This window comes from Sphingomonas changbaiensis NBRC 104936 (genome assembly GCF_000974765.1).
Taxonomy (GTDB): domain Bacteria; phylum Pseudomonadota; class Alphaproteobacteria; order Sphingomonadales; family Sphingomonadaceae; genus Sphingomonas_B; species Sphingomonas_B changbaiensis.
This window is the reverse complement of the sequence record NZ_BBWU01000039.1, coordinates 55,911-166,888: the sequence shown is the minus strand read 5'-3', so window position 1 is coordinate 166,888 and position 110,978 is coordinate 55,911. Positions and strand designations below refer to the sequence as shown.

The window sequence follows — 110,978 nt, the reverse complement described above, 5'->3', positions numbered from 1 at the left end:
GCTCAAGAACCACAACACCAATGCGCCCGTCGATGTCGCGGCCGATCGCATCGAGGTGCAGGACCGGGCCGATCGCGCAATCTTTGCCGGCAACGTCCATGTCACCCAGGCCGAGCTGACGCTCGATGCGGCACGCGTGACGGTCGCCTACGACCGCTCCAGCGGCAACACCCAGATCGATCGGGTCGATGCGGCGGGCGGCGTTGTCGTCAAATCTCCGTCCGAAACCGCGCACGGCCAGTTCGCGATCTACGACCTCAATCGCCGGCTGATCACGATGACCGGCGGCGTGGTGCTTGAGCAGGGGCCGAACGTCGTCCGCGGCGGTCGGCTGGTGATCGATCTCGACAGCGGCCGCGCGGTGGTCGACGGATCGGCCGTTGGCGGCGCGCCCGGCACCACTTCGACCGGCCGCGGCGGACGCGTGACCGGCCGATTCTCGGTCCCGCAGCGCAAGGGAAGCTAAGCCACTCTTCCCACGTTTCGTCGCATTGTCATGCACGAAGCTTGCCAAACACCCCTTGTTTACCGATCAATAACCCCGATCTGCGAGCAGCCGGAGCCGGCATGAACGACGTCGCCACCTTGACCGCGCCCATCGCGCCCAGCCCGGAGCCGGAAGTCGGCAGCGGTCTCGCCGTCGTGTCGATCGCCAAGGCCTATGACAAGCGCGTGGTGCTGTCGGACGTGTCGCTGGGCATCGGCCGCGGCGAAGTGATCGGGCTGCTTGGCCCCAATGGCGCCGGCAAGACCACCTGCTTTTATTCGATCATGGGGCTGGTGAAGCCCGATTCGGGCCGCATCATGCTCGACGGGCTCGATATCACCGGCCTACCGATGTATCGGCGCGCGATCCTGGGCCTCGGCTACCTGCCCCAGGAAACCTCGATCTTCCGCGGCCTGAGCGTTGAAAAGAACATCCTCGCCGTCCTGGAACTCGCCGAGCCCGATCGCGCCGCCCGTGCGGAGCGGCTCGAGCAATTGCTCGATGAATTCGGCCTGACCCGCTTGCGCCATTCGCCGGCGATGGGCCTGTCGGGCGGCGAGCGCCGGCGCTGCGAAATCGCCCGCGCGCTGGCGGCCAACCCGTCGATCATCCTGATGGATGAGCCGTTCGCCGGCATCGACCCGATCTCGATTTCCGACATCCGCGACCTGATCTGCCAGCTGAAGAAGCGCGGCATCGGCGTGCTGATCACCGACCACAATGTCCGCGAAACCTTGGACATCGTCGACCGCGCTTGCATCATCTACGACGGCCGCGTGCTGTTCCAGGGCAGCCCGGAAGCGCTGGTCGCCGACGAGAATGTTCGCCGCCTCTATCTCGGCGAGCATTTCGAACTCTAGCCATGGCGTCGCTCGCGCCTCGCCTCGACCTGCGCCAGTCGCAATCGCTGGTGATGACGCCGCAGCTTCAGCAGGCAATCAAGCTGCTGGCGCTCTCGAATCTGGAGATCGAAGGCTTCATCGCCGAGGAGCTGGAAAAGAATCCGCTGCTCGAAAGCGGCGGCGAGGAGCGCGCCCCATCCGAAGCGCCGGAACCCGAAGCTGAGGGGTGGGACGGCGACGAGCCACCCGAGCCCGTCACGGCCGATCGTCTGGTCCAGCATGGCGACGGCGTCGCGGACGCGCCGCTCGATGTCGATCTCGTCGCGGAGACTTTCCATCACGACGGGCCGACCGAGAGCTACGGCCTCGACGGCTCACTGGGTGTCAGCGGCGCGGGCGGGGGCAGCAGCGAAGACGGCATCGATTTCGACAGCTTCGCCGGTCAGGCCGAATCGCTGCAGGATCATCTGCTCGCCCAGGCCGGCGAGACGCTGTCGGGCGGCGATTATCTGATTGCGGTGCAGCTGATCGGGCAGATCGATGAAACGGGCTATCTGACCGCGGACCTTGCCGAGCTCGCGCTGCGCCTCGGTGTCGGCGCGGCCGATGTCGAGCGTGTGCTGTGCGTCGTTCAGGGCTTCGATCCGACCGGCGTCGGCGCGCGCAGCCTGGCCGAGTGCCTTGCGCTGCAGGCAAAGGAAGCCGATCGCTACGATCCGTGCATGGCGCGGCTGATCGCGAACCTTGATCTGGTCGCGGCCGGCAAGCTCCAGCACTTGAAGCGCATCTGCCAGGTCGACGACGAAGACCTGGCCGACATGATCCGGGAACTGAGGAACTGCGATCCCAAGCCCGGCCTCCGCTTCGGCGCGGTCCGCACCGAAACGGTGGTGCCGGATATTTTCGTGGCGAAACGGCCGATCGGTTGGGCGATCGAGATCAACGCCGCCACCCTGCCGCGGCTCCTCGTCAATCGAACCTACTATTCCGAGCTCGCGTCCGGGCCGCAGGACAAGACGTCGAAGGCCTGGCTCGCCGACTGCCTGCAAAGCGCCAATTGGCTGATCAAGGCGCTCGACCAGCGCCAGCGCACGATCATCAAGGTCGCGACGGAAATCGTGAAGCAGCAGGAGGCCTTTTTCCTGAAGGGCGTCGAGCATCTGCGGCCATTGACGCTGCGCCAGGTGGCGGAAGCGATCGGCATGCATGAATCGACGGTCAGCCGCGTCACGTCGAACAAATATCTGAGCTGCGCGCGCGGACTGTTCGAGCTGAAATACTTCTTCACCTCCGCGATCCAGGCGGCGGACGGCGGTGAGGCGGTATCGGCCGAGGCGGTCAAGAGCGCGATCAAGGCGCTGATCGCGGCGGAGGAGGCGAACGCGATCCTGTCGGACGACACGCTGGTCGATCTGCTGCGGGAAAAGGGCTTCGACATCGCCCGGCGCACGGTCGCCAAATACCGCGAATCCATGGGAATTGGATCGTCGGTGCAACGAAGGCGACAGAAGGTGCTCCGGGTCGCCTGAGCCGATTTTAACCGCCTATCAACTCTTACCAACTATCGTTAACGAAATCGTCGTTCGCGGTGGGGTAAGTTAATGCGTAAGCTTCGGAATTCGTGCGTTTTGAGCCTCGGGCTCGCGCTTGCGGCCTGCGGTGGCGGCGGGAGCGGCGTCGGTTCGGCCGGCACCCCGGCGCCCACGCCCGCGCCAAGCCCGACGCCTGCTCCTACACCGACGCCGAGTCCGACGCCCACGCCGACGCCGGCTCCCACGCCAACGCCGACGCCGGCTCCGACCCCCACGCCGACGCCGGCTCCTACCCCGACGCCGACGCCTGCACCGACGCCAACGCCAACGCCAACGCCGGCTCCCACCCCGACGCCAACCCCGGCTCCCACGCCAACGCCAACGCCGGCTCCCACCCCGACGCCGACCCCGGCTCCCACGCCGACGCCGACGCCGGCTCCGACCCCCACGCCGACGCCGGCCCCCACGCCGACTCCGTCGCCAACACCCACGCCAACGCCGGGCCAGACCAACACCAGCCTGGCGCCCCTGGTTTACAGCGAAACCTTCGATGCGACGGGCGCACGCACGTCATCGACCGTCATGGCCGCCACCGGCACCGCCACCAATTTCGGCGCAGTCGCGAACGGCTTCGGGCAGGGCGTGTCGCTGGCCTATGATGCGGCCACCGGCGGATATACCGTTACCGATGCGGGCGGCGCGTCTGCGGCGTTCCTGCCGTCAATGCGAACCGCCGCGAGCGACCAGCATGTGACGGTCTATTCGAAGCAGTCGGGCAACGTCGCTGACGATCTGGTGCTGTTCAATCCCGGTGCTGCGAACACGGCAATGCCGCTCAGCTATGTCAGTTACGGCGCCTGGCAGCGCTCGACCGACAACGGCGCGACGGTCGATTTCGCCCAGCAATTCTTCGTCTATGGCATTCGTCAGGGCGCGAACCAGCCGAGCACAGGCTCTGCATCTTACGCGACCGCGGTCGACGGCATCTGGAGCAATCCGGACGGTATCTACAGGCTGGCCGGCAGCAGCTCCTTCACGGCCAATTTCACGAATATGACCGTCGCGACGACCCTGGATCTGCAAGGGACAAACACCAGCTCCAGCATCAGTGACGTCAAGAGCCTTGGCCACTTCAACGGCACCGGCACGATCGCAGCGCTTGGTGGTGGGTTTAGCGGCACGCTGACTCACCAGGGAACGGACGGCAACGGCAATACGCTGAACGGCACCTTCGCCGGCGCCTTCTTCGGTCCGCAGGGCCAGGAAGTCGGCTATACCTTCAGCTTGCGCGACGCGACGGGATCGGGCGGTACCGCTGCCGGTGCCGTGGTCGGCAAGGCCAACTAGCGCCGCTTGTTACGTTCCCGCGGAGGCGGTTTGTGTTGGTTCGTGTCGCCTCCGTCCTGCTGCTCGCTGCTTTGGCGGCGCCTGCGGTTGCGCAGCAGCAAAGCTGTGATCTGGCCCAAGGCTGCGCAACCGGGCTGACTGCGCCGCAGGTGTTCGGGATCGCCGAGCGCTACGCGGCGGCCCGCCGCTTTGCTGATGCCGAGACGCTGCTGAAGGGGCTGACCCACGACCCGAACGCTGACTATCGGGCAGAGGCGCGCTTCCGCCTTGCCGCGTTGCGTGAAGCGCAGGGCGACAAGCAGGGCGCGATCGAGTGGCTGAAGGCACTGCTCGACGAAAAGCCCAATGCCGGTCGACCGCGGCTCGAACTGGCGCGACTGCTGGCCGAGACCGGCGACGAATCCGGCGCGCGCCGGGAATTGCGACGCGCCGGTGCAGCTGGACTGCCTGAGGACGTCGCGCGTGTCGTCGACCGATTTGCGACGGCGCTCCGCTCCAGCCGCACCATCGGCGGTTCGATCGAAGTGGCGATCGCGCCGGACAGCAACATCAATCGCGCGACCACGCAGGAGCGCGTGGACACGGTGGTCGCGCCGCTGACGCTCAGCCGCGATGCGCGCGCCACCTCGGGCATCGGCTTTTCGCTCTCGGCCCAGGGCTTCGCGCGCGGCAAGATCACGGATCATGTCGATCTGTTGAGCCGCGCCTCGGTCCGTGCCGACCTGTACGGCAAGTCGCGCTTCGACGACATCGTCATGACGCTCGCCTCGGGCCCGGAATTCCGGCTGGGCGGCGCGCGCGTGCGGCCAGCCGCGATCGCGCAGCGCCGCTGGTTCGGCGGCGACCTCTATTCGGAAAGCTATGGCGGCTCGCTGAACGTGCTGAAGCCGCTCGACCGGGTCAGCCAGGTCGAAGGCGAGCTGACGTTATTGCAAAGCAACTATGCGCGGATTCCGGTCCAGGATGGCCTGCTCACCGATTTCAATGTGGCCTATGATCGCGCGTTCAGCCCGCGCTTCAGCACCCGGGTCAGCATCCGCGCCACGCGGCAGGACGCGCAGGTCGATTTTCTGTCCACCGACAGCGTCGGCGTCGACCTGCTCGCCTCGCGCTCGTTCGGTAAGCAATTGGGCTTTATCCAGCTGAGCGGCTTCCGGTTGGGCGCGAAGGGCCGTGATCCACTGTTCGGCGCCACGCGAGAAGACAAGCGCTTCGACGTGACTGCCGGCCTGATCATCCGCCGCTTCACCTGGCACGGCCTCGCCCCGTTGATCCGCGTGATCCATACCGAGAGCGATTCGACGATCCCGATCTATGACTTCAGGCGCACCCGCGTGGAGTTCGCGCTAAGCCGGGAGTTCTAGGCCCGCTCCTCGACGCGATCCGCGTTCGGCTTCTCGGCGCCGTCCTGGTCGATCGCGGCGCGGACCATCCGCTCCCAGACCGCGGCGTCACCCGCCGCCGCCATCTCCTCGTCCGGCTCGCGAAGCGTTCTGAGCACCGCGCGCGCATCGTCCAGATGCTCGTGCCATGCCAGGTCGACGACATCGCCTGCCGAAGGGTTCGAGCCTTCCGCGTTCGAGCTCAGTCGCTGGCCGGCCAGCACCCGCGCGATCCGCTCCACCAGCGGCGTGTTCGAGATATCCATCAGCTCACTCCCGATCCTGTCAGGAGCTAAACCGTTTCGCGGGCGTGCGGTTGCGCCGGCGCCCGCCAAGACGTATCTACTCTGTAGATACAGGTGAGGTTATGGGCATTCACATCCGCAAATGGGGCAATAGCGCAGCGGTGCGCTTGCCCGCCGCGGCCCTGGAACAAGCGGGCCTGCACATCGACGACCCGGTGGAGGTGCGCGAGGAAGATGGGCGGATCGTGATTGAGCCCGTCAAATCCGCGCCCGTAGATCTCGATGCTCTTATCGCCGGCATTACCGAGGAGAACCGGCACGAAGAGATCGACTGGGGCCCGCCCCAGGGGCGCGAATTCTGGTGACGGCCTGGGCTCCGGCCGCGGGCGACATCGTCTGGGTGAATTTCGATCCGCAGGCCGGTCGGGAGCAGGCCGGCCATCGTCCGGCAGTCGTGCTATCGCCCCAGCGTTACAATCGACAGGCGCGGCTCATGATGTGCGTTCCGATGACGACGCGGATTAAAGGCTATCCGTTCGAAGTCGCGATCGCCGGCCAGCCGCCGAGCGTCGCCCTGGTCGATCATGCGCGCAGCATCGATTGGGTCGCACGGAAAGCACAACCCAAAGGGCGGGTCTCGGCCGCGGAGCTGGAACGAATCAGGGCGGTCTTGCGCGCCCTGATCGGCTGATCACACGTCCAGGTTGGCGACGCTCAGCGCGTTTTCCTGGATGAACTCGCGGCGGGGCTCGACGACGTCGCCCATCAGGCGCGTGAAGACTTCGTCCGCCACGTCGGCCTGGGCAATCTCGACCTTCAGCAGCGAGCGCACGTCCGGGTCCAGCGTGGTTTCCCACAATTGCTCGGCGTTCATTTCGCCCAGCCCCTTGTAGCGCTGCACCGACAGGCCTTTGCGCCCGGCGGCGAAGATCGCGTCAAGCAGCTCCGACGGGCGGGTGATCGTCACGCCTTTAGGATCGGCCGGTGCGTCCTCGCTTTCCTCCGCGACGGCCGTCTTGGCCGAGACCAGCCGCGACGGTTGCGCATAGCTGTCGGCCTGCTCTTTCGCGAGGCCGTGCAGCTTGCGCGCCTCGGCCGAGCCCAGGAACGCCGCTTCGATAATGTGGTGGTCGGTGACGCCGCGCCACAGCCGCTCGAGATGATAGCCGCCCTCGGCCGCCACGCGCCCGGTCCAGCGCGCCTCGGGGTCGCCGCGGTTCAGCCATTCGGCCACGCGCCCGATCGCCGCGGCCTTGGCATCCGGGCTCATGTCCGGGGCGAGCGCGCCGTTCAGCGCCAGCGCCTCGACGATCGCGGGATCGTAGCGCCGCGGCACATAGGCCATCAGCGCGCGCATCCGGCGGGCGTGGTCCACGACGGCGCGCAGATCGTCGCCGAAGCGCGTGCCTTCGGCCGTCTCCAGCCGCATCGCCTCGACACCCGCGCCGATCAGATACTCGTCCATCGCCGCCTGGTCTTTCAGGTAGCTCTCCGACCGGCCACGCGCGACTTTGTAGAGCGGCGGCTGGGCGATGTAGAGGTGCCCGTTGGCGATGATCTCCGGCATCTGCCGGTAGAAGAAGGTCAGCAGCAGCGTGCGGATATGGGCGCCGTCCACGTCCGCGTCGGTCATGATGATGATCTTGTGGTAGCGCAGCTTGTCGATGTTGAAATCGTCGCGGCCGATGCCCGTGCCCATCGCCTGGATCAGCGTGCCGATTTCCTTGGAGCTCAGCATCCGGTCGAAGCGCGCGCGCTCGACGTTCAGGATCTTGCCCTTCAGCGGCAGGATCGCCTGGTAGTGCCGGTCGCGGCCCTGCTTGGCGGAGCCGCCGGCCGAGTCACCCTCGACCAGGAACAGCTCGGACTTGGCCGGATCGCGCTCCTGACAGTCGGCGAGCTTGCCTGGCAGCGAGGCGATATCCATGACCCCTTTGCGCCGCGTCAGCTCGCGCGCCTTGCGCGCCGCCTCGCGCGCCGCCGCGGCGTCGATGATCTTCTGGACGATCGCCCGCGCATTCTGCGGGTTTTCCTCCAGCCATTCGTCCATCTTGTCCGACATCAGCTGTTCCATCGGCTGACGCACTTCGGAGGAGACGAGCTTGTCCTTGGTCTGCGACGAGAATTTCGGGTCGGGCAGCTTCACCGACACGATCCCGGTCAGCCCCTCGCGCATGTCGTCGCCGGTGAGGGTGACCTTCTCCTTCTTCAGCAGCCCTGAACGCTCGGCGTAATTGTTGAGCGTGCGCGTCAGCGCGGCGCGGAACGCGGCCATATGCGTGCCGCCGTCACGCTGCGGGATGTTGTTGGTGAAGGCGAGGACGTTCTCGTAATAACTGTCGTTCCACTCCAGCGCGATGTCGATTCCGATATTGTCGCGCTGACCGGTAATCGCGATCGGATCGGGGAAAAGCGGCGTCTTCGCGCGGTCCAGCCACTTCACGAACGCAGCGATGCCGCCTTCGTAAAACAGGTCGTGCTCGACCCGCTCCTCGTGCCGCGCATCGACCAGCCGCAGCCGCACGCCCGAGTTCAGGAAGGCGAGCTCGCGATAGCGGTGCTCCAGCTTTTCGAAGTCGAATTCGGTGATCTTGAACGTCTCGGGCGAAGGCAGGAAGGTCACGCGCGTGCCCTTCTTGCCCGCCGGCGCGTCGCCCACCACCTTCAGCGGAGCGACCGCGTCGCCATGGGCAAAGCGCATGAAATGCTCCTTGCCGTCCCGCCAGATGGTCAGGTCCAGATACTCGCTCAGCGCGTTCACCACGCTGACGCCGACGCCGTGCAGGCCGCCCGACACCTTATAGGCATTGTCGTCCGACGTGTTCTCGAACTTACCGCCCGCGTGCAGCTGGGTCATGATGACCTCCGCCGCCGACACGCCCTCTTCCGGGTGGATGCCGACCGGAATGCCGCGGCCATTGTCCTCCACCGAGACGGAGCCGTCGGGGTTCAGCTGGATCAGGATCAGGTCGCAATGCCCGGCCAGCGCCTCGTCGATCGCATTGTCCGAGACCTCGAACACCATGTGGTGCAGGCCGGAGCCGTCATCGGTGTCGCCGATATACATGCCGGGCCGCTTGCGGACCGCGTCGAGGCCCTTCAGCACCTTGATCGAATCGGCGCCGTAACTGTTCGCATTGGGGGAAGTTGCCATAGCGAGCATATAGGGTCTCACCCCTTGGAACGGAAGCAAAATGGACCGTTTTCCACAGCCGAAACCGCCGCTACGCTGAGCGCACAACAAGGGAGAGAAAGACATGAAAAGGGTCGTGATTATCGGGGCCGCGGTGGCGGTGGTGGCGCTGGTGCAGGCCGCGGGGGCGGCGCCGAAGCCGGCCGCGACGGTCAAGGTGCCGCCGCTCGCCATCGTCGAGGGGCGCCACGCCGCGATGATGATGTCGTCCTCGGCTTTCGGAGCGATGCGGGCCCAGGCCAATGCCGACGATCTGAAACGCGCCGTGCGGCCGGCCCAGGCGCTCAACCTCTGGGCCAAGGCGATCCCCGGCATGTTCCCTGCGGGCACGAACGTGGCGCCGACCGACGCGCTGCCTGCGGTCTGGACCGACCGCGCCGGCTTCGATGCCGCAGCCCAGACCTATGTCGCCGCGACGGCCGCTGCCGTCCAGGCGGCGACCGCAAACGACAAGACCGCCTTTGCCGCCGCGCTCGATCAGGTCGGCAAATCCTGCTCAGCCTGCCACGACAAATATCGGAAGGCCGAAGAGAAGCACTAGACCGGCCGTGCCGCGGCGCGCCGGCGCTGGGCGGCGCCGGCGACCCAATAGGCGCAGCCGATCGCCAGCACGATCGTGATGCCGCTCAGGCTGTGCGGCGCGTCTTCGTAGATCATCGCGGCCATCAGCGCCGCGTTGATCGCCAGGCTCGCCAGGATCGGGAGCGGATAAAGCGGGGTGCGGAACGGGCGCGGCAGGTCGGGCTCCGTCCGGCGCAGGCGCAGCGCGGCCAGGCTGACGGCGCTGTTGATCAGGATCAGCAGCGCCACGCTATAGGCGACCAGGGCCGCATAATTGCCCGACCAGGCGAGCAGCGCACCGGGCGTCGCGAGCGCCAGCAGCGCCACGCGGGGCGTTCCGGTCATGGATACCTGCGTCAGCGGTGCCGGCAGCACGCCGCACCGCGCCATCGCGAACGTGACCCGGCTGCCCGACATCAGGTAGAGGTTGGTGATCGCCAGGACCGACAGGGCCGCCAGCATCGACACGAGCAGGTCCGCCCGGCCGCCCAGCCGCGCCTGCATCGCATCGGCGGCCGGCAGGTTGGACGCGGCGATCTGGACCGGCGTCAGCGCATGCAGCAGCGCGACGTTCACGATCGTGTAGAGCGCGGTCACGAGCAGGATGCTGCCGAACACCGAACGGGGCAGATTCCGCTCCGGCGCCTGCACTTCCTCGCAGAAATAGGTGGCGAGGTTCCATCCGTCATAAGTGTTCTTGACCGCGCGGGCGGCGACAGCGAACGCGACGATCGACAGGCCCGGCGAAATGACAGGCGCCGGGCTGGCCTGCGCCGCCGATCCGAACAGCAGCCCGATCAGCACGATCAGGCCGACGCGTTTGGCGAAGCTGCCGACGCTCACGCTCGCGCCGCAGATGCGCGTGCCGGTCCAATTGACCGCGGTGAACGTGGCGACGACGATGGCGGCGAGCCGGCCGGTCGGTTGGCCCGCCATCAGGCCGAGGCGTTGCAGATATTCGGCTGAGACCACGGCCAGGAAGCCGATCGCGACCATCGCGTTGATGGTGTCGGCCCAGCCGATCGTCGCTGCGGCGGTTCGCCCGAACGCGCGATCGACAAAGGCATAGGGGCCGCCCGCGCACGGGACGGCGGTCGCGATCTCGACCGTACCGCAGGCGTCCAGCAGACAGAACAGCCCGATGCCGAGCCAGAGAAGGACGATGATGGTGGGGTCGGGAACCGCGCCGGCGACAATGCCCGGCGTGCGCAGGATGCCCTGGCCGACCATGCCGCCGACGGACGCGGCAAGCCCGAAGCTCACGCCCAGGACGCGGACCAGATCGGTGTTCGGTCGGCGGCCGGTGTGCCCCATCCCGCTCCCCTCTACGGGACGCGGATCATCTCATGGCTGCTCGGCCGACACAAGCGGTCGAGGACGGGCGGCTCAGGAGTGGAAGCCGGTGAACGTCGCCGTGATCTCGTCGGTGCTGCGGGCGGCCCAGTCGCGTGCGTCGGCGGCGTTGTCGTACAGCTTCAGCGTCAGCGCGCCGTGATTGAAGGCCCGGTCGCAGACCAGGGTCAGCGCAATCGCGATCATCATGGACGTAAGGCGCTTCATGCTGCCCGGTCTAAACGGGATTGCTTAAGGAATGGCGAAGGATTGACCTTGCGCCTCCGTTATCAATGTGATGTTATCACGTTAATGATCGAAGGAGGATGCGATGCACCGCACGACCGCTCCCGCCGCCGAGTTCCAACCCTTTTCGCAGATGAACACCACTCCGCTGATCGACATTCTACTGGTGCTGCTGATCATGTTCATCCTGACCATCCCGGCCCAGATGCATAAGGTCGGCATCGATCTGCCGAGCCCGCGCCCCGGTCTGGCAGCCCAGCCCGAAACCCACCGCCTCGCGATTGCCGCGGATGGCACGCTGAGCTGGGATGGTCTCCCGCTCGCCGATGCCGATCTCGTCCCTCGGCTACACGCCATTGCCGGCCGCCCCGAAGCAACGCTCCAGCTCCAGTCCGCGGCAGAGACGCGTTACGCGCGCTTCGACGCGATCCTGGCAGACGTGAAGCGCGCCGGCATCACCCGGTTGGGGTTCGTCGGCAATGAACGATTCCGGTTCTAGGGAACCGCCTTTCCGGATGCCGCCTCAGAAATAGCTGCCGGTCTTCAGGCATTTCTGCCAGTGGCTCATGGCCCGCATCCGGCAGGTCCCGTCCGAACAGAGCGCCACGTCGGCCTGGTATTTCTGCGCGCACTCCTTCTTATCGCCCGCCGCACCCGAGGCCGTCCGGGTTGCGGCGGCGGCCGGGCTGGGCGGCCCCAGCAGGGCCTTCATCTCTGCCGAGGTCGCATAGTCCGCCGGGACTTTCCCGTCCCGGTCGCGCGCGGAGCGGCTGGCGCCGTGCGCGATCAGCACCTTGGCCGCCGAGACCCGGTCGCGGCTGGCCGCGGTGTGCAGCAGGGTCGATCCGACATCGTCCTTGGCGTTCGCGCCGACGCAGTCGTCGAGCAGCAGCGCAAGCTCGTCGGGATGATTGTACCAGATGTCGTCGCGCGCACGCAGGATCGGGCGCATTGCCGCCGACCGGCCGTTGTTCGCGCGCTCCGCAATCACCGCGGCGCAGGCGCCGTTCCCGGCCGAACTGCCGGCCGGCCCCCTTGTCTCGGGCACCGTATCGACGGATCGGACAGAGGCCATGTTCGGCGCGCTCATCGCCTTCGCCAGCGCGGCCTTGACCATCGGCCCGGTCGCCACGTCATAGGGCTTCAGGCCCGCAGCCGTTTTGAGGGTCGGATCGGCGCCGCGCGCGAGCAGCGCGTTCACCATCTCAAGATTGCCGGCATCAGCCGCGGAATGAAGCAGGGTATAGCCCTCTTCCGTCTGCATGTTGATGTCGAACGGCTTGGCATCGACGATCGCCAGCGCCTCGGCATTGTGCTTGATCGTGATGTCGTAGCGCGCCGTCGTGAACGGATCGGCCTCCGCCAGCGCCGGGCTTGCCGACAGGGCAACCGAAAGCCCGATCGCGAACGTCTTGAACAAAGCTTTCATACCGCCCCCGTTGTGATCCCCGTCGCATAACGGGATGAAAGCATTCCGGATTGTAAGAATCCGCCGTCGTGAGGACCTGCGTGAATCAGCGGCCCGCGGTTGCCCGGGCGAGGGCGCGCTACCGCCGTCGGCGCGGCGGAGGCGGCGGCGGCGGGCGCAGCCGGCACGCCTGCTCGGCGACGGTTTCGCCCGTCGTTCCCGGCGTCGGCGGTCCCATGCGCTGCATCGCCAGCTCCTCGCCATCGCGCTGGTCCGCGATGACCTGGCCGGCGCTGTCCAGCGAGACCGTTTCGATGACGGCTGAGGTGCCGGCGCGGCAGTCGATCAGCTCCAGATGCCGCTCCTCGACCGTGCCGTCGCGCTTGGGCGGGGCATAATGGATGCGCCACCAGGCGCGCTGCAGCGGACGCCAGTTGAGCGAGGCACGGTTGATCTCGATCGCGCCGCCGCCTGCGCCTGTTCCCACCGCAGTCCAGCGCGGCATCGGCGCCGCCGCCATTGCCGGCCCGGCCAGCAGGGCGATCAGCAGAAGAGTCGGTTTCATGGCATGCACCTCCCGAGTCGCTTTTAGCACGGACGGTCCCATTCGCCGTGCGGCCGATCACAGGTCTGCGCGCTATGTCGGCTGGCGGACAGATTTCGCCTGACGTTCATGTTACAAGCGATGCGTGTCGGGGGGTCGTAGCGCGTGGCAGAGTACAAGCTTTACTGTCTCGACCCCAAGGGTCGGATTGCCCGACGGCATGAGTTCGAGGCATCGGACGACGCCGACGCGATCGATCGCGCGCGCACGGATCATCCCGACGAAAGCTGCGAACTCTGGTGCGGGACCCGCAAGGTTGCGCTGATCCCGGCCGGCGGCGAACCCGTTCTCGCGCGCCCGTTCGTCTAGTCGGCGCTCGCCTAGTCTGCGAGCGTCCGGCCGATATCGGCCGGCTCGGGCCGTCCGCCTTTTTCCCGTTCCGCCGCCAGCCGTGCGCCTTCCTTGGCGAGCATGTCGAACAGCCGCTCGGGGTCGCTGAACCGCAATCCCGCGGCAAAGGCTTCCGCACCCTCGGCCACGATGATCTCGCGCTCACCGGCGGCGATGCCGGCCAGGATCCGTTGCGCGCAGGCCGACGGGGCCATGCCTGCCTCGATGTTCGGGTCCGATTCTCCGCGCGCCGATCCATCGGCCAGCAAGGCGTTCGCCGCGACCTGCGTGCGCACCGATCCCGGCAGCACCGTCGTCACGCCGATGCCATAGGCCTGCTCCACTTCGGCGCGGAGCGCGTCGAGATAGCCGATCAGCCCGTGCTTCGCCGCGCAATAGCCGGTGCGGAGCACCGTTCCGAGCCGTCCGGCGACCGAGCTGATGCCGACGATGTGCCCCGATCGCCGCGCGGCCATGCCGGGCAGCATCAATTGCGTCAGCCAGATCGGCGCCAGCAGGTCAGTCTCGACGATCGTCCGATACACCTCCGGCCGCGTGTCGACGGCCAGGCTGCGCTGGCTGATGCCGGCGTTGTTGACGAGCATGTCGATCGCGCCCGCCTGCGCGACCACGCCGGGCAGCGCGGCCCAGTCGGTCGCCTCGAACGGCAGCACGGCAGCGTCGGGCTGCACCCGCGCCGCGACCGCGCCCAGCGCCTCCCGCCTTCGCCCGGACAGCACCAGCCGCGCGCCCGCCGCCGCGAACGCCTCCGCCAGCGCCGCGCCGATCCCCGAGGATGCGCCCGTGATCCATATCCGCTTGCCCGCAAAGCTCATCGTCCGCTCCAGTAATCGAAGGCCTGCCCCTGCAGCTCGCGCACCAGCGCGCGGGCGTCAGGCCCCGTCCACGCGCCGTCATGCCCATAGCGATAGGCGCTTGCCACCCACCAGCCCTGGCCGGGCAGCCCGTCCGATTCGCGCACGACCAGCACCGCCAGCTCCGGCTCCCCCGCCGCCGCGCCGGCATCGTCGATCGCGCCCAGCACTGCGCACAGCGCCCGCATCTTGGGCCGGGTGAAGCGATAGCCGAGCTGCCCGAGCACCTCAGAATAGGAGACCGCACGCCCCTCCCGCGCCGCCGCGACCAGCAACGCCCGCACCTCGGCGACGTCGAACAGCCGTCCCGCTGCGGCACAGTCCCCGGTTGAGACAGCGTTAACCATAAGCCTCTCCCGCCGTCGCGCGGCGAATGCGTCACAAGGTGTCTTGTTGCACAAGGGAGTCGCCAAGATGAAGACGCGTATGTTGCTTGCGGCCGCATTGCTGGCCGCCACCGTCCCGAGCGCCGCCGAGGCCGCCTACACGATCACCGGCTATGCCTTTTCGCCGGGCGCGCTGACCGGCACGATCCAGTACACGCCGACCAACCTGAACCTGAACGTCGGCATCGGCCGCCTGAACCTGACCGGCACCGAAACGCCGGGCGGCGATCCGGCCAGCTTCCTCACCTATTGCGTGGACATCTTCCACACGCTGACGATCCCGGCGACGTTCGACTTCGCGCCGGTCTCGACGCTGATCCCGGACGCGACCAAGAAGACGCGGCTGCTGACGCTGATCGGCAATGCCGGCGCGCTGGTCGCCCATGCCGCGAACAAGGCCGAGGCGACCGCCGCCGTCCAGCTCGCGACGTGGGAGATCGTGAACGAGAACACCGGCAGCTACGGCTTTTCGACCGGCACGTTCCGCTCGTCGGGCGGCAACAGCGACGGCGCCCGCGCGCTCGCGATGACCTATCTGGACGGCATCACCAGCGGCGCCTGGGGCACGCCCACCGGCGGCTCGTTGAAGCTGTTCTATTCCGCGACCAGCCAGAGCCAGGTGATCGCCGCGGTGCCGGAGCCCGCCACCTGGGCGATGATGATCGCGGGCTTCGGCCTGGTCGGCGGCATCGCCCGCCGCCGCAGCCGCACGACCAACGTCGTCTACGCCTAAGCCAGGGGGGAGGCGAGGGCGGGCGCGGGAGTAAATCCCGCCCCCGAGTCCGTCGGCCCTGAGGCCGACCCGCTCGCCTTCGATCCCGTGCCCCGCCGGAACCGCGTCGACGGCTGGACGGCGGAGCGCCAGCGCGCCTTCATCGAGGCGCTGGCGGCGACCGGCTCCCCGCGCCGCGCGGCCGCGCTGATGGGCAAATCGAGTTACGGCGCCGAACAGCTGCGCCGCGCGCCAGGCGCGGAGAGCTTTGCCGCCGCCTGGGACCGGGCGATCGCGATGGCGGAGGGCACCGGCCGCGCCCGGATCCAGGCGGGGCTGGAGGCGGCGCGCGCGGAAGGCGCCGCCTGGGCCCTGCCGCCGGCGCCCTGGAAGCGCGCCGCCACCCGCACGCCCGCGCCGTCCCGGTCGCCGGCGCCGCGGCTGGAGGAGGACTCGGACGAAGCAAAGCTGGAACTCCTCGACACGCTGATCGGCAAATACATGCTGAAGATGGATCGGGAGCGCGAGGCGCGCCTGTCCGGCCGCATCGCCGAGGCCGATTTCCTCATCCGCCAGGTCACGGTGCTGGAGGTCATGCTGGACCTCTCCAGCGGCGACGCGCTGGCGGCGCTGGAGGCCGCGCGCCCGGGCGGCAATGATTTCATGCACATCGCCGAAACCCCGCTGTCGTTCCTGCTGGACGAGGCCCGCCGCGCGCACTGGGAAGCCTGCGGCGACCCGCCCCGCCCGAACCGCCCGGTCGACTGGCTCGAGGAAGAGGAGGACGGCTATATCACGGAGCCGGCCGGATCAATCCAAGTCCGCCCCGACATGAGCTTCGCGGAGCAAGAGGCCGAACTCGAACGCCGCTACGCCCAGGCGGCAAGGGAGCAGGTGGCGTGGGAGGCGGAGGCGCGGGCCGCGGTCCAAAGGCTAGCGAGCGATCGCCAAAGCGATCCAGCGAGCTAGCCGAGGACCAGCCGCGGCCCCGGCCGGCCTCGCCTCAAGCGAGGACCGACGAGTCGGGCTTTGCCCGACTCGCCTGCCCTGAGCCTGTCGAAGGGCGAATTCACTTCGCGCCGCTTTTTCCTTCGTCACCCCGGCCCCCGAAGCCGGGGTCCACCTTCTTCGCCCCGCTGACCCGAGCAAAGCCCAGCCCGCACCCCAAACGGAGCCAACCCATGCCCCTCCACCCAACCTTCCAGTCCCTGATCGACCTGCCGAACCAGCCGGCGCCCAAAGACCCGCTCGATCCCGATCGAAAGCAGGCCCGCATCGCCTGGGCCCGCCAGGCTATGGCCCGGCTGAAGGCCGCAAACGCCCGCGACGCTGCCTGGTCCCGCCTGATCGCGGACCAGCCGGAAGAGGATGACGAGGCGTTGGATGATCTCAGCCCGCCCGAACAGGACGAAGCCGACGCGATCCTGGCCGAAATCAAAGCCGCCTGCGACCACGACCGCTGGCCGAGGGAGCTGTATTGGAGCTTGTAGCGCCGAGCCCAAGTGCGCCGGCGTGCAACGCCCCCGCACTTAGGCGAAGAGCCGCGACAAGCTCGGCCGGCCTCGCCTGGCGAGGACGGACGGCGCGGATTCACTCCGCGCCCTTCCGTCACCCCGGACTTGATCCGGGGTCCAGCTTCTTCCTCCTCACCCCGAGCAAAGCCCGTCCTGATCCAGCCCAAGCATCGAGCGCGCGCTCCGGGAACCGCCCGGACTCCCACGGATTCTCCCCGCAAGACTCACCAAGGAGAACCCGCCATGACCAGCAAGCGCGAGCTCATCGATACCGGCACCGACAAGCGCTATGTGCGCCGCGACGAACAGGGCCGGTTCAAGGAAGTGGTGGACCAGGGCCGCTCCCTCTCCGCCGACGCCCGCCACCACGCCAAGACCAAGGTGAAGGCGCGGCAGGGGGATAAGGGCGATCGGTGAGCCCCGAGACTAAGGAGCGATCGCGCAGCAACCCAGCCCGTTGGACGAAGAGACGCTTGAGCCGGGCCGGCCTCGCTGCGCGAGGGTCCATAGCGCGCGATTCAGTCCGGCCCCGGACAAGGCGTTGGGCGTCGATTGCAGGGCACTCTTGCAATAGAGAACTCTACCCTAGGGCGGGCCGGCGATCTGAAAATAGTGGCAGACCCGAACCGCCGTTTGGCTGAGGCCCATAGTTCTTTGCCGCAGAGTCGCCAGCTCTCGAAAGATCGCCCTTGAATCGGTTCTCGATCTTTGTGAGCGGATTCACGCACCACTGCATGGGGAGAGCTCTTTCACGGGCTTGCGAAACCAGTTGGTCAACTCCGTCCCGGCAGTACCTAAAAAAGGCCCAAGCCACCTCTCGGCGCCTTTTGAATTTCGTTAGGAAGTCTTTCTCACGATAAATTAGCCGAACGTTCGTATCGATCGCACTCCACACAGAATTGTCTGAAATGAAAGTGTCAAACATCGTTGTCTCGAGAAACATTAGGCGGCCAACCAAGTCTCTCACAACGTAGCCGCACAGACGACTAGGGAGGATCAAAGAGTCCTCACAGAGTTCGTGTTGGGACTTCGTATAAATGTATCGATGGCTAACTAAATCCGTTAGAACTCTAAAACTATACTCATTAGAAATCCCGATAGTCTCAAGGCTATCATAAACGGTTTTAACAGAGATGCCGTCGAAATCGCTCTCGGAGCTATAGACAACCAGCGCAGACATAATGAAGAGGCGGAGAAACTGTACGCTACTACGTCCTAGATACGAGTCAAACGGATTGCCAATTACCGAAAGCGTTTCCCTGTAAACGTTCTGGTTGCCCAACATTATAGCCCGAAGCGCCTCATGCGGAGGAAGCCTGTAGCGCCCAGTTCGCTGATAAATGGAAACCGCCTTACCGGTCGAACTATACCCGTATTGTAGGAACTGACGCGTCATTTTGAGCGCGAGGCGCGTGTCTCCCGTTGCCGCCACCTCGATAATTCGGCCAACCTCCGTGCCCAGCACCGAATCGGATAACATGTCGATAATGGACTTCCCGTTGTCGACGATAACCTTCGAACCGTTCTCCGCCTCAAACTCAATTTTTCGCCCACGAAGCAACTGGCCAGCGACAGCGAACCTCTTCGAAAGAACTGATTTGATGTCAGGTGGGTCTATATAGACAGCATCGAAATCAAACGCATCAAATACGGCGCTGGCACGGTTCTTCACATATGTCGCGTCTCTCATCGCGAGAATGAGGTTACACCGAAGCGTACGAGCAATTGCTGTAGCTTCCAAGAAAATCCTAGCTTGTGCATCCGCCGACTCGACTTGATCAACGTTGTCTATCACCAAGAATACTGGTACACTGTCCGCCAGTGGCTTGAGGAGCTTGCTCGCATAGGGGAGCTTCAATTCGTAGTCCCGCAAAATTAGCTGGGATACTGCTTCATTAAACCGCTGCTCGTCACTCGAAATCAAGGCCAGAGGACCTTCCCTCAAGGACCTTATTTCTGTCGAATAGGCAGGCTCAATGGACCTCTTGAAGCTGTTAATGTGCGGGTGAGACGTCACGTAGCTAAAAAGGGACTGCGATATGATCGTTTTGGGATCGTCGGATTGGCTAAAGTCCCTAAAATCTACATATATCCAGCAACCCTCTGGCCTTCCATCGGCAATCTCGAACTTTCCTCCCGACGAGACCTGCGAAACGTAATCGAGAAACGTGGTCTTGCCTGATCCGACTAGACCGATCGTAAGGAGAGCTATGGGCCTCGATGAGATTTGCCGTTGGGTTAATAGGGCCTTCACTGCGTGTCGATCTTTTCCTCGCCCAACAGGGCGAATAGGACGCGAATTCAAAACCTGATCGCGAGGGTTCAGGTACATTTGGATGCGCTCGTCAAACCGCGTTCTCTCGGCGGTCTGTACGTAACATTTTTCGAGTACATCCTTGTTTTCGGCAAGCAAGCCCTCACTAAAGGCTGTTACAATCTCCCTTTCGATTGAGGAGAATATACTTCTACGATTGACTTTAGAAAACGACCGGTCGTAGATCTTATTAAGCCTGCGAGACTCAAGCTGATCCCTAGTCGATCCAAGGAGCTCTCTCTCCAAGGATCCACCAATTACAGAAGATCGCGATAGAAGGTCGCAGAATTCTTTCAAGTCGTCCGAATTCGTGAACTCCAAGTCACTGAAGACTATGGCCAATGAACTTTCTGCTGGAACTTGGTCTCGTCGATTAACGGGGAAAACTACCCAGCTAGTTCCATTCGTAGCGGCGCAGAAGCCAACGCTGCGAGCCCTACCGTAATCTCTAGCCTGCTTCAAAATAGCTGACGTCGGCCCTTTCGTGGCCCACCGTTCTGAGACAGGTGCTTTCCTACCCTTTGGTAGCTGGCCAAATGATTTTCCAATTCTCTTAGCTTCGATTAAGAACGAATGAGAGCCGGCGCTGATCGCATAATCAATAAAGGAGCTTTGGCCATCTTCAGTCACGCGCTCCTCGACGGTGACGTCCGATTTCCGCCATCCAAGAAGGTCGAAGATGATGCTGTCTATTAACTTGAAGCGCGTGCTCGCTTCATTAGCGTCGCTAACGCGTAATTCGGAAGCTTGCATAGCAAGCTGAACGGGCAGGCCAGGCTCCATGTGGATAGCGTAGCCATCTTCGTGACGGTGTCAAAGCGCAGCTTCATACGGCGAAGTTCACCGCAGCGCCGATCATTTTTCGTTATGAGCGAGTATTGCTTGCAACGAGCATGCGATACCGACCCGGCTGGCCAGCGTTTCCATCGATGATGCAGCTTCAGGTGCTCGCCTAATATCCGCGGTGCGCTACGGTCACGCCCCCAACTCTGGCATCACTTCGTCATGCGACACCGGCGGTCGCGGTTTCGCGAACGAAACCGCGACCCTTTCCTGCAGCCAGGCCAGGTAAGCCGCTTCCTCTTCGGCCGAACAAACTGCGACACGATGGGCGAGTAGGGGTTCATCGGCATAGGAATATGCGACAACGCATAAGAGTTGCAAATGTCCGCTCTTCTCCGTCACCCCGGACTTGATCCGGGGTCCACCTTCACTTTTGAGCGACGGGAAGGCAGGTGGATGCCGGATCAAGTCCGGCATGACGAGGAGGGTTCAGCCTTCGTCGCCCATGCGCAAAGCCGCGATGAAAGCCTCTTGAGGGATTTGCACGCTTCCATACTCGCGCATGCGCTTCTTGCCCTCTTTCTGCTTCTCCAGCAGCTTCCGCTTCCGCGTGATGTCGCCGCCATAGCATTTCGCGGTCACGTCCTTGCGCAGCGCCGCGATCGTCTCGCGGGCGATCACCTTGCCGCCGATCGCGGCCTGGATCGGGATCTTGAACAGGTGCCGCGGGATCAAATCCTTCAGCCGCTCGCACATGCCGCGGCCGCGGGTTTCGGCGGTGCCGCGGTGGACGATCATGCTGAGCGCGTCGACCGGCTCGTTGTTCACCAGGATCGACATTTTGACCAGGTCGCCCTCGCGATAGCCGATCTGGTGATAGTCGAAGCTCGCATAGCCGCGGCTGATCGACTTGAGGCGATCGTAGAAGTCGAACACCACTTCATTGAGCGGCAGTTCATAGGTCAGCTGCGCGCGGCCGCCGACATAGGTCAGGTTCTTCTGGATGCCGCGCCGGTCCTGGCATAGCTTCAGGATCGCGCCCAGATATTCGTCGGGCACATAGATGGTCGCCTCGATCCACGGCTCTTCGATCGTGTCGATCTTGTTCGGGTCCGGCATGTCGGCGGGGTTGTGGAGCTCGATCGTGCGCGCTTCCGCCTCGCCGGCGCTGCGGGTCAGCTGCAGGCGATAGACGACGCTGGGCGCGGTGGTGATCAGGTCCAGGTCGTACTCGCGGGTCAGCCGCTCCTGGATGATCTCGAGGTGGAGCAGGCCGAGGAACCCGCAGCGGAAGCCGAAGCCCAGCGCGGCGGAGGTCTCCATCTCGAAGCTGAAGCTGGCGTCGTTCAGGCGCAGCTTCGAGATCGATTCGCGCAGCTTCTCGAAGTCGTTGGCGTCGGTCGGGAACAGGCCGCAGAAGACGACCGGCTGGACCTCGCGGAAGCCGGGCAGCGGGGTGTCGGCGGGGCGGCGGGCGTCGGTCAGCGTGTCGCCGACGCGCGCCTGCGCCACGTCCTTGATCTGGGCGGTGATGAAGCCGATCTCGCCGGGGCCGAGCTCGGTCAGCTGCTCGATCTTGGGCCGGAAGCAGCCGACGCGGTCGATCAGGTGCGTGGTGCCGGCCTGCATGAACTTGATCTGCTGGCCTTTCTTCAACGTGCCGTCGATCACGCGGACCAGGATGACAACGCCCAGATAGGGGTCGTACCAGCTGTCGACGAGCATGGCCTTGAGCGGGGCGGCGGCGTCGCCCTTGGGGGGCGGGATCTTGGCGACGATCGCGTCCAGCACTTCGTCGATGCCGATGCCGGACTTAGCGCTGGCGAGCACCGCTTCGGATGCGTCGAGGCCGATGATCTCCTCGATCTCGGCGCGGACCTTTTCGGGCTCGGCGGCGGGCAGGTCGATCTTGTTGATGACGGGCACGATCTCATGGTCGTGCTCGATCGACTGGTAGACGTTGGCGAGCGTCTGGGCTTCCACACCCTGGGCGGCGTCGACGACGAGGAGGGCGCCTTCGCACGCGGCGAGGGAGCGGCTGACTTCGTAGGCGAAGTCGACATGGCCCGGCGTGTCCATCAGGTTCAGGGTGTAGCCGTTCCACTCCAGCCGCACCGTCTGCGCCTTGATCGTGATCCCGCGCTCTTTCTCAATGTCCATATTGTCGAGAACCTGCGACGACATCTCGCGCTCGGAAAGGCCGCCGGTGCGCTGGATCAACCGATCCGCCAGCGTCGACTTGCCATGGTCGATATGGGCGATGATCGAAAAGTTGCGGATGCGGGAAAGTTCAGTCATTTCGCCGAGGCCGTTAGCAGGGGCTGCGGAACGGGGGAAGCGCACCGCGCGTCGTTCGGGCATGGCAGCGTGGCGGATCGGGACGGCGGGGTGGGCGATCCCTCGGCAGAGTGCCGCCGCGTTTCCTGCCGATGGCAGCACGCTCGAACGCTACGCCGCCCGGCTGAACGCCGCCGAGATCAACTCGAGCTTCCACCGGTCGCATCGGCCGGCAACGTACGAGCGCTGGGCCGCGTGCGCGCCGGAGGGCTTCCGCTTCGCGATCAAGCTGCCCAAGGCGATCACGCATGTGCGGCGCCTGGTCGACTGTGCGGAGCCGCTTGCGGCGTTCGCGGCCGAGATCGCGCCGCTCGGGCCGCGCCGCGGGCCGGTGCTGGTCCAGCTGCCGCCGAGCCTTGCGTTCGACGCCGGGATCGCCGAGCGATTTCTCGCCGAAGCCCATGCCGCCTTGGGTGGCCAGCTTGCCTGCGAGCCGCGGCACGCCAGCTGGTTCTCGGCTGACGCGGATCGCCTCCTGATCGAGCGCCGGGTCGCGCGCGTCGCCGCCGATCCGGCACGCTTGCCCGGCGCGGAACAGCCGGGCGGCTGGCCCGGCCTCGCCTATTTCCGCCTTCACGGTTCCCCGCGCACCTATTGGTCCGCCTATGACGACGCGGCGCTCGCCCAATGGGCCACGCGTGTCCGCACGGCTGCGGAGCGGGCCGACCTTCTTTGGTTGATCTTCGACAACACCGCCGGCGGAGCAGCGGCCGGCAACGCGCTGGCGATCCGCCGCCTATTCGCGCAATAGACCGAAAAGCCGTCGCATCGCAGCCGCTTCTGCATTATTGTCGTTCGAAACGGGTCGCACATCGCAAATCCTGTGACTGGGGTCACAAACCCGTGGCTTCGGCCGCGCTAGGGCGCATCCAAGTTGGATCACGCGCCTGGGTTTAGGGAGACTTGACGTGCGGAACCTCGTTTCGATTTTTGCCACCGCGGCCGTGCTCGCGACCGCGCCTGCCACCGCCCAGACGGCGATGTCGTCTTCGGGCCGGACCTACAAGGACGGCACCACCAAGGGCGCCTCGTCGGGGCGGCGCGACCAGGAACGGGCAGAGCGGCAGATCCCGGTCTGCACCCGCAAGCTCGGCACCGTCGCGATCGTCGAGCCGGACAACCAATGGTGGCGTGAGCTGAACCTGGGCAGCCCGGAGGCGATCCTGAAGGTGTTCGTCCAGCAATCCGGATGCTTCACTCTGGTGAACCGCGGGCGATCAATGGCCAACCGCAACATGGAACGCGCGATGGCCGATTCGGGCGAGCTGCAGGCCGGATCCAACCTCGGCCGCGGCCAGGTGAAGGCGGCGGACTATTTCCTGCAGCCCGATATCGTCAGCTCGAACAAGAATTCGGGCGGCGGCGGCCTGGGTGGGGCGCTCGGCGGCTTCCTCGGCCGTTCGACCTTCGGCTCGATCGTCGGCGGCATCTCGGTCAAGAAGTCCGAAGCCAACGTGACCCTGTCGATCGTCAATGCGCGTACGACCGAAGAAGAGGCCTTGACGCAAGGCTATGCCCGCAAGTCGGACGTCAGCTTCGGCGGCGGCGGTGGCGCCGGCTGGTGGGGCGGGTTCGCTGCAGCCGGCGGCGGCGGCTACCAGGATACCGAGATCGGGCAGGTGATCGTGCTCGCCTATCTCGACGCCTATACCAAGCTCGTCACGCAGCTTGGCGGCCTGCCGCAGAATGCGGCGGCAGCGGCGCCTCAGGCGCGCTGAGCGGAGCTGCGCCTACCGGCATCGGGGAAGCAGCCGCGTTCGGCGGCTTCCCCGATCGCCTTCATCGCATTTTCGAAGCGGTCGTCGCCATGGCCGCCGACCAGCGCCCAGGGCAGATCCCGGCGCTCCAGCTCGGCGCGGGACAGCTCGAAGAATTTGCCCCGCAGCGCCTCGGTGCCGAACATGCGCGTGCCGTCGGGCACCCAGGGCAGATCGACGTCGAACATCAGGTAGAAATCGGCGGTCTCGGTGAAGCGGTCGAACCAGGGATCGCGCTCACCGAACAGCATGTCGGCCCAAACCGCCGTCATCAGCGGATCGGTATCGAGCACCAGCCAAGCCGGGCGCCGATTGAGCGCCTCGCGCGTGGCGGCCATATGGCCCTTCGCAATCGCGACCAGGTCCGTCATCGTGAAGCCGATGCCCTTCGCTTCGGACCAGGTCCGTCCGAACTCGGCGACATAGGTGCCGCCCAACGCGTTCGCGATCCGCGGACCGAGCGTCGACTTGCCGGTGCTTTCCGGCCCGTGCAGGCAGATTGTGCGGGTCATGTCGCGAGCATCTTCCGCTCGGCGACCAGCGCCTTGCGCCAGCTGAGCAGCCCGACGACCGAGACGATCAGAAAAACGGTATAAAGTATCGAGGTCAGCATCAGTCCCTTGGCCGCATAAACGCCGATCGCGACCGCGTCGACTGCAATCCACAAAATCCAGTTCTCCAGATAGCGGCGCGCCATCAGCAGCTGGGCCGACACGCTCGTCATCGCGATGAACGCGTCCCACCAGGGCAGGGCCGCACTGGTATAGAGATGCATAAGCGCGCCCCAGGCCAGCGTCGCTACCGCAATGACCGCAATCCAGCCCGCCCGGCCGGCGCCAGGCAGCAGCAGCACCTGAACCTCGCCGCTTTCCGCTTCCGACTGCGACCAATTCCACCAGCCATAGAGCTGGACGACGAAGAAAAAGACCTGCAGCCCGACATCGCTGTAGAGCCGCACGTCCGGCTGGGCGAAAATCCAGGCATAGATCGCAACCATCGCCAGCCCGAACGGGTAGTTCCAGACGCTCCGCCGCACGATCAGGAAAATGTTGATCAGGCCCAGCAGCGTGGCCAACGCTTCCAACGGTCTCACCGACACCCCCTAGCACTCGCCGCTTAAAGGACGAGATTTGCGCGACGAACACCGCAAAGCAATCGACGGCGGCCGGGCTTGCGCTCCCCCGCCGTCCCGTTAGCATCCGCCGCCAAAGGGCGGGAGAGCGGAATGCGCCACGTCGCGGTGATCGGGTCGGGTCCGGCAGGCTTTTACACGGCAGAGGCCGCATTGAAGGCGTTCGGAGAGGGCGTCTGCGTCGACCTGATCGACCGGCTTCCCGTTCCCTATGGCCTGATCCGCTTCGGCGTCGCGCCCGATCATCAGTCGATCAAGGCCGTGTCGCGGCGATACGAGCAGGTCGCGCTGTCGCCGCATGTGCGCTTTGTCGGGAATGTCTGTGTCGGGCAGGACGTGTCAATCCCCGAGCTGCAGTCGCTCTACGATGCCGTGGTGATCGCAACCGGGGCGCCGGTCGATCGCGCGCTCGACATTCCCGGCAGCGACCTGCCGGGCGTGGTCGGATCGGCGGCCTTTGTCGGGTGGTATAATGGGCACCCGGACTTTACCGATCTTCACCCGCCGCTCGCCGGCCCCGGCGCAGTGGTGATCGGCAACGGCAATGTCGCGCTGGATGTCGCACGGATCCTGTCGAAGACGCGCAACGAGTTCGCCGGCTCCGACATCACGACGCCCGCGCTTGACGCGCTCCAGCAGTCGGGGATCGTCCGCGTGACCCTGCTCGGCCGCCGCGGCCCGCACCAGATCGCGATGACGCCGAAGGAACTGGGCGAACTCGGCCACCTCGAACGCGCGCAGCCGCGCGTCGACCTCGCCGACTTTCCCGAACCCGGCGCCGACGCGCTGCTCGAGCCCGGCATGCGCAAGTCGGTCGCGCACCTGCGCGAGTTCGCCGTCGCGCCTCTGTCGGGCAAGCCGGTCGCGATCGACTTCGACTTCTTCGCGATGCCGGTCGCGATCGAAGGCGACGGCCGCGCCGAGCGCGTGATCGTCGAGCGCACACGGCTGGATGACGAGCTGCGTTCGATGCCGACCGGCGAGACCTATGTCGTGCCGGCGACGCTGGTGGTCAGCTGTATCGGCTACAAGACGCCGCCGATCGACGGCGTTCCGTACGAACATGGCCGCGGCCGGTTTGCCAACAGCGATGGGCGCATCCTGCCCGGGCTCTATTGCGTCGGCTGGGCGCGGCGCGGGCCGACGGGCACGATCGGCACCAACCGGCCGGACGGCTATGCGGTGGTGGACCTGATCGTCGCGGACACAGCGGACGACAGCGGCAAGGCCGGGCCGGACGGACTCGACGCGCTGCTCGCAAGCCGCGGCGCCGACGTCGTCACGTTCCGCGACTGGCAGAAAATCGAGGCTGCCGAAGCCGCGCGCGCCCGCGACGGGAGTCCCCGCGAGAAATTCGCGTCAATCGAGGAGATGATCGCCGCCGTCCGCGATTAAGTCGTGAGCTCATAAGATTGGAACGTCCGCAATGGGTGGAAAGCTGACGTCGGACGCTCGCAGCTCAGCGCCTTTGCTTCAGCCGTTCGGACCAGCGCGCAAAGAACCCCGCTAGGTAAACGCCCACCGCGACGTTCGTCAGGCCGCCCAGAGCAGTGAGCACCGGCTGCCGCGTCGCAAGTCCCGCAACAAAGCCGACGATCCCAACTACTGACAGCCATATGGCTGCTTTCGAGTGCGCTCGCCGCGCTCTCAACCATCGACTGAAGCTGAGGGAAGCGTATCCTATCGCGACAACGACACAGACGGCACTGACATTTATGAGCCCGTCTGGAGCGCCGTAATTGGAAGCCGCCAGCATCAGAGTCGTGGCAATTATTGTGGGAAGCGCAAAGAAGAGCGCGTGCCTCTGCCAGAGTGTCATATCCAAAGACGTAAGCTGCGAGGCACGGGAACGAAAGTGCTTTCGTCCAAGCCCATCGTCCCGGTGATGTCCGTCAAGGGTCGAAAGGAGTCATCCTCGCGAAAGTGGGTATGACTGGCACTGTGATACCTAGTCGAACCTGAAGCGCGCCCATTCGTCGATCGGCGCGCGACTGCTGCGGAGCTGGTTGGCGGGCTCGCGCGTGTCCTCATGGCCGATCGCCATGCCGCAGAAGAGCATCCGCTCAGGGGGCGTGCCGAGGAAGCGAGTCGCGGTGTCCGGGTACATCGCCCAGCATTCCTGCGGGCAGCAGGCAAGGCCGGCATCGACGATCAGCAGCATCAGGGTTTGCAGATACATGCCGAGGTCGGACCATTGCGGCGGCCCCATGCCGCGTCCGACCGTGCAGAACAGGCCGACCGGCGCGCCGAAAAACGCGAAGTTGCGCGCGAACCAGCTCCGCCGCGCTGCCCGGTCCTCGCGCGGGATGCCGATATGGCCATACATCGCTTCGCCGATCTCGAACCGCCGTGTCCTGTAGGGATTGTCGAGCTCGAGCGGATATATGTCGTAGGCGGGCTCCTCCTTCTCTCCGGCCATGATCCGGGCGGCGATCTCGCGCTTGAACGCCGCGAGCGGGGCGCCGCCGATCACGTCGATGTGCCAGGGCTGGAGATTGCCGCCCGAAGGCGCCCTTGCCGCCAGCTCCACCAGCCGCCGGATCAGCGCCGGGTCGATGGGCGTGTCGAGAAATCCGCGAACGGAACGGCGGGCGAGCACGGCATCGGCGACGGTCATTCGCCGTGAATGCCGTTCGCTTCGAGCGAAGTCGAGAAGGCTCGTTCCGCTTCGCCAATCAACCCGAAGCGCTCTCGTTCGTTGACCGGGCAGGAGGACAGAATGTCACTAGAAAAGATGATCGCGCTTCACCCCGACGTCGCCGGCAACGTCAATGTAGAGCTTGCGACGGCAGCCCGGCACGCGATGCTCTGCTCGCTCTTCTGCACGTCCTGTGCGGATGCGTGCATCGCCGAAGACATGGACATGACGGAGTGCATCCGAACCTGCCTCGACTGCGCCGATATCTGTGCTGCGACGGCGCGGCTCGCCACGCGGCGCGCGGGGCAGAACATCGCGATGCTCCGCGCGCAGGTCGAGACCTGCATCCGCGCCTGCGAGCTGTGCGCGGAGGAATGCGCAAAGCACGAGCACGCCCACTGCAAGCTCTGCGCGACGATGTGCCACGAATGCGCCGACGATTGCCGCAAGGCGCTTCCCAGCATCCAGTGAGGACAAGCCCATGACCGACAGCAAGCACGACAAGGGCAAGAGCCCGTTCCAGAGCGACCTCGATCGCAATCCCGGCATCGGCCAGTCGAAAGGCGCTTTCTTGACCGGCGAGGACCCGGAAGAGCTGGAAGGCGAGAACACGATGGAAGGCGATGTCGAGAACGACGCCACAGCCGTCGGCGGCGCAACCGACCGGAAGCTTGGCCACACCAATCGCTGACCGGCCGATCCTCTCCCTAACGTAAACGTCAATTCCTGCTTGCCCGCGCTGCCGCGATGCGCGATGCAGGACGCACACGGACAAACGGGAGTGGAGCGATGGCCGAGGCCTATATCGTCGAGGCAGTGCGGACCGCGGGCGGCAAGCGCGGCGGCAGGCTTGCGGGCTGGCATCCGGTCGACATGGCGGCCTCGGTGCTCGATGCGCTGGTCGAGCGCGCCGGGATCGACGGCGGCGCAGTCGAGGACGTGATCATGGGCTGCGTGATGCAGGGCGGCCAGCAGGCGGTGCAGGTCGGCCGCAACGCGGTGCTGGCGGCAAAGCATCTGGGCGAGCGCACGCCCGCCGTCACCATCGACCGCCAGTGCGGATCGTCCCAGCAATCGATGCAGTTCGCGGCGCAGGCCGTCATGTCCGGCACGCAGGACGTGGTGATCGCGGCCGGCGTCGAATCCATGACGCGGGTGCCGATGGGCTCGACGGTCGCCTTCCACGCCAAGGAAGGGCTCGGCACCTACAAGTCGCCCGGACTCGAGGCGAAATATCCGGGCGTCCAATGGTCCCAGTTCATGGGCGCCGAGATGATGGTCAGGAAGCACGGCTTTTCGAAGGATGATTTGGACCGCTTCGCGCTCTCCAGTCACCAGAAAGCGAAGGCCGCGACCGAGGCCGGGCGCTTCGATAACGAGATCGTGGCGCTGGAGATCGAGACGCCGGAAGGGACCGAGTCCCACCGGGTGGACGAAGGCATTCGCTTCGACGCGACGCTGGAGGGCATTGCCGGCGTGAAACTCTTGCAGGAAGGCGGCGCGATCACCGCCGCGAGCGCCAGCCAGATCTGCGACGGCGCCTCTGCCGTGCTGATCGTGTCCGAAGCCGCGTTGAAGGCGCACAATCTGACGCCGCTCGCGCGCATCCACAATGTGACCGTCACCGCGGGCGATCCGGTGATCATGCTGGAAGAGCCGCTGTTCGCGACCGACAAGGCACTGAAACGCGCGGGGCTGCGGATCGAGGATATCGATCTATACGAGGTCAACGAGGCGTTCGCGCCGGTGCCGCTCGCCTGGCTGAAGCATGTGGGCGCCGACCCGGAGCGACTGAACGTGCATGGCGGCGCAATCGCGCTCGGCCACCCGCTCGGCGCGTCGGGCACCAAGCTGATGGCGACGCTCTTGAACGCGTTGAAGGCGCGCGGCGGCCGCTACGGGCTGCAGACGATGTGCGAAGGCGGCGGCGTCGCCAATGTGACGATCGTCGAGCGGCTGTAGGGAAGCCCCTCCCCTTCAGGGGAGGGGGTGGGGGTGGGGCTGGTCCTTGCTCCGCATCATTCGATTACATTCCCCACCCCAACCCCTCCCCTGAAGGGGAGGGGCTAAAGGAGAGCGAAGCAGATGAAACTGGGAAATGACATCGCAGCCGTGGTCACCGGCGGTGCCTCGGGGCTTGGGGCCGCGACTGCGCGAGCGCTTACCGCCAAGGGCGTGAAGGTCGCGATTTTCGACCTTCAGGCGGGCAAGGGTGAGGATGTCGCGCGTGAGATCGGCGGCGTGTTCTGCGAAGTGAACGTGACGTCGGACGAGTCGGTCGACGCCGGCTTTGCCAAGGCACGCGCGGCGCATGGCCAGGAGCGGGTGCTCGTCAACTGCGCCGGCACCGGCAATGCGATCAAGACCGCCAGCCGGTCGAAGGAAGACGGCTCGATCAAGCACTTCCCGCTGGATGCGTTCAACTGGCTGATCCAGATCAACCTGGTCGGCACCTTTCGCTGCATCGCCAAGTCCGCCGCAGGCATGCTGACGCTCGATCCGCTGGAGGACGGAGAGCGCGGCGCGATCGTCAACACCGCGTCTGTGGCCGCCGAAGACGGACAGATGGGCCAAGCCGCCTATTCGGCGTCGAAGGGCGGCGTGGTCGGCATGACGCTGCCCATCGCCCGCGACCTGATGAGCGAAGGCATTCGCGTGAACACGATCCTGCCCGGCATCTTCGACACGCCGTTGCTCGCGGGCGCTCCGCAGAATGTGCGGGATGCGCTGTCCGCCTCGGTGCCGTTTCCGAAGCGGCTCGGCCGGCCGGACGAATATGCCCAGCTTGCGCTGACGATGATCGAGTGCGGCTATTTCAACGGCGAGGACGTGCGGCTGGACGGGGCCATCCGGATGGCGCCGCGCTGAAGCGCGGCTGGCGCCGCGCCGGTGCCAGACTCGCGCGAAGCCGGCCGGCGTGGCGCTCGCGCCACGACCGCCGACGCGGGACTTGCTCCCGCGTCGGCCCCACCCCAACCCCTCCCCTGAAGGGGAGGGGCTTTGCTTAAGCGCCCTTCGCCGCCTTGGCGCGCTCGACCGCTTCAACCACGATCCGGCGCGCATCTTCCGCACCGCCCCATTGGCCGACGCGCACCCACTTCTCCTTCTCCAGATCCTTGTAGTGGGTGAAGAAGTGCTCGATCTGCTGCATCACGATCGAGGGCAAGTCCCCGCGCTCGCCGACGTCGCTGTAATAGGGAAAGGTCGAATCGACGGGCACGCAGACCAGCTTCTCGTCGCCGCCATGCTCGTCTTCCAGGTTCAGCACTGCGATCGGGCGGGCCTTGACCACGCAACCCGGAATGAAGGGCGAGCGTGCGATCACAAGCGCGTCGAGCGGATCGCCGTCCGGTGACAGCGTGTGCGGCACGAAACCATAGTTCGCCGGATAGCGCATCGGCGTGTGCAGGATGCGGTCGACGAACAGCGCGCCCGACGTCTTGTCGAACTCGTATTTCACCGGCTCGCCGCCGACCGGCACTTCGATGATGACGTTCAGGTTGTGCGGCGGTTCGTCGCCGCACGGAATCAGGTCGATGTTCATGTTTTTGTCTCGAAAACTGAAGGGGCAGCTCACCTAGGCGCGAGCAGCCTGTCCAGCGCACCCTCTCCGGTGCCGATTTTTTCGAGGCGCGGGTAGCGCAAGCCGCCGCGATAGTCGATGGTCACGTCGCGATAGCGATCGTCGGATTTGACGACCAGCCGGATCGGCCCGGCGCCCCGCTTCGCGTCGGTGATCGCCCGCGCCATCGCGTCGGCGTCATAGGCGGCGTCGTTGACCGCGAGGACCGTCTCGGTCGGGCGGATGCCGGCGCGAAAGGCGGGGCCGTCCCACAGCACGTCCTTGATCTCGCCCTGTTTCGAGAGGTTCAGCCCGACCGAATAATAGAAGTCGTCAACCTTGGCCTTGGCGAGCTGCTTCTTCGAGGAGTCGGTGGGCTTGTCCCCGAACACCAGCCGATAGCCCGCCGCTTCGACGGTCCTGCGGTTGATCGCAGGATCGGTCGAATCGAGCCGCGAGCGCAGGAACCCGGCCCAATCATAAGGGGCGATCTGGTTCAGCGCGGCGGCAACATCGTCGAACCGGTAGGTCAGCTCGTGGTCCCATTGGCCCGGCTCCACGCCGAAGAAGAGCTTGGCGAAATCGTCCATGCTCTTCTTGCCGTTCGTCAGCTTGCGGATCGTCGCGTCCGCCTCGATCCAGAACAGCTCGCCGTTGCGATAGTAATCGGCGCTGCGGAACCAGCTCGGCCAGGCGCCGCCCGGTCCGTGGTCGGTGATGATCGGCTGGCTGGTCGTGTCCTGCACCGGCCGCCAGGTCACGCCCGGCATGCCCTCGCTGTAGCGCGCGACGACATTGGCCAGGAAATCGAGATAGGCCTGTTTCGACCACAAGCCGGACCGCGCCGACAGCACGTCGCCCCAGAACTGCGTCTGGCCCTCGTAGACCCAGAGCAGGCTGTCCCGCATCGGCTGGTTGTAATCGGGCGTCCACAGGTCCGCCGGCCGCCGGAATTTGCCGTTCCAGCTGTGCGTATATTCGTGCGCGACGACGTAGTGATCGTAAAGGTTGGCGTCCCAATCGGTCAGCAGGTCGGCATCCAGCGTGTTCTCGGAACTGCGGTGATGCTCGAGCCCGTCGCCGGACTGATAGTCGGACAGCGCGACGAGGAAATCGTAATGATCGTAATGGCGCGTGCCGAACAATTTGTCGGCCTGCTGCACCAGCGTCTTGTGCAGCGCCACCTGCTCCGGCGTGATCGCCGTCTGCCACGGCGAATCGGCGACGATGTCGAACGTGACCTGCGGGTCCAGCTGAACCTGTTTCGTATAGGCGCCGGCATAAACCGGCGAATCCACCAGGATGTCATAGGGCACCTGGTCGTAAGTGACCGTCGTGCCCCGCTGCTGACCGCGAAGCGCGGTGAAGCCCGTCCAGCCCGCCGGATAGGTCGCGCTGGCGCGGACGGGCACGTTGTGGACGTAATAGCCGGCTGGATACAGCGACACCGATTCCCACTGCAGGTTCGCCATCGACGGCCCGAACACGCGCCGTCCGCCCGCGCCGCCCTTTTGCGGCGAGAGATACTGGAACTCGGCTTCGATCTCGGTCGCCCCGGCGGGCACGTCGACATGGAAGGCGAACATGTCGATCGGATCGCGGCGCCAGGTGACCGGCTTGCCGCCTGCGCTGAGCTTCAGGCCGGCGAGATTCTCGATCTGACCCGAGGGCGAATGGTTGCCCGGCTTCCACTTCGGATAGAGCAGCACCATCGGCCCCGGCCCGGAAACCGGGATCGTTTGATGGATGCGGAAGATTCCCTGCTTCACGTCGCGCAAATCGACCTGGAGCTGCATTGTGCCCTGGAAAAGCACGTCCCTCGCAACCGGAACGTCGGCGAAGGCGGGTGAGGTAAGGAGAAAGGCGAACGGGATCAGTAGTTTCATAACGCTTCCGCTACCTTCTTCGTCACTCCCGCGAAAGTGGGAATGACGGAACGGCTACATCATCCCCCGCCGCCGAGCACGTTGATCGTGAACGCCAGCACGCCGATGTTGAACACGAACGCGGCTATGCAGTGCATCAGCACGATCTGACGCATCCGGCGGCTGCAGATGCCGACGTCGGAGGTCTGGAACGTCATGCCGAGCGTGAAGGCGAAATAGAAGAAATCCGCGTAGTCCGGATCGCCGCGGCCGGGAAATTCGAGCCCGCCCTGGTCCCGCTTCGTGCCGCCATCCTGCAGGTAGAAGACGTGCGCGTAATGGAGGGCATAAACCGCGTTGGAGAACAGCCAGGCGAGCGCCAGCGTGCCGATCACCAGCGCCTTGGCGGCGCCGTGGAGCTGATCTTTCTGCGTCACTTCCGATCCGACGGCGACCAGGATCGCGACGATCACCGCGCCCGAGACGACCAGCAACGTCGCGCGGTTGGCGTCATTCAGTCGCGAGCTTTCGCGCATATGGGCGGAGTCGCGGCGGCTGAACAGCGGCGCGATCATCAGCAGGAAGCCAAACGCGGCGATGTCAAAGCCGATCATCGCGGCGCGCTCGAACGGGACGTCGCGCGAAGCCAGCCAGGTCGCGATCGTGAGCAGGGCGATGAACGCGAGGAAGCGCTTGGGCGCTACAACATTGCCGATCGGTCGCATGCGCCTCCCCTTGGTGCGCGGACGCTAGCGAAAGCGCACGACCTCGCATAGAGAGCGCGGCTCCATGGCAAAGATCGAAACTCCCCGCCCGATCCGCGGCACGCAGGACATGCTTGGCGAGCAGGCACTGCGCTTCCAGCATGTGGTCGACACGTTCGACCGCGTGCGCAAGCTCTATGCGTTCCAGCGCGTCGAAGTGCCGGTGTTCGAGGCGACGGCCGTGTTCGCGCGCTCGCTCGGCGAAACCACCGACGTGGTTTCGAAGGAAATGTACAGTTTCGAGGATCGCGGCGGGGATTCGCTGACGCTGCGGCCGGAATTTACCGCCGGCATCGCGCGCGCCTACCTGACCGAAGGCTGGCAGCAATATGCGCCGCTGAAGGTCGCTACGCACGGCCCACTGTTCCGCTACGAGCGGCCGCAAAAGGGGCGGTTCCGGCAGTTCCACCAGCTCGACGCCGAAGTGATCGGCGCGGCGGAGCCGGCCGCCGATGTCGAGCTGCTGGTGATGGCCGACCAGCTGCTCAAGGAGCTGGGCGTGAGCGACGGCGTGACGCTGCAGCTGAACACGCTGGGCGATTCCGAGACGCGTGCCGCCTGGCGCGATGCGCTCGTCCGCCACTTCGACGCGCATCGCGGCGAGCTGTCGCAGGAGAGCCTGGACCGGCTGGAGCGCAACCCGATGCGGATCCTCGACAGCAAGGACCCGCGCGATCGTCCGATTGCCGACGCCGCGCCGTCGATCGACGACGTGCTGACCAGCGAGGCGGGTGCATTCTTCGAGGCGGTCACCAAGGGCCTCGACGCCGCAGGCGTCGCCTGGACGCGCAATCCGAGCCTGGTGCGCGGTCTCGACTATTACCGGCACACCGCGTTCGAGTTCGTCACCGACCGCCTCGGTGCCCAAGGCACGGTGCTGGGCGGCGGGCGCTATGACGGTCTGATCGAAACCCTCGGCGGCCCGCACACGCCCGCCGTCGGCTGGGCGGCGGGAATCGAGCGGCTGGCGATGCTGATTGAGACCCCGCCCGCGGAACGTGTCGAAGTGATCATAGTCGACGACGATCGACTTTCTGGTGAGCGACCAATCGAGTACTCGGCAAAGCTTGCTTCGCAGATTCGTAGAACCGGAGTCCCCTGTTCTGTGATTGCTTCGGGCAAAAGAGGGAAACGGTTTGAACGCGCCGCGCGCCAGTCGCCCAAAGTCATACTGCTGCTGCAGCACGAAGAATATATGAACCTGAAAGGCCGCGTACTGATCCGCGCCCAGGGGTCATATTCTGAACTTGAGAGCTTTCCCGTCACTAACTTCGACACTAAGCTATTGAATAAACTGCCTGCCTGGATCGAACAGGCTTCGGCATGACCACCATCTCCCCCGAACGGATCGCGCAGATCGAGGCGCGGCGGGACGAGTTGCAGGCGCTGATGGCGTCCGGCGAGCTTGCCGCCGAGCGGTTCGTCGCCGTGTCGAAGGAATATGCGGAGCTGGAGCCGGTCGCGGCGGCGGCGGGCGAGGTGCGGCGGCTGCGTGCCGAGCTCGACGTGCTCGCCGACATGGCGAACGACAATGATCCCGACATCCGCGACATGGCGGTCGAGGAAGCGGCGTCGATCCGCGAGCGGTTGCCGGCGGCGGAGCGCGATCTGGCGGTCAAGCTGCTTCCCAGGGATGCCGCCGATGAGCGCGCGGCGATGCTCGAAATCCGCGCCGGCACCGGCGGCGACGAGGCGGCTTTGTTCGCGGGCGACCTGTTCCGCATGTACCAGCGCTATGCCGAGGATCGCGGCTGGCGCGTCGAGCTGATCTCGGCCAGCCCGTCGGAGTTGGGCGGCTACAAGGAAGTGGTGGGAAGCGTGACCGGCCAGGGCGTGTTCGCGCGGCTGAAGTTCGAAAGCGGCGTCCACCGTGTCCAGCGCGTGCCCGCGACCGAGAGCGGCGGCCGCATCCACACCTCTGCCGCCACCGTCGCGGTGCTGCCCGAGGCCGAGGACGTCGACGTCCATATCGACGAGACCAAGGACCTGCGCATCGACATCTACCGCTCGTCCGGACCCGGCGGCCAGTCGGTCAACACCACCGACTCCGCCGTGCGTATCACGCACCTGCCGACCGGTCTGGTCGTGATCCAGCAGGACGAGAAGTCGCAGCACAAAAACAAGGCCAAGGCGCTGAAAGTGCTGCGCACCCGCCTCTACGAAATGGAGCGCGAGCGGCTGCACAACGAACGCGCCGGCGCGCGCAAGTCGATGGTGGGCTCGGGTGATCGTTCGGAGCGCATCCGCACCTACAATTTCCCGCAAGGCCGTGTGACCGACCACCGCATCAACCTGACGCTCCACCGCCTGCCCGAAATCCTCGAAGGTCATATGGACGAGCTGATCGAGGCGCTGATCGCGGAGGACCAGGCGGAAAAGCTGGCGAATCTGAATGGGTAAGTCCCCTCCCGCTTGCGGGAGGGGTTAGGGGTGGGATCAGTGTCCCACACCGCGTCGGAGCCTGACAGTGCCCACCCCCAGCCCCTCCCGCAAGCGGGAGGGGAGTTGGCCCGCGCCACCCACCTTCTCACCCCCATCTCCCCCACCCCGCGGCTGGACGCCGAGCTCCTGCTCGCCCACGCGCTCGGCATTTCGCGCGAGGCGCTGCTGCTCGGTCCCGAGCGTTCCGTCCCCTCCGGTTTCGAACCGCTGATCCGCCGCCGTCTGGCGCATGAGCCGGTCGCCTATATCACCGGCACCAAGAGCTTTTGGACGCTCGACCTGCACGTCACGCCCGCGGTGCTGATCCCCCGGCCTGACACCGAGACGCTGATCGAGGCGGCGATCGACCATTTCCGTGGCCGCGCTCCCGCGCGCGTCCTCGACCTCGGCACCGGCTCAGGCGCGCTGCTGCTCGCGAGCCTCGACCAATGGCCGCATGCCTGGGGCGTGGGCGTCGACCGATCGGCGGCGGCACTGGACGTCGCGCGCGGCAATGCCGATCGGCTCGGCTTCGGCAGTCGTGCGCATTTCGTGCAGGGGAACTGGGGCGATGCTCTCGACGCCCGCTTCGACCTGATCCTTTGCAATCCGCCCTATGTCGAAGCGGACGCGGTGCTCTCGCCCGATGTGGCCGTCCATGAACCCGCCTCCGCGCTCTATGCCGGGCCGGAGGGTCTCGATGATTATCGCCTTCTGGTCCCGCAACTTCCGCGCCTGCTCGCGGCGAACGGCCTGGCGGCGCTGGAGATCGGATCGAGCCAGGCGGAAGGCGTCGCCGCCCTTGCCGTGGAACAGGGGCTCAAGACCGGCACGCGCAAGGACTTGGCGGGCCTGGACCGGTGCCTGGCCCTTGTCGCCGATTGACACAGATCAGCAAGATTCGGCCGTTAATTTGCTCTTGGTTTTTGAAATGCGAACCACTAGATAAAGACCCAGAGGGGAAGGCAGTTTTTCGAAAGCGGCGCCCGACGGCGGTTCGAAAAGGGCCTCCCATCCCCACAGCTAAGACGCGGTTAGACCCGGCCGCGCTGGCGAATGGCGTGAGCCTGCGCATGCGGCGCGGCTCCCCAGGGCCGCGCATCCGAAGAAGTTCGAGAAGGACTGGACGGCGCCGGAACGGACAAGTTTTTGGGTGAAGTAGAGGACATCCCTTGATCGACAATCGTCAGAACGGCCGCCGTCGCGGTCGTGGCGGCCAGCGGCCGCAGGGCAATCCGGGACGCCCCGGTGGCGGTGGCAACCGCATCGACAACCGGGCCCGCGGCAACGCCCAGCAGCTTCACGAGAAATACAAGAATCTTGCGCGCGATTCGCAGATGGCCGGCGACCGCGTCACCACCGAATATTACCTGCAGTTCGCGGACCATTATTTCCGCGTGTTGAGCGAATCCCGCGCCCGGTTCGAAGACCAGCGCCCGCAGCGCAGCGGCTCCGACGAGGAGTTCGAGGGCGAGGACGGCGGCGACGAGTTCGAATCGCGCGACACCGGCCAGCGGCGCGACCGCAACGACCGCGACCGCAATGATCGCGACCGCGGAGAGCGGGCTGATCGTGGCGACCGCAACGGCTTCCGCCGCGATGGCGAACGCCGCGAGCGCCAGCCCGAGCAGCCGGCCGAAGCCGCCGGCGAAGCGCAGGCGAACGAGGCGTCCGCGCCGCAGGGCGACGACGATCAGCGCCGCGGCCGACGTCCGCGCCGCCCGCGCGAGGATCAGGCCGAAACGTTCGACGCCGATCGCCTGCCGCCGGCCATTGCCGTCGACAACGCGGCCTCGGGCGAAGAGCCGGCGCCGCGTCGCCGCACCCGTCGCCCGCGTCCGGAAGGCGCGAACGACACGGTCGAAGTGCCGCCCGCGGCCTGATCCGAACCCAGAGACAGAAAAAGGGCGTCCATCCTGCGATGGGCGCCCTTTTTTAGTGGTGGAAAGCTAGTCGGCTGCGGACGGGCCGGCGGCTGACTCGTCGCTGCCCAGCTCGCGTAGCCGCTCCATGTGCATCGAGGCGAGCTGGAGGTGCGCGCGCGCGACGGCGCCAGAATCGGCGGTCAGGCCGAGATCGAGCTCATGTGTGGCCCGCTGAGAATGATAGCTGAACTCATCCTGCTGCTGCATGCAAATCCCCGCTAACTGTCCCGATATCGCACAAGCTGCGATTCGGACGCTCCATTTTCAACAGCAGGCTGTGGGCGAATGCGCCCACATGGATCAGGCCGGCGACGATTCGCCGATCAGAATTTGCCGGCAGTGATCAGCCGGCCGGGGCCGAGCCGTTCGAGCACGCGCGGCAGGTCCGCCTCGCTGAACGCGAAACAGCCCTCGCTGCGCCCGAGCTTGCCGTGCTCCGCGACCATCTCGGGGCTCACATACCAGGCGCCGTGCATCACGACCGCGCGCGGCTCGGCATTGTCGTTGGTCGGGTCGAGCCCCTTCAGCCGCATCGAGCGGCCATGCTTGCCCGGATATTCGCCAGCGGTGAGATAGACGCCGTCCGACGTCGCGCTCGATCCCGGATCGTTGGAGAAGCGCTTCAGCCAGCCGCAATGATCGGGATCGGACCCGCGTCCGTGCGCGACCAGAAAGCTCGACACCCGGCCGCTCGCCATATCGACCAAGTGAAAGCGCGGATCGCGCGACGCCGGGCTGAAGTCGGCGACGCCCACGACGTCGCGCTGCGCAGCCATGCCGCCATGCGTCGCCAACGCCCGCCGCGCCGCTTTCACGATATCCGATTCTTGTTTCGGAGTGACCAGCGATCCAAGTGGCCCCAGCGCAGCCGGCGCCCGAGCCGTCCCGGTCACCGCCAGCGCCGCCACGGACCCGATCAGCCCCCGCCGCGAAATCAACATGGTTTGAAGGTATGGGCTGCGGTTCCCGGCGACAACCGCTGCCAACCCGCGTGGGGCACGACTCGCCGCGAGCGGCTCAATTTACTTGACAAATAGGAGAATGTTGCTGATCTGTTCTCACCGCATCAGCAGGCGGGGCGGCGCAATGGACAGTTCGGCAAGCGCGCAGCGGCGGGCCTTTTCCCATTGGTTGAGAACGGGGCGCTTGCCCCGGCCACGCGCGGCGGACGGCCGCGAGCTCAAGTTCAATCCCTATCACGATCCGGACGATGGCCGTTTCACCTTCGCACCGGGCGGCCCACGCTCGTTGGCAAGCGTGGTCGTGTCGGACAAGCGGCGGCCGAAGAATTCGGCATCGGATGGCGACAGGGACAAGCCTCCGGCGGCGCCGGAGCCGCCGCCTCGGCTGACCCAGGCGGTCTATCATCCAGACGAGGACAATCCGCTCCTTCGGCAAGTCGCGGCGCCGCGCGGCGGCCCACCGATGCGGCGCGGGGGCAACTATGAAGCCTTGATCCGACCGATGACGCTGGAGCAGGTGTTCCCGTCGCTGCGGAACACGGCAGGCGGCGCGATCGTCGCTGTGGCGGACAATCTGCTGGATTTCACTGGCCCGGCACAAGCGCTGACCGCGGAGTTGACCAACGATCTGACAGATACGTTGATCCGCCAGATCACGACCGTGGACCCGGATTATCGCTTGGAGTCGGTGGGTTTTCCGCAAACGCTCGAAGGCCAGATGAATCAGCTCAACAACTTACGCTTCGAGTTGGCTGCTGCACTTCTGCGTAAGAAAGGCGATCCCCGGGCGCTGCAGGTGGAAACACTCAGATTGATGCAGGCTGAGGCGGATAAAGCCTATGAAATCGCGCGAGGGCGATTGCGCGCTGGGAACTTAAGAGTCCGATTATCGAACCCTGAAGCGATAGGCAATTTTATCGACCGACATGTGCGTATCGAGCTCCGTCAGCGCCTTAATCGGTTTGGCATCGACTCGGCAGGAAAAGGGCCAGTGCGGGTGAATCGTCGCGAAAATAACAGCTCCGCGACGGAGCTTACCTATCGCCGGCCGGACGCGCGCGTTGCGAACGTCGCATTTGATGTTTCGCTGACCCAAAAGACAATCAAAACCGCTCAGATTCGAGATTTTTTCGCCACCGATTTCAAGCCGTCGATCGTCATTATTATTCGTCCCCGGCAGCTCGGCGGAACCTACACCTACGCGATCCCCCGACCGGAGAAGAAGCAATGACTGGCTATCGCAGCCCCTACGCCAATCCGAGGCCTTATATTCCGGCGAGCCTGAGTGAAATCTATGACCTGCTCGGTTCCATGATCCTCAAGGCACCCAAATTTATCGACGACTCTGGTCTGTTGCCCAAGCGCAATATCGACACGTATTTTGGCGAGTTGGTGGATAGCTTCGGCATCGTTCGCAAGAAGCTAGGCGATGAGCGTTACACGGACCTGATCGCGCTGGCGGCGAAAGCAAAGGCTTTGTTCGCGGCCGATCCAGACGAGACCAACGGCAAGGCCAAAGAGGGGTTCGATGCCCTTTATGCAATTGAGGATATCATACAAGAAGTTCGCAAGCGCCGCGTGAAAGCGAAGCTCTCCGACGATGATGGCGAGGTGACGGGCGACTGACGCCCGCTCACAAACTCGGCAGGTCCAACCCCTTCTCCCGCGCACATTCCACCGCGATCTCATATCCCGCATCGGCGTGGCGCATGACGCCGGTTGCGGGGTCGTTCCACAGCACGCGTTCCAGCCGCGCTGCGGCCTCGTCGGTGCCGTCTGCGACGATGACTATGCCGGCGTGCTGCGAATAGCCCATGCCGACACCGCCGCCATGGTGCAGCGACACCCAGGTCGCGCCGCTTGCGGTGTTGAGGAGCGCGTTCAGCAGCGGCCAGTCGGAGACGGCGTCGGAACCGTCGCGCATCGCCTCGGTCTCGCGGTTGGGGCTGGCGACCGAGCCGGAATCGAGGTGATCGCGGCCGATCACGACCGGCGCCTTCAGCTCGCCCGAGCGGACCATCTCGTTGAAGGCGAGGCCGAGCCGGTGACGGTCGCCCAGGCCCACCCAGCAGATGCGCGCCGGCAAGCCCTGAAAGGCGATCCGTTCCTTCGCCATGTCGAGCCAGCGGTGCAGGTGCGCATTGTCGGGCAGCAGCTCCTTCACCTTGGCGTCGGTCTTGTAGATGTCCTCCGGATCGCCGGAGAGCGCACACCAGCGGAATGGCCCCACCCCGCGGCAGAAGAGCGGGCGGATATAGGCGGGCACGAAGCCCGGGAAAGCGAACGCGTCCGCAACGCCTTCGTCCTTCGCCATCTGACGGATATTGTTGCCGTAATCGAGCGTCGGCACGCCCGCCTTCCAGAAATCGAGCATTGCGCGGACATGCTCCGCCATCGAGGCCTTGGCGGCGTGCTCGACCCCCTTCGGATCGCTCTCGCGCTCACGCATCCAGCGGTCGAGCGTCCAGCCCTTCGGCAGATAGCCGTTGACCGGATCGTGCGCGGAAGTCTGGTCGGTGACGACGTCGGGCCGCACGCCGCGGCGCACCAGCTCCGGATAGATGTCGGCGGCATTGCCGAGCAGGCCGACCGAGATCGGCTCCTTTGCGGTCGTGACCAGCTCTAGCGCCTCGTCGAGGCTGTCGGTGGCGCGGTCGAGATAGCGGGTCTTCAGCCGCATCTCGATCCGGCTCGGCTGGCATTCGACGGCGAGGCACGAGGCGCCGGCCATCACCGCCGCGAGCGGCTGCGCGCCGCCCATGCCGCCGAGCCCCGCAGTCAGGATCCAGCGGCCGGAGAGGTCGCCGCTATAATGCTGCCGCCCGACCTCGACGAAGGTCTCGTACGTGCCTTGGACGATGCCTTGGGTACCGATATAGATCCAGCTGCCGGCCGTCATCTGGCCGTACATCATCAGGCCCTTGCGATCGAGCTCGTTGAAATGATCCCAATCGGCCCAGCGCGGCACGAGGTTGGAGTTGGCGATCAGCACGCGTGGCGCATCGCGGTGGGTGCGGAACACGCCGACCGGCTTGCCGGACTGGACCAGCAGCGTCTCCTCGTCGCCCAGCCGCTTCAGCACCGCGGCGATGCGGTCGAAGCTCTCCCAGTCGCGCGCGGCGCGGCCGATACCGCCATAGACGACCAGCTCTTGCGGGTTCTCGGCAACCTCGTCGTCGAGATTGTTCATCAGCATCCTGAGCGGCGCTTCGGTCAGCCAGCTCTTCGCGTTGAGCTCGGGCCCACGCGGCGCGCGAATGTGGCGGCTATTGTCGAGGCGGCTCATGCTTGTTCCTTCGCAAAGGCGATGCAGGCGCCGAGCACGTGGGCGAGCGTCTCGCGCATCCGGGCCGCGCGCGCGTCGTCGTAGCGTACGGGCCAGGTCTCGGGGGTGAAGGCGGTGGGTTCGTCCAGATAGCCGCGCATCGCCAATTCCATCTGGATCGCGTGCAAGCCCTGTTCGGGCCGGCCATAGTGGCGCGTGGTCCAGCCGCCCTTGAAGCGGCCGTCAATGACTACGCTGTGCTCCGGCAAAGGCCGGAGCCTTGTGAGTTCAGCGCTCCGGCCTTCGCCGGAGCACGCCTGAGCAACCACGGCCGTAAGTGCCGGCGAACAGCTCTTCCCGCTATTGGTGCCGATGTTGAACTGCGGCAGCTCGCCGTCGAACAGGCGAGGCACGATGCTGCGGATCGAATGGGCTTCGTAGAGGACGATTGCCGGATGCATCGCACGCAGCCGCGCGATCTCGCTCTCAAGGGTCGCGTGGTAGGGCTGGAAGTATGTCTCCACCCGGCGGGCGATCTCTACCTCGTCCGGTGCTTCCCGCCACAATGGCTCGCCGTCGAAATTGGTGGTCGGGCACAGCTCCGTCGTCGCCTGCCCCGGATAGAGCGACGCGCCCGACGGGTCGCGGTTCACGTCGACGACACTGCGCGAGATCGAGGTCGCCACGGTCGTCGCGCCCAAGTCGGCTGCGAAGGCATAGAGACGGTCGACATACCAGTCGGCGTCCTGACGCCCGATCCAGGGGGAGACGAGGGCGGCTCCCACGTCCGCCGGTATTTCGGTCCCGGCATGGGGCACCGAGACGATCAGCGGCGCGTCGCCACGGCGGATCGTCAGCCAGTCGCTCACGCGGCGACCTCGGGCAGCGCCACGCCGGCGGCCGAAGCCAGCGCACCGCTCGCGACCAGCCGGGTCGCGGCGAGCATGTCGGGATGGAAATAGCGATCGTCCTGCAGCTTCGGCACGGCCTTGCGCACTGCCGCCCGCGCGCGCTCCAGCGGCTCGCTGGACGTCAATGGGTTCAGGAAATCGCAGCCCTGCGCCGCCGCCAGCAGCTCGATGCCGAGCACGTTCGCGAGATTCTCCGCCATCGCGACCAGCCGGCGCGCGCCATGAGCGGCCATCGAGACATGGTCTTCCTGGTTCGCCGAAGTGGGGATCGAATCGACACTGGCCGGGTAGGCGCGCTGCTTGTTCTCGGAAACCAGCGCCGCTGCCGTCACCTGCGGGATCATGAAGCCGGAGTTCAGACCCGGCGCGGGGGTCAGGAACGCCGGCAAGCCCGACAGCGCCGGATCGACCAGCATCGCGATCCGCCGCTCGGCGATCGAGCCGATCTCGCACAAGGCCAGTGCGATCATGTCGGCGGCGAACGCGACCGGCTCCGCATGGAAGTTGCCGCCCGATAGCGCCTCGTCGGTATCGGCGAAGATCAGCGGGTTGTCAGAGACGCCGTTCGCTTCGTCGGCCAAGGTCGCCGCCGCCTGGCGCAGCAGGTCGAGCACCGCCCCCATGACCTGCGGCTGGCAACGCAGGCAGTACGGGTCCTGCACGCGGGTATCGCCGTCGCGATGCGATTCGCGGATCGCCGAGCCCGCAACCAGCGTCCTGAGCGCCGCGGCGACTTCAATCTGCCCGCGCTGGCGACGAAGCGCGTGAATGCGGGGATCGAACGGCGTGTCGGACCCGCGCGCCGCTTCGGTCGACAGTGCGCCTGTGACCAGCGCCGCCTGCAACAGCCGCTCCGCCTCGAACAGCCCGGCAAGCGCATAGGCGCAGGAAAATTGCGTGCCGTTCAGCAGCGCCAGCCCTTCCTTGGGCCCGAGCGCCAGCGGCGTGAGGCCCGCGCCTTCCAGCGCGGCAGCGGCGGGCCGGCGCTCGCCGGAAACCCAGATTTCGCCGACACCGATCATCGTCGCAGCAAGATGGGCCAGCGGGGCAAGATCGCCGCTCGCGCCGACTGAGCCTTGCGCCGGGATCACCGGCACCAGATCGCATTCGATCATCGCCGCGAGAAGATCGGTCGTCGCCGGTCGCACGCCCGACGCGCCCTGTGCCAGGCTGGCGAGCTTTAGCGCCATCATCAGCCGCGCGACGGGCGCCGGCATCGGGTCGCCGACCCCTGCGGCATGGCTCAGCACGATGTTGCGCTGGAGCGTCGCCAGATCCGCGTCCGCGATGCGCACGCTCGCCAGCTTCCCGAAGCCGGTGTTGATGCCATAGACCGGCTCGCCCCTGGCGACGATGCGCTCCACTGCCGCGGCGCCCTCGTCGATCCGGGCCGCACAGGCCGGATCGAGCGCGACCGCGCCGCCGTCATAGATGTTGCGCCACTCAGCGAGCGAGACCGAACCGGGCGTGAGCATGGGCGCAATCTTGCCGCGCGCGGCGAATATGTCTAGTCATAATAATCGCGAGGAGACCCCGATGACGCAGCTTTGGTTCGAAACGGCATTGCTGCCCCAAGGCTGGGCCGACCGGGTGCGCGTGCGCCTGGAGGGCGGCCGGATCGCGAGCGTCGAGCCGGATGCGGAGCCCGCTACCGGCGACGAGCGCCACGCAATCGCCATTCCTGGCCAGGGCAATGTCCACAGCCACGGCTTCCAGCGCGGCATGGCGGGACTGACCGAGCAGCGCGGCAGGCCCCACGACGATTTCTGGAGCTGGCGGGAGCTGATGTACCGCTTCCTCGACCGGCTCGATCCCGACGACATCGCCGCGATCACCGCCCAGGCCTATGCCGAGATGCTGGAGACCGGCTACACGCGCGTCGGCGAGTTCCACTATCTGCACAATGCGCCGGACGGGCAGCGCTATGCCGCCCCCGAAGCCATGGCGGCGGCGATCGTCGAGGCCGCGCGGCAGACCGGCATCGGCCTCACCCTGTTGCCCGTCTTCTACGCTCATGCCGATTTCGGCGGCGCGCCGCCCGCGCCCGGCCAGCGCCGCTTCATCTCGGACCTGGGCGGATTCGCGCGGCTGGTCGACGCAAGCGAGAAGCTGCTGCGCAAAGACGACCGGCTAGGCATCGCCCCGCACTCGCTGCGCGCCGTCACGCCCGACGAGCTTTCGCACCTGCTGACGCTCCGGCCCGGCGCGCCGGTGCACATCCACGCGGCCGAGCAGACCAGGGAAGTCGAGGCAAGCGTCGCGCATTTCGGCGCGCGCCCAGTCGAGTGGCTGCTCGCCAATGCCGGCGTCGATGCGCGCTGGTGCCTCGTCCATTCGACCCATCTGACCGAGGCCGAGACCGACGCGCTCGCCGCGAGCGGCGCGGTCGCCGGCCTGTGCCCCGTCACCGAGGCCAATCTGGGCGACGGCATCTTCCCGGCCCGGCGCTATCTTGAGGCCGGCGGCCGATTCGCGACGGGCACCGATTCCAACATCCAGATCGACGTCGCCGCCGAGCTCCGCCAGCTCGAATACAGCCAGCGGCTCCGCGACCGCGCCCGTGGCTGCCTCGCGACTGCCGACGAGCCTTCGGTCGGCGGCCGGTTGTTCCGCGCGGCGGGGACCGGCAGCGCGCAGGCATTGCAGGGCGCGTTCGGCATAACGGTCGGCCATTCCGCCGACATCGTGTCGCTCGATGCCGAGCATCCGTCGCTGATCGAGCGTCGCGGCGATGCGTTGCTCGACGGCTGGATCTTCGGCAGCAATCGCGGGGCTATCGATTGCGTCTGGCGCGCCGGCGAGCGCGTGGTGAGCGGCGGCGTGCACACGTCGCGCGCCGGGATCGCCGTGCGCTACCGCAAAACGCTCGCCAGGCTGCTCGCCGCATGACGATCGAGGCGCGCATCCGCGCCGACCTCGAACACCGCATCCGCTCGGGCGAGCTCCGCCCCGGTGCGCGCATCCCGTTCGAGCATGAGCTGGTCGCCGAATATGGCTGCGCCCGCGCGACGGTCGGCAAGGCGCTCGCCTCGCTTGCCCGCGCCGGGCTGATCGAGCGGCGGCGCAAGGCCGGATCGTTCGTCGCCCACCCGCACAGCGAAGCCGCGGTGCTCGACATTCCGGACATCGGCGCGGCTATCGCGGCCCGCGGCGGCGGCTATCGCTTCGAACGGGTCGCGCGGATCGAAGAGAAAGCAGAAGCGGGCGTGTTTGCCCCCGGCACCAACCTGCTGCGCGTGGAAGGCGTGCACCATGCGATCGATGGCCCGTTTGCACATGAGCTGCGCTGGATCAGCCTCGCCGCTGTCCCGGATGCGCGCGCCGAGCCGTTCGAGAGCATCGCGCCCGGCATCTGGCTGCTCGACCATGTGCCGTGGAGCGAGGCGGAGCATCGTATTTCCGCAATCGGCGCGACCGGCGATGTCGCCGCGCGCCTCCAGCTTCCGCGCGGCACGCCCTGCCTCCGCCTCGCCCGCACCACCTGGCGCAACGGCGAGCCGGTCACCCATGTCCGCCAGACCTTTCCCGGTGATCGCTACGATCTGGTCGCGCGCTTCACGCCCGCAGGGCGGTAATCCCGCCCCCGAACACCCGCGCGTGAAGCGGGTTGAAGCCGATCCGATAGACCAGCTCCGCCGGCTCCCGCACGTCCCAGATCGCTAGGTCGCAGGCCTTGCCGGGCTCCAGCGTCCCGACCTCGCCCGCCAGTCCCAGCGCGGCGGCGGCGTTGCGGGTCACGCCGAGCAGGCACTCTTCCACCGTCATCCGGAACAGCGTTGCCGCCATGTTCATGACGAGCAGCAGCGACGTCATCGGCGAGGTTCCCGGATTGCAGTCGGTCGCGAGCGCGATCGGCACGCCGACCGCGCGCAATGCCCCGATCGGCGGCAGCCTGGTCTCGCGCGTGAAATAATAGGCGCCGGGCAGCAGCGTCGCGATTGTTCCCGCCTGCGACATCGCTGCGACGCCGGCTTCGTCCAGATGCTCGAGGTGATCGGCCGACAGCGCGCCGTATCGGGCCGCCAGCGCCGCGCCGTGCAGGTTCGACAGCTGTTCAGCATGCAGCTTCACCGGCAAGCCCTGCTTCCGCGCGGCCGCGAACACCCGCTCCACCTGCTCCGACGAAAAACCGATGCCCTCGCAGAAAGCGTCCACCGCGTCTGCCAGGCCGCCGAGGACGGGGATCATTTCGCAGACTGCGTCGATAAAGGCATCTGCCCTCCCGGCGAATTCCGGCGGCAGCGCGTGCGCGCCGAGGAAGGTCGTCGCGACCCGCACCGGCCGATCTTCTGCGAGCGAACGTGCAGCACGCAGCATCTTGCGCTCGGAATCGAGGTCGAGGCCATAACCCGACTTGATCTCGATCGTCGTCACGCCTTCGGCAATCAGCGCATCAAGCCGGGGCAGGGCCTGTTCGATCAGCGCCGCCTCGCTGGCCTCGCGCGTGTGCCGCATCGTCGAGACGATGCCGCCGCCGGCGCGCGCGATCTCCTCATAGGACGCGCCTTTCAGCCGCAGCTCGAACTCGGTGGCGCGGTTGCCGGCATAGACGAGGTGCGTATGGCAATCGATCAGCCCGGGGGTAACCAGCCGACCTTCGCAGTCGAACACGCGTTCCGCGTCGACGTCGCCGGGGCCGACATGGACGATCCGCCCATCCTTCGCCGCGATCGCGCCCGGCTCGTTGGTGACCGGCGATCCGGCCGCCATCGTCAGCAGGCGGGCGTTGGTCCAAAGTGTGTCGGCGCGCATGGGCCTCGCCTACAGGAATGCCGGCCGATGCTGCAAACGAGGCCGTCGGGTTGACCAAAATCGTATACGATGTAGGTGGGCTACGACCAGCTCATCTCGCACTGAAGGACTCGCCCATGATCACCGGATCCATCCTCATCGGCGCGGCCGATATCGCGACCGACGATCGTTTTGCCGCGCTCGACCCTTCGAACGGACAGGCGATCGGCCCCGAGTTCAGCGCGGCAGGCGCGGAGCACGTGGATCGCGCTTGCGCGCTGGCCGATGCTGCGTTCGCCAGCTTTTCCGCGACCGATCTCGAGACGCGCGCTGCCTTCCTGGAGGAGATCGCGAATGCGATCCTCGCGATCGGCGATGAGCTGATCGTGCGCGCGATGGCGGAGAGCGGCCTGCCGCGCGCCCGGCTGGAAGGCGAGCGCGGCCGCACCGTCGGCCAGCTCAGGATGTTCGCCACGTTCGTGCGCACCGGTAACTGGCTGCACGCGACGATCGACCCGGCGCTGCCCGACCGCACGCCCATGCCCCGGTCGGACCTGCGCCGCCGCCATGTCGCGCTTGGGCCGGTCGCGGTGTTCGGCGCGAGCAACTTCCCGCTCGCCTTCTCCGTTGCCGGCGGCGATACCGCCTCGGCGCTCGCGGCGGGCTGCCCAGTGGTGGTCAAGGGGCACCCGGCGCATCCCGGCACCGGCGAGCTGGTCGCGCGGGCGATCCGCAGCGCGGTGCAGACCTGCGGCCTGCACGAAGGCGTCTTCTCCTATCTGCCGGGCCCGTCGAACGAGCTTGGCGGCGCGCTCGTCGCCGATCCGCGGATCAAGGCGGTCGGATTCACCGGCTCGCGCGGTGGTGGTCTCGCGCTGATGCGGATTGCGGCGTCGCGCCCTGAGCCGATCCCGGTTTATGCCGAGATGAGCAGCATTAATCCGATCCTGCTGTTCCCGGCCGCGCTCCGCAATCGCGCGGAAGCGATCGCGACCGGTTTCGTCGGCTCGCTGACGATGGGCGCCGGCCAGTTCTGCACCAACCCCGGCCTGCTGATCGCGGTCGCCGGACCCGATCTCGACCGTTTCTCCAACGCGGCCGCTGCGGCGCTGGAAGGCGCCGCCGCCGGGCAGATGCTGACCGCGGGCATCCACGCGAATTACGAGCGAGGCGTCGGCGCCCTGCAGGGCCATAATGCCGTCCAACTGATCGCGCGCGGCGCCGTGGGACAGGGCTGCCAGGCGCAGGCGGCGCTGTTCGCGACCGATGCCGACAGCTTCCTCGCCGATGCCGCGCTTGGCCACGAAGTGTTCGGATCATCGTCGATCATCGTGCGCTGCCGGGACCTGGCCCAGGTGGCAGACGTGATTGCCGGGCTCGAAGGCCAGCTCACCGCGACGCTGCAAATGGATGGCGAGGACGAATCGGCCGCCGCCGGGTTGCTCCCGCTGCTCGAACGCAAGGCCGGCCGCATCCTCGCCAATGGCTGGCCGACAGGCGTCGAGGTGTGCCACGCGATGGTGCATGGCGGCCCCTTCCCGGCTACATCGGACGGCCGCACGACTTCGGTCGGGACGCTGGCGATCGAGCGCTTCCTGCGCCCGGTCTGCTACCAGGACCTGCCGGACAGCCTGCTGCCGGCATCGCTGAAGCGGGATAATCCCTGGCAGCTCAGCCGGCAGGTGGACGGGCAAAGCGGCGTTCGATCGGCCGCTTGAGTGCGAGCAGGATGACCAGGCCCACCGTCCCGATCGCGACGTTCATCGCCCAGAAGCCGGTTGGGGTCATCCGCTCGTAAAAGCCGCCGATCCAGCCGATCATGCTGTACGACACGAACAGCGACAGGAACGCGACGCCCATCATCGTCGCGTTGACCGGTCGCGGCGCGACGCGCGACACCAGCGCCAGCAGCGTCGGCCAGTAATAGAGGAACGAGACGCCGAGCAGCAGGTCGTACACGACCGGGAACACCACCGGCACCGGCGGCCCGACCCGGCTGCCGAGCACGAGCAGCAGGTTGGCGACTGTCGCAATCGCGAGGCCGATGACGATCTTTGTCATCTCCGTCGGCTCCTTGCCTGTCGCGGCCTGGCGCCGCCAGAAGGCGAGCAGCAGCGGCACGCCGAGCACGCTCGCGATCGGGTCGATCGAGGCGAACCACGGCACCGGAATGCGGAAGCCGCCATAATCCAGCGCCACGGTCCGATCGATCCAGACCAGCGCCATGTTGGCGTTCTGGTAATAGATGATCGAGTGGAACACCGTCAGCGCGATCACCAGCAGCAGCAGCGCGATCGTCTTCCAGTCCTGCGTGCTGAGCTTTTCATGCGTTTCGCGCACGCGGCGCTCCACCGCGGGATCGGGCAGATAGCGATAGCCGGCGATGTAGGTGACGAGGCCGAGCAGCATCAGCGCCCCGGCCGCAGCAAAGCCGGCATGCCAGCCGAACAGCTGCGCCAGCAGCCCGCAGGCAAGCGGCCCCAGGATCGCGCCCACATTGATGCCGGTCGAGAAGATCGCGAACGCCCGGGTGCGGCGTTCGGCGTCGTCGCGGGGATAAAGCTGGCCGACCTGGGCGGAGATATTGCCTTTCAGGAAGCCGCAGCCGACGATCAGCAATAGGAGCGCGAGCAGGAACGACGCGTCGAACGCCATCGCGACATGGCCGCCGCTCATCATCAGCGCGCCCAGCATCACCGCGCGACGGCGGCCGATGAAGCGGTCGGCGATCCAGCCGCCCAGCACCGGCGTGAAATAGACGAGGCCGCTGTAGAGGCCATAGATCTGCGAGGCGAGCGCCAGCGTCGCCATCGGCCCGAACAGGCTTTCGAGCCCGCGCCGGAAGGCAGCAAAACCGGCCACGTGCTCGACATGGCCGGGCAGCAGCAGCGCCTGGCTCATATAGAGCACCAGGATCGCGGTCATGCCGTAATAGGAAAAACGCTCCCACGCTTCGGTCAGCACCAGGAAGGTGAGGCCGATCGGCTCGCCGAACAGACGGCGCTGCTGCCCTTGCTCGGGCAGCAGCGCGGGGGAGGGCACGGCCAGGCTCATTCGCCTCGCGTCGCGCTGTCGTAGAAGGCGTCGAGATCGGCCTTGAACTGCGCCGTCACCGCCGGGTTGATGTACACCATGTGACCGGACTCATAATAATGGAAGGTCAGGTTCGGGCGCAGCGTCGGATCGATCTGCATGTGCTTCAGGTCGTATTCCGCGCCGAAGAACGGCGTTGCCATATCGTAATAGCCGTTCAGCGACAGCACCTTCAGGTGCGGGTTCTGCCGCATCGCCGCCGACAGGTCGAGCGCGGTATCGGCGAGCGCCATCGTGCGGCCCTGCTGGCCCGGCGCCTTGTGCCGCTGGTCCCAATGGCTGCCGCCGATCTTCACATAGTAATTCGGACGATAAGCAAGCTTGGTCTTGTACCCGAGCGTGCCGAACAGATATTTGTTGAGCGCGCCGATATAGGCACCGCTGATCGAGGTATCGGTGGTGTCGTATTCGGGCTCTTCGCCGGCCGCGTCGACGTCGATGCCGACGAAGCGGGAATCGAGCCGGCCGACCGTGCGCTTCTGGTCGCGCATCAGCTCCTTGCGGAAGCGGGACAGATCGACGCGCAGGTCGGAATCGAGCAGGTATTGGACCGACAGGCCGGTATAGGCGCTCATCTGCTTTGCAACCGCCAGGCGTTCCTCGTCACCAAGGTCAGCGCCCTTGGCGAGAGCGGCGGCATAGGGACCGACGGTCCATTGCCGCACTTCGGCCAGGAACGGCTCGAGCGCGGCCGGCTTGTTGGCCAGCCGGTTGTGATACCAGGCCGTCGCCGCATAGCTGGGCAGGTAGGTCAGGTAGATCTGGTCGAAACCGGGCTGGCGCACGCCATAGTTCAGGATCGACGACAGCAGGGTCACGCCGCTCATCTGCACGCCCCGCTGCTGGAGCGCGTAGACGAGACCCGCGGACCGCAGCGTGCCATAGCTTTCGCCGAACAGGAATTTGGGGCTGTCCCAGCGATCGTTGATCCTGAGGTAGCGCATGATCGCGCGCGCATAGGCATCGATGTCCTGGTCGACGCCCCAGAATTCCGGACCCTTCGACTTGCCGATCGGCCGCGAAAGGCCGGTGCCGATCGCGTCCATGAACACGATGTCGGTCTTGTCGAGCATCGTATTATGGTTCTCGGTGATGCGGTACGGGGCCGGCATCGGCACCGATGCGGTCGGCGTCTCGACATGCACGGGGCCGATCGATCCCATGTGCAGCCACATGCTCGACGATCCCGGCCCGCCATTATAGGCGAAGGTGATCGGCCTGGGCGCCGAGCCCTTGGGGCGATCCGCGACGTAGGCCACGTAGAACATGCTCGCGACCGCCTCGCCGTCATCGTTGCGGATCGTCAGCGTTCCCGGCGTGACGGTATAGTTGATCGTCTTGCCCGCGACCGTGACGCTGCCCCGCTTCGGCTGGGCATCCTCTTCCGCGCTGGCGAGCGCGATATCCTCGTCGACCTTTTTCGTCTCGACGGTCGTGTGTTCGGATTTGGTCTCCTTCTCCTGCGCCGCAACCGGCGAGGCGATGACGGCAGCGAAGGCGATCGACAGCAAAAGACGATGGGTACGCATAATCTCTCCAGGGGTTATGTTTTGTGAAGGGGAACGGATCAGGGAGCAGTGGTCACGGGGTCCTTGCCACCATCGGCAATGAAGCGGTTCAGCTCCGATTCCAGCACGGGCAGCGGAACCGAGCCGAGGCTCAGAAAGGCGTCGTGGAAGGCGCGCTGGTCGAATTTCGACCCGAGCTCCTTCTCGGCCTTGGCGCGCATCCGTTTGATCGTGAGTTCGCCCAGCTTGTAGGCGAGCGCCTGGCCGGGCCAGCTGATGTAGCGGTCGACCTCTGTCTCGACGTCGTGCTGGGCGAGCGCGGTGTGGCTGGCGAGGTAGTCAATCGCCTGCTGGCGGGTCCAGCCATAATGGTGGATGCCGGTGTCGATCACGAGCCGGCACGCGCGCCAGATCTCGAACGAGAGGCGGCCGAAATCCTCATAGGGCGTGCGGTAGATGCCCATCTTGGTGCCGAGCCATTCGGTGTAGAGGCCCCAGCCCTCGCCATAGCCGGAGAAATAGGTCTGGCGGCGGAAGGCCGGGCGGTTCGGCGCTTCCAGCGCAACCGCGGCCTGGAAGCTGTGTCCCGGATTGCACTCGTGAAGCGTCAGCGCCGGGATCTGGTAGAGCGGACGCGACGGCAGGTCGTAGGTGTTCATCATGCAGGCTTCGAGCCCGCCGCGGCCCGACGTGTAAGTCGGCGCGATCGCGGCCGGCACCGGGATAATCGTGAAGCGATAACGGGGCAGGAAGCCGACCGTGTATTTGAGCTGCCCGTCCACCTGCTTCGCGACATAGGCCGAAAAGCCGAGCAATTCGTCCGGCGTCTTCGCATAGAATTGCGGATCGGTGCGCAGAAAGGTCAGGAACGCCGGCATGTCGCCCGTGAAGCCGGTCTTCGCCTTCACCGCCTCCATCTCGGCGGTGATGCGGGCGACTTCCTTCAGCCCGATCTCATGGATCTGCTCGGGCGTGAGGTCGGTGGTCGTATATTCCTTGATCTGCGCCTGGTAGAAGGCCTTGCCGTCCGGCATCGCCTCGGCCGCGAGCGTCGTGCGCGTTTTCGGCAGATATTCGGTGCGGTAGAAAGTCAGCAGCTTCTGATATGCGGGGGCGACGGTCTGCGCGATCACCTGCCGCGCTTCGGCCTGCAGCCGCTCCTGATCCGCGGCGGGGATCGTGGAGGGCATTTTGGCGAAGCTGTCGTAGAAGGGGTTCTTCGACGGATCGGCGTCGATATAGGCAGCGATCGTCGCATCGCGCCCTTCCAGCGAGGCGCGCGGCACGCTGAAGCCCCGTTTCAGGCCAGCGCGCATGTTCGCGATCTGCTCGTCGAAATAGCGCGGGATGTCGCGCATCCGGCCGAGGTAGCGCTGATATTCGTCGGCCGTCGGATACGGGTTGCGCGCGTTCAGGCTCGACCAGAACTGGCTGTCCGCATTGAACGGCATTTCCCAGGTGCGGAACTTGCCTTCCGACACGAAGGCCTCAAGGCTGGTGCGGAACACCGCGGCGTTGATCTGCTCGTCATGCGAGAGCTGGTCGACCGGGATTTTGTCGAGCTCGGCCAGCGTGTTCCGCCAATATTTCTGCCGCGCCTCCTGGGTCGCGGCATCGACGCGGGGGAAATGGTCGGACGAGGCACCGCGGGCCGCGTCGCCGGATTCGCGGGCGAACTCCTTCTGCCGCCAGGCCCATTCGGCGTCGTAAAGCGCGCGCAGGCGGGCATCGGCGCTTTGCGCGGCCGGCGCGGCTGCGGGCGGCGTCTGCGCAACGGCCGGCGCAGTGGCGATCGCCGCAAGGGCAAGCGCGGACAAGAGAACAGGGCGGCAGGACATGGAGGAATCTCCGTTCGGGATCAGCCGGTTGGCTTAATAGCCGGCGGCAAGGCCGGCGCGTCGGGGATCGGCGACGCCGGTGAGGGTGCCGTCGGGGTTGCGTTCGATCGCCTGGATCGACCCGAAATGCCAGTTGTAGGGCGTGGTCGGGCGGACGTTGACGCCGTAGCGGGTCTTGAGCTCGTCGCGCACCGTCTGGCTGACGCGGCTTTCGATCGCCATGGGCACGCCCACCTGCGAGCCCTGGAAGCGCGGCGCGTCGACCGCCTGCTCCAGCGGCATGCCGTAACCGAGCAGGTTGATCAGCGTCAGCGCGACCGCGCGCGACGACAGGCCGGGCGACCCGATCGTCAGCCACGGCTGGCCGTCCTTCGCGACCATCGTCGGCGGGAAGGGCGAGATCACGCGCCGCCCGGGTCCGGCGGTGTTGCCGGGGAAATTGTTGCCGCTGTTCATCGCGATCCCGTCCACGACAAGACCGGTCGCGAAGGTGCTGCCGTAGACCGAGTGAGTGACCGACGCCATGTTGCCCTGCGCGTCGACGGCGACGATGTGATCGGTATCCGTGGAGTGCCGGTCGTGCTCGGCGAATGAAGCGGCGAGCTCGAGGCCGCTGCCCGAGGCGTCGGCGGCAGCAGCAAGCTTCGGCATGCTCGCCGCCGCCTGGGCCGACAGCATCTTCGCATAGTCTTTCGACAGCAGCAGGTCGGTCGGGACGTTGTAGCTCAGCGGGTCGCGGACGAATTCGTCGGTCGCGGTCTCGGCAAAGCCGAACGCGCGGCGGATCGTCTCCAGGCTTTCGACCGACTGCGAATAATGCGGACGCGCCTTCAGGTCGTACGGCTCGAGGACGTTCAGCACCATCGAGATCAGCGTGCCGGCCGTGGACGGCGGCGGTGCGCTGATGATCTCATAGCCGTGATATGTGGAGCGCAGCGGCGTTTCCCACCGCGGCTTGTACGCGGCCAGTTCCTCCGCGGTGATGCCGCCGCCGGTCCGGTGGACCGCATCAATGAAATGCTGCGCCCATTCGCCCGAGTAGATGTAGGACGGCCCCTCGGCCGCGACGCGGCGCATCGCCTGCGCCAGCCGCGGATGCTTGACGATCGTGCCGACCGGCGGCGCATAGCCGTTCGGCAGATATTCCTCGCGTCCCGACGGATAGGCGGACAGCCGGCCGAGCGCGGCGTCGGCCAGCTCGCCGTAGAGGAAGGAATACATCGGGTAGCCCTCGTCGGCGAGCTTGATCGCCGGTGCGAAATAGTCGGCCCATTTGAGCGTGCCGAACCGGTCCGCGGCCGCCTTCATGCCCGCGACCGTGCCCGGAACGCCGATCCGCTTGCCCGATGTTTCGGGCAGCCGCTCGCCGCCGCCGGTATATTGGGTCCAGCCGGCGCCGACGATCGCGTCCTTGGTGTGATCCAGCTCCGCGTCGAGGTAATAATATTGGTGAGACTTGGCGTCGTAATAAAGGATCGAGACGCCGCCCGCGAGCGTGACCATTTGCGGCTCGATTACCGTCTGCATCGGGATCGCGGTCAGCACCGCGTCGAGCGCGGTGCCGCCTTTCTTCATCACCTCGACCATCGCCTTGGTGACGGTCGGGTTGGAAGAGGAGGCCATCGCCGATTTGGCGGTGACGGCGGGCTTCGGCCCCTGTTCCTGCGCGAGCGCCGGCTGCGCCATCGCCGCGGCCAGGCACAAGCCCACCGCCCATCCAACCCGCTTCGTCATCATGCCTCCTCCTGTTTTCGTATGCCGCCGCTTCTATGTCGTCTTAAGCGGATCTGCGGGCGTGAAGACCCGCACCCCGAACACCGGTGCGCAGCGTGTCTTGTCGTTGGCGGGCTGGAAGCGGACCTTCACCGTTTCTTTGCCTTTGGTCAGCGCTTCCGGAATCGGATAATCCTTGTCGAAGAAATCCCCCGGATGCTCTCCCGACAGCTTCTCGGTCGCGATCCGGGTGCCATCGACCAGGATATCGAACAATTTGTCGCGCTCCTCGCCCCAATAAGTGGCCTGCAGCACCAGCGGGCCGGGCCGCACCTTCGATGTGAATTCGAAGAAACCAAAGGTCCGCGCGTCGCGGCCGTGGCGGCCGCGATAGGTGACGGCGTAGCTGTTCTTCGCCGTCAGCCCGTGATCGCGCTCGGGCTGCATTTCGCCCAGATTCATGACGTCGACCGAGCGACGGGCAAGGTCCTGCTGCCGCGCCTGGTCGGCCGCAAAGGCGACCTGCTCGCGCTGCCATCCCGCTTCGTCGAAGCTGCGGAAATAGACGGCCGTGCGGCGATCGCGGAGCTGGAAAAAGGGCGCGAAGCTCAGGTCGGCCGGCCTGGCGATGCCGGTCGTGCGGAAGCGGCTGGCGGCTGCATCGACCGGCGCGAAGCCGGCGAGCAGGTTCGCGGCGACGAGCGCCGGCGGCGCGCCTTCGTACGGCTCCGAGGCCGGGCCGAGATCGGCCGCCAGCACCGTCGGCCCGTTCAGCAGCGCGACCACGGACGGATCGTCGTTGGTCGGTTCGGTCCTGAGCCGTATCGGCAGATCGAGCGTGATCCGGTCGCCCTTCGTCCAGCGCCTGCGGATCGTCGCATAATCACCCGGCGAGCCAGCCGGCACCGGCTTGCCGTTGACGCGGAGCGTCGCGCCCTCGCACCAGCCGGGAATCCGGAGCGCCACCGCGAAGCTGCGCGGCTTGTCCAGCTGCTCCAATGCAATCGCGACCTGCTCGCCGAACGGGTAGGCCGTCTCCATCCGGAACGTCGCCCCCTGGTCCGCCCAGGTCGCGACCGACGGGATGTAGAGATTGACGGACAAGGTGTCCGCGCTCTGCCACCAGATGGAATCGCCATGCTTGGCATGGCTCTCCATGCCGGTGCCGACGCAGCACCAGAAATTGTCGAACGGCTTCGAGAAATTCCGCGCCGAGCCCGACATCAGCGGCACCATATAGGCGAACATGCCGGTCGCGGGATCCTGCTGTGCCAGGATGTGGTTCAGGTGCGCGCGCTCGTAATAGTCGAACAGCCGCGCCTGCGGCTGCCAGCCATAGAGGTGCCGCGTCAGCTTCAGCATATTATAGCTGTTGCAGCTCTCGCACGTCTGTTCGGTGATGTGCTTGGAAATCGTGCGTGGCGCCGGGAAGTATTCGCGATCGGCATTACCGCCGATCACATAGCTGTAATCCCGGATCACCGTGTCCCAGAAGAAGCGCGCGGCATTGGCGTCGCCCGGATTGCCGGTCAGCTCGTGCAGGCGGGCGAGGCCGATGATCTTCGGCACCTGCGTGTTGGCGTGAATCCACGGCAGCACATCCTTGCCCGCGGTGAGCGGGTCGAGGATCTTCTTGTGCCGGAGCCGTTCGGCGAGGCGCAGCCAGCGCGTGTCGCCGGTCCGGGCATAGAGCTCGGCGAAGCTTTCGTTGATGCCGCCATGCTCGCAGTCGAGCACCTGCTGGACCTGGGCATCCGAAAGGACCGCGAACACGCCGTCGATATAACCGCCCAAGCCAATGGCGACCGGCAAGGCCTTGCTGTTCCCGCAATGGGCCTGGGCGTCAAACAGGCCCGCGTACAATTTGTGCCAGTTGTAGAACGGGACCCAGCAGCCGTTCAGGTCGAAGCCCATCGAGCGGATGTCGCCCCGCTTCAGCTCGGCGAAGATGACCTTGCCGTCCTCGACGAGATCGTCGCGCTTCCGGGTGAAGCCGGCGACATAGCCGTCGCCATGCGCCCGCTGCACCTCGGCCAGTTCGTCGACGATATAGTCGACCCGCCGCTTGCATTCGGCATCGCCGGTCTGGGCATACATCAGCGACAGCGCCGAGAGATAATGGCCCAGCGTGTGCCCCGCGATCGTATCGCTTTCCCAGCCGCCATAGACTGCGCCCTTCGGCATCAGCCCGGCGCTCGTCCGATAATTGTGGAGCAGCCGGTCGGGCTCGAGCGCGTGCAGGTAACGGCGATTGCCTTCGACGGCATCGAGCCAGGGGGACGGCAGCAGGCGGACCGAAGCAAGTGGCAGCGGCTTCGCACGCTCGGTTTGCAGGAGGGAAGACTTCGCACGGGCGATCGTCGGCACTAAGGCCGCGGAAGCGGCACCCGCCAGAAGCGCCCGCCGATCGAAGTGCCAGGGACTCACTGGTAGAGGTTCCCGCTCATCCCGCAGTCATATTATACGGTATACGAATGTGTCCAGCGCCGATAAGCCCGTGTAAATTTGGTGAGGAAGAATGACGAACCAACAATCCGATGTGCTGCTGTCGCTCGATGAAGTGGCGGCGCTTTCGCGGGCTGCACTGCTGCGCCAGGGGCTGGCGGAGGCCCATGTCGAAGCGGTGACGGCGACCATCGTCGCCGGCGAGCGCGACGGCTGTGCGAGTCACGGCATCTATCGCCTGCTGGTGTGTGCCGACACGCTGAAGACCGGCAAGGTGGCGAAGGACGCGATCCCGGTGGTGGACGATCGCGCCGGGGGCGTGGTTCGGGTCAACGCCAAAGGCGGCTTCGCGCAGCTGGCGTTCCAGCGCGGTCTCCCGCTGCTCGTCGAAAAGGCGAAACGGAACGGCATCGCGGCGCTTGCGATCAACGATTGCGTGCATTTCGCCGCGCTCTGGCCGGAAATCGAGGCGGTGGTGGCGGAAGGGCTCGTTGCGTTTGCCTTCACGCCCAGCCACGCCTGGGTTGCGCCGGCGGGGGGAACGAAGCCGCTGCTCGGCACCAATCCGATCGCGTTCGGCTGGCCGCGACCGGGCCCTTATCCTTTCGTCTTCGATTTCGCGACCAGCGCGGTCGCGCGGGGCGAGATCGAGCTGCACCGTCGTGCCGGCAAGGCGATACCGGAAGGCTGGGGCATCGACGCAGAGGGTCGGTCGACTACCGATCCCGCTGCGGCCATGGCCGGCGCGATGCTGACCTTTGGCGGGCACAAAGGCTCGGCGCTTTCGATCATGGTCGAGTTGATCGCAGGACCGCTGATCGGCGACCTGACCAGCGCCGAGTCGATCGCGCTGGACGCGGGCGCGAAGGCTTCACCGATCGGTGGCGAACTGATTCTCGCGATCGATCCGGCCGGCTTCCTGGGCGGCGAGGCGGCGCAGCACATCGATCGCGCGGAAACCCTGTTCGACGCGGTGGTCGGCCAGGGTGCCCGGCTGCCTTCACAGCGCCGCTTCGAAGCGCGCAAGCGGAGCCTTGCCGAAGGCGTCCGCGTGCCGCGCAAGCTCTACGACGACGTCCTCGCGCTGGTCCGTTAGAGGGACTTGCGCGCAATCCGGTTCGCTCGTCCCGAGCGAAGTCGTGGGGCGCTGCTCCGAACTCTAGGCCCGCGCCCCTCGACTTCGCGCTTGCGCGCACCGCTCGGGACGAGCGGTGAAAATCGATCGCACTGCAAACCGCTCTAGCCGAACGGATTGTCGATCGAATGGGACGGCTCGGTGAACCAGGCCGGGCCGTTGTCCGTCATGTAGAAATGATCTTCGAGCCGGACGCCAAATTGGTCGGGCACCACGATCATCGGCTCGTTCGAAAAGCACATGCCGGTCGCGAGCGGCGTGCGGTCGCCGCGCACCAGATAGGCCGGCTCGTGGATCGACAAGCCGATGCCGTGGCCGGTGCGGTGCGGCAGGCCAGGTAGGCGATAGTCCGGGCCCAGTCCCGCCTTTTCGAGCACCCATCGCGCGGCGGCGTCGGCCTCCTCGCACGGCCGGCCGGGCTGGGCCGCGTCGAACGCGGCGGCCTGTGCTTCCTTTTCCAGGTTCCAGATCCGGCGCTGCTCCGCATTCGCCTCGCCGAAAACGTAGGTGCGCGTGATGTCGGAATGATAGCCCTGGATGACGCATCCGACGTCGATCAGCACGATGTCGCCCTCGCGCAGCGCCGCGTCGCCCGGCAGGCCATGCGGGAAGGCGGTCGAGCGGCCGAACTGGACGATGCAGAAGCTGTTGCCGCCCGGCGCGCCGATCGCCCGGTGCGCTTCATCGAAGAAACGCGTGACTTCGCTAGCCCTGATCCCGGGCGCTAAAGCGCGGGCGGCGCGGCGGTGGACCTCCAGCGTCATCGACTTGGCCTGCTGCAGCAGCGCAATCTCGGCCGGCGACTTGTACATCCGGCAGCCGTCGACGATCGGACTGCCCTCGACGATATCGAGCGACGGCGCCGCGCGCCGAAGCCGTTCGACGAACAGGAACGACATGGCCGGATCGATCGCGAGCGTCGATTGGCCGGTCTCGCGCATTGCGTCCGCGACCAGGGCGAACGGATTTTCATCTTCTTCCCACAGCCGCAGATCGGCTTCGATGTTCAGCTCTGCTTCCAGCGTCCCGAGTTCGAATGCTGGCGCGATCACGATCGGCCTGCCGTTCACCGGCAGCAGCATCGCCACCAGCCGCTCGCTCGCGGACCAGGAAATCCCGGCGAAATAGCGCAGGCTGGCGCCCGCCCCGATCAGCAGCGCACCCGCGCCCGTCTCGGCGGTCAGGCGCCGGGCCTTGTCCAGCCGCGCTTGCCGCTCCTCGTTGCCGATGGGAGGGGCGGGGTTTGCCCACGGTCGGATCGCAGCGAGTTCCTGGGTCGTGCTCGACCCGCCTATTCCTGTCGTCATGCGCGCACTCCAAAACGGTCGATATCGAACGGGGTGAGGTCGAACGGCGGGGCGTCCCCGCTTGCCAATGCCGCGACTGCCTCGGCGGTCGTGGCGGCGAGCGTCAAGCCGAGATGCTGATGCCCGAATGCGTAGAGCAGGTTGCCCGCGCGGCGGCTGCGGCCGATGGCGGGCAGATAGTCGGGCAGGGTCGGCCGCGCGCCCATCCATTCGCGCCCGGGCAGGCAAAACGGCAGACCGAGCGCGGCCACGTGCTTGCGCAGGCGGGCCCATTTGCGCGGGTCGGCGGGCCGGCTGGCGCGGCCGAACTCGACGAAGCTCGCCGCCCGCAGACCCGATCGGAAGCGCGTGACGATCATCGAGCGATCCTCGAACACGACGGGCGGCATCCCCATCGGCCAGTCGCTGTGCGCCGACTGGATATGATAGCCGCGCTCGGCGATCAGCGGCACCACGTGCCCGATCGGCTCCATAAGCGTGCGCGACGCAACACCGGCAGTGACGATAATGGCCTCCGCATCACAGCGGGCGCCGTCCTCAGCCACCGCGGCGGCGCGTCCATTCTCCACATCCAGCCGCGCAATCTTCGCTTCGACGCGCGTTCCTCCCGCCGCCTCGAAGCTCGCGACCAGAGCCTCGCCCAGCGCCGGCAAGTCGGCGATCTGCCCGGACCCTGAAAAACGCACCGCGCCGGCGATCGGCGCCCGCGTCAATTTGGCCAGCTGCGCCAGCTCTTCGGGCGTCGCATCGCGAAGCGCTGCCTTACCAAGGTTGGCCGCCTGCCAATGGGCACGCCCGGCCCGGGCGCTGGCTTCGCTTTCCCAGAGGATGAAGTGGCCGTCTTCGAGAAGAAGCTCCCGCGCGCCGATCCGATCGAGCAGACGTTGCCAGGCCACCATCGCCTCATCCAGCGCACGACCGAGCGCCTTGCACCCGCTTTCGAAGCGAGTCGGCCGCACGGCGCCGAGCAACCGCAGCGAGAAGGGCAGCCATGCGCCGATGTCGCGCAGCGGCAGCGACAGCGCGCCGCCGCGCCAGAACAGCCGCTTCGGCATCGAGCAAATCGACGCGGCCGAAGCGAGCGGCTCGCATTGTTCGATGGCGATATGCCCCGCATTGCCCCATGATGCCGCAGGGGATTCGGTGGGCATGTCGAACAGTTTTGTCGCTATCCCTTGCAGCTGCAGATTGAGCGCGGTCGCTAGCCCGACCACGCCGCCGCCAATCACAATTGCCGTCTCAGAAGCGGCGCGTTCGTCCGAAGACACTGAAAAATCAGTTTGCATGGTTCATCATATACCGTATACGATTTTCAGCTTCAACGGAGGTTTTGAATGACATCGTCGCGGAAACTGTGGGAAGGTGTCTATCCCGCAGCTACCACCCAATTTGCCGAGGATCTGTCGGTCGACCTCGACGCGACGCAGCGCGTGCAATCCGCGCTGATCGACGACGGCGTGGACGGGCTTGTGATCCTTGGAACCTGCGGCGAGAATAATTCGCTCGAGCCCCAGGAAAAGCGCGCGATCTTGAAAGGCGCGGTCGAAGCGGCGGCGGGGCGCGTGCCGATTGTCGCGGGCGTCTCCGAATTCACGACGGCGCGCGCGGTCGATTATGCGCGCGATGCCGAAAAGCTGGGCGCCGACGCGGTCATGCTGCTGCCGGCGATGGTCTATGTCCCCACGCCCGAGGAGCTGCAGGCCCATTTCCGCACCGTCGCCAGCGCGACGTCGCTGCCGGTCATGCTCTACAACAACCCGCCTGCTTACCGGGTCGGTGTCGATTTCGCGACGCTGGACGCGTTGTCCGACGTTCCGAACATCGTCTGCATCAAGGAAAGCGCGCCCGATCCGCGCCGCTTCACCGATGTCTTCAATCGCTTCGGCGATCGCTATACGGTGATGGCAGGCCTGGACGATGTCGCGCTCGAGGGCCTGTTCCTCGGTGCGAGCGGCTGGGTCTCGGGCCTGACCAGCGCGTTCCCCACGGAATCGGTCCGGCTCGTCGCCGCATTCGAAGAAGGAAAATATGACGAGGCGCTGGCGATCTATCGCTGGTTCATGCCGCTGCTCCACCTTGATGCGGAGCACGACCTCGTCCAGTCGATCAAGCTGGCGGAGCAGATCATGGGCCGCGGGTCGGAGCGGGTGCGGATGCCGCGCCTGCCGCTGACCGGGCAGCGCCGCAAGGACGTGATCGCCTGGGTCGAGCAATGCGCCGCGACCCAGCCGAGCAAAGCCCGCCCGCGGGCTGCGTGAGCGTCTGACTGCATGCGCCATACCTTCTTCTGCATCGACGGCCACACGGCGGGGAACCCCGTTCGTCTGGTCGCCGGTGGGGCGCCGCTGCTGCGCGGCAACTCGATGGGCGAGCGACGGCAGGATTTCCTGGAACGGTTCGACTGGATTCGCACCAGCCTCTGCTTCGAGCCGCGCGGCCACGACATGATGTCGGGCGGGTTTCTCTACCCGCCCACACAGCCGGACAGTGACGTCGGTATCCTGTTCATCGAGACGAGCGGATGCCTGCCGATGTGCGGCCACGGCACGATCGGCATGGTTACGTTCGGGCTGGAACATGGGCTGATTACGCCGCGCGAACCGGGCAAGCTTCGTGTCGAAGTCCCCGCCGGCGTGATCGACATCGAGTACGGCCAGGAGGGCGACAAGGTCACCTGGGTCCGCATTCGAAACGTTCCCGCCTATCTGGCGGCGGAAGGAATCGCGATCGACGTGCCCGGCTTCGGGCCACTGACTCTCGATGTGTCCTATGGCGGCAATTATTATGCGATCGTGGAGCCGCAGGGTGCCTATCGAGGCCTCGACGACCTTGGCGCCTCGCGGATCGTCGAGCTGAGCCGCACGATCCGCTCGCTCGTTCGCGAGGTCTATGAACCGGTTCACCCGGTGGACGATCGCATTCGCGGCGTCAGCCATGTCCTCTGGGCCGACAAGCCGAAAGGCGAGGGCGCAGACGGCCGCAACGCCGTTTTCTATGGCGAGCGGGCGATCGACCGCAGCCCGTGCGGCACCGGCACGTCGGCCCGGCTGGCGCACCTCGTCGCGAAGGGCAAGCTGGCGGTCGGCGACCGGTTCGTGCACGAAAGCTATATCGGCAGCCGTTTCGTCGGGCGGGTGGAAGAAGCCACGACGCTCGGCGGCACGCCTGCGATCATTCCCTCGATCGAAGGGTCGGCCATCGCCACCGGCTTCAACACGATCTGGGTGGATCAATCGGACCACTTCTGGAAGGGGTTTTCAGTGGTATGAGGCATTCATGAGCCTCGTCATCCGCACCCTCTCCGACCAGCTGGTCGACCTTGTCCGCAACCGCATTCTGTCCGGCGCCGTGTCGACGGAGCAGGCGATCCGCCAGGACGCGCTCGCCGCCGAGCTCGGCGTCAGCAAGATCCCTCTCCGCGAGGCGCTCGCGCGTCTCGAGGAAGAAGGGCTGATCCGATCGCAGGCCAATCGCGGTTTCTTCGTAGCGCCGCTCAGCACGTCGGAAGCGAAGGAAGTCTACGAACTTCGTATCAAGCTGGAGCCGGAAGCGACCGCGCTCGCCGCCGAGCTCGCGACCGAGGCCGATCACGCCCATGCGGTCGAGACGCTGAACACGCTTTATAACGTGACCGACGAGCGTGGCGATGGCGTCGGCGCCTTCAACCGCGCGTTCCACCGCGCCCTGTTCCGCCCGTGCGGCAAGCCGATCACGGTCAATATCCTCGAGCGACTGCAGGTGCTTTCGGAGCGCTATGTGCGCATGCATCTCGAGCCGCTGGGCCGCGACGAGCGCGCCAACGAAGAACATCGCGAGCTGCTGCAGGCATGGCTGGCGCGCGACATCGGACGCGTGGCCGACCTAGTGCACGCGCATATCGGCAAGACGATCGAGGATCTGCATCTGCAGCTCGTCGAGGAATAATAAGAGCGGGCCGGCTGCCGTCGGCCTCGATTGAGGAGGGGACCAGTAAGTGGCAGCAGGATTGTTCGGGCCCATCAAGCCCATTGAAGCGTCGCAGCGGGAGGCCGGGCATAGCCTGCGCCCGACGCTCAGCTGGCCGCACCTCGTGGCGTTGGGCGTGGGCGCAATCGTCGGCACCGGCATCTACACGCTGACCGGCGTCGGTGCGGAGCGCGCCGGCCCGGCGGTGATCCTTGCGTTCGCGATCGCGGGTGCCGTGTGCGCATGCGCGGCGCTTGCCTATGCGGAGCTGGCGACGCTGATCCCGGCTTCCGGCAGCGCCTATACCTATACCTACTCCGTGCTGGGCGAGACGCTTGCCTGGATCGTCGGCTGGAGCCTGATCCTCGAATATTCGCTCGCCTGCTCCGGCGTGGCGGTGGGTTGGTCCGGCTATCTGGTCGGATTGCTCGAGTCCACGGGGGTGCATCTGCCTCACTGGCTTCTGGGAGGGCCGCACGCAGGCGGCATCATCAACCTGCCGGCGGTGCTGGTGTCGGTCGGCATCGCCGCGATGCTGATGGCCGGAACGCGGGAAAGCGCGACGGTCAACATCCTGCTCGTGGTGATCAAGCTCGCCGCGCTGGCCGTGTTCGTCGTCGTCGTGATGCCGTCCTTCAACTCGGCCAACCTGGATCCTTTCATGCCCTATGGCTTCGGTAGTCATATGCAGGGCGGGGAGAAGCGCGGCGTGATGGCGGCGGCGGCGATCGTCTTCTTCGCCTTTTACGGGTTCGATGCGGTCGCGACGTCGGCCGAGGAAACGCGCAATCCCAAGCGCGACCTGACCATCGGCATCGTCGGTTCGATGGCGCTGTCGACCACGATCTACATCCTCGTGGCGGTCGCTGCGGTAGGGGCAGTGTCCTACACCACGCTGGGCGGCTCGCCCGAGCCGCTCGCGCTCGCCTTGCGCGCCCTTGGGCATCCGGTCGTCTCCTGGGTCGTCGCGAGTGCGGCGCTGGTCGCGCTGCCGTCGGTGATCCTGGTGATGATGTACGGGCAAAGCCGCATCTTCTTTGCGATGGCGCGCGATGGCCTGCTGCCGCGCAGGCTCTCCAGCGTGTCGAAGCGCACCGGCACGCCGGTGTTCGTGACCGGCATCACCTGCCTGTTCGTGTCGCTGATCGCCGCCTTTTTCGACGTCGGCGAGATCGCTGCCCTGGCCAATGCCGGCACGCTGCTCGCGTTCATCTCGGTCGGCGTGTGCCTGATGGTGCTGCGTCGCCGCGCGCCCGAGATGCCGCGCGTGTTCCGCTGCCCGGCGCCCTATCTGATCGGATCGCTGGCGGTGCTGGGCTGCATCTATCTGCTGGTCAGCCTGCCCAGCTCGACGCTCATCCGTTTCCTGATCTGGAATGCGATCGGGCTGGTGGTCTATTTCGTCTACAGCCGTGCCCGCAGCATGGTCGGGATGGACCGGCCCGCCGTCGAGGCTTGAACGAAAAAGGGGCGGCCGCGCTACCGCGACCGCCCCTCCGTTGCCGGGTGCCGCGGGTTCAGGGAGACGGTGCCCGACTGTTGGATATCATTGCTCGGACTCGGCGGTTTCGATCGCCATCGCGCCGGCCGGCAGACCTCTCGCGGTCTTCGCATCCAGCACCATCTTGCGGATCTCGGCGCGGAGCTGGCGGGCGTCGTACAAAATGCCGTCCTTGATCGTCCAGGCGATCCCGCCGATCCGCTCGACCTTGCCGGTCTTGTCGTCGAGATGCAGCGTGCCGGTGCCGAACAGCAGCTTCAGGTTCGCCAGCGGATTGCCCTTGACCACCACCAGGTCGGCCTTGCGCCCGACCCGGATCGTGCCGACCTGATCCTCATGGCCCAGCAGCCGCGCCCCTTCCTGGGTCGCGGAATGGATCACCTCAAGCGGCGAGAAGCCTGCCTCACGCAGCAGCTCCAGTTCCTGAACATAGCCGAAGCCGTAGAGGTTGTAGATATAGCCTGAATCGCTGCCCACGGTGACGCGGCCGCCGCGATTCTTGTATTCGTTCACGAACTGCATCCAGAGCCGGTAATTCTCCTTCCAGGCGACTTCGTCCTCGGTCGTCCAGTCGAACCAGTAGGAGCCGTGGTGGGAGCGGTTGGGGCGGTAATAGTCCCACAGTGCCGGGAGCGTGTAGTCGGAATGCCAGGTGGCCCGGCTCATTCGCATCAGGTCGCGGCTGGCGAGATAGGCGGTGAAGGTCGGATCGAGCGTGAATTTGCGGTCGAGCAGGGTCTGCATGACCTCTTCCCATTTCGCCGATCCAGGCGCGGCGGTCTGCGCCCAGAGCCGCCCGGACTCGCCGAAGCGCTCCTGCTCGTCATTGTTGACGAAGTCATTCGGCCAGCGCTGGAGCTTGCGATCGGTGAACATCGCTTCCGGCAGGCCGTACCAATGCTCCATCGATTCCAGGCCGTGTTCCGACGTGGTCAGCACATTGGCATAGGCGACGCTCGGCTGGGCGTGGTGCATCGTCGTGTGGAGGCCGAGCTTGTGGGCTTCCTCGATCGCCGCGAACAGCACGTCCTCGGGCCCGCCGATGAACTTGATGCCGTCGGCGCCCCGCTTCTTGGCCTCCTGGACAGCCAACCGCGCCTGCACGGGATCGTTGACCGGCGTGGTCCGGATCTTGTGGAAGAAGGGATAGATATCGATGTGCGGCGCGACGATCTCGTTGCGCGCGCTGCGGGCTTTGATGTCCGCGAGCCATTCGATCGGGCGGTCGCTGCCCACCTCGCGCACCGACGTGACGCCGTTCGCCATCCATAGCTTCAGGATATAGTCGGACGGCACATGCTGGGCGTCGTTCAGGTTGTGGAGATGCACATGCGCATCGACGAAGCCCGGAAGCACGTAATAGCCGGTCAGGTCGAGCTCATAGTCGCCCTTGGCGGCGCGTGCGGATTCGTCGATCTTGCCGGGCGCGCCGATCGTCCTGATCTCGGCGATCCGGTCGCCCGACAGCACGATATCGACCGGCCCTTGGGCGGGTGCGCCGGTTCCGTCGATCATCGTGACGTTGCGCAGCACGACGCGCTGGAACGGGCCGATCCCTTCTGTGCGCGGGGGGATCACGTCGGCCACCTGGGTTTGGGCCTGCAACGGGGCAGGGACAAGCGGACCTGTCAGCAATGCGGTGGCGCCAAGCAGCGCAGCACCAAGGGTTCGCAGCTTTGATTTCATATTTCCCCCCGTCCCCCCGAATTGAAGCGGCCGGCGGATAAAGGGGAATCCGCCGGCCGCAGGGTGATCCTCAGAACTTCATGCGAAGTCCGGCGAAATAGCGCCGGCCGAGCGTGTCGTAGAGCGACACGTCGACGTTTGCGTCGCCGACGAATGTCGTTCCGAGGATCGGGGGCATCTTGTCGAACAGGTTGTTGACGCCCGCGAAGAAGGTGAAGTTCTTGCTGAGGTCGACGTTGGCGGTCAGGTCGAAATACCAGACCGACGGCGCCGACTTGACGATCGTCTTGTCCAACAGCGTCGGATAGACGTTCAGACCCCCGATCATCCGGCCCTGGCCCCGGACCGTCAGCGGACCGCTGCTGTAGATCGCGCTCAGGTTCAGCTTGAAGTCCGGGATGATGAAGCCGCCGGTGCCGGTCGAGCAGCCCGCGCCGTAGAAGCCCGCGCAATCCTGGGCAGGCACGCTGCTCAACACCTGCGTCGAGCGTTCGAAGAGCCAGCTGCCGACTGCCTGCAGCGACAGGTTGGCAGGCTCGCCGCCGATCTCGACTGCGGCGGGCAGGGGCACGCGATAGTCGGCCTGCACGTCGAGGCCGCGCACCTTCAGCGCGCCGATGTTGTTCTGACTGGTGCGGACGAAATCGATCTGGCCGCTCGACAGGCGGAAGATCGACTTACAGGTCGGGCTGCTCGCGTTGAGGGTCGTGTAGCAGTCGTTGAGCGTCTGCTGCGCGTTGATCGTGGTGATCGCCCCCGACACTTCGACATTGAAATAGTCGGCAGTCAGGTTGAACCGCGGGATGAAGGGCGGAGAAACCACCGCACCGATCGTGTAGGTCTTCGACTTCTCCTCATGCAGGTTCGGGTTGCCGCCCGTTTCCTGCGTCAGGCCCAAAGTCGCCTGGGTGAAGGTCGCGATGTCAGCCGCCGGCACACCCTGAGCCACGCAGAACTGCTGCAGCGCTGCGCTCCGGGTATCCGCACCCGTCAGGTTCGGACGAGCGCACGGATCGGTGCCGCCCGTGAAGCCCTGGCCCCGCGCGGAGAACAGCTCGTTGATGTTGGGCGCGCGGATGGCGCGGTTATAGGCGCCGCGGAACCGGATCCAGTCGACCGGCGCATATTCGCCGCCCAGCTTCCAGGTGAACACGCCGCCGATCGTCGAATAATCCGAATAGCGGGCGGCCCCCTCAATCGCGAGCGTATTAAAGAACGGCTTGTCCTTCAGGATCGGGATCCGCAGCTCACCAAACACTTCCTTGACGTCGAAGGAGCCGGCCAGCGCGTTGCTCGACGCGGCGCCATATTCGTTGTTCAGGTCCATCGCGCTCGGCACGGATTCGTACTGATCCTTGCGGTATTCGACGCCGGCCGCGACCGCTACCGGGCCCGCCGGAAGGTCGAACAACGCACCGCTGAGCGACGCACCCGCAACCTGGCGCTGGAAGATGTCATGGCTGTTCCGCGTCGGCGTCAGATACTTGCCCGCTGCCGGCGTGATCGAGTTGAGGCCAAAGATCGAGACGGGCACGCAACCCGGCACACCGGAGCGGCAGACGACCTGCCCTTGCGCGTTCACGATCGAGTCGAGCCCGAGGCTCAGACGGGTCTGGTTGATCACGCCTTCCGACCGCGTGTCGGTGCGGTTGCGCATATACTGGTAGAAGGCGTCCCAGCGCCAGTTCTGCGACCCGATGTCGAAATCGCCGCGCAGACCGGTCGTGATCTCGTATGACTGGCGCTCGTAAAAGCTGTCGCGCGTGCCGAGTTCGTTGGCGCGACGGCCGCCGCCGACCACGGCCGCGGTGCCGTCACCGTCCGGATCGAAGATCGCCCGATTGTTCACGAAGAAGTCGCGAACCGCCGGCGAAAGGCTGGCGCTGGTGGCGTAATTCGGCACCAGCAGCGTTGACGACGGCGCACCGGGCGTCACTGGCGTGAACGAATCCGGCGCCAGCCTCGAGTTGTTCCGCGAATTGACGAAGAACGCTTCGGTATAGGCGGTGATGTGGTCGGTGAAGTCGTAGTGAGCGAGCGCCGAAAGGTTGATGCGCTCTTGGGGCCGTTGCAGCAGGTTGAACGGCGCGTAGTTGTAGGTGTCTTCCGGCTGGCAATAAGGCAGCGGCGTGCCGCCCGCCCCAAAGCGGATGCCTGTGATCGAGGTGCACGTGCCGGTCGGGGTCAGGTTGACGCCGACCAGCGAGTTGCGCTGCGCCTGGCTCAGCGGAACGCGCGTGCCGGGGATATTGCCGGAACCCGAATAGACGAGCTTGCCGTTGATTTCCGCGAGCGGCACCTTGCCGAACGGGCGATCCGCCTGGGTGATCGGATCCTGCGTCGCCCAGGATGCGGAGAACGTCACGTTGCCGCGACCGCCGTCCAGGCCGGCGCCATAAGTGAGATCGAACTTCTTGCTGCCGGCGTCGCCGCGGTCGGTGATGCCGGCCTGCGCCGTCGCCTCGATGCCTTGGAAGTTGTCGTCGAGGATGAAGTTGACCGCGCCGGCGATCGCATCCGAGCCGTAGACTGCGGACGCGCCGCCGGTGATCACCTCGACCCGCTTGATCAGGGCATCGGGAATGCTGGCAAGGTCCACAGAGCCGTTGGAATCGGCAGGGATGAACCGGCGACCGTTGACCAGCGTCAGGGTGCGGGTTGCGCCCAGGCCACGCAGGTTGGCGGTCAGCACGCCCGAGCTGCCGCCATTATTGACCGTCGAGGTGTTGCCCGAGGCGAGCTGAGGATATTCGTTCAGCGTCTTTTCGAGCGAGACGTTGCCCGAAAGCTTGATGGCGTCCTGGTTGACGACGGTGATCGGGCTGGGCGCAGTCAGGTCGGGACGAATCAGGCGCGAGCCGGTGACGACGATGTCGGGAGCCGGTTCTGCCGCGGCCTGCGCCGGCGCTTCCTGCGCGGCGGCGACCGCCGGCATCAGCGTTGTGGCGCACAGAAAACTGGTGGCAAGCAGCGCATGACGGAGACGGGTTTGCACGCGCCGGCTGTGATCGAACGACATCCTGGATTCTCCCTGATCGGTTATTGCTTGGTTTGATGGTTCTGGTGGGCGGGCGCGCCGTGGATTGCCGATCTCATGCGATCGGCCTCTTCAGCGAGGCGCATAGCGCCGCTGGCGAACGGCAGCGCGGTTGCGCCGCCCCGGAAATTTCCTACCACGTACAGCATCGCGCCCCTTTCCGCTACGACTGTATACGAAATACGATATACTCGCGATTGCAGATGTCAATGCGTGATTCGGGGAGGAATGGGAGCGTGGTAAGAATCTGTCTCAAGACGCTGCGTAATGTCGCAGTTTCCTTGCTGTCCGCGGCCTTCGGGCTTTCCGGAAGTGTCGTCTGGGCGGCCATGCCGGCCCCGCGCGCCACGCTGATCACCGACGTGACCGTCATCGACGGCACAGGTGCAGCGCCGAAGCCGCACATGACGGTACGAATCGAAAACGGCAGGATCGTCTCGCTGGGGCCGAACGGCGCCAAGTCGGCGGGAGCCGTGGTCGTCGATGGGCGAGGGCACTACCTGCTTCCCGGCTTCGTCGACAGCAACGTGCACGTATCGGTCTACGGCAACCCTGCGCGGCGCGACACCTCGGTCAAATACGCCGATCGCGGCGAGGAACTCGCGCTCGAGTTCGCCCAGCGCGCGCTGCGCTATGGCGTCACGACGATCCGCGACAGCTACGGCATCCTGCCGCCGATCCTGGCCGTGCGCGACCGCATCGATCGCGACGAGGTGGTGGGGGCACGGATCAAGGCGGCGGGCAACATCCTGGGCTGGAGCGGGCCTTTCTCGCTCACCTTCTCGCTGACGAAGGACTCCGACCTGACGCTGTTCCAGGAGCAGTGGAACGACCTGCTCGCCCAGGGCATGGGCGAGGAAATCATGGACATGACGCCCGACGAGCTGCGGGTGGCGATGAACCATTATCTCGATAAGGGCGTCGATTTCATCAAATATGGCGGGACCAGCCATTTCCTGCGCCCGTCGCTGATCGGCTTCTCCCCGCGCCAGCAGGCGGTGATCGTCGAGGAAGCCCACAAGCGCGGCAAGCCGGTCGAGACCCACGCGACCAGCTCGGAAGGGCTGCGGCTCGCGGTCCAAGCCGGCATCGACCTGATCCAGCATCCCGAGCTGATGAGCCGCGACCTGCCGGACGATCTGATCGCGCTGATCGTCCAGAAGAACGTGCTGTGCGGGATGCGCGCCAACTATATCACCGGCGCCTATCGCCAGCGGCACCTGGCCCATCGCGCCGAGGCTGAGGCGCGGATCGCAAAGATGCCGCCGGCCACGACCAGCGCCGAGCGTTGGCGCCGGCTCGATATGATGGGCGACAACGAGGATGTGCAGCACCGCAATGCCGAACGGCTGATCAAGGCCGGCTGCCGGGTGACGCCGGCGACCGACAGCTATTATGGCGACGCGCCCGAATTCCGTCGCACGCCGAAGACCGACGAGGCGGAACCGGGCATCGGCACGATCCGCGCGATCGAGGGCTTCGTCGAACTGGGCATGACGCCGATGCAGGCGATCGTCTCGGCCACGAAGAACGGCGCGGCCGCTGCGGCGATGCCCAATGAGCTGGGCACGATCGAGCCCGGCAAGATCGCCGATCTCGTGCTCTTGTCGGCCGATCCGATCGCGGACATCCACAATATCGAGAAAGTGGAGGCGGTGTTCTCGAAGGGCCGGATGGTCGACCGCGACCGCCTGCCCGAACATCCGCTGTTCCTCGTCAAGGCGGAGAAGACAAAATGATGAGGCTGATCGCGCCGCTCTTTGCCCTCGCGCTGCTCGCCGCCGCGCCCGCCCGTGCCGGCGAGGCGGAGGACAAGGCCGCGATCCTGAACGTCATCGCGACGATGGAGCAGGCCTGGAACCACGGCGACTTCGCCGGCTATATGGCCGGCTTCTGGAATCCCGGCGTGGTGTTCGTGTCCGGCGGCAAGATCCAGGCCGGTTGGCAGGGTACGCTCGATCATTATGTCCGCGATTATGGCGGCTCACCCGAAAAGCGCGGCAATCTCCACTTCTACGACATGACGGTTGACATGCTCGCGCCCGACGCGGCGCTGCTGATCAGCCACTATCATCTCGAGCGGCCCGATCATCCGCAGGAAGGGATCAACACCCGCCTGTTCCGCAAGATCGACGGCCGCTGGGTGATCGCGATGAACCACGTGTCCTCCTACGAGGCGCACGCGGCGAAGTAACTTTGAGCTGGATGCGTTGTGACTGGATCACCCTCACCCTTCCGCGGCTGCGCCGCTCCCTCCCTCTCCCGCCGGGAGAGGGAAGGGGCCCGCGAGGCGGAGCCGAGTGGGAAGGGTGAGGGCGACTGGGGCCAGTAATCGACCTACCGCTCGCTACGGGCGAGCAGGTCGATCAGGTCCTGCTTCCAGAACTTGGCCCATGTGTGCGTGCCGTGCCCGTGCGTCTCGGTGCTTTCCGGGATCAGGCGGAAGCGGGTGTTCGGCATCCGCTTCAGGGCCTCCTGCGGGAAGGTGAAGTTGCGTGGGTTAATGAAGTCGTCGGCCGAATTGATCCAGGTCATCGGCGCCTTGATCTTCTCGAGGTTCGGCCACGGATTGTAGGTCTTGGACGATTCGAACTGGTAGATCATGTCGTTCGCGTCGCGGCTGGCGATATCGGCCTCGACGCGCTTGCGGACTTCGGCGATCGCGGCGTCCTTGTCCGGATACAGCTTCTGGAAATTCAGCGGCGCGCCGCCCGCAATGACGGAGATCGACCCGGCCGTGCGCAGCCCCTGCAGCGGCTGCGTGGTGTAGTTGCCGTTCATCCAGGCGGGATCGGACTCGATGCCATCGACGATCAGCTGCCGCCACATCCGGTTGAGCCCGGCGATCTCGATCGGCTCGCAGGCGAGCGGCATCAGTGCCTGCATATAATCCGGATACATCTCGCCCCAGACGAAGCCCTGCATGCATCCCATCGACGTGCCCATGATCAGCCGCATGCGCTTGATGCCGAGGCCCTCGGTCAGCAGCCGGTGCTGCAGCTCGACCATGTCGTCATAGTCATAATGCGGGAACTTCATCCTGAGGCCGTCGGAGGGCTTCGACGATCCGCCGTGGCCGACATTGTCGGGCAGGATGATGTAATAGCGGTTGATGTCGAGCGGCTGGCCGGGGCCGTAAAGCTCGTCCGCGAATTGCGGCCGCAGGAATTGCTTGCCGCTGCCGCCGGTGCCGTGGATCACCATCACGGCGTTGTCGATCTCACCTTGCGCATTGCGGTGCGGCGATCCGAGCGTCGTATAGTGCAGCCGCACTTCCGGCAGCGTCTCGCCCGAACGGAAGCGAAAGTTGCGGACCGTGAAATCGCCTTCGCGGGTCGGCCACTGCTTTGCAGCCGGAGCGGCGGCCGACGTCGGCGCCGCCGCGGCGGGGGTTGCCTGCATCGCCAGCAGCGCGATCGCGAGGGAAATCATCTGCATTGCTCCATGTTCACGGAAATCAGGATTGCCGGCGCCGGGCGGTCAGGACGACGTCAATCTCGTCGGTGCGCGGATTGATGAACTCGATGCGGGTGCGGCCGTCGTCGGTCTGAGTAACCGTGCCGGGAATCGAGCTGTTGGTCAGCACCCAGCCGGCGGGCAGCACGACGGTGTTCAGCGGGCGACCAAAGGACCGGTGCCACACCAGCTCGTCTCCGACCAGCTTGTAGCGGTCCGGATCGGTATAGGTTTCCGAAAAGCGCAGCCGCGCGCTTCCGCCGGGCTTCACGGGATCGAAGTGGAAGACGACGGCCTCGGTCTCGGCCGTGACACCCTTTTCCGCGGGGTCGGCCTTCAGGATGTCGGCGCCCTTCATCAGCTCCCATTTTAGCGGCTGGCCGGTATCGAGGTTGCGCGCGGAGGGCTTAGAGGCGGCACTGCCGGTGCGCACGATATTCACATAGGTGCCGACGCCCGGGCGGCTCTCGGTATAGTCGTGATAAAGGTCGAAGCTGTGGGTCTCGGGCGGGTTCAGGAAATAGACGATCTCGCGGTTCTGGTGCGCGCGTTCGTCGAGCGCCTTCGCCATGCTCGACGGCGCGGCTGCCAGCCCGGGTGAGGGGCGCGCCTTGATGACCAGCGGCGCCTGGGCCGGCGTGTTGTTCCAGAAGGCGATCTTGATCCGCCCGTCCGCTTCCTGAAGCACCTGCGCCGGGTAATTGCACGAGACCAGCTCATAGCCGGCCGGCAGCACCACCGCATTGCGCTTCACGCCAAGCGGCCGATCGAAGACGATCGTGTTGCCGTCCTGGTAATAGCTCTTTGCGTCTTCATAAGTCTTGTCGATGAACACGCGCCCTTCGCCGCCGTCGGCCGGCACGGGGCGGGCAAGCTCGACCCGGATATACTCGCCGTCGGGCCCGGCACTCCGGACGCCTTCGGCCTTGGCGACACTGCCGGGCACGACACCGAACTTCAGCGGCTGCCCGGTCGCGCGATCGGTTACGCGTTCGTCGGTCGCGGTGCTGCCGGGCCGGATCGGATTGAAATAGGCGGTCGCGCCCGGCGTGCTGGCCGTGATCTCGTACAGAATGCGGAACTTATGGCTGCCGGGCGCCAGCAATTCGTACCGCGTATAGCCGTCGGATTCGACCTGGGGCGCCTGCGCCTGGGCGGGGAAGGCCATGGCCAGCACGACCGCAGAAATCCCCGTCCATCCGATCCGACCCATGTCGCTCTCCCCGCCGCCGTTTCAGCTATCGTCTATACAGGCTTAGCGTCAGCCGTCGTCGTCGGCATCGGCGAAATCCTCGTTGCCATAGCCTTCGTCCTGATCGGCGGTTTCGACGGGGAGCGCCGTGATCAGCGGCTGCTTGCCCTTGGCGGCGAGCAGCCGGTTGAAGGCCGGCACGTCGCGTCCCATCACGGTCTGGTAACCGACGGTCGCCTTCGCGATCTCCTTCTCGATGCCGTCGAGCAGCACCGGCGCGGTATCGGTGGGGCCGAAATCGCCGCCGCCCGCCACGTCGCCGGCGCCGGTGCCGATCTCGCCGTTCAGCCAGAGCAGGTTGTAATAGCTCTTCCAGGTGTTCGTGTAATATTTGTCGTCGCTGGCGGCGAGCGCCTTCTGGAACAGGCTGTATTCGACCGCCTGCAGCTTGGCGTCCATCGCATCGATCTGCTTGGCCGAGACGCCGGTGTCACCGCTCGCGCGCAACTCGTCGAGCTGGCGCCGCTGACGCTCGATCAGGTTCACCATATCGGAGATGTGGCCGACATCGTCGCGGATGCGCAGCTGCAGCGCAAGCGTGCGGTTCAGATCCTCGGGCGAGCCCGGCGACTTGGGATCGGGCAGCAGCACCAGCGGCTGCTCATAACTCTGGCCGTCGACAGTGATCTTGACCCGATACTGGCCCGGCGTCGCGACCGGTCCCGGCTGGTGCGGCGGCATGCCCCAATGGGTGATCGGCCGCCAGTCCTTACCCTTGAAGCGGGTATCGTCCCAGATATGCGGGTTTTCCGGCGGGATCGTCCGCAGCTCGATCGTGCGCAGCGGATCGTAGCGCATGTCCCAGGCAATGCGGTTCAGGCCCTCGTGCGCCGTCGAATGGAGCGTGCGGACCGGCTTGCCGGCGGCATCGACGATCTCGGCGGTCACATCGCCCTTGGCAGCGGTCGGCAGCCAATAGGTGAAATAGGCCTTGGCGTTCTGCAGGCGATAGGTCTCGCGCGGCGCGAAGAAGGTCGGGGCGGTCGGCTTGCCGTTCTTGGCCATCTCCTCAAGCGGCGAGATGTCGTCGAGGATGTAGATGCCGCGCCCATAGGTCGAAACCACGAGGTCGTGGAAACGCTTCTGCGCGACGGTCCAGGTGACAGGCGCGGGTGGAAGACCGGTGCGGAAATGGGTCCAGTTCTTGCCGTCGTCCAGCGAGTAATAAAAAGCGTTGCCGGTGCCGGCGAACAGCAGCCCCTTGACGTTCGGATCTTCCGAGACGTTGCGGGTATAGGCGAGCGGCCCCTTGGGCAGCGACGCATCGATGCGGGTCCAGGTCTTGCCGGAATCGGTCGTCTTCAGGATGTACGGATCGCGATCGTCGATCAGGTGCGCATCGATGGTGACGTATGCGACCGCCGGATCGAAGTGCGACGGCTCGATGCTGGTGACGGTGCCGAGTTCCGGCACCCCGGTTCCTTTCAGCCCGGCGGTGACGTCGACCCATTTCGCGCCGCCGTCCGGCGTGTACCAGATCTTGCCGTCATTGGTGCCGGCCCAGACCAGGCCCTGCTTGATCTGCGACGGCGCGATCGCGAACACGACTTCCGGCGCGAACTGGCCGAGGTTGTCGCCGACGATGCCGCCCGACGATTTGATATATTGGGGGTCCTGGCGCGACAGGTCGGGGCTGACCACCTTCCAGCTCTGCCCCTTGTTCGTCGTCTTGAAGACGACCTGACAGCCATAATAGACCGACTTGGGATCGAACGGATCGATCGCCAGCGGCGGCGTCCAGTGACAGCGATAGGGGACTTCGCCCGGCACCGAGTCCATCGTGTGCAGCCACGGGCTGACTGATCGGGCGCGGTTGGTGCGGCCGTCCCAGACCGTCACTTCGTTCGAATAGCAGGTGGCCCAGACAGTGTCGGGGTCGCTCGGGTCGGGCAGGGTGAAGCCGCTTTCGCAGCCGCCGATCTTGTGATCCCAACCCTGATCCGAGGGACGGCCGCCGATCGGCAGGCTGGGCCCCCGCATCGTGCCGTTGTCCTGCATGTTGGTGTAGACATAATACGGCGTCTGATCGTCCACCGCGACGTGGTACATCTGCCCGATCGGGAACGTGAACTTCTGGGTGCTCTTGCCGCCGTTGGTGGTGAGGTTGATGCCGCCGTCATTGGTGATCGCGAAATGGTCGGCGTCCTTCGGGTCCCACCAGATATCATGCGTGTCGCCGCCCCAGCGCACGACGTCGAAGGTCGTGCCGCCATCGGTCGACTGGCTGACGCTGCTGTTGGCGACGATGATCCGGTTCGGGTCCACCGGCGAGACCATCAGGTGGATGTAATAGCCGGCACGCCCGATCAGCTTGCGGTCCCAGGACACGGTGCGCCAATTCTGCCCGGCATCGTCGGACCGCCACAGCGAGCCCAGGCCATTGGTCTGGATCAGCGCATAGACGCGGTTCGAATCGGACGGCGCGACCGCCACGTCGATCTTGCCGACCGGCGTGGTCGGCAGGCCGTGGCCGACGATCCGCTGCCAATGCGCGCCGCCGTCGCGAGTCACATAGACGCCGCTGCCGGGGCCACCGCTATATTCGCCCCAGGTGCGCATCTTTACCTGCCAGGTGCCGGCATAGATCGTCTTCGGGTCCTTGGCGTCCATCGATAGGCCGGAGCAGCCGGTCTTGTCATCGACGAACAGCTGGCGTTGCCAGGTCTGGCCGCCGTCCGCGGTATGATAGACGCCGCGCTCCTGCTGCGGACCGGAAAGGCGGCCGAGCGCGCACACATAGACGCTGTTCGCATTGGTCGGATCGACCAGGATGCGGCCGATGCGGCCGGTCGCATCCAGGCCCATGTGAGCCCAGGTCTTGCCGCCGTCGGTCGATTTGTAGACGCCGTTGCCGGTCACGTCGATGTCGCGGATAGCCCAGGCTTCGCCGGTGCCCGCCCACACCGTCTTCGGATCGGACGGCGCGACGGCAAGCGCGCCGATCGCGGCGACGTTCTGGTCGTCGAAAACTGGCGTCCATTTGCTGCCGCCGTCGACGGACTTGAAGATGCCGCCGGAGGCCGCGCCGGCATAATAATTGAGGTGATCGCCCGGCGCCGCGGCAAAGGATGCGATGCGGTTTCCGACCACCGGCCCGAGGAAGCGGAAGCCGAACTCCGCCGGCTTATGCTCTTCCCTTGCTTGAGCGTGGGCCGCCCCGATTGCGAAGAATGAAGCCGCTGCCAGCATCAGACCGTATCGGCGCATCAGAATCCTCCCGCTCCAGTGTTCTCGTATACTATATACCTTTATGAACCCGAGAAGACGCGGCGGTCAACCGGCGATGAAAGGTCGTCGCCGGCGCCGATCGACGGCGCTCGAACGGGCGCAAGCGCTGGGAAAATGCGAGGGGGGAACGCCGCCGGCTATGTCACTGAGCTCTGCGGAGCTGTGGTGCCCAGGGGCGGGATCGAACCACCGACACTGCGATTTTCAGTCGCATGCTCTACCAACTGAGCTACCTGGGCACGGTGCTTGGCAAGCGAGGCGCGGCCTATAGCGGCGGCTCCGCGGCGCTGTCCAGTGGGTTCTCATGCGCGGGCGGTCCGGGCACGCGATAGCCCTCGCCCAGCCAGTTCAGAAGGTCGCGGTCCTTGCAGCCGCGGCTGCAGAAGGGCTGATGTTCGTCATTCGTGGGCTTGCCGCAGAGCGGACAGGTGTCGCTTTTTGCCATCGCCCGCAGATGGGGCGCAGCCGGCCGCCGCTCAACCCGTTCCGTTTGATCGGCCTGGCATTGCGCCTAGATTGTGCCGGACAGGGAGAGAATCATGGCCGACCGGACCGACACCCCACAGCCGCTCAGCCTGGAGGACATGCAGCGCTGGACTTGGGTGATCGGCCGCGCCCAGCAGCTGATGCTGGAGCATGGCGTCGAAATGGCGATGAAGGCAACCGAAACACCGGCTCCGCCTGCGTTCCCGACTCTCATGGAGACGACAGCGCTTTCGCAGGCAGCGACCGACTTCTGGTCGGACAGCCTGAAGCTCTGGCAGCGCTTCCTAATGCCGGCCGAACCGTCGGCGCCTTCAAAGGACAAGCGTTTCGCCGCGCCGGAATGGCAGCAGCATCCCGTCTTCGACCTGATCCGTCAGACCTACCTGACGATCGCCGATCACATGCTGAAATCGGTCGACCTCGTCGAGGGCGTGGATCCCGTGCAGAAGGAAAAGCTCCGCTTCGCGACCCGCGCGATCGTCGATGCGATGAGCCCGTCCAATTTCGTGCTCACCAATCCCGAGGTGATGAAGCGCACGCTGGAAACCGGCGGCGAGAATCTGCTGAGGGGGCTGGAGCATCTGCTGCGCGACTTGCGGCAGGGTCAGCTCACGCATGTGAAGGAAGGCGCGTTCGAACTCGGGCGCAATCTCGCGACGACGCCGGGCAAGGTCGTCAAGCGCGCGCCGCTTTACGAGCTGATCCAGTACAGCCCGACCACCGACCAGGTGTTCGAGACGCCGCTGGTGATCTTTCCGCCCTGGATCAACCGCTTCTACATTCTCGACCTGACACCGGAGAAAAGCTTCATCCGCTGGGCGGTAGAGCAGGGTCTCACCGTGTTCATGGTCAGCTGGAAGTCGGCCGATGCCGCCATGAAGGACGTGATCTGGGACGATTACGTCGCCGCCCAGATCGATGCCATCGACACGATTCGCGACCTGTTGGACGTCAAGGCCGTGCACGCGATCGGCTATTGCGTGGCCGGCACGACGCTCGCGGCGACGCTGGCGGTGCTCGCCGGGCGCGGCGAAGCGGAGAAGGTCAGGAGCGCGACCTTCTTCACTGCCCAGGTCGATTTCGAGCAGGCGGGCGAGCTCAAAAATTTCGTCGATGACGAGCAGCTAAAGATGCTGGAAGGGTTGGCGCCCGAGGGGTTCTTCGACGGCCGCTACATGGCCGCGACGTTCAACCTGCTGCGCGGCCGCGACCTGATCTGGAACTACGTCGTCAGCAATTACCTGCTGGGGAACGATTATCCGGCGTTCGACCTGCTCCACTGGAACGGCGACACGACCAATCTGCCGGCCAAGTGGCACCGGGCGTATCTGAGCGACCTGTACCGGGACAATAAGCTGGTCGTTCCAAAGGCGATGACGGTGCTCGGGGTGCCGCTGGACCTTCGCGAGGTGACGACGCCCACCTATGTCCAGGCCGGCCGCGAGGACCATATCGCGCCTGCCGAAAGCGTGTGGAAGATCACCGACCATTTCGACGGGCCGGTGCGCTTCGTGCTCGCCGGGTCCGGGCACATCGCCGGCGTCGTGAATCCGCCGGCGGCCGGGAAATACCAGTATTGGACCAACGCAAAGCCGGCGGCATCGCTCGACGAGTTCGTTGCCGGCGCGACCGAGATCAAAGGCAGCTGGTGGCCGGATTGGATCGACTGGCTCTCAGCGCGCGCGCCGGAGAAGGTGCCCGCTGAAGGGGCCCGCCTGCCGGGCGAGGGCAAGCTCGCGGCGCTGGAAGATGCCCCCGGGAGCTATGTCCGATCGCGTTGAACGGTCGTCCGCCAAGCTGAACCGCGGGTAACATCGGCATTCAGCCTGCCCTCAAGCGACTCAGGGCATAACCATCTTCGACGTGAGGGCGCAGGGGCGCCGCTGACGAAGGAGATAGATGATGATCAAGAAGATCGGCCTGATCGGCGCGGCACTGGCCACCGTTGCTGGCGGAACGCTCGCCGCCGCGCCTGCCAACGCGCAATATTATGGCGGCTATAGCCGCGGTCATTACGGGAATGGCTATTACGGCAACCGTGGCTACTACGGCAGCCGCTATGGCAACGGTTACTATGGCAACCGCAGCTATTACGGCAACCGCTACGGCACCGGCTATTACGGCAACCGCAGCTATTACGGCCGCAACAGCTACAGCTATCGCTGCCGCGGCAGCGGCACGACCGGAACCGTGCTTGGCGCGATCGTCGGCGGCCTGCTCGGCGATGCCGCGGTCGGCCGTCACGGTGATGGCACCGCCGGCGCGATCGTCGGTGCGGGCGTCGGCGCCCTGGCCGGCCGCGCGATCGAACGCAGCGGTCACCGCTGCTGAACCGACCGAACGGAATTCCCCTCCGGTGGCGTAACGAGGGGACGGAGGCCGGGGCGGTGACGCCCCGGCCTTTTGCTAGTGCAGGCCCCGGTAGAGCATGGTGATCGACACGCGGCGGTTGCGCGGGTCGGCTGGGTTCTTTTCGATGTAGGGGTCGCGGTCGGCGACGCCTTCGATACGCTCGAAGCGGCGCTCAAGAATGCCGCTCATCGCCAGCCGCCGGCGGGTCGCCTCCGCCCGGCCGCTTGAGAGCATCCAATTGTTCATCGATCGCGGGTCGCCATAGGCAAGGCTGTCCGTGTGGCCGCGGATCGACACCTGGTTCGGCATCACCGCGACGGCCTTCGCGACCGTGTCGATCAGCTCGGCCGCCTCGGGATTGAGCGCGGTCGTGCCGAGCGCGAACATCGAGTAATCGGCGTCGTCGATCAGGTCGATGCGCAGTCCGTCGCGGGTCGGCGTGAAGCGGACGTGGCTCGCGATCTTCTTGAAGCGGGGATCGGTGCCGAGCTGACGCGTCAAGACCGAATGAAGCTTCGAAAAATTCTGCAAATCCTCTGTGCGCAGCTTGTTGCCCGATTCGGTGCGGAGCGAACCCTCGGGCCCGGCGCCTTCCCGCGCGCCACCTTCGGCCCCCAGAGGCACGGTCAGTGCGCGCGTGCCGGTCTGCGACGCCTTGAATGGATAATTGTCCTTGTCGGTCAGCGACGATCCGCCAAGCAGGCCGTTTGAGCCGGCGCTGTTCTGGCGATATTCGACCAGGGTTGGCGTGAAATAGTCGGCGATCGACTTGCGCTGCTTCTCCGTCGTCGCGCCGAGCAGCCACATCAGCAGGAAGAACGCCATCATCGCGGTCACGAAGTCGGCATAGGCGACTTTCCAGGCGCCGCCGTGGTGGCCGCCGTGATCGTCGGCGATGATCTTCTTGACGATGATGCGCGGCGGCTCGTTCGAGCCCGGCCGCGCCGGCACGGTGATGCGGCGGGCCATTTACTTGCCCCTCAGGCCGTCGAACACTTCGGCAAAGCTCGGCTGCTTCGCGTGTACGATGCCGGAACGCGCCGCCTCGATCACCAGCGGCTGCGGATGGCCGTGCAGCGACGCGATGATGATCTGCTTGATGGTCTGATAGATGGCGGCGTCTTCCTCCAGCACTGCCTTCAGGCGCGTGGCGAGAGGGCCGACCATGCCGTAAGCGAGCAGCACGCCCAGGAACGTGCCGACCAGCGCCGAACCGATCATCGCGCCCAGGATCGCGGGCGGCTTGTCGATCGAACCCATCGTCTTCACGACGCCCAGAACCGCCGCGACGATGCCGAGCGCCGGCAGCGCGTCGGCCAGGCCCTGCAGCTGGGTCGCGGGATGCAGGGCTTCGTGGTGGTGAGTCTTGATGCTGTTGTCGACGACTTCCTCGACCGCGTGCACATCGAGGGTGCCCGACGAGACGACCACAAGCCGCAGCGTGTCCGCGATCAGATGGACCAGCGTGGCGTCCTTCAGGAGCTTGGGGAATTCCGCGAACACCGCGCTCGATTTGGGATCCTCGACATGCGGCTCGAGCGCGATCGGGCCTTCGACGCGCAGCATCTTCATCAATCGCGAGACGAGGAAGATGACGTCGAGGAAATCCTTCTTGGTGTAGCTCGGGCCCTTGAAGGCCTTGCCCAGACCGCCGCCCAGCGACTTCAGCTGCTTGCCGGAATTGCCGATGATCAGCGATCCGACCGCGGCGCCGCCGATGATGATCATCTCATGCGGCAGCGCTTCCAGCACGGGGCCGAGCGCGCCGCCGGTAAAGACGAAGCCGCCGAACACCATGCCCAGGAGAACGACAAGACCGATCGCAGGAAACATCGGGCTTTCGCCGCCTCCCCAGAAACTCTTCGCGGATGCGCCCGCGCTCGACTCCTAAGACGGCAGCGACGCCGGAAGCTTGAGCGGGAATGTTGGTTAAAGTGCCGGTAAGCTGCGGATTTCGGACGCTTACCGGATGTAATCGAACAGGCTGAGCTGGCTGAGCTTGGTAAAGCTCGCCTGCGTCGCCTGCAGCGTCAGCATGGTCTTTTGCAGGTCCGTGACTGCCGCCTGGATGTCGACGCCTTCCAGGTTGCCGCGCTCGATGTCGTAATCATTCGCGGCCTTGGCCAGGCTCTCCGACTGGATGTCGAGGCGCGCGCCGCGTGCGCCGATCGACGCGCGAGCGGTGTTCACATTCTCGAGTGCCGCGGCAAGGCCGTCGCTGGCATCGGCGAGCGCCTGTTTGCGATCCGCGGGCGTGGCGCTGCCGCCGACATCAAGCGCCTTTGCGAGGTCGCTGACGATCTTGAACACGTCCTTGGTCGTGCCGCCGACCTGGATGCCGCCGAAGACGCGGGGGCCGCTGTCGCTTGCCTGGACGGTCACGCCGTCGCCGACCGGGATCGGCGGCGCCTCGCCCTGGCCGACAAAGCTGATCGTGCCGTCGGCGGCGCGGCTATAGGCCGGGCCGGCGCTGCTGCCACCGAACAGCGCGGTCCCGCGCACGTCGGTGGTGTTGGCGGTCGAATAGAGATTGTCGACGATCGACTTCAGCTCCGCGGCCATTGCGGCGCGGTTGTCGTCGTTGAGCGTATCGCTGCCGGCGCGGACGAGCAATTCCTGCGCGCGCTGCAAGTCGTTCGTCACGCTGTCGAGCGCGGTGTCTGACTGGCCGAGTATCGACTGGGCAAGCTTCACGTTGCTGGCGAACTGCGTCTGATCTGCGGCGCCGCCGGCCATGCGCGCCAGCCGCGCTGAAATGATCGGATCGTCCGACGGGGTCAGGATGCGCTTGCCGGTTGCGATCTGTTCCTGCAGCTTCGCGGCCAGGCCGGACAGATCGCCCATCTGCCGGTTGCGCGAATCGAAGAAATAGGCGGTGCCGATCTTCATGGGGCGTCCCTTCAATTCACCGCGTCGAGAATCGACTGGAAGATGTCGCGCGACACCTGGATGATCCGGCTCGACGCCTGATAGGCCTGCTGGAAACGCATCAGATCGACGGCTTCCTGATCGAGGTTGACGCCGGTGACCGCGTCGCGGGCGGCGGTCGCGCCCTCCAGGATCGCGTTCTGCGCGTCCGCTACCTGGCGCTTCGCCGACAGCGCGGAGGCGTTGGACGAGACCATTTCATTCGAGGTCGCCTCGAAGCCGCCGTCCTTGCGGAGCTGAGAAAGCAGGTCGAGATTGCCGTTGTCGCGGCTGCCTGGGGTGGTCGCGCTCACGGTGAAGCTGTCGCCGTCGGCGGGCGCGCCGCCGACAGTGATGTCGAGCCCGGCGAGGGTGACCGGCGTGCCCGGCGTGTACGGCGCGGTGCCGATCACGCTGTTGGTGACCGGATCGGTCGCGGTCAGCACGCCGCCGCTGACGGAAATGCGTGTGGAGCTGAGCGGCGTGCCGTTGGTCTGGATTTGCAGCGTGCCGGCGCCGGCGTTGCCTGCCGCCGCGCCGACGGTCCACGGCCGGGCCGCGGCGATCTGGCGCCCGGACAGTGTGTTGACCGCGATCTTGCCGTCGCCGGAACTGGCGTCGAAGAGCGCCGCGCCGGGCTGGCCGTCGAGGTCCACGCCCGCCGCCTGTACCTGGTTGACCCCGTTGGCGAACGACGTGGCGAGATTGGTCACCTGCAGGCGCAGGTCGGAAATCCGGGTCGCGGCTTCAGCAAAGCCGGCGATCGAACCGCCCTTCAGGGGCACGGCCTCGGGCGTGCCGTTAGGATCGAGCGTCAGCGCCATCGTCCCGGACGCGTTGAAGGCGATGTCCAGCGATTTGCTTGCGACGCCGGCAACGATCGTCGGGCCGTTGACGTCGTTGAACTTGACGGTCGCGACGCCGCGCTCGTCGGTGGTGACGCTGATCGACGCGAGCTGGCTCATCTGATCGACCAGCCGGTCGCGCTGATCCATCAGCTGCGCCTGCTCGTTGCTGCCGTCGCGCGCCTTGATCAGCCCGGCATTGGCCTCGGCAAGTCCGGCGGCAAGGCCGTTCAGCTGGTCGACGGCAAGTTTCGCCGATGCACGCAGGTCGCCGTCGATAGCGGCGAGCCCGTTGGACGTCGTCGAAAACGCCGACGACACGCCATAGGCCGCGTCGAGAAAGCCGGCGCGCGGCGCGGACCCGGTCGGATCGGCCGCGATCGCCTGGCCGGCGTTGAAGAATTTGGTCATGGCCGCCGAAATGCCGGCGGTGTTGAGCGTGTTCTCGACCCGCTCCAGCCAGACGATCGTCGAGCCTGTGCGTCCAGATTCGGCCGTCGCGTTGCGCAGGTCGGCAGCGCGGAACGCATCCCAGTCGCGACTGACCGTGTTCGCGGCGACCCCGCTGCCGACGCTCAGGTTCGACATCAGGATGTAGCGTCCGGCGCCCCCGGAAATCTCGGTCAGCTGCGCATTGCGGCGCACATAGCCGGTGGTGTTCGCGTTGGCGATATTCTCGCCGACGACGTTCAGCGCCGTCTGGTATGCGCGCACACTGGTCGAGCCGATCGAGAGCAGGTCGCTCATTTGGCTTCTCCGCCTTTCGCGTTCGCGTCGCCGCCCTTCAGATCAGGCCGATTTTTGGCCAGGAAGTCGGTCAGGGCCTTGCCGATCCCCATCGGGGTATGCAGCGCGATGGTTTCCGAAAGCTTAGCATCCTGCATGTCGCGGAACTGATCGACGGCGTCGCTGTCGAACAGCCCATCGTCCAGCTTCGCCGCGCGCGCGGATTTCAGCATCTGATTGATGAAGATCGATTCGAATTGCGCGGCGGCTTTCGCCAAATTGTCCTTTGTCGCCAGCCGACTGGAGTCGGCGGCGACGCTGGGGCTGCCGACCAGCGGCGGTGTGAGGGGCGGGACGGCGCTCACAGCACGATCAGCTCGGCTTTCAAAGCGCCGGCTTCCTTCAGCGCCTCGAGAATCGCGACCAGATCGGCCGGGCTTGCGCCGATACCGTTCACGGCCTTGACGATGTCGGCCAGCTTGGGGCCGGGCGCGAGCATGAACATCGGATTGGCCTTTTCCTCGACCTGGACATTGCTCTGCTGCTCGACGGCAGTGGTGCCGTTCGACAGCGGCGCAGGCTGAACCACGCGCGGAGCTTCGTCGATGCGGACGGTCAGGCGGCCGTGCGTCACGGCCGCCGGGCCGACGCGGACCGCCGAGTTGATGACGACGGTGCCGGTGCGGGCGTTGACGATCACCTTGGCCGGCGGTTCGGCCGAGACGACGGTCAGGTTCTCGATATCGCTCATCATCGCGGTGCGGACTTCGGCGCCCTGCGGCGCCTTGATGCCGATCGAGACGCCGTCGAGCGTGCGGGCGGTGCCGGTGCCGAAGCGGGCATTGATCGCCTGCGCGACGCGTTCTGACGTCGTGAAGTCAGCCTTCTGCAGATTGAAGCGCAGCTCGTCGCTGGTCGCGAAACCCGTGTCGACCGCACGCTCGACGGTGGCACCGTCGGGGATGCGGCCGCTCGAGGGGACGTTGATGACGATCTTGGAGCCATCCGCGCCTTCCGCGCCCAGGCCGCCGACCGCCAGCGATCCCTGCGCCATTGCATAGATCTGGCCGTCCGCGCCCTGCAGCGGCACCATCAGCAAGCTGCCGCCGCGCAAGGACTTGGCCTTGCCGATCGCGGCAACGGTCACGTCGATGCGCTGGCCGGGCTTGGCAAAGGCAGGAAGCTCCGCCGTCACCATCACGGCCGCGGCGTTCTTCAGCCCCGGATTGATGCCCGCCGGCAGGTTCAGGCCGAAGCGCGAGGTGACGCCCTTCATCGACTGGACCGTGTATTCGAGATTGTCGTCGCCGGTGCCGGCGAGACCGACGACGATGCCGTAGCCGACCAGCTGGTTCGGGCGCACGCCCGCGAACGCGCCCAGATCCTTGATCCGCTCGGCATGGGCCGGCACGGCAAGCAGCGCGAAAAGGGCGATCAGATAGCGGATCATCGTCAAATCCTAGAAGGGGCTGACCAGCGAGAAGAAGCGCTGCAGCCAGCCGGGCCGGGCCTGCCGCTGGAGATCGCCGCGGCCGGTATAGGTGATCTTCGCATCGGCGACGCGCGTGGAGAGCACGCGATTGTCGAGGTCGATGTCGGCGATGCGCACGATCCCCTGGATCTGCACATATTCGTCGCCGCGATTGAGGCGCAGCTGCTTTTCGCCGCGCACCAGCATCGTGCCGTTCGGGTAGACTTCCGCGACCGTCACGCTGACTTCGCCCGACAGGCTGTTCGACTGGCTGGCGCTTCCCTGGCCCTTGAACGCCTGGGTGCCGCTCGCCGCAGCGTCGGTGGCGCCGAACAGCGACAGCGGGCCGCTCGTCGGCGGCGTCAGCCCGATATTGCCGTCGCGGCCGGATTTGGAGCCGACATCCTTCTGAGCAACGGTGCGCTCGGCCAGCACGATCGTCAGCGGATCGCCGACGCGGCGGGCACGCGGCCCCTCGTACAATGCAGCATAACCCGCCGACGCCTGGAAGATCGACCCGTTCGCCGGCGGCGCCGGCGGCTGGACCGGCATGGCCGGAGCATAGTCGATCTTCGGCTTCTTGCGGGCGAGCGCCGGCTGCGTCGCAACCAGCAGCGCCAGCATGGCAAGCGCGAGCTTAGAGGTTCTGGTTGGCATATTGCAGCATCTGATCGGTGGCCGAGATCATCTTGGAGTTGACCTCGTAGGCGCGCTGGGTCTCGATCATGTCGACCAGCTCTTCGACGACATTGACGTTCGAGCCTTCGAGCATGCCCTGGCGGATGTTGCCGCGCCCGTCCTGGCCGGCGACGCCGACATTGGGCGCGCCGCTGGCCGCCGTCTCGGTCAGGAAATTCTCGCCCATCGGCTGGAGGCCGGCAGCGTTGGGGAAGGTCGCGATCTGGATCTGGCCGATCTGGGTCGGCGCGGTCTGACCCTGCACGGTCGCCGACACGGTGCCGTCATTGCCGATGGTGATCGACGTCGCGCCTTCGGGCACGGTGATCCCCGGCTGCACCTGATAGCCCTCGCTGGTGACGAGCAGGCCTTCGGGCGAGCGGCTGAAATTGCCGGCGCGCGTATAGCCGATCTGGCCGCCCGGCATCTGCACCTGGAAATAGCCGGCGCCGTCCAGCGCCAGGTCGAGCGAGTTGCCGGTGGTCTGGAGCGAGCCCTGCGTATCGATCCGGGCAGTGCCCTGGATGCGCACGCCGGTGCCGAGGTTCAGCCCGGTTGCGTATTTCGTCTCCGACGTGCTCGGCGCGCCGTTCGCGGTGACGGTCTGGTAGGCGAGCGTCTCGAACGCGGCGCGGTCGCGCTTGAACCCGGTCGTGTTGACGTTCGCCAGGTTGTTCGAGATCACGCGCATCCGCTCGTTCTGAGCGTCGAGGCCCGTGCGGGCGATGTGCATCGCTGCGCTGGTCATTGCATTTGTCCTTTCACGGCAGGCGCATCAGGGATGCGCCGCCATCGTCCATGTCCTTGGCGGTCGAGAGCATTTTCGCCTGAACTTCGTAGCTGCGCTGATTCTCGATCATCTGGATCAGCGTCTCTGTCACGTTGACGTTCGACTGTTCGAGTGCCCCCGACTTGACCGTCGCGTCGAGATTGGCGGGCAGGGTGCCGCCGTCCTTGACGCGCAGCAGGTTATCCATGCCCTTCAGCGTCACGCTGCCCTTCGGATCGACCAGCTTCAGCCGGTCGATCGTCTGCGGCTTGTCGATCTGGCCGCCTGGCGGCACGATCAGCACCGATCCGTCGGCGGCGATCGTTACCTTTTGGGCGGGCGGGATGGTGATCGGACCGCTGTTGCCGATGACCGGAAAGCCATCACCGGTCTGCAGCACGCCCGAGGGCGCGATCGTCAGGTCGCCGCGGCGGGTATAGGCTTCCTCGCCGTCTCCCGCCTGCACCGCCATCCAGGCGTCGCCGTTGATCGCAACGTCCAGGTCGCGGCCGGTCGAGACGACCGGGCCCGCCTTGCGGTCGGCATCGACGACTTCTTCCGAAGTCAGCGCCCGCGAGTCGAAGCCGGTGCCCTTCAGCGCCAGCTGCTCGAAGTTGAACGTGTCCGCGCGGAAGCCGACCGTCGAGGCGTTCGCCATGTTGTTGGCGATCGCGCCCTGCGCGGCCATGCGGCCCCGCATGCCGGAATAGGCGGTGTAGACCAGTCTATCCATCGATCGCCCCTAAGGCCCTCGTTCCGTTAGCTGCGGATGTTGATGATCGTTTGGCTGAGCTGCGTGGCGGTATCGATCGCCTTCGCATTCGCCTGGAAGTTGCGCTGTGCGGCGATCAGGCCGACCAGCTCTTCGGTGATGTCGACGTTCGACCGCTCGATCGCACCCGCCATCAGGTTGCCGAAGCCGCTTTCGCCCGGCTGGCCGACGGTCGCATCGCCCGACAGACCCGAAACCGACCAGTAGCTGTTGCCGATCTGGCGCAGGCCCTGCGGGTTCGCGAACTGCGCCAGCACGATCTTGCCGAGCGCCTCGTTCTGGCCATTCGAGAAGCTGGCCTTGACCAGACCGTTGGCATCGACCGTCACGCCCTGGAGCTGGCCGATCGGCGCGCCGTCCTGCGACTGGGCGATGATCGAGAAGGCCGACGGGCGCTGCGTCGTGGCGATCGAGAAATCGACGGTCATGTCCTGTGGCGCCGCGTTGGGCGGCGTGAAGGTCGCGAACGTGGTCGGGCCGGCCGGCGTCTGGAGCACGCCGTTCGAATCGAACGTCATCGTCAGCGGCACCGCCGGGTCCGGTTGGGTCGGATCGGCCGAGATCTGCTGGCCGCCGACGAACGAATAGCACTTCCAGGTGCTGGTCGTGACGGCGCCCCCCGGCTGTGTCTCGCGGACGTAATAGTTGGTCAGCGTGTTCGGGTTGCCGACCGAATCGTAGATTACCGTCGACGAGGCGAAGTTGTACGTATCCGGATCGAAACGGCTGAACGCATAGGGGCTGGCTGCCGTCCATTGCGGGTCGTTTGCCGGGATCGGCGCGTTCGCCGACAGGTTGACCGAGACCTTCGCCTGGGTCGTCGCCTTGGGAGTGCCGCTGGTCTGCGGCAGACGGAGGCTGACCGTATCGTCAAGGCTGGTCGCAACGACGGTGCCGCTGCCGTCCACCGGGAAGACCTGCACCGTGGCGCCCTGCGAGTCGGTGACGAGCCGGTCGGCCGACACCGAGAAGGAGCCGTTGCGCGTGAACGCCACTTCGCTTGTATTGGGATTCGGCTTCACGACGAAGAAGCCTTCGCCGCTGATCGCCAGGTCGAGCGAGGACTGCGACTGCTGCAGGCCGCCCTGCGAGAATTGCTGGCGGATGCTCTTCACGTACGAACCGGAGCCGATCAGCTGGTTCGGGCTCTTGGTCGCCGTCGAGGCGATGACGTCGCCGAACTCGACGCGGCTGCGCTTGAAGCCGTTGGTGCTGACGTTCGCGAGGTTGTGCGCGATCGTCGAAAGCTCGGTCTGAGCGCCCTGAAGGCCCGAAAGCGAGGTGTAGAAAGACATGGTTTAACTCCTACGAATGGCTCAGCCGACCTGGCGGACGGCACTCAGAGGCTTCGGACCCAAGCCGGCCAGGTTCAGGGTCGGCGCACCGCCGTCCGAACCCAGGCTGACGGAGGTAACCGGCGCCCAGACGTTGATGGGAGAAGCAACCCGCGTGCCATTTTGCAGCAGGCTGGCAGTGATCTTGTATGGACCGGCCGGAGCGGCGCCGCCGCTGTCGGTCTTGCCGTCCCAGTTGACCGCGAGGTCGCCGGCCCCTTGGGCGCCATAGTTCATCGTGCGCAGCAGGTTACCCGCGCTGTCGCTGATCTGGACCTGGACGTCGTCGGCGGGAGTGGAGAGCGGCAGCACCGCGTTCATGGAGCCGTCCGTGTTGGGGAAAGCGGTATCGCCTTCAACCAGCACCGTCTTGCCGACATAGGAGATCGCCTGGGCGGCGTTGGAGCCGTCGAGCCGCGACGCGACGTCTTTCAGCGTCTTGTTCATCTCCGAAATGCCGGCGACGTTCGAGAAGGTCGCCATCTGCGCGACCATGTCCTCATTCTTGACCGGATCAAACGGGTCCTGGTTCTTCATCTGCTCCGTCAGGAGCTTCAGGAAGCTGTCCTGGCCCAGCGCATTTGCCTGACCGGCCGCCTGCACCTGAGGGGTGCCGGCAACGCCCGTGCGCGAAATGCCGAGCTTGGTGAGAGTGTCGTCGAACGACGAGGAGACGGCGTCGGTCATTTGCCGAGCCTCAGCGTGTCGAGGATCAGACTCTTGGCAGTCTGAAGCACCTCGACGTTGTTCTTATAATTCCGTGCGGTCTCGAGCATGTCGACCATCTCCCGGGTTTCATCGACGGCGGATTCGAAGACGTCGCCATTGGCGTCCGCCATCGGGTGGTTCGGATCGTGACGCTTGGTGGGCGCGGGGCCGGCGGTGACGACTTCCTTGACGTCGACCGTCGCCAGGCCGCTCGCCTTGTCGTAGCTGGTCTTGAAGACCGGCTTCATCGAGCGGTAAGCGTCCTTCTCGCTGCCGGCGACGGCGCCGGCATTGGCGAGGTTCGACGCGGTGGTGTTCATCCGCACGAGCTGCGCCGACATAGCGCGCCCCGCGACATCGAAAATGGTGAGCGGCTGCGCCATCTTCATTCGCCTCTCAGCGCGCGCGTGAGCGTCTGGATGCGGCCGTTCAGGAACGCGAGCGTCGTCTGATAGGCGACGGCGTTTTCGGCGAACTGGGTCTGCTCGGTGTTGAGCTCGACCGTGTTGCCATCCAGCGACGGCTGCAGCGGCACGCGGAATTTGGTGGCACTCTCGATCGCGGACGAAACACTCGTGCCCGGCTTTTCCGCCGCGGCGAGCGCTTCCGAGAAATCGATGTCCTTCGCCTTGAACCCCGGCGTCGAGGCGTTGGCGATGTTGGAGGCAAGCAGGCCCAGCCGCTGCGAACGCAGCGCCAGCGCCTTCCCATGCACTCCGAACAGATCGTCACCCAAAGCCATGTCGGCTCCTCGCGAATGTTGCGCGGGGCGATCTGCAAAGGGTGTGCCAAGTCGCTGAAAGGGCTCGGCCGAGCGTCCATTGGCACGGCGGCGGCACCGAACCGGCAACATTTTGCCGCCGATCGGCAAGCCGCCTTGCCGCTGCCGTCCTCGGTTGCCGCGTTAGCGCATTTGGCCCGGCTCTTGCTGAATACAGGCGCGATGAACATCGACGCGTCCACCCTGCTCGTCTTCTATGATCCGGTTGCGCTGGCGATCGTCGGTGGCGGCACCATGCTCGCCACCGCCGCGCGCGGGCCGTTCACAGACACGCTGAACGCGCTTCGGTCACTGCCGGTGCTTGTGCGGCGGCCGTTCGACTTCGGGCCCGCCCGCGCCGAGCTCGCCCGCGCCGAGCGGGTCGCGCATGCCAAGAGCCTGCTCGCGATCGATTCCCAGGTGCTGAAGGACGCGGACGTGGTGCGCGGCGTCGAAGCTGTCGCGGACGGCGCCACGCCCGACCAGGTCGAGCAATTGCTTGATCGGCTGCGCGAGGAACGGCTCGATCGCCATACGGTCGTCCAGGACTTCTGGGCCGCGGCGGCCGAGGCGGCGCCCGCAATGGGGATGGTCGGCACGCTGATCGGCCTCGTTCGCATGTTCCGCTCCATGGACGATCCGGCGACGATCGGCGCTGCGATGGCCATTGCACTACTCGCAACGCTGTACGGAGCGCTTTTTGCCAACCTGATCGCGGCGCCGGTCGCGGCCCGGCTGCGCCGGCTCTCTCGCGCGGAAGAGAGTGAGCGCCGAGGTCTGGTCGCGCCGTTCCGTGCTTTCGCCAGGCGGGAAACGCCGATCAAGCGGAGCCGCGCCGCCTGATGCGTGCCGCGCTTCCTCTCTCCAGGCCGCTATGGCTGATCACGCTCGCCGACCTGTCGCTGCTGCTGGTCGGCTTCTTCGTGTTCCTGCAGGCGACCGCGCACAAGCCGCGGCCGGAGCAGGAGGCGATCCGCGCCGGCATTCGCGAGGCGTTCGGGGGCGTCGGCCGGATGCCGCTCGCCGTCGACGCCAATGCGATCGCCGGCTTCGCCTCCGGCAGCACCGCACTTCCCGCCGACACCGCCGCCGTGGCCGCCTGGGCGCGAGACGCACTTTCCGACCCGCGCACCCGCCTGATCGTCACCGGCTATGCCGATGGCTCGCCCGCCGATCGGGCGAACGGCAGCGCGCTGGCTCTTGCCGGCCTGCGTGCCGAAGCCGTCGCTGCGGCGATCGGCGGCGCGATCCCGCCTGACCGGCTGCGCCTGGGCGCCGCCATCGCTCCCGGTGCGCGCCGGGTCATGCTTTCCGTTTCCTACGATCCTTGATGGAGCCGACCATGCTCTCGCTTTTCCTTCTTTCCGTCGCAGCACCGACCAATCTGGCGCTGCTCGACCGCGCCGCCGAAATCTTCGCCGGCGCACGCCTGGGCGAGCCGGGCGGCCCGATCGCCCCGATCGATCGCCGGCTGCGGCTGGCCAATTGCAGCTCCAGCCCCGAGTTCACCTGGCGCACCGACGCGCACGACGCGATCGTGATCCGCTGCCCCGATCCCAGGGGCTGGCGGATCTTCGTGTCGGTTCGCGCCATTCCCGCCGCGCCTGTTGCACCCGCTGCGGTCCAGCAGGCGGCGGTGAAGGCGGAGCCGGTCATTCGCCGCGGCGATCCAGTGACGCTCGAGGCGAGCCAGAGCGGCTTTGCCGTCTCGGCGGATGGGATTGCGATGGGCGATGCGGCACCCGGCGAGCGGCTGCAGGTCAAGATGGAGGGCGCGAAGGCGCCCGTGCAGGCGGTTGCCGTCGAAGCTGGCAAGGCGACGCTGCCAGGCTGGTGAGCAACTTTTCCTAAAGGTTCTGACCAGCCGGCCGTTCAATCATCCGAACCCCACTCCAGCCAAGAAAGGACGCGGGCATGATTGATCCAATCGGCGTAACGCCCGGCACCGTCCAGGGCGTTCGTGTTGAACCGAGGGAAGCGACGAAAGTCGTGTCCCTGCAATCCATTCGTGCGTCCGAGCCGGCCGTTGCGGAAACCAGCGCGCGGGAGACCGCGAAGGCGCTTGCCGCACAACCGCCGGTCGACACGGACCGCGTGCAGCAGATCCGGCGGGCGCTCCAGGAAGGACGCTACCCGCTCGTCCCCGCCAAGATCGCCGACCGGATGATCGCGGCGCAAATGAAATGGGCCGAAAAGAAATGACCCGAACGGATGCCCTGAAGGCGGTGATCGCCTCGCTGCAGGACGAGCTGGCGGCGCTGAAGAGCTTCGACATCGAGGCGCTCGCCACGGCGACGGCGGAGAAGGAAGGGCGCATTGGCGTCCTCGCCGCGCGCAACGACAACCCGATCTCGGCCGAAGAGCGCGCGCTCGCAGAAGAAGCGATGCGGCTGAACGAGACAGCGCGGGTCTATGTCAACCTGATGAGCGCGAATGTGAAACAACGCCTCGAAACGCTCACCGGCATCAAACCGGTCGCCTACGCCCCGACAAGGGCCGTGGCGTGATTAAGTCCCTCTCCCGCTTGCGGGAGAGGGAGGGGCCCAAGCCGGCAGGCTTGGGAGGGTGAGGGCCCGAGCTGACGCTCTGAGCCCAACACCCTCACCCCGCTCGCGCCCGCAGGCGCGAGTCGCCCTCTCCCGCTTGCGGGAGAGGGGTTTTGTTAAACTGGCACACCCCTTGCAGTTCATCGCCCGAGAACAACCGGGGCGCATGAATGACCGTTGCCACGCTTCAATCGCTGCTTTCGACAGGGGGGGTGCAGTCCGCGATTCAGCGGGCGAGCCTGAAGACCGGCGTCGATTTTTCCTACCTGCTGGGGCAGGCGCAGGTCGAATCGAGCCTGCGCCCCGATGCGAAGGCGCAGACCAGCAGCGCGTCCGGACTCTATCAGTTCGTCGAGCAGAGCTGGCTCGGAACCGTCAAGCAGCATGGGGCGGAACATGGCCTCGCCTGGGCGGCGGACGCGATCAGCCAGGGCTCCGGCGGCCGCTATTACGTCTCCGACACGGCGACCCGCGCCTATATCCTGAAGTTGCGCAACAACCCGGACATTGCCTCGATGATGGCGGCCGAGCACGCTGCCGACAACAAGGCGGAGCTTGAAACGAGCCTGGGCCGGGAGGTCGGCGGCGCCGATCTCTACATGGCGCATTTCCTGGGCGTGGGCGGCGCGAAGAAGTTCCTGTCCACGCTTGCCAGCAACCCCGGCGCATCGGCCGCGCAGCTCTTCCCGGCCGCGGCCGCGTCGAACCGCCACGTCTTCTTCGGCGAAAGCGGCCAGGCACGCTCGGTCGCCGAAATCTATGACCGGTTCACGGCCAAGCTGCAGCACGGCGCCGAGGTTGCCGCCGGCGGCAATGCCTTGCCGCCCATTGCCGCCCCCGGCAAAGCCGACCCGCTCCAGCTTGCGATGGCAGAGCAGGATGTCGACCGTCCCGAAGTCGCGACCCTCGACCAACTGCTGGCGTCGGCGGATCGTTCGTCGCTGCTGCGGCCGACGCCCAAGACCGCGCAGCTCGCCTATATGCTGCTCGCGAGCATGGGAGCGTAACGGGTGGCGTCGCTCGCTCTGACTCCCGCCGCCGCGGGCAAGGCCGGCCGGCTGGCCGCGCTTCCCGCCGGCATCCTGATCCTCGTCCTGCTGATGGTCGTGCCGATTCCGGCCGCCCTGCTCGACGTCTTCTTCATCATGAACATCATGATCTCGGTCGCGGTGCTGATGGTGGCGCTGAACGCCGAGAAGCCGCTCGATTTCTCCAGCTTTCCGACCGTGCTGCTGCTGGCGACCCTGTTTCGCCTGTCGCTGAACGTCGCCTCCACCCGCGTCGTGCTGGTGCATGGCCATGAGGGCAAGGGCGCCGCCGGCCATGTGATCGAGGCGTTCGGCGCCTTCCTGATCGGCGGCAACTATGTCGTCGGCCTGCTGGTGTTCGCGATCCTCGTCATCATCAACATGGTGGTGATCACCAAGGGCGCCGGCCGCGTCTCCGAAGTTTCGGCGCGCTTCACCCTCGACGCGTTGCCGGGCAAGCAGATGGCGATCGACGCCGATCTCAACTCCGGCCTGATCACGCCCGAGGAAGCCAAGGCCCGCCGCGTCGAAACCGCGGTCGAGGCGGACTTCTATGGCTCGATGGATGGTTCGTCCAAATTTGTGAAAGGCGACGCAGTCGCCGCGCTGCTGATCCTGGGCGTCAACGTGATCGGCGGCCTGATCATCGGCGTCGCAAGCCACGGCCTCGGCGTGGGCGATGCGGCCAAGGCCTATGTGCTGCTCGCGGTCGGCGACGCGCTGGTCGCGCAGATCCCGGCGCTGCTGCTGTCGATCGCCGCCGCCGCCATCGTCACCCGCGTCGCCTCCAGCCACGACCTTGCCGGCCAGATCGGCAGCCAGTTCGCATCGCCCCGCACCTGGGCGCCAGTTGCCGCGATCCTGGGCATCATGGGCGTGCTGCCCGGCATGCCGCACATGCTGATGCTGCCCGCCGCGGCGATTGCCGGCTTCGGCGCGTGGAAGCTGGCGAAGAACAAGGCTGCGGCCGATGCGCTGCCGGCCCCCGCCAACGACGATACGCCGGCCGACCTCAGCCGCATCGATTGGTCCGAAGTGTCGGATGCGATGCAGGTCAATCTGGAGATCGGCTATGGCCTGGTGCCGCTGGTCGACGAGCGCCAGGGCGCGCCGCTGATGGCCCGCATCACCGGCGTGCGCCGCCAGCTCTCGAAGGAGCTCGGCTTCGTCGTCCCGCAGGTTCGCGTCCGCGACAATATCTCGATCGCGCCGTACAATTATCGAATTCTGGTCAACGGCGTTGTGGTCGGCGAGGACATGGCGTCTCCCGACGAAATGCTCGCGCTCGACACCGGCCAGGCGATCGGTCGCCTGCCGGGCAAGAAGGCGAAGGACCCGACCTTCGGCCTGGACGCAGTCTGGATCTCGCCAAACGACGCCGATGCCGCGACCGCGGCGGGCTATATGGTCGTCGATTCCGGCACCGTCATCGCGACCCACCTCAATCACCTGCTCGGCGCCCATGCCGCCGAGCTGCTCGGCCCGGACGAAGTGCAGAGCTTGCTCGACCGGCTGAAGGAATCGGCCGCTCAACTGGTCGCGTCGCTCTCGCCGGCTCCGGTGCCGCTGACCACGCTGACGCAGGTGCTGCGCGCGCTGCTGGCGGAAGGAATCCCGCTCAAGGAATTCCGGCGCATTGCCGCCGCCATCGCCGTCGCCGCCCAGCGCACGCTCGATCCCGAAGAGCTGGTGGAGGCGATCCGCCCCGATCTGGGTGCACTGATCATCCAGCGCATCTGCGGCCCGCGCGAGCCGCTGCGCGTGATGACGCTCGAAGGCGGGCTGGAGGCGATCCTGGGCCAGGCGGTCCGTTCGGACCCCGCCAACCGTCACATGGTCGAACCCGAACTCGGCCGTCGTATCATCGACGCGCTCCAGCAGGGTGCCCGGCCGTTGATCGCCGAGAACAAGCCGTTCGCGCTGGTCGTCCAGCCGGCCGTGCGTCTCGCCGTGCGCAAGCTTGTGCGGACGTCGCTGCCCGACACGCCTGTGATGAGCTTCCTGGAAGTCCCCGAAGACAAGGCCGTCGAGGTCGTCGCCGTGATCGGCGCGCCCGAGCGGCTGGCCGCGTGAGGTCGATGATGGCCGCGCAACCGCTCCATTCTCCCACCTACACCCGCACCGGCCCCAGTGCCGCGGCGGCGAACGAGGCGCTGATCCGCGAGCATATGCCGCTGGTCCGCCGCATCGCCTGGCACGTGCACGGCTCGATCTCCAGCTCGGTCGAGGTCGAAGACCTGGTTCAGACGGGCCTAGTCGCCCTGGTCGAGGCCGCCGGCTCGTTCGAGGATCGGGGACAGGTGACCTTCGCCCAGTATCTCGGCACCCGCATTCGCGGCGCCATGATCGACGAGCTCAGGCGCCAGGCGACGATCACCCGCGGCGCGATGCGGCGCCGGCGTGAGATCGCCGAGGCGGAAAAAACTCTCGCCGTCCAGCTCGGCCGCGCGCCGAGCGACGAAGAGCTCGCCTTTCAGCTGGGCGTTCCGACCGAGCGGCTGCGCCAGGAGCGGGATGCCGCCCAGCCGGTTCGTTTCGAGCCGATCGACGGCGTCTACACCGACGACAATCCCTGGTTCATGAGCGACGATCCGAACCCGTTCGACCTGCTCGAAAGCGAGGATCTGCGGCAGACGCTGATCGCGGCGATCGGTCGCTTGTCCGAACGCGAGGCGCAGGTGATCCAGCTTTATTATGTCGAGGAGTTGAACCTCGAGGAGATCGGGCAGGTGCTTGGGGTCGGCGCCGCGCGCGTGTGCCAGATCAAGAAGTCTGCGCACGACCGCCTGAAAAAGGCGCTGGAAGCGCGGATCGGCTAGACCATCTCTCCGGCCCGCATGGGCTCGGCGAGCGGCTTGTCCCGCAGGAACTCGCGGATTGCCGCTGTCACGGTCTCGGGCGCTTCCCAGGTGACGAAGTGTCCGGTGTCGACCTCGATGACCGTCAAATCGTCGACGAAGGCCGAAAGTCCGTCGAGCTGCACCGGCAGAAGCGAGCGGTCGCGCATGCCCCAGATCACCAGCGCCGGCATTCTGAGCGTCGGGAAAGGAGCCTCCAGATACGGCGGCCGCTCGACCGTCTCGTCCGGCTTCGGCACCAGAATGGACGAGGCACGATACCAGTTCAGCATCGCCGTGAACGCGCCGGGCGTGCGCCACTGGTCCAGATAGACGGCCTTCTCCTCCTCGCTCAGCAGCTTTGCGTCGGTGGAGCGTATGAAGTTGATCTCGAAGAACTTCTCGAGGCCCATTGCGCCCAGCTTGGTCTCGAATGCCGGCTCACGGAAGGTGCGGATATATTGCGAGGCCGCCCGCTGCTCTGGATCGTCGATTAGCGTGCGCTGGAAGATGAACGGATGCGGCGCATTCGCAATCACCAGCCGCGCAATCCGATCGGGATGCTTCAGCGCCGCCAGCCAGGCGATCGCGCCGCCCCAGTCGTGGCCGACCAGCGTGAACCGCTCCAGCTCCAGCGCGTCGGCGAGCGCGATCAGGTCTGCGACCGGCTTCGACGGTTCGTAATCTTCAATCCTGGGCGGCTTGGATGACCCGGCATAGCCGCGCTGGTCCGGAGCCACGACGAAGCAGGTGTCCGACAGCGCCGCCAGCTGGTGCCGCCAGGTCCGGTGCGATTCCGGAAAGCCGTGCAGGAAGATCAGTGCTTCGCCGCCCCGCGGGCCGCCCATCGTCACGTCCAGCTCGACCCCGGTCGGCAAATGGAAGCGTTGCTGCTGCAGCGTCATGGCCCACTCTCCTGATCCGTGCTGCCGAAACGAACGGGCGCGCGGAAGGTCCCCGGTCAGGGATAGCTGACAGTGATCGGCACCTCCGGCAGCGGGATGAATTCGTCCGAATCGCCGGGGACAAGCGGGAAGCGCCCATCTTTCCAGTCGTGCTTCGCCTGGTTGATCCGCTCGCGGCTGGACGAAACGAAGTTCCACCACACGTGCCGCGGCGTCGCGAACGCCTCGCCGCCGAGCAACATCGCGCGGGCGCCGGTGTCGGAGCGCAGCGTCATTGGCGTGCCGGGCTTCAGCAGGTACAGCGTGTGGAGCTCCAGCGGCTCGCCATCGAGGGTCGCGTCGCCGGACGCGACCAGCACCGCCCGCTCGTCGGCCGCGGCGTCGATCGGCAAGGATGCGCCGGCTTCGAGCCGGATATCGGCATAGATGGTGTCCGCATAGCAGGTGGTCGGCGCCGTGCGTCCCCAGAGGCTGCCCATGATCACACACGCATTGACGCCGCCGTCGGCCACGATCGGCAGGTCCCCCGCCGCGACATGCTCGAACGCTGGGTCGATCTCCTCGCGCCCGTCGGGCAGCGCCAGCCATGTCTGCATGCCTGACATGATCGCGCCGCCGTCGCGCTGATCGGCAGGCGAGCGTTCGGAATGAACGATGCCGCGTCCCGCCGTCATCAGATTGACGGCGCCCGGCTCGATCCGCGCGCAGGTGCCGAGCGAATCGCGGTGATCGATCGCGCCGCCGAACAGATAAGTGACGGTTGCGAGATTGATGTGCGGATGCGGCCGCACGTCCATGCCCGCGCCGGGCGCGAGCTGGGCCGGCCCGAATTGATCGACAAAGATGAACGGGCCGACCATCGTCCGCGGCTTGGACGGCAGCGTGCGACGCACCTTGAACCCGCCCAGATCGTGCGTGCTCGGCGTGATCGTGAGGGTGAAGAGGTCGGTCATTGTTTCTCCCCTCCCGCTTGCGGGAGGGGCAGGGGTGGGGCCGTCCTCACGCGCTGGGGCATTTCAATTTGCCACCCCTAGCCCGTCCCGCAAGCGGTAGGGGAACCTCCGACGGCGCCTTGGTCACCATTGCCAGCGCGTGCACGCGGTCGCGCAGCAGGTCGCCCAGCGCTGTGTTGACCATCCGCTGCCGGGCAACGCGATTCTGCCCTTCGAAGAAGCTGCTCACCACGATCACCGTGAAATGGCTCTCGCCCCGCGGATCATGCCCGGCATGGCCGCGATGCTTGTCGCTGTCGTCGATCACCTCGAGCCGTTCCGGGGCGAGTGCGCCCCGCAGCCGATTTTCGATTTCGGCCGCCACCGGGCCCTTCGCAGTTTCGATCATGGCCCCCATATACGCGCTTTTGCTCCGGACAGAATGCGCCCGCCCAAGGATCGTCCCAACACTCGTTTTCACGGCCGCGTCGAGAACGCGGCCGACACTTGCGCGCATCCCGGCTGCGACGCGCCGGGCGAGTTTCGCGCGCCGCCTTTGGGCGACAGCCGCGGCAAGGACAGTCCGCCCGCGTGGCGCTGGTTCTGCCTGGATCATGTACGCGAGTTCAACTCCGGCTACAATTTCTTCTCCGGCATGAGCCCGGACGAGATCGACGCGGCGCAGCGCCCCTATGCCGGGTGGGAGCGTGAGACGCGCGCCTTCGCCCATACCGGCGCCGACCGACCGCCACGCTGGGGCGATTTCGACGATCCGCTCGACGCGATCGGCGCCCGCTTTCGCCAGGCTGCGCCAAAGCAGCGCGCCGACGGCAAGCCGCTGTCAGGAGAGAATCGCCGCGACCTGGGCACGCTCGGCCTTTCTGCCGATGCCGATCGCAAGGCGCTGCGCCAACGATACACCGAACTGGTTCACCGTTATCACCCCGACCGCAACGGCGGCGACCGCTCCCATGAAGGGCAGCTGCAAAAGGTGATCGACGCCTATCAGCGGCTCCGGAAGGCGCCGGCCTTCGCCTGAACCCGATAGGCCGCGACGCGCGACGGCTAGCGCGGCGCTTTCGGTGCCTTGGGCGCGAACAGGTCGCCGAAATAGTCGCCCGTATACCAGCGCGGCGCCTCGTCGGCGTCGGCGAGGGCACGGGTGATCCGGTAATTGACCTCGGCAAAGCGCGCGGCCGCGTTCCAGTCGATCGCCTGGTTCATATCGTCTGCGGGCTGGTGATAGGCCTTGTCGAAGAACGCCTTCCACGCCGCCTCGCCGCCATTCGCATAGCCGGTGGCGAGGAACACCGCCGGCACGCCCTGCTGGACGAAACGGTAATGGTCGGAGCGGACGAAGATGTTCTCGGCCGGCATCGGATCGGGCGAAAGCGCGATGTTCATCGGCTTCGCCGCGTCCGCGACGACCTTGCCGAGCGTCGAGTGATCGGCGCCGAAGGCGACCACGTCCGTGAAAGGATAGAGCAGCAGCGGCATGTCGAGATCGACATCGGCGACGATGCTGGCGAGCGGCACGGTCGGGTTGTGCGCGTAATATTCGGCGCCGAGCAGGCCCTTTTCCTCGGCCGTGGAGGCGAGAAAGACGAGCGTGCGGCGCGGGCGGGTCGGCGCCGTTGCGGCCGCGCGGGCGACTTCCAGCATGGTCGCGATGCCCGACGCATTGTCGAGCGCGCCATTGTTGATCCGGTCCTTGTTCGGCGGATCGTTCGGGCGCGGCTTGCTGATGCCGATATGGTCGAGATGGGCGGAAAGAATCACGACCTGCGGGGCCAGCGCCGGGTCGGAGCCGGGCAGGACGCCGATGACGTTGGGGCTGGTCAGCCGTTCGCTCGCCGTCTGGGCGACGACGCGGACGGTGCCGGCAAGCGGGAAACCCTTGGGCCGGCCGCCGTCGCGCTCGGCCTCTGCGCGGATCTGGTCCAGCGTGTGCGGCGCACCGGCGAAGAGCGCGGCGGCAACCGTGTCGTCGACGCCGGCCGACGCGCGCAACCCGGGCGCGTCCTCGTGCGGCTGGCCGTCGGCGCCGATCCAGTTGAAGCGCGAACCGTCCGAATAGCGCTGCCGCACGGCCCATGGCCGCGTGGCGGCGGTCAGGTTCGTGTCGATCCCGATCAGGCCCACCGCGCCATGCTCGACGGCGGCATTGCCCTTGTCTTCGGAAAGATGCGCGCCGACTTCGCTCGGCATGCCCTTGGGAAAGCCGTTCAGCGCGACGACGATCTTTCCGCGCACATCGAGGCCCTGATAATCGTCGATGCCCAGCGACTTGTCCGCGAGGCCATAGCCGACGAAGACGATCGGCGCGCTGAGGTCGGTCTTCGCCTCGCGCGGGTTGATGCCGATGATGACGTCCTGACCATGAGTCCAGCGCTGGCTGCCTTTCGCGCCGCTCAGCGTCAGCGTGCCGGGCGTGTCGCCGCGGCGGGTCTTCTGGAAGGTGACCTGCTGATACCAGCTGCCCCCGTCGCCGCCCGGCTTCAGGCCGAGTCCGGCGAATTGCGAGGCGACGTAGCGCGCTGCAATCTCGTGCCCCCGGCTGCCGGTGTCGCGTCCTTCAAGAAGATCGTCGGCTAGGAAGGCGACGTGCGCGCGAAAGGCCTCGGGAGTGAAAACCGGGGCGGGAGCGGGAGGGGCGGCACTGACGAGAGCGAGCGGCAGGAGCGATAGCAGAACGCGCGGCATGATTTTCCTTGGAAGAGAAGGAGAAGCGGACAGCGTTGGTTCAGCGAAAATGGGCTGCTATGCAAGCCGCACGTCGCTCTCCCCAAAAGGATTCTTCATGCGCCGTTCCTGGCTTGCCGTTTCGCTCCTCGTTATTTCGACCGTCGCTTTCGGTCAGACCGCCCAGCCCGCACCGCTTTCCGAGCTGTCGCGCGCGGTCACTATCCCATACCAGCAATTCACTCTGCCCAACGGCCTGCGCGTGATCGTCTCGACCGATCACAAGGCGCCGGTGGTCGCGGTTTCCGTCTGGTACAATGTCGGATCGAAGATGGAGCCGGCGGGCAAGACCGGATACGCCCATCTGTTCGAGCATCTGATGTTCAACGGATCGGAGAATGCGCCGGGCGATTTCTTCAAGCCGCTGCAGCAGATCGGCGCGACCGACGTGAACGGCACCACCTGGTTCGATCGCACCAATTATTTCGAGACGGTGCCGACGCCCGCGCTCGAACGCGCGCTGTTCCTCGAAAGCGACCGGATGGGCCATTTCCTGGGCGCGCTCACCGAAAAGAACCTGAAGAACCAGATCGGCGTGGTCCAGAACGAAAAGCGGCAGGGCGACAACCAGCCGTTCGGGCTGGTCGAATATGCGCAGCTGAAGGCGCTCATTCCGCCCACGCACCCCTATGGCCATTCGACGATCGGATCGATGGCGGACCTCGACGCCGCCAGCGTCGATGACGTGAAGAACTGGTTCCGCCAGCATTATGGGCCCAACAACGCCGTGCTGGTGCTGGCCGGCGACATCGACCTGCCGACCGCGAAACGGCTGGTGGAAAAGTATTTCGGCGACATCCCGCGCGGCCCGCAGCAGGGCCCGATCGTCGCGCCGGTGCCCACGCCTGCCCACCGCGTCGATGAAGTGATGCATGACCGGGTCGCGACTCCGCGCATCTACCGGACCTGGGTGGTGCCGGGCCTCAACGATCCCGACGCGGTGCCGCTGGACATTGCCGCGACGGTGCTCGGCGGGCTCTCAAGCTCTCGGCTCGACAATGCGCTGGTGCGCGGCGACAGAAGCGCGGTCCGGGTCAGTGCGGACCTCCAGCAGTTCGCTCAGCTGAGCTTTTTCGAAGTGCAGGTGGACGTCGCGCCCGGCACGGACGTGGCCGAAGAAGGCCGCAAGCTCGACCGGCTGATCGCCGACTATATCGCGCAGGGCCCGACTGCCGACGAAGTGCTGCGCGCGGCGACGCGCGACGTGGCGGCGCGGACCAGCGCGCTCGAATCGGTCGGCGGCTTTGGCGGGAAGGCGGTCACGCTGGCCGAAGGCGCGCTCTATTCGAACGACCCCGGCTTCTACAAAAAGCAGCTGGCGGCGTATGCGGCGGCGACGCCCGAGCAGGTGCGCGCCGCGATGCAGAAATGGCTCACGCGCCCGATGCACGCGCTGGTCGTCGAACCGGGCCCGCGCGGGGCCTACGAGGAATCGAAATCGGTCACCGGTCCGGCGACCTTCTCGCCGTCCTTTTTTCACAAGCCCGGCGAGGCGCCGGTCACCTTCGCGCCGTCCGCCGCGGTCGACCGCTCGCAGCTGCCGCCGGTCGGCCCGATCCCCGACCTGAAGTTCCCGACCGTTCAGCGCGCCAAGCTCTCGAATGGGATCGAGCTGGTCTATGCGCAGCGCACGGCCACGCCGATCACGCGCATCGTCGTCAGCTTCGATGCCGGCAATGCGGCCGACCCTGCCGACAAGCTCGGCCTGCAATCGCTGACGCTGTCGCTGCTCGACGAGGGCACGACAACGCGCAGCTCGATCCAGATCGCTGAGGAACAGGAGCGGCTGGGCGCGAATATCGGCGCGGGCACCTCCACCGATCGGACCAGCGTGAGCCTGTTCGCGCTGTCGCCCAACCTGAAGCCGTCGGTCGTCCTTTTGGCCGACATATTGCGCAACCCGGCCTTCGCTCCGGCCGAAGTGGAGCGGCTGCGGAACCAGCAACTCGTCTCCATCCAGAACGAACTGACGCAGCCGGGCGGCCTGGCCGCGCGGACGCTGCCGCCGATCCTGTTCGGCCCGGAGCACCCCTATGGTCGCGCCTCGTCCGGCACCGGGACTCCCGAGGTGGTTTCGAAATTGAGCCGCGCCGATCTGGTCGCGTTCCAGCACGCCTGGATCCGCCCCGACAAGGCAACGATCTTCATCGTCAGCGACCGCCCGCTGGCGGAAGTGCAGAGCGTGCTCGATACGGCGCTGGGAGACTGGAAAGGGGAGGGCGCACCCGGCACCAAGACCTTCACCGCCGCGGTGCCGCAGGCCCAGCCGCGGATCGTCCTGGTCGACCGGCCCGATTCGCCGCAGTCGCTGATCTATGGCGGCGAGGTCACGCCGCTGAAAGGGACCGACGAGATGCTGCCCGACATCGCGGCGAACGATGTGCTGGGCGGCAATTTCCTGTCGCGGCTGAACATGGATATCCGCGAAACCAAGGGCTGGTCCTATGGCGTGAACGGCAATTTCCGGCGCCTGTTGAAGGGCGTGCCCTATATCGTTTCCGCGCCCGTCCAGGCGGACCGCACCGGCGACTCGCTGGCGGCAATGCAGGCGGATATCCGCACCTTCCTGACCACAGAGGGGATCACGCCCGAAGAGCGCGAACGAACGATCGACGGCTTCGTCCGTGAGCTGCCGGGCAGCTTCGAGACGGGGTCGGACGTGCTCGGCGGGATGCAGAACAACGTGCTCTACGGCCGGCCCGACGACTATTACGACACCGTCGCCAGTCGCTACCGCGCGCTGACCGTGCCGGAAATGGACAAGGCGATCCGCTCGGCGCTCGACCCGTCGAAATTCGTGTGGGTCGTCGTCGGCGACGCGAAGCAAGTGAAGCCGCAGCTTGACAGGCTCGGCCTGCCTGTCGAGGTGAGGACGGTACCGCAACAATCTGCTCAGGGAGAGAAATAATGGCGCAAGTCGATGGCGATTGGGACTGCATCACGAAGTCGCCGCTGGGCGAGCAGAAGTCGGTGTTCACGGTCAGGAGCAACGGCGACACCTTCACCGGCCAGCAGGCCGGCGCGATGGGCTCGCTCGACGTGATCGACGGCAAGGTCGACGGCAATAAGCTGACTTGGAAGATGGAAATGAAGGTGCCGATGCCGATGACGCTTGACTGCCAGGCGACCGTCGACGGCGACACGCTGACGGGCACCGTCGGCGCCGGTGCATTCGGCAGCTTCCCGCTGACCGGCACGCGGAAGGGCTGAGGGAGCTCAACCCCTCCCCTTCAGGGGAGGGGTAAGGGGTGGGTTCGGCCGCAGGCCGATCGAAACACCGAAATCAGGGGATAGACTCTGCCCCACCCCAACCCCTCCCCTGAAGGGGAGGGGCTTAGAATAGCCGCGTCACATGTCCCATCTTCCGCCCCGGGCGGACATGCTTGCCATAAAGGTGCAGCTTCGCCGCGGGATCGCGGAGGATTTCGGGCCAGTCGTTGGCGTCCTCGCCGATCAGGTTCTTCATCTCGACGCGCGCGCCGGTGCGTGTCGTTGATCCCAAGGGGAGCCCGCACACCGCGCGGATGTGATTTTCGAACTGCGAGGTGACCGCGCCTTCGATTGTCCAGTGGCCGCTGTTGTGCACGCGCGGCGCCATTTCGTTGAACACCGGGCCGTCGGCGGTCGCGAAAAATTCGCAGGTCAGCAGGCCGATATGGTCGAGCTCGTCGGCGATCTTGTGGGCTAGGGCGATCGCCCGCTCGGCCTGATCGAGGATCAGTGTCCGCGCCGGTGTCGTCGACGTATCGAGAATGCCGTGCGTGTGGACGTTTTCGGGCGTGTCCCACACGGCCGTTTCCCCGCTTTCCGCGCGGCACAGCAGCACCGAGAATTCGGCGTCGAAGGTCACGAAGCCCTCCAGCACGCAGAGCGCGCCGCGCACGGCTTCCCAGGCTTGCTCCAGCTCCGATCCGTCGCGGAGCCGCACCTGGCCCTTGCCGTCATAGCCCAGGCTCGATGTCTTCAGGATCGATGGCGCGCCGATCTCCGCAAAAGCGTCCCGAAGCTGAGCGAGACTGCCGACGGCACGGAACGGCGCCGTGCGCCCGCCCAGATCCCGCACCAGGGTCTTTTCACGCTCGCGCACCCGCGAGATTTCGAGCGAGCGCTTGCCGGGCCGGATCGGCACCAGCGCTTCCAGCCGGTCGAGCGCGGCCGGCGGGACATTTTCGAATTCGTAGGTGACGACACCGACGCTTTCCGCAAAGCGCGCGAGCGCGTCCGCATCGTCGTAGCCGGCCTTGGTCCATTCGGCGCTGACTTCGGTCGCGGGACCGCTCGCCTCCGGCGCGTAGATATGGCTGCGATAGCCGAGCTGGGCCGCTGCCATCGCCAGCATGCGGCCGAGCTGGCCGCCGCCAAGAATGCCGATCGTGGAGCCCGGCGGCAGGATCATTCCGGTTCGGCCGCGACCGCGTCGCTCTGCCGCTTGCGCCAGGCGGCAAGGCGTTCGGCCAGCGCACTGTCCTCATTGGCCAGGATCGCCGCGGCGAACAGGGCGGCGTTGACCGCGCCGGGCTTGCCGATCGCGAACGTCGCGACCGGGATGCCGCCCGGCATCTGCACGATCGACAACAGGCTGTCGAGCCCGTTCAGTGCCTTGGATTCGATCGGTACGCCGAGCACCGGCACGGCCGTCATAGAGGCCGCCATGCCCGGCAGGTGCGCGGCGCCGCCGGCGCCGGCGATGATCGCCTTCAACCCGCGATCGGCGGCCGATTTCGCATAGTCGTACAACCGGTCGGGCGTGCGGTGGGCGGAGACGATGCGCGCTTCGTGACTGATGCCGAGCGCGCCCAGGATTTCGGCGGCATGGCGCATGGTCGGCCAATCCGACTGGCTTCCCATGATGATGCCGACGAGAGGCGAATTCTCTGCCATGCGTGCCCCGCTTTTGGAGCGCCGCCGTGTAGCGCCCGATGATTCCTATTTCAATCCGCGCCAATTCGGAGGATGATGGGGCAGGGTGAAGGATGCAGGACGAGATTGATTTAGAACAGGAAAATGCGGCGCTTCGGGCGCGGATCGCCGAATTGGAGGCGCGGATCGGCTCGCTCGAGCGGCTCGCCGACAGCGACACGCTGACGCCCCTGCCCAACCGCCGCTTCTTCTTTCGTGCGATCGAGCGGGCGGTGGCGCAGCGTGCGCGGCACGGCACGCCGGCCGCCCTGCTGTTCGTCGATCTCGACAGGCTGAAGGAAATCAACGACGCGCACGGTCACAGCGTCGGCGACGAAGCGCTGATCCACACGGCCTGGGTGCTGCGCGAAAAGGTCCGCGGCAGCGACGTCGTGGCGCGGATCGGCGGCGACGAATTCGGCGTGCTGCTCGAATATGCAGAGCCGGAAGCGGCCTATGATAAGGCGTCGGCGCTGGTCGCGGCGGTCAAGGCCGCACCCTTGCATGGCCGGTTGCCGATCACCGTCTCGATCGGGGTCACGATCCTTCAGCCCGACGACACGCCGGACGCGGCGCTCGCGCGGGCGGACGCGGAAATGTACCGGGCGAAGCGGGCAGGCTAGCCGACGACCGCCGAAACCAGCAATTTGTCGATCTTGCGGCCATCCATGTCGACGATTTCGAAGCGCCAGCCCTGTTCCTCGAAATATTCGCCGACCGTCGGCAGGTGGCGGAGAGCGGCGAGGGCGAAGCCGGCCACGGTCGCGTAGTCACGGTCTTCCGGCAGCGTCAGGTCGAGCCGTTCGGCGAGCGCGTCGGCGGGGAGCGAGCCCGAGACCAGCAGGCTGCCGTCCTCGCGCTCGACGCAATCGGGATCGGTGCCCTCGTCCTGGTCCGACGCGAAATGCCCGGCCAGCGCGATGAACAGGTCGGCCGGAGTCACGAGACCTTCGAGGTGGCCATATTCGTCATGGACCAGCACCATCGGCACTTCTGCGCGCCGAAGCGTGTGGAGCGCGTCCATCGCGTCGACCTGATCCGGCACGATCAGCAGCGGCCGCATCAAGGCACGCGGCTCCAGCGACCGGCCTTGCAGCAGGGCAGCGGCGATATCGCGGCTCTGCAGCACGCCGACGATCCGATCCACGGACCCCTCGGCCACCGGCACGCGGGTGTGCGGCGTCTCGACGAAGCGTTGGCGAAGCGTCTCGGCATCGGCATCGGCGTCGATCCAGTCGATGTCGGTGCGCGGCGTCATGACTTCGCGGACCGGCCGGTCGGCCAGGCGGACGACGCCCGAAATGATCGCGCGCTCGCTCTCCTCGATCACGCCGGATCGGCTCGCCTCGGCGACGATCAGGTGCAGCTCCTCGGCGGTCACATGCTTGTCGGTTTCGCGCTGGAGGCCGAGCAGGCGGAAAATGAGCGCGCTGGTGCGGTCGAGCAGCCAGACGATCGGCGCCGTTGCCCGCGAAAACCAGTCCATCGGCACCGCCGCGATCGCCGCGATCGGCTCGGGCGAGCGGAGCGCCAATTGCTTCGGCACCAGCTCGCCCGCGATCAGCGACACATAGGTCGTCACCACGATCGTGACCGCAAAGCCGTAATGGGCCGGGATGCCGATCAGCGCCAAACGCTGGCCGACCGGCACTTCGAGCACCGCGCCGGAGAATGCGCCGGTGAGGATGCTGATCAGCGTGATGCCGATCTGCACCGTCGAAAGCAGCCGGCCGGGATCGCCCTGCAGCTTGAGCGCGGTCCCGGCGCCGATGCG

At 66.2% G+C, this 110,978-nt stretch carries 107 protein-coding genes and 1 tRNA gene (2 of these 108 cut by a window edge); 51 read left to right on the top strand and 57 right to left on the bottom strand.

Going from position 1 to position 110,978, the window contains the following annotated elements:
• From SCH01S_RS10090 to SCH01S_RS10070, 5 genes are all read left to right on the top strand, one after another.
• A protein-coding gene (locus SCH01S_RS10090; RefSeq protein WP_046348663.1) for an LptA/OstA family protein crosses the window boundary here: on the top strand, window positions 1–466 show its 3' portion. It extends 74 nt beyond the left edge of the window; only the last 466 of its 540 coding nucleotides appear in the window; its start codon lies beyond the left edge, outside the window; it ends in the stop codon at window positions 464–466.
• Window positions 467–567: 101 nt separating this feature from the next.
• Window positions 568–1,347 carry an LPS export ABC transporter ATP-binding protein gene (gene lptB, locus SCH01S_RS10085; RefSeq protein ID WP_046348662.1) on the top strand — a complete coding sequence of 260 codons (780 nt, stop codon included), beginning with the start codon at window positions 568–570 and terminating at the stop codon, window positions 1,345–1,347.
• Between the two features lie 2 nt (window positions 1,348–1,349).
• Window positions 1,350–2,858: an RNA polymerase factor sigma-54 gene (rpoN, locus tag SCH01S_RS10080; RefSeq protein ID WP_046348661.1), complete on the top strand. Its 1,509-nt coding sequence runs from the start codon at window positions 1,350–1,352 to the stop codon at window positions 2,856–2,858.
• A 585-nt stretch (window positions 2,859–3,443) separates the two neighbouring features.
• On the top strand, window positions 3,444–4,208 hold the full coding sequence (locus SCH01S_RS16885) for a HupA family protein (protein WP_052733892.1): 765 nt from the start codon (window positions 3,444–3,446) through the stop codon (window positions 4,206–4,208).
• Window positions 4,209–4,240: 32 nt separating this feature from the next.
• Window positions 4,241–5,572 (top strand): surface lipoprotein assembly modifier, encoded by a 1,332-nt coding sequence (locus SCH01S_RS10070; protein ID WP_169746382.1) that lies wholly within the window; start codon window positions 4,241–4,243, stop codon window positions 5,570–5,572.
• Here SCH01S_RS10070 and SCH01S_RS10065 read toward each other — a convergent pair.
• Window positions 5,569–5,856, bottom strand: a complete 288-nt coding sequence (locus SCH01S_RS10065; RefSeq protein ID WP_046348658.1) for a hypothetical protein — start codon at window positions 5,854–5,856, stop codon at window positions 5,569–5,571. The genes SCH01S_RS10070 and SCH01S_RS10065 overlap by 4 nt on opposite strands.
• A gap of 101 nt (window positions 5,857–5,957) precedes the next feature.
• Between SCH01S_RS10065 and SCH01S_RS10060 the strand changes: the two genes are divergently transcribed.
• Complete coding sequence (locus tag SCH01S_RS10060) at window positions 5,958–6,200, top strand: AbrB/MazE/SpoVT family DNA-binding domain-containing protein (protein WP_046348657.1); 243 nt, start codon at window positions 5,958–5,960, stop codon at window positions 6,198–6,200.
• Window positions 6,197–6,526 (top strand): endoribonuclease MazF, encoded by a 330-nt coding sequence (gene mazF, locus SCH01S_RS10055; RefSeq protein WP_046348656.1) that lies wholly within the window; start codon window positions 6,197–6,199, stop codon window positions 6,524–6,526. The genes SCH01S_RS10060 and mazF overlap by 4 nt, the downstream gene beginning before the upstream one ends.
• Here mazF and gyrB read toward each other — a convergent pair whose 3' ends face one another.
• Window positions 6,527–8,989 carry a DNA topoisomerase (ATP-hydrolyzing) subunit B gene (gyrB, locus tag SCH01S_RS10050; RefSeq protein WP_084689497.1) on the bottom strand — a complete coding sequence of 821 codons (2,463 nt, stop codon included), beginning with the start codon at window positions 8,987–8,989 and terminating at the stop codon, window positions 6,527–6,529. It lies immediately after the preceding gene.
• Between the two features lie 103 nt (window positions 8,990–9,092).
• On the opposite strand from gyrB, the gene SCH01S_RS15860 reads away from it, so the two are divergent.
• Window positions 9,093–9,569 carry a c-type cytochrome gene (locus SCH01S_RS15860; RefSeq protein WP_052733891.1) on the top strand — a complete coding sequence of 159 codons (477 nt, stop codon included), beginning with the start codon at window positions 9,093–9,095 and terminating at the stop codon, window positions 9,567–9,569.
• On the opposite strand, the gene SCH01S_RS10040 is transcribed toward SCH01S_RS15860, so the two are convergent.
• The gene (locus SCH01S_RS10040; RefSeq protein WP_046348654.1) at window positions 9,566–10,903 is read right to left on the bottom strand and encodes an APC family permease; all 1,338 of its coding nucleotides are present in this window, start codon (window positions 10,901–10,903) and stop codon (window positions 9,566–9,568) included. The genes SCH01S_RS15860 and SCH01S_RS10040 overlap by 4 nt on opposite strands.
• Window positions 10,904–10,975: 72 nt before the next feature.
• Window positions 10,976–11,149: a hypothetical protein gene (locus SCH01S_RS16460; protein WP_169746381.1), complete on the bottom strand. Its 174-nt coding sequence runs from the start codon at window positions 11,147–11,149 to the stop codon at window positions 10,976–10,978.
• Window positions 11,150–11,252: 103 nt separating this feature from the next.
• Here SCH01S_RS16460 and SCH01S_RS10035 point away from each other — a divergent pair, with 103 nt between their 5' ends.
• Window positions 11,253–11,666 carry an ExbD/TolR family protein gene (locus SCH01S_RS10035; protein WP_046348653.1) on the top strand — a complete coding sequence of 138 codons (414 nt, stop codon included), beginning with the start codon at window positions 11,253–11,255 and terminating at the stop codon, window positions 11,664–11,666.
• Between the two features lie 24 nt (window positions 11,667–11,690).
• On the opposite strand, the gene SCH01S_RS10030 is transcribed toward SCH01S_RS10035, so the two are convergent.
• Together SCH01S_RS10030 and SCH01S_RS16785 are read right to left on the bottom strand one after the other, a co-directional pair.
• The gene (locus tag SCH01S_RS10030) at window positions 11,691–12,596 is read right to left on the bottom strand and encodes an ankyrin repeat domain-containing protein (protein WP_046348652.1); all 906 of its coding nucleotides are present in this window, start codon (window positions 12,594–12,596) and stop codon (window positions 11,691–11,693) included.
• A 118-nt stretch (window positions 12,597–12,714) separates the two neighbouring features.
• Complete coding sequence (locus tag SCH01S_RS16785) at window positions 12,715–13,140, bottom strand: hypothetical protein (RefSeq protein ID WP_046348651.1); 426 nt, start codon at window positions 13,138–13,140, stop codon at window positions 12,715–12,717.
• Window positions 13,141–13,284: 144 nt separating this feature from the next.
• Between SCH01S_RS16785 and SCH01S_RS10020 the strand changes: the two genes are divergently transcribed.
• Window positions 13,285–13,488 carry a hypothetical protein gene (locus tag SCH01S_RS10020; RefSeq protein ID WP_046348650.1) on the top strand — a complete coding sequence of 68 codons (204 nt, stop codon included), beginning with the start codon at window positions 13,285–13,287 and terminating at the stop codon, window positions 13,486–13,488.
• Window positions 13,489–13,499: 11 nt separating this feature from the next.
• On the opposite strand, the gene SCH01S_RS10015 is transcribed toward SCH01S_RS10020, so the two are convergent.
• Together SCH01S_RS10015 and SCH01S_RS10010 are read right to left on the bottom strand one after the other, a co-directional pair.
• Window positions 13,500–14,345, bottom strand: coding sequence for an SDR family NAD(P)-dependent oxidoreductase (locus SCH01S_RS10015; RefSeq protein ID WP_046348649.1), 846 nt, complete (start codon window positions 14,343–14,345; stop codon window positions 13,500–13,502).
• A complete protein-coding gene (locus SCH01S_RS10010; RefSeq protein WP_046348648.1) occupies window positions 14,342–14,731 on the bottom strand; it encodes a hypothetical protein in 390 nt (129 codons plus the stop codon). Before SCH01S_RS10010 ends, SCH01S_RS10015 begins: the two co-directional genes overlap by 4 nt.
• A 67-nt stretch (window positions 14,732–14,798) precedes the next feature.
• Here SCH01S_RS10010 and SCH01S_RS17200 point away from each other — a divergent pair, with 67 nt between their 5' ends.
• The 4 genes from SCH01S_RS17200 to SCH01S_RS16455 all read left to right on the top strand — a co-directional run bounded on the left by SCH01S_RS17200 (window position 14,799) and on the right by SCH01S_RS16455 (window position 17,413).
• Window positions 14,799–15,503, top strand: a complete 705-nt coding sequence (locus tag SCH01S_RS17200; RefSeq protein ID WP_245612226.1) for a PEPxxWA-CTERM sorting domain-containing protein — start codon at window positions 14,799–14,801, stop codon at window positions 15,501–15,503.
• Window positions 15,504–15,590: 87 nt separating this feature from the next.
• Window positions 15,591–16,451 carry a hypothetical protein gene (locus SCH01S_RS15850; RefSeq protein WP_052733889.1) on the top strand — a complete coding sequence of 287 codons (861 nt, stop codon included), beginning with the start codon at window positions 15,591–15,593 and terminating at the stop codon, window positions 16,449–16,451.
• Between the two features lie 212 nt (window positions 16,452–16,663).
• Window positions 16,664–16,972, top strand: a complete 309-nt coding sequence (locus tag SCH01S_RS09995; protein WP_046348647.1) for a hypothetical protein — start codon at window positions 16,664–16,666, stop codon at window positions 16,970–16,972.
• 267 nt (window positions 16,973–17,239) lie between these two features.
• Window positions 17,240–17,413 (top strand): hypothetical protein, encoded by a 174-nt coding sequence (locus SCH01S_RS16455; protein WP_157032886.1) that lies wholly within the window; start codon window positions 17,240–17,242, stop codon window positions 17,411–17,413.
• A 163-nt stretch (window positions 17,414–17,576) separates the two neighbouring features.
• On the opposite strand, the gene SCH01S_RS09990 is transcribed toward SCH01S_RS16455, so the two are convergent.
• From SCH01S_RS09990 to lepA, 3 genes are all read right to left on the bottom strand, one after another.
• Window positions 17,577–20,093 (bottom strand): ATP-binding protein, encoded by a 2,517-nt coding sequence (locus SCH01S_RS09990; RefSeq protein ID WP_046348646.1) that lies wholly within the window; start codon window positions 20,091–20,093, stop codon window positions 17,577–17,579.
• A gap of 192 nt (window positions 20,094–20,285) precedes the next feature.
• On the bottom strand, window positions 20,286–20,570 hold the full coding sequence (locus tag SCH01S_RS17195; protein ID WP_245612225.1) for an antitoxin PaaA2 family protein: 285 nt from the start codon (window positions 20,568–20,570) through the stop codon (window positions 20,286–20,288).
• A gap of 12 nt (window positions 20,571–20,582) precedes the next feature.
• Window positions 20,583–22,391, bottom strand: coding sequence for a translation elongation factor 4 (lepA, locus tag SCH01S_RS09985; RefSeq protein ID WP_046348645.1), 1,809 nt, complete (start codon window positions 22,389–22,391; stop codon window positions 20,583–20,585).
• Between the two features lie 61 nt (window positions 22,392–22,452).
• Here lepA and SCH01S_RS09980 point away from each other — a divergent pair, with 61 nt between their 5' ends.
• A complete protein-coding gene (locus SCH01S_RS09980) occupies window positions 22,453–23,181 on the top strand; it encodes a DUF72 domain-containing protein (protein ID WP_046348644.1) in 729 nt (242 codons plus the stop codon).
• Between the two features lie 229 nt (window positions 23,182–23,410).
• Window positions 23,411–24,148, top strand: coding sequence for a CsgG/HfaB family protein (locus SCH01S_RS09975; protein ID WP_046348709.1), 738 nt, complete (start codon window positions 23,411–23,413; stop codon window positions 24,146–24,148).
• Here the strand turns inward: SCH01S_RS09975 and SCH01S_RS09970 are convergent.
• Window positions 24,136–24,699 carry an AAA family ATPase gene (locus tag SCH01S_RS09970; protein ID WP_046348643.1) on the bottom strand — a complete coding sequence of 188 codons (564 nt, stop codon included), beginning with the start codon at window positions 24,697–24,699 and terminating at the stop codon, window positions 24,136–24,138. The two genes, SCH01S_RS09975 and SCH01S_RS09970, sit on opposite strands and share 13 nt — an antisense overlap.
• On the bottom strand, window positions 24,696–25,280 hold the full coding sequence (pnuC, locus tag SCH01S_RS09965; RefSeq protein ID WP_046348708.1) for a nicotinamide riboside transporter PnuC: 585 nt from the start codon (window positions 25,278–25,280) through the stop codon (window positions 24,696–24,698). The genes SCH01S_RS09970 and pnuC overlap by 4 nt, the downstream gene beginning before the upstream one ends.
• Window positions 25,281–25,412: 132 nt before the next feature.
• Between pnuC and SCH01S_RS09960 the strand changes: the two genes are divergently transcribed.
• Window positions 25,413–26,714: an FAD-dependent oxidoreductase gene (locus tag SCH01S_RS09960; RefSeq protein WP_046348642.1), complete on the top strand. Its 1,302-nt coding sequence runs from the start codon at window positions 25,413–25,415 to the stop codon at window positions 26,712–26,714.
• Between the two features lie 553 nt (window positions 26,715–27,267).
• Here the strand turns inward: SCH01S_RS09960 and SCH01S_RS09950 are convergent.
• The gene (locus SCH01S_RS09950; RefSeq protein WP_046348640.1) at window positions 27,268–27,936 is read right to left on the bottom strand and encodes a nitroreductase; all 669 of its coding nucleotides are present in this window, start codon (window positions 27,934–27,936) and stop codon (window positions 27,268–27,270) included.
• A gap of 117 nt (window positions 27,937–28,053) precedes the next feature.
• On the opposite strand from SCH01S_RS09950, the gene SCH01S_RS09945 reads away from it, so the two are divergent.
• The 4 genes from SCH01S_RS09945 (at window position 28,054) to SCH01S_RS09930 (ending at window position 30,825) form a co-directional block, all read left to right on the top strand.
• Window positions 28,054–28,428, top strand: a complete 375-nt coding sequence (locus SCH01S_RS09945) for a four-helix bundle copper-binding protein (RefSeq protein WP_439645808.1) — start codon at window positions 28,054–28,056, stop codon at window positions 28,426–28,428.
• Window positions 28,429–28,438: 10 nt separating this feature from the next.
• The gene (locus tag SCH01S_RS09940; RefSeq protein WP_046348639.1) at window positions 28,439–28,648 is read left to right on the top strand and encodes a hypothetical protein; all 210 of its coding nucleotides are present in this window, start codon (window positions 28,439–28,441) and stop codon (window positions 28,646–28,648) included.
• 98 nt (window positions 28,649–28,746) lie between these two features.
• Window positions 28,747–29,919: an acetyl-CoA C-acetyltransferase gene (locus tag SCH01S_RS09935; RefSeq protein WP_046348638.1), complete on the top strand. Its 1,173-nt coding sequence runs from the start codon at window positions 28,747–28,749 to the stop codon at window positions 29,917–29,919.
• Between the two features lie 123 nt (window positions 29,920–30,042).
• Entirely contained in the window at window positions 30,043–30,825 is a 783-nt protein-coding gene (locus SCH01S_RS09930) for an SDR family NAD(P)-dependent oxidoreductase (protein WP_046348637.1), read from the top strand.
• A gap of 136 nt (window positions 30,826–30,961) precedes the next feature.
• Here SCH01S_RS09930 and ppa read toward each other — a convergent pair whose 3' ends face one another.
• The 3 genes from ppa to SCH01S_RS09915 are packed head-to-tail and all read right to left on the bottom strand — an operon-like array spanning window position 30,962 to window position 34,109.
• Complete coding sequence (ppa, locus tag SCH01S_RS09925) at window positions 30,962–31,501, bottom strand: inorganic diphosphatase (protein WP_046348636.1); 540 nt, start codon at window positions 31,499–31,501, stop codon at window positions 30,962–30,964.
• Window positions 31,502–31,530: 29 nt separating this feature from the next.
• Complete coding sequence (locus tag SCH01S_RS09920) at window positions 31,531–33,405, bottom strand: M61 family metallopeptidase (protein WP_046348635.1); 1,875 nt, start codon at window positions 33,403–33,405, stop codon at window positions 31,531–31,533.
• A gap of 59 nt (window positions 33,406–33,464) precedes the next feature.
• Complete coding sequence (locus SCH01S_RS09915) at window positions 33,465–34,109, bottom strand: DUF1345 domain-containing protein (protein ID WP_046348634.1); 645 nt, start codon at window positions 34,107–34,109, stop codon at window positions 33,465–33,467.
• A 64-nt stretch (window positions 34,110–34,173) separates the two neighbouring features.
• Between SCH01S_RS09915 and hisS the strand changes: the two genes are divergently transcribed.
• The 4 genes from hisS to SCH01S_RS09895 all read left to right on the top strand — a co-directional run bounded on the left by hisS (window position 34,174) and on the right by SCH01S_RS09895 (window position 38,452).
• A complete protein-coding gene (gene hisS / locus SCH01S_RS09910; RefSeq protein ID WP_084689495.1) occupies window positions 34,174–35,475 on the top strand; it encodes a histidine--tRNA ligase in 1,302 nt (433 codons plus the stop codon).
• Window positions 35,472–36,548, top strand: a complete 1,077-nt coding sequence (gene prfA, locus SCH01S_RS09905; protein ID WP_046348633.1) for a peptide chain release factor 1 — start codon at window positions 35,472–35,474, stop codon at window positions 36,546–36,548. Before hisS ends, prfA begins: the two co-directional genes overlap by 4 nt.
• Before the next feature lie 105 nt (window positions 36,549–36,653).
• Window positions 36,654–37,454 carry a peptide chain release factor N(5)-glutamine methyltransferase gene (gene prmC, locus SCH01S_RS09900; RefSeq protein WP_046348632.1) on the top strand — a complete coding sequence of 267 codons (801 nt, stop codon included), beginning with the start codon at window positions 36,654–36,656 and terminating at the stop codon, window positions 37,452–37,454.
• A 287-nt stretch (window positions 37,455–37,741) separates the two neighbouring features.
• Window positions 37,742–38,452 (top strand): DUF4167 domain-containing protein, encoded by a 711-nt coding sequence (locus SCH01S_RS09895; RefSeq protein WP_046348631.1) that lies wholly within the window; start codon window positions 37,742–37,744, stop codon window positions 38,450–38,452.
• Window positions 38,453–38,518: 66 nt separating this feature from the next.
• On the opposite strand, the gene SCH01S_RS09890 is transcribed toward SCH01S_RS09895, so the two are convergent.
• Entirely contained in the window at window positions 38,519–38,701 is a 183-nt protein-coding gene (locus SCH01S_RS09890; RefSeq protein ID WP_046348630.1) for a hypothetical protein, read from the bottom strand.
• A 116-nt stretch (window positions 38,702–38,817) separates the two neighbouring features.
• Window positions 38,818–39,435: a murein L,D-transpeptidase catalytic domain family protein gene (locus SCH01S_RS09885; RefSeq protein WP_046348629.1), complete on the bottom strand. Its 618-nt coding sequence runs from the start codon at window positions 39,433–39,435 to the stop codon at window positions 38,818–38,820.
• Window positions 39,436–39,535: 100 nt separating this feature from the next.
• Here SCH01S_RS09885 and SCH01S_RS17190 point away from each other — a divergent pair, with 100 nt between their 5' ends.
• Together SCH01S_RS17190 and SCH01S_RS09875 are read left to right on the top strand one after the other, a co-directional pair.
• On the top strand, window positions 39,536–40,687 hold the full coding sequence (locus SCH01S_RS17190; RefSeq protein ID WP_245612224.1) for a hypothetical protein: 1,152 nt from the start codon (window positions 39,536–39,538) through the stop codon (window positions 40,685–40,687).
• Complete coding sequence (locus SCH01S_RS09875) at window positions 40,684–41,082, top strand: hypothetical protein (protein WP_046348628.1); 399 nt, start codon at window positions 40,684–40,686, stop codon at window positions 41,080–41,082. Before SCH01S_RS17190 ends, SCH01S_RS09875 begins: the two co-directional genes overlap by 4 nt.
• Before the next feature lie 7 nt (window positions 41,083–41,089).
• On the opposite strand, the gene hutU is transcribed toward SCH01S_RS09875, so the two are convergent.
• From hutU to hutH, 3 genes are read right to left on the bottom strand one after another with little or no spacing between them, the layout of a single operon-like run.
• Window positions 41,090–42,742 carry a urocanate hydratase gene (gene hutU, locus SCH01S_RS09870; RefSeq protein WP_046348627.1) on the bottom strand — a complete coding sequence of 551 codons (1,653 nt, stop codon included), beginning with the start codon at window positions 42,740–42,742 and terminating at the stop codon, window positions 41,090–41,092.
• Window positions 42,739–43,590, bottom strand: a complete 852-nt coding sequence (gene hutG / locus SCH01S_RS09865) for an N-formylglutamate deformylase (RefSeq protein ID WP_046348626.1) — start codon at window positions 43,588–43,590, stop codon at window positions 42,739–42,741. The genes hutU and hutG overlap by 4 nt, the downstream gene beginning before the upstream one ends.
• Window positions 43,587–45,107, bottom strand: coding sequence for a histidine ammonia-lyase (gene hutH, locus SCH01S_RS09860; protein WP_046348625.1), 1,521 nt, complete (start codon window positions 45,105–45,107; stop codon window positions 43,587–43,589). The genes hutG and hutH overlap by 4 nt, the downstream gene beginning before the upstream one ends.
• 61 nt (window positions 45,108–45,168) lie before the next feature.
• Between hutH and SCH01S_RS09855 the strand changes: the two genes are divergently transcribed.
• Window positions 45,169–46,521, top strand: a complete 1,353-nt coding sequence (locus SCH01S_RS09855; RefSeq protein WP_046348624.1) for a formimidoylglutamate deiminase — start codon at window positions 45,169–45,171, stop codon at window positions 46,519–46,521.
• Entirely contained in the window at window positions 46,518–47,207 is a 690-nt protein-coding gene (gene hutC, locus SCH01S_RS09850; RefSeq protein WP_046348623.1) for a histidine utilization transcriptional repressor HutC, read from the top strand. Before SCH01S_RS09855 ends, hutC begins: the two co-directional genes overlap by 4 nt.
• On the opposite strand, the gene hutI is transcribed toward hutC, so the two are convergent.
• On the bottom strand, window positions 47,188–48,384 hold the full coding sequence (gene hutI, locus SCH01S_RS09845; protein WP_046348622.1) for an imidazolonepropionase: 1,197 nt from the start codon (window positions 48,382–48,384) through the stop codon (window positions 47,188–47,190). The two genes, hutC and hutI, sit on opposite strands and share 20 nt — an antisense overlap.
• Before the next feature lie 116 nt (window positions 48,385–48,500).
• Between hutI and SCH01S_RS09840 the strand changes: the two genes are divergently transcribed.
• Entirely contained in the window at window positions 48,501–50,081 is a 1,581-nt protein-coding gene (locus SCH01S_RS09840; protein ID WP_046348621.1) for an aldehyde dehydrogenase (NADP(+)), read from the top strand.
• Here the strand turns inward: SCH01S_RS09840 and SCH01S_RS09835 are convergent.
• From SCH01S_RS09835 to SCH01S_RS09815, 5 genes are read right to left on the bottom strand one after another with little or no spacing between them, the layout of a single operon-like run.
• Window positions 50,035–51,417, bottom strand: coding sequence for a peptide MFS transporter (locus SCH01S_RS09835; protein ID WP_046348620.1), 1,383 nt, complete (start codon window positions 51,415–51,417; stop codon window positions 50,035–50,037). The genes SCH01S_RS09840 and SCH01S_RS09835 overlap by 47 nt on opposite strands.
• The gene (locus SCH01S_RS09830; RefSeq protein ID WP_046348619.1) at window positions 51,414–52,985 is read right to left on the bottom strand and encodes a S10 family peptidase; all 1,572 of its coding nucleotides are present in this window, start codon (window positions 52,983–52,985) and stop codon (window positions 51,414–51,416) included. Before SCH01S_RS09830 ends, SCH01S_RS09835 begins: the two co-directional genes overlap by 4 nt.
• A gap of 38 nt (window positions 52,986–53,023) precedes the next feature.
• Complete coding sequence (locus SCH01S_RS09825) at window positions 53,024–54,802, bottom strand: DUF885 domain-containing protein (protein WP_046348618.1); 1,779 nt, start codon at window positions 54,800–54,802, stop codon at window positions 53,024–53,026.
• Between the two features lie 33 nt (window positions 54,803–54,835).
• Complete coding sequence (locus SCH01S_RS09820; protein WP_084689494.1) at window positions 54,836–56,539, bottom strand: gamma-glutamyltransferase family protein; 1,704 nt, start codon at window positions 56,537–56,539, stop codon at window positions 54,836–54,838.
• 30 nt (window positions 56,540–56,569) lie between these two features.
• The gene (locus SCH01S_RS09815; protein ID WP_245612223.1) at window positions 56,570–58,882 is read right to left on the bottom strand and encodes a glycoside hydrolase family 127 protein; all 2,313 of its coding nucleotides are present in this window, start codon (window positions 58,880–58,882) and stop codon (window positions 56,570–56,572) included.
• A gap of 151 nt (window positions 58,883–59,033) precedes the next feature.
• Here SCH01S_RS09815 and SCH01S_RS09810 point away from each other — a divergent pair, with 151 nt between their 5' ends.
• Window positions 59,034–60,056: an Ldh family oxidoreductase gene (locus SCH01S_RS09810; protein ID WP_046348616.1), complete on the top strand. Its 1,023-nt coding sequence runs from the start codon at window positions 59,034–59,036 to the stop codon at window positions 60,054–60,056.
• A gap of 143 nt (window positions 60,057–60,199) precedes the next feature.
• Here SCH01S_RS09810 and SCH01S_RS09805 read toward each other — a convergent pair whose 3' ends face one another.
• The gene (locus SCH01S_RS09805; protein ID WP_046348615.1) at window positions 60,200–61,402 is read right to left on the bottom strand and encodes a M24 family metallopeptidase; all 1,203 of its coding nucleotides are present in this window, start codon (window positions 61,400–61,402) and stop codon (window positions 60,200–60,202) included.
• Window positions 61,399–62,688: an NAD(P)/FAD-dependent oxidoreductase gene (locus SCH01S_RS09800; protein ID WP_046348614.1), complete on the bottom strand. Its 1,290-nt coding sequence runs from the start codon at window positions 62,686–62,688 to the stop codon at window positions 61,399–61,401. Before SCH01S_RS09800 ends, SCH01S_RS09805 begins: the two co-directional genes overlap by 4 nt.
• Before the next feature lie 48 nt (window positions 62,689–62,736).
• On the opposite strand from SCH01S_RS09800, the gene SCH01S_RS09795 reads away from it, so the two are divergent.
• From SCH01S_RS09795 to SCH01S_RS09780, 4 genes are read left to right on the top strand one after another with little or no spacing between them, the layout of a single operon-like run.
• Window positions 62,737–63,660 carry a dihydrodipicolinate synthase family protein gene (locus tag SCH01S_RS09795; protein ID WP_046348613.1) on the top strand — a complete coding sequence of 308 codons (924 nt, stop codon included), beginning with the start codon at window positions 62,737–62,739 and terminating at the stop codon, window positions 63,658–63,660.
• Between the two features lie 12 nt (window positions 63,661–63,672).
• Entirely contained in the window at window positions 63,673–64,671 is a 999-nt protein-coding gene (locus tag SCH01S_RS09790) for a 4-hydroxyproline epimerase (protein ID WP_046348612.1), read from the top strand.
• A gap of 7 nt (window positions 64,672–64,678) precedes the next feature.
• Complete coding sequence (locus tag SCH01S_RS09785) at window positions 64,679–65,326, top strand: GntR family transcriptional regulator (protein WP_046348611.1); 648 nt, start codon at window positions 64,679–64,681, stop codon at window positions 65,324–65,326.
• A 49-nt stretch (window positions 65,327–65,375) separates the two neighbouring features.
• Window positions 65,376–66,806, top strand: a complete 1,431-nt coding sequence (locus tag SCH01S_RS09780) for an amino acid permease (protein ID WP_046348610.1) — start codon at window positions 65,376–65,378, stop codon at window positions 66,804–66,806.
• Window positions 66,807–66,893: 87 nt separating this feature from the next.
• Here SCH01S_RS09780 and SCH01S_RS09775 read toward each other — a convergent pair whose 3' ends face one another.
• Window positions 66,894–68,435: an amidohydrolase family protein gene (locus tag SCH01S_RS09775; protein ID WP_245612222.1), complete on the bottom strand. Its 1,542-nt coding sequence runs from the start codon at window positions 68,433–68,435 to the stop codon at window positions 66,894–66,896.
• Window positions 68,436–68,604: 169 nt separating this feature from the next.
• Entirely contained in the window at window positions 68,605–71,553 is a 2,949-nt protein-coding gene (locus SCH01S_RS09770) for a TonB-dependent receptor domain-containing protein (RefSeq protein WP_046348609.1), read from the bottom strand.
• A 347-nt stretch (window positions 71,554–71,900) separates the two neighbouring features.
• Here SCH01S_RS09770 and SCH01S_RS09765 point away from each other — a divergent pair, with 347 nt between their 5' ends.
• Window positions 71,901–73,310, top strand: coding sequence for an amidohydrolase family protein (locus SCH01S_RS09765; RefSeq protein ID WP_245612221.1), 1,410 nt, complete (start codon window positions 71,901–71,903; stop codon window positions 73,308–73,310).
• A complete protein-coding gene (locus SCH01S_RS09760) occupies window positions 73,307–73,765 on the top strand; it encodes a YybH family protein (RefSeq protein ID WP_245612220.1) in 459 nt (152 codons plus the stop codon). The genes SCH01S_RS09765 and SCH01S_RS09760 overlap by 4 nt, the downstream gene beginning before the upstream one ends.
• Window positions 73,766–73,908: 143 nt before the next feature.
• On the opposite strand, the gene SCH01S_RS09755 is transcribed toward SCH01S_RS09760, so the two are convergent.
• The 5 genes from SCH01S_RS09755 to SCH01S_RS09735 form a co-directional block, all read right to left on the bottom strand.
• Window positions 73,909–75,003: an alpha/beta fold hydrolase gene (locus SCH01S_RS09755; protein WP_052733896.1), complete on the bottom strand. Its 1,095-nt coding sequence runs from the start codon at window positions 75,001–75,003 to the stop codon at window positions 73,909–73,911.
• A 25-nt stretch (window positions 75,004–75,028) separates the two neighbouring features.
• The gene (locus tag SCH01S_RS09750) at window positions 75,029–76,240 is read right to left on the bottom strand and encodes a hypothetical protein (protein WP_157032885.1); all 1,212 of its coding nucleotides are present in this window, start codon (window positions 76,238–76,240) and stop codon (window positions 75,029–75,031) included.
• A gap of 48 nt (window positions 76,241–76,288) precedes the next feature.
• Window positions 76,289–79,486, bottom strand: a complete 3,198-nt coding sequence (locus tag SCH01S_RS09745; RefSeq protein WP_052733887.1) for a VPS10 domain-containing protein — start codon at window positions 79,484–79,486, stop codon at window positions 76,289–76,291.
• A 184-nt stretch (window positions 79,487–79,670) separates the two neighbouring features.
• Window positions 79,671–79,746 (bottom strand) — tRNA-Phe (locus tag SCH01S_RS09740).
• Window positions 79,747–79,772: 26 nt separating this feature from the next.
• The gene (locus SCH01S_RS09735; RefSeq protein ID WP_046348605.1) at window positions 79,773–79,952 is read right to left on the bottom strand and encodes a DNA gyrase inhibitor YacG; all 180 of its coding nucleotides are present in this window, start codon (window positions 79,950–79,952) and stop codon (window positions 79,773–79,775) included.
• Between the two features lie 94 nt (window positions 79,953–80,046).
• On the opposite strand from SCH01S_RS09735, the gene SCH01S_RS09730 reads away from it, so the two are divergent.
• Together SCH01S_RS09730 and SCH01S_RS09725 are read left to right on the top strand one after the other, a co-directional pair.
• Window positions 80,047–81,774 carry a PHA/PHB synthase family protein gene (locus SCH01S_RS09730; RefSeq protein WP_046348604.1) on the top strand — a complete coding sequence of 576 codons (1,728 nt, stop codon included), beginning with the start codon at window positions 80,047–80,049 and terminating at the stop codon, window positions 81,772–81,774.
• A gap of 118 nt (window positions 81,775–81,892) precedes the next feature.
• Window positions 81,893–82,324, top strand: coding sequence for a glycine zipper 2TM domain-containing protein (locus SCH01S_RS09725; RefSeq protein ID WP_046348603.1), 432 nt, complete (start codon window positions 81,893–81,895; stop codon window positions 82,322–82,324).
• Between the two features lie 75 nt (window positions 82,325–82,399).
• Here the strand turns inward: SCH01S_RS09725 and SCH01S_RS09720 are convergent, their stop codons facing one another.
• From SCH01S_RS09720 to flgB, 13 genes are all read right to left on the bottom strand, one after another.
• A complete protein-coding gene (locus tag SCH01S_RS09720; protein ID WP_046348602.1) occupies window positions 82,400–83,314 on the bottom strand; it encodes a flagellar motor protein MotB in 915 nt (304 codons plus the stop codon).
• A complete protein-coding gene (gene motA, locus SCH01S_RS09715; RefSeq protein ID WP_046348601.1) occupies window positions 83,315–84,178 on the bottom strand; it encodes a flagellar motor stator protein MotA in 864 nt (287 codons plus the stop codon).
• A 129-nt stretch (window positions 84,179–84,307) separates the two neighbouring features.
• Window positions 84,308–85,234: a flagellar hook-associated protein FlgL gene (flgL, locus tag SCH01S_RS09710; protein ID WP_046348600.1), complete on the bottom strand. Its 927-nt coding sequence runs from the start codon at window positions 85,232–85,234 to the stop codon at window positions 84,308–84,310.
• Window positions 85,235–85,245: 11 nt separating this feature from the next.
• On the bottom strand, window positions 85,246–86,844 hold the full coding sequence (locus SCH01S_RS09705) for a flagellar hook-associated protein FlgK (protein WP_046348599.1): 1,599 nt from the start codon (window positions 86,842–86,844) through the stop codon (window positions 85,246–85,248).
• A complete protein-coding gene (locus SCH01S_RS17185) occupies window positions 86,841–87,188 on the bottom strand; it encodes a rod-binding protein (protein ID WP_046348598.1) in 348 nt (115 codons plus the stop codon). Before SCH01S_RS17185 ends, SCH01S_RS09705 begins: the two co-directional genes overlap by 4 nt.
• Entirely contained in the window at window positions 87,185–88,273 is a 1,089-nt protein-coding gene (locus SCH01S_RS09695) for a flagellar basal body P-ring protein FlgI (RefSeq protein ID WP_046348597.1), read from the bottom strand. Before SCH01S_RS09695 ends, SCH01S_RS17185 begins: the two co-directional genes overlap by 4 nt.
• A 9-nt stretch (window positions 88,274–88,282) precedes the next feature.
• Window positions 88,283–88,918 carry a flagellar basal body L-ring protein FlgH gene (locus SCH01S_RS09690; RefSeq protein WP_046348596.1) on the bottom strand — a complete coding sequence of 212 codons (636 nt, stop codon included), beginning with the start codon at window positions 88,916–88,918 and terminating at the stop codon, window positions 88,283–88,285.
• A 13-nt stretch (window positions 88,919–88,931) separates the two neighbouring features.
• Window positions 88,932–89,720 carry a flagellar basal-body rod protein FlgG gene (gene flgG / locus SCH01S_RS09685; protein ID WP_046348595.1) on the bottom strand — a complete coding sequence of 263 codons (789 nt, stop codon included), beginning with the start codon at window positions 89,718–89,720 and terminating at the stop codon, window positions 88,932–88,934.
• Window positions 89,721–89,733: 13 nt separating this feature from the next.
• On the bottom strand, window positions 89,734–90,474 hold the full coding sequence (gene flgF, locus SCH01S_RS09680; RefSeq protein ID WP_046348594.1) for a flagellar basal-body rod protein FlgF: 741 nt from the start codon (window positions 90,472–90,474) through the stop codon (window positions 89,734–89,736).
• A gap of 26 nt (window positions 90,475–90,500) precedes the next feature.
• Entirely contained in the window at window positions 90,501–91,808 is a 1,308-nt protein-coding gene (locus SCH01S_RS09675; RefSeq protein ID WP_046348593.1) for a flagellar hook protein FlgE, read from the bottom strand.
• 21 nt (window positions 91,809–91,829) lie between these two features.
• Window positions 91,830–92,534 (bottom strand): flagellar hook assembly protein FlgD, encoded by a 705-nt coding sequence (locus tag SCH01S_RS09670; protein WP_046348592.1) that lies wholly within the window; start codon window positions 92,532–92,534, stop codon window positions 91,830–91,832.
• On the bottom strand, window positions 92,531–92,938 hold the full coding sequence (gene flgC / locus SCH01S_RS09665) for a flagellar basal body rod protein FlgC (RefSeq protein ID WP_084689505.1): 408 nt from the start codon (window positions 92,936–92,938) through the stop codon (window positions 92,531–92,533). Before flgC ends, SCH01S_RS09670 begins: the two co-directional genes overlap by 4 nt.
• A gap of 2 nt (window positions 92,939–92,940) precedes the next feature.
• On the bottom strand, window positions 92,941–93,297 hold the full coding sequence (flgB, locus tag SCH01S_RS09660; protein ID WP_046348590.1) for a flagellar basal body rod protein FlgB: 357 nt from the start codon (window positions 93,295–93,297) through the stop codon (window positions 92,941–92,943).
• A gap of 171 nt (window positions 93,298–93,468) precedes the next feature.
• Between flgB and SCH01S_RS09655 the strand changes: the two genes are divergently transcribed.
• The 8 genes from SCH01S_RS09655 (at window position 93,469) to SCH01S_RS09620 (ending at window position 99,708) form a co-directional block, all read left to right on the top strand.
• A complete protein-coding gene (locus tag SCH01S_RS09655; RefSeq protein ID WP_245612219.1) occupies window positions 93,469–94,158 on the top strand; it encodes a motility protein A in 690 nt (229 codons plus the stop codon).
• The gene (locus tag SCH01S_RS09650) at window positions 94,158–94,646 is read left to right on the top strand and encodes a flagellar motor protein MotB (RefSeq protein WP_046348589.1); all 489 of its coding nucleotides are present in this window, start codon (window positions 94,158–94,160) and stop codon (window positions 94,644–94,646) included. Before SCH01S_RS09655 ends, SCH01S_RS09650 begins: the two co-directional genes overlap by 1 nt.
• Window positions 94,647–94,657: 11 nt before the next feature.
• Window positions 94,658–95,152: a flagella basal body P-ring formation protein FlgA gene (locus SCH01S_RS09645; protein ID WP_046348699.1), complete on the top strand. Its 495-nt coding sequence runs from the start codon at window positions 94,658–94,660 to the stop codon at window positions 95,150–95,152.
• A 77-nt stretch (window positions 95,153–95,229) separates the two neighbouring features.
• Window positions 95,230–95,517, top strand: coding sequence for a flagellar biosynthesis anti-sigma factor FlgM (gene flgM / locus SCH01S_RS15845; protein WP_052733885.1), 288 nt, complete (start codon window positions 95,230–95,232; stop codon window positions 95,515–95,517).
• A complete protein-coding gene (locus SCH01S_RS09635) occupies window positions 95,514–95,822 on the top strand; it encodes a flagellar protein FlgN (RefSeq protein ID WP_157032884.1) in 309 nt (102 codons plus the stop codon). Before flgM ends, SCH01S_RS09635 begins: the two co-directional genes overlap by 4 nt.
• A gap of 209 nt (window positions 95,823–96,031) precedes the next feature.
• Window positions 96,032–96,868, top strand: a complete 837-nt coding sequence (locus SCH01S_RS09630) for a flagellar protein FlgJ (RefSeq protein WP_046348587.1) — start codon at window positions 96,032–96,034, stop codon at window positions 96,866–96,868.
• Window positions 96,869–96,871: 3 nt separating this feature from the next.
• Window positions 96,872–98,962: a flagellar biosynthesis protein FlhA gene (gene flhA, locus SCH01S_RS09625; protein ID WP_046348586.1), complete on the top strand. Its 2,091-nt coding sequence runs from the start codon at window positions 96,872–96,874 to the stop codon at window positions 98,960–98,962.
• Window positions 98,963–98,970: 8 nt separating this feature from the next.
• Window positions 98,971–99,708 carry a sigma-70 family RNA polymerase sigma factor gene (locus tag SCH01S_RS09620; protein WP_046348697.1) on the top strand — a complete coding sequence of 246 codons (738 nt, stop codon included), beginning with the start codon at window positions 98,971–98,973 and terminating at the stop codon, window positions 99,706–99,708.
• Here the strand turns inward: SCH01S_RS09620 and SCH01S_RS09615 are convergent.
• The 3 genes from SCH01S_RS09615 to SCH01S_RS09605 are packed head-to-tail and all read right to left on the bottom strand — an operon-like array spanning window position 99,705 to window position 101,972.
• Complete coding sequence (locus SCH01S_RS09615; RefSeq protein ID WP_046348585.1) at window positions 99,705–100,631, bottom strand: alpha/beta fold hydrolase; 927 nt, start codon at window positions 100,629–100,631, stop codon at window positions 99,705–99,707. The two genes, SCH01S_RS09620 and SCH01S_RS09615, sit on opposite strands and share 4 nt — an antisense overlap.
• A 56-nt stretch (window positions 100,632–100,687) precedes the next feature.
• The gene (locus SCH01S_RS09610) at window positions 100,688–101,584 is read right to left on the bottom strand and encodes a pirin family protein (protein WP_046348584.1); all 897 of its coding nucleotides are present in this window, start codon (window positions 101,582–101,584) and stop codon (window positions 100,688–100,690) included.
• Between the two features lie 46 nt (window positions 101,585–101,630).
• A complete protein-coding gene (locus tag SCH01S_RS09605; RefSeq protein ID WP_046348583.1) occupies window positions 101,631–101,972 on the bottom strand; it encodes a BolA family protein in 342 nt (113 codons plus the stop codon).
• Window positions 101,973–102,005: 33 nt separating this feature from the next.
• Between SCH01S_RS09605 and SCH01S_RS09600 the strand changes: the two genes are divergently transcribed.
• Window positions 102,006–102,602 carry a J domain-containing protein gene (locus SCH01S_RS09600; RefSeq protein ID WP_046348582.1) on the top strand — a complete coding sequence of 199 codons (597 nt, stop codon included), beginning with the start codon at window positions 102,006–102,008 and terminating at the stop codon, window positions 102,600–102,602.
• A gap of 26 nt (window positions 102,603–102,628) precedes the next feature.
• On the opposite strand, the gene SCH01S_RS09595 is transcribed toward SCH01S_RS09600, so the two are convergent.
• Window positions 102,629–104,266: a M28 family metallopeptidase gene (locus SCH01S_RS09595; RefSeq protein ID WP_046348581.1), complete on the bottom strand. Its 1,638-nt coding sequence runs from the start codon at window positions 104,264–104,266 to the stop codon at window positions 102,629–102,631.
• 97 nt (window positions 104,267–104,363) lie between these two features.
• On the opposite strand from SCH01S_RS09595, the gene SCH01S_RS09590 reads away from it, so the two are divergent.
• Together SCH01S_RS09590 and SCH01S_RS09585 are read left to right on the top strand one after the other, a co-directional pair.
• Window positions 104,364–107,213, top strand: coding sequence for a M16 family metallopeptidase (locus SCH01S_RS09590; RefSeq protein ID WP_046348580.1), 2,850 nt, complete (start codon window positions 104,364–104,366; stop codon window positions 107,211–107,213).
• Window positions 107,213–107,515, top strand: a complete 303-nt coding sequence (locus tag SCH01S_RS09585; protein WP_046348579.1) for a hypothetical protein — start codon at window positions 107,213–107,215, stop codon at window positions 107,513–107,515. Before SCH01S_RS09590 ends, SCH01S_RS09585 begins: the two co-directional genes overlap by 1 nt.
• A 124-nt stretch (window positions 107,516–107,639) precedes the next feature.
• Here the strand turns inward: SCH01S_RS09585 and SCH01S_RS09580 are convergent, their stop codons facing one another.
• Both SCH01S_RS09580 and purE read right to left on the bottom strand, forming a co-directional pair.
• Window positions 107,640–108,701 (bottom strand): 5-(carboxyamino)imidazole ribonucleotide synthase, encoded by a 1,062-nt coding sequence (locus tag SCH01S_RS09580; RefSeq protein ID WP_046348578.1) that lies wholly within the window; start codon window positions 108,699–108,701, stop codon window positions 107,640–107,642.
• Window positions 108,698–109,186 (bottom strand): 5-(carboxyamino)imidazole ribonucleotide mutase, encoded by a 489-nt coding sequence (gene purE / locus SCH01S_RS09575; protein WP_046348577.1) that lies wholly within the window; start codon window positions 109,184–109,186, stop codon window positions 108,698–108,700. The genes SCH01S_RS09580 and purE overlap by 4 nt, the downstream gene beginning before the upstream one ends.
• A gap of 92 nt (window positions 109,187–109,278) precedes the next feature.
• Here purE and SCH01S_RS09570 point away from each other — a divergent pair, with 92 nt between their 5' ends.
• The gene (locus SCH01S_RS09570) at window positions 109,279–109,827 is read left to right on the top strand and encodes a GGDEF domain-containing protein (protein ID WP_046348576.1); all 549 of its coding nucleotides are present in this window, start codon (window positions 109,279–109,281) and stop codon (window positions 109,825–109,827) included.
• On the opposite strand, the gene SCH01S_RS09565 is transcribed toward SCH01S_RS09570, so the two are convergent.
• Window positions 109,824–110,978 carry the 3' portion of a hemolysin family protein gene (locus SCH01S_RS09565; protein WP_046348575.1) on the bottom strand. The gene runs 141 nt beyond the window's last position, so only the last 1,155 of its 1,296 coding nucleotides appear in the window; its start codon lies off the right edge, out of view; its stop codon occupies window positions 109,824–109,826. The two genes, SCH01S_RS09570 and SCH01S_RS09565, sit on opposite strands and share 4 nt — an antisense overlap.

What these genes read in the sequence shown, in the direction of transcription:
- lptB (WP_046348662.1), top strand. Translation starts at nt 568, where the DNA reads ATGAACGACGTCGCCACCTTGACCGCGCCCATCGCGCCCAGCCCGGAG.
- rpoN (WP_046348661.1), top strand. Translation starts at nt 1,350, where the DNA reads ATGGCGTCGCTCGCGCCTCGCCTCGACCTGCGCCAGTCGCAATCGCTG.
- SCH01S_RS16885 (WP_052733892.1), top strand. Translation starts at nt 3,444, where the DNA reads ATGGCCGCCACCGGCACCGCCACCAATTTCGGCGCAGTCGCGAACGGC.
- SCH01S_RS10065 (WP_046348658.1), bottom strand. Translation starts at nt 5,856, where the DNA reads ATGGATATCTCGAACACGCCGCTGGTGGAGCGGATCGCGCGGGTGCTG.
- SCH01S_RS10060 (WP_046348657.1), top strand. Translation starts at nt 5,958, where the DNA reads ATGGGCATTCACATCCGCAAATGGGGCAATAGCGCAGCGGTGCGCTTG.
- gyrB (WP_084689497.1), bottom strand. Translation starts at nt 8,989, where the DNA reads ATGGCAACTTCCCCCAATGCGAACAGTTACGGCGCCGATTCGATCAAG.
- SCH01S_RS15860 (WP_052733891.1), top strand. Translation starts at nt 9,093, where the DNA reads ATGAAAAGGGTCGTGATTATCGGGGCCGCGGTGGCGGTGGTGGCGCTG.
- SCH01S_RS10040 (WP_046348654.1), bottom strand. Translation starts at nt 10,903, where the DNA reads ATGGGGCACACCGGCCGCCGACCGAACACCGATCTGGTCCGCGTCCTG.
- SCH01S_RS16460 (WP_169746381.1), bottom strand. Translation starts at nt 11,149, where the DNA reads ATGAAGCGCCTTACGTCCATGATGATCGCGATTGCGCTGACCCTGGTC.
- SCH01S_RS10035 (WP_046348653.1), top strand. Translation starts at nt 11,253, where the DNA reads ATGCACCGCACGACCGCTCCCGCCGCCGAGTTCCAACCCTTTTCGCAG.
- SCH01S_RS10030 (WP_046348652.1), bottom strand. Translation starts at nt 12,596, where the DNA reads ATGAAAGCTTTGTTCAAGACGTTCGCGATCGGGCTTTCGGTTGCCCTG.
- SCH01S_RS16785 (WP_046348651.1), bottom strand. Translation starts at nt 13,140, where the DNA reads ATGAAACCGACTCTTCTGCTGATCGCCCTGCTGGCCGGGCCGGCAATG.
- SCH01S_RS10015 (WP_046348649.1), bottom strand. Translation starts at nt 14,345, where the DNA reads ATGAGCTTTGCGGGCAAGCGGATATGGATCACGGGCGCATCCTCGGGG.
- SCH01S_RS10010 (WP_046348648.1), bottom strand. Translation starts at nt 14,731, where the DNA reads ATGGTTAACGCTGTCTCAACCGGGGACTGTGCCGCAGCGGGACGGCTG.
- SCH01S_RS17200 (WP_245612226.1), top strand. Translation starts at nt 14,799, where the DNA reads ATGAAGACGCGTATGTTGCTTGCGGCCGCATTGCTGGCCGCCACCGTC.
- SCH01S_RS09995 (WP_046348647.1), top strand. Translation starts at nt 16,664, where the DNA reads ATGCCCCTCCACCCAACCTTCCAGTCCCTGATCGACCTGCCGAACCAG.
- SCH01S_RS16455 (WP_157032886.1), top strand. Translation starts at nt 17,240, where the DNA reads ATGACCAGCAAGCGCGAGCTCATCGATACCGGCACCGACAAGCGCTAT.
- SCH01S_RS09990 (WP_046348646.1), bottom strand. Translation starts at nt 20,093, where the DNA reads ATGGAGCCTGGCCTGCCCGTTCAGCTTGCTATGCAAGCTTCCGAATTA.
- SCH01S_RS17195 (WP_245612225.1), bottom strand. Translation starts at nt 20,570, where the DNA reads ATGCCGGACTTGATCCGGCATCCACCTGCCTTCCCGTCGCTCAAAAGT.
- lepA (WP_046348645.1), bottom strand. Translation starts at nt 22,391, where the DNA reads ATGACTGAACTTTCCCGCATCCGCAACTTTTCGATCATCGCCCATATC.
- SCH01S_RS09980 (WP_046348644.1), top strand. Translation starts at nt 22,453, where the DNA reads ATGGCAGCGTGGCGGATCGGGACGGCGGGGTGGGCGATCCCTCGGCAG.
- SCH01S_RS09975 (WP_046348709.1), top strand. Translation starts at nt 23,411, where the DNA reads ATGTCGTCTTCGGGCCGGACCTACAAGGACGGCACCACCAAGGGCGCC.
- SCH01S_RS09970 (WP_046348643.1), bottom strand. Translation starts at nt 24,699, where the DNA reads ATGACCCGCACAATCTGCCTGCACGGGCCGGAAAGCACCGGCAAGTCG.
- SCH01S_RS09960 (WP_046348642.1), top strand. Translation starts at nt 25,413, where the DNA reads ATGCGCCACGTCGCGGTGATCGGGTCGGGTCCGGCAGGCTTTTACACG.
- SCH01S_RS09950 (WP_046348640.1), bottom strand. Translation starts at nt 27,936, where the DNA reads ATGACCGTCGCCGATGCCGTGCTCGCCCGCCGTTCCGTTCGCGGATTT.
- SCH01S_RS09945 (WP_439645808.1), top strand. Translation starts at nt 28,054, where the DNA reads ATGATCGCGCTTCACCCCGACGTCGCCGGCAACGTCAATGTAGAGCTT.
- SCH01S_RS09940 (WP_046348639.1), top strand. Translation starts at nt 28,439, where the DNA reads ATGACCGACAGCAAGCACGACAAGGGCAAGAGCCCGTTCCAGAGCGAC.
- SCH01S_RS09935 (WP_046348638.1), top strand. Translation starts at nt 28,747, where the DNA reads ATGGCCGAGGCCTATATCGTCGAGGCAGTGCGGACCGCGGGCGGCAAG.
- SCH01S_RS09930 (WP_046348637.1), top strand. Translation starts at nt 30,043, where the DNA reads ATGAAACTGGGAAATGACATCGCAGCCGTGGTCACCGGCGGTGCCTCG.
- ppa (WP_046348636.1), bottom strand. Translation starts at nt 31,501, where the DNA reads ATGAACATCGACCTGATTCCGTGCGGCGACGAACCGCCGCACAACCTG.
- SCH01S_RS09920 (WP_046348635.1), bottom strand. Translation starts at nt 33,405, where the DNA reads ATGAAACTACTGATCCCGTTCGCCTTTCTCCTTACCTCACCCGCCTTC.
- SCH01S_RS09915 (WP_046348634.1), bottom strand. Translation starts at nt 34,109, where the DNA reads ATGCGACCGATCGGCAATGTTGTAGCGCCCAAGCGCTTCCTCGCGTTC.
- hisS (WP_084689495.1), top strand. Translation starts at nt 34,174, where the DNA reads ATGGCAAAGATCGAAACTCCCCGCCCGATCCGCGGCACGCAGGACATG.
- prfA (WP_046348633.1), top strand. Translation starts at nt 35,472, where the DNA reads ATGACCACCATCTCCCCCGAACGGATCGCGCAGATCGAGGCGCGGCGG.
- SCH01S_RS09890 (WP_046348630.1), bottom strand. Translation starts at nt 38,701, where the DNA reads ATGCAGCAGCAGGATGAGTTCAGCTATCATTCTCAGCGGGCCACACAT.
- SCH01S_RS09885 (WP_046348629.1), bottom strand. Translation starts at nt 39,435, where the DNA reads ATGTTGATTTCGCGGCGGGGGCTGATCGGGTCCGTGGCGGCGCTGGCG.
- SCH01S_RS17190 (WP_245612224.1), top strand. Translation starts at nt 39,536, where the DNA reads ATGTTGCTGATCTGTTCTCACCGCATCAGCAGGCGGGGCGGCGCAATG.
- SCH01S_RS09875 (WP_046348628.1), top strand. Translation starts at nt 40,684, where the DNA reads ATGACTGGCTATCGCAGCCCCTACGCCAATCCGAGGCCTTATATTCCG.
- hutU (WP_046348627.1), bottom strand. Translation starts at nt 42,742, where the DNA reads ATGAGCCGCCTCGACAATAGCCGCCACATTCGCGCGCCGCGTGGGCCC.
- hutH (WP_046348625.1), bottom strand. Translation starts at nt 45,107, where the DNA reads ATGCTCACGCCCGGTTCGGTCTCGCTCGCTGAGTGGCGCAACATCTAT.
- SCH01S_RS09855 (WP_046348624.1), top strand. Translation starts at nt 45,169, where the DNA reads ATGACGCAGCTTTGGTTCGAAACGGCATTGCTGCCCCAAGGCTGGGCC.
- hutC (WP_046348623.1), top strand. Translation starts at nt 46,518, where the DNA reads ATGACGATCGAGGCGCGCATCCGCGCCGACCTCGAACACCGCATCCGC.
- hutI (WP_046348622.1), bottom strand. Translation starts at nt 48,384, where the DNA reads ATGCGCGCCGACACACTTTGGACCAACGCCCGCCTGCTGACGATGGCG.
- SCH01S_RS09840 (WP_046348621.1), top strand. Translation starts at nt 48,501, where the DNA reads ATGATCACCGGATCCATCCTCATCGGCGCGGCCGATATCGCGACCGAC.
- SCH01S_RS09835 (WP_046348620.1), bottom strand. Translation starts at nt 51,417, where the DNA reads ATGAGCCTGGCCGTGCCCTCCCCCGCGCTGCTGCCCGAGCAAGGGCAG.
- SCH01S_RS09830 (WP_046348619.1), bottom strand. Translation starts at nt 52,985, where the DNA reads ATGCGTACCCATCGTCTTTTGCTGTCGATCGCCTTCGCTGCCGTCATC.
- SCH01S_RS09825 (WP_046348618.1), bottom strand. Translation starts at nt 54,802, where the DNA reads ATGTCCTGCCGCCCTGTTCTCTTGTCCGCGCTTGCCCTTGCGGCGATC.
- SCH01S_RS09820 (WP_084689494.1), bottom strand. Translation starts at nt 56,539, where the DNA reads ATGATGACGAAGCGGGTTGGATGGGCGGTGGGCTTGTGCCTGGCCGCG.
- SCH01S_RS09810 (WP_046348616.1), top strand. Translation starts at nt 59,034, where the DNA reads ATGACGAACCAACAATCCGATGTGCTGCTGTCGCTCGATGAAGTGGCG.
- SCH01S_RS09805 (WP_046348615.1), bottom strand. Translation starts at nt 61,402, where the DNA reads ATGACGACAGGAATAGGCGGGTCGAGCACGACCCAGGAACTCGCTGCG.
- SCH01S_RS09800 (WP_046348614.1), bottom strand. Translation starts at nt 62,688, where the DNA reads ATGCAAACTGATTTTTCAGTGTCTTCGGACGAACGCGCCGCTTCTGAG.
- SCH01S_RS09795 (WP_046348613.1), top strand. Translation starts at nt 62,737, where the DNA reads ATGACATCGTCGCGGAAACTGTGGGAAGGTGTCTATCCCGCAGCTACC.
- SCH01S_RS09790 (WP_046348612.1), top strand. Translation starts at nt 63,673, where the DNA reads ATGCGCCATACCTTCTTCTGCATCGACGGCCACACGGCGGGGAACCCC.
- SCH01S_RS09785 (WP_046348611.1), top strand. Translation starts at nt 64,679, where the DNA reads ATGAGCCTCGTCATCCGCACCCTCTCCGACCAGCTGGTCGACCTTGTC.
- SCH01S_RS09770 (WP_046348609.1), bottom strand. Translation starts at nt 71,553, where the DNA reads ATGTCGTTCGATCACAGCCGGCGCGTGCAAACCCGTCTCCGTCATGCG.
- SCH01S_RS09765 (WP_245612221.1), top strand. Translation starts at nt 71,901, where the DNA reads ATGCCGGCCCCGCGCGCCACGCTGATCACCGACGTGACCGTCATCGAC.
- SCH01S_RS09760 (WP_245612220.1), top strand. Translation starts at nt 73,307, where the DNA reads ATGATGAGGCTGATCGCGCCGCTCTTTGCCCTCGCGCTGCTCGCCGCC.
- SCH01S_RS09755 (WP_052733896.1), bottom strand. Translation starts at nt 75,003, where the DNA reads ATGATTTCCCTCGCGATCGCGCTGCTGGCGATGCAGGCAACCCCCGCC.
- SCH01S_RS09750 (WP_157032885.1), bottom strand. Translation starts at nt 76,240, where the DNA reads ATGGGTCGGATCGGATGGACGGGGATTTCTGCGGTCGTGCTGGCCATG.
- SCH01S_RS09745 (WP_052733887.1), bottom strand. Translation starts at nt 79,486, where the DNA reads ATGCGCCGATACGGTCTGATGCTGGCAGCGGCTTCATTCTTCGCAATC.
- SCH01S_RS09735 (WP_046348605.1), bottom strand. Translation starts at nt 79,952, where the DNA reads ATGGCAAAAAGCGACACCTGTCCGCTCTGCGGCAAGCCCACGAATGAC.
- SCH01S_RS09730 (WP_046348604.1), top strand. Translation starts at nt 80,047, where the DNA reads ATGGCCGACCGGACCGACACCCCACAGCCGCTCAGCCTGGAGGACATG.
- SCH01S_RS09725 (WP_046348603.1), top strand. Translation starts at nt 81,893, where the DNA reads ATGATGATCAAGAAGATCGGCCTGATCGGCGCGGCACTGGCCACCGTT.
- SCH01S_RS09720 (WP_046348602.1), bottom strand. Translation starts at nt 83,314, where the DNA reads ATGGCCCGCCGCATCACCGTGCCGGCGCGGCCGGGCTCGAACGAGCCG.
- motA (WP_046348601.1), bottom strand. Translation starts at nt 84,178, where the DNA reads ATGTTTCCTGCGATCGGTCTTGTCGTTCTCCTGGGCATGGTGTTCGGC.
- flgL (WP_046348600.1), bottom strand. Translation starts at nt 85,234, where the DNA reads ATGAAGATCGGCACCGCCTATTTCTTCGATTCGCGCAACCGGCAGATG.
- SCH01S_RS09705 (WP_046348599.1), bottom strand. Translation starts at nt 86,844, where the DNA reads ATGAGCGACCTGCTCTCGATCGGCTCGACCAGTGTGCGCGCATACCAG.
- SCH01S_RS09695 (WP_046348597.1), bottom strand. Translation starts at nt 88,273, where the DNA reads ATGATCCGCTATCTGATCGCCCTTTTCGCGCTGCTTGCCGTGCCGGCC.
- SCH01S_RS09690 (WP_046348596.1), bottom strand. Translation starts at nt 88,918, where the DNA reads ATGCTGGCGCTGCTGGTTGCGACGCAGCCGGCGCTCGCCCGCAAGAAG.
- flgG (WP_046348595.1), bottom strand. Translation starts at nt 89,720, where the DNA reads ATGACCAGCGCAGCGATGCACATCGCCCGCACGGGCCTCGACGCTCAG.
- flgF (WP_046348594.1), bottom strand. Translation starts at nt 90,474, where the DNA reads ATGGATAGACTGGTCTACACCGCCTATTCCGGCATGCGGGGCCGCATG.
- SCH01S_RS09675 (WP_046348593.1), bottom strand. Translation starts at nt 91,808, where the DNA reads ATGTCTTTCTACACCTCGCTTTCGGGCCTTCAGGGCGCTCAGACCGAG.
- SCH01S_RS09670 (WP_046348592.1), bottom strand. Translation starts at nt 92,534, where the DNA reads ATGACCGACGCCGTCTCCTCGTCGTTCGACGACACTCTCACCAAGCTC.
- flgC (WP_084689505.1), bottom strand. Translation starts at nt 92,938, where the DNA reads ATGGCGCAGCCGCTCACCATTTTCGATGTCGCGGGGCGCGCTATGTCG.
- flgB (WP_046348590.1), bottom strand. Translation starts at nt 93,297, where the DNA reads ATGGCTTTGGGTGACGATCTGTTCGGAGTGCATGGGAAGGCGCTGGCG.
- SCH01S_RS09650 (WP_046348589.1), top strand. Translation starts at nt 94,158, where the DNA reads ATGCGTGCCGCGCTTCCTCTCTCCAGGCCGCTATGGCTGATCACGCTC.
- SCH01S_RS09645 (WP_046348699.1), top strand. Translation starts at nt 94,658, where the DNA reads ATGCTCTCGCTTTTCCTTCTTTCCGTCGCAGCACCGACCAATCTGGCG.
- flgM (WP_052733885.1), top strand. Translation starts at nt 95,230, where the DNA reads ATGATTGATCCAATCGGCGTAACGCCCGGCACCGTCCAGGGCGTTCGT.
- SCH01S_RS09635 (WP_157032884.1), top strand. Translation starts at nt 95,514, where the DNA reads ATGACCCGAACGGATGCCCTGAAGGCGGTGATCGCCTCGCTGCAGGAC.
- SCH01S_RS09630 (WP_046348587.1), top strand. Translation starts at nt 96,032, where the DNA reads ATGACCGTTGCCACGCTTCAATCGCTGCTTTCGACAGGGGGGGTGCAG.
- SCH01S_RS09620 (WP_046348697.1), top strand. Translation starts at nt 98,971, where the DNA reads ATGGCCGCGCAACCGCTCCATTCTCCCACCTACACCCGCACCGGCCCC.
- SCH01S_RS09615 (WP_046348585.1), bottom strand. Translation starts at nt 100,631, where the DNA reads ATGACGCTGCAGCAGCAACGCTTCCATTTGCCGACCGGGGTCGAGCTG.
- SCH01S_RS09610 (WP_046348584.1), bottom strand. Translation starts at nt 101,584, where the DNA reads ATGACCGACCTCTTCACCCTCACGATCACGCCGAGCACGCACGATCTG.
- SCH01S_RS09605 (WP_046348583.1), bottom strand. Translation starts at nt 101,972, where the DNA reads ATGATCGAAACTGCGAAGGGCCCGGTGGCGGCCGAAATCGAAAATCGG.
- SCH01S_RS09600 (WP_046348582.1), top strand. Translation starts at nt 102,006, where the DNA reads ATGCGCCCGCCCAAGGATCGTCCCAACACTCGTTTTCACGGCCGCGTC.
- SCH01S_RS09595 (WP_046348581.1), bottom strand. Translation starts at nt 104,266, where the DNA reads ATGCCGCGCGTTCTGCTATCGCTCCTGCCGCTCGCTCTCGTCAGTGCC.
- SCH01S_RS09590 (WP_046348580.1), top strand. Translation starts at nt 104,364, where the DNA reads ATGCGCCGTTCCTGGCTTGCCGTTTCGCTCCTCGTTATTTCGACCGTC.
- SCH01S_RS09585 (WP_046348579.1), top strand. Translation starts at nt 107,213, where the DNA reads ATGGCGCAAGTCGATGGCGATTGGGACTGCATCACGAAGTCGCCGCTG.
- SCH01S_RS09580 (WP_046348578.1), bottom strand. Translation starts at nt 108,701, where the DNA reads ATGATCCTGCCGCCGGGCTCCACGATCGGCATTCTTGGCGGCGGCCAG.
- purE (WP_046348577.1), bottom strand. Translation starts at nt 109,186, where the DNA reads ATGGCAGAGAATTCGCCTCTCGTCGGCATCATCATGGGAAGCCAGTCG.
- SCH01S_RS09570 (WP_046348576.1), top strand. Translation starts at nt 109,279, where the DNA reads ATGCAGGACGAGATTGATTTAGAACAGGAAAATGCGGCGCTTCGGGCG.